Here is a 115,343-nt window from a genome sequence, read left to right as displayed (position 1 = left end):
TCTTTACCATGGCTGTCTACCGGGTTGCGCTGAATTTCCATCAGTGCGCTAATCACATTCATACCCGGGCGATAAGGTAATTCGAATTCTTCCGTATAGGAATTGGAGTTAGGATCATCCTGACGGGTCACAACAAACTTCACTGTTTTATTCGATTTCACTGCTTGCTCCGACATCTAAAATACACTCCCTTCTATTTATTTGCTCTTGGAATAATCCCGAATACGCGGCTTGATCAGTGAGACGTCCACCGCTTCATACGAAATTTGTGGTCCCTCCGGTGTCCATTCCGCAATAGTTGTTTTCAGGAACTCCTCATCGTTACGATCCGGGAAGTCCGGTTTGTAGTGAGCCCCACGACTTTCGTTGCGCAGCAGCGCCCCCTTGGTCATCGCTTCAGCCAGTTCCATCATATTCCACAGCTGGCGTGTAAACGCCGCACCCGCATTGTTCCAGCGCGAAGCATCATTGATGTTAATGTTGGCATAACGCTCCTTCAGCTCTTTGATCTTCTGGATCGTAGCTTCCAGCTTGTCGTTATAACGAACCACCGTCATATTGTTCGTCATCCATTCGCCCAGCTCTTTATGAAGCACATACGCATTTTCTTTCCCGTCCATATGCAAAATGCGCTCGTACTTCTCCGTTTGCTGTTTTACCGCTGCATCGAACACGGAGGAAGCTACATCCTGTGTGGATTTTTCTATGCCTTTAATGTATTCCACAGCCTTCGGTCCAGCCACCATCCCGCCGTAAATAGCTGACAACAACGAATTTGCACCCAAACGATTCGCTCCGTGATACTGAAATTCACATTCTCCGGCGGCAAACAGCCCCGGTATATTCGTCATCTGATTGTAATCGACCCACATGCCACCCATTGAATAATGCACAGCCGGGAAGATTTTCATCGGGATTTTACGCGGATCGTCACCGACAAATTTTTCATAAATTTCAATAATCCCGCCCAGCTTCACGTCCAGCTCTTTCGGGTCCTTGTGGGACAAATCGAGATATACCATATTCTCGCCATTAATGCCGAGCCCTTCATCGACGCATACGCTGAATATTTCACGTGTCGCAATATCGCGTGGAACCAGATTTCCATAAGCCGGATACTTTTCCTCGAGGAAATACCATGGCTTGCCGTCTTTGTACGTCCAAATACGGCCACCCTCTCCACGTGCCGACTCAGACATCAGACGCAGCTTGTCATCGCCCGGTATAGCCGTCGGATGAATCTGGATAAATTCACCATTCGCATAGCGTACACCCTGCTGATACACCGCACCGGCAGCCGTGCCGGTATTAATAACGGAATTTGTGGTTTTGCCGAAAATAATGCCAGGGCCACCCGATGCTAAAATAACGGCATCCGCCGCAAAAGTTTTCACTTCCATCGTGCGTAAATCCTGCGCGCAAATGCCTCGGCAGATACCTTCATCATCCAGTACCGCCTGTAAAAACTCCCAGTTTTCATATTTGGTCACCAAGCCCTCGGATTCCCAGCGTCGTACTTGCTCATCCAAAGCATACAGAAGCTGCTGGCCGGTCGTCGCTCCAGCAAAGGCTGTCCGATGATGCTGGGTACCGCCAAAGCGACGGAAATCCAGCAATCCTTCCGGCGTCCGGTTAAACATGACACCCATACGGTCCATGAGATGGATAATCCCCGGAGCCGCTTCGCACATTGCTTTTACCGGGGGCTGGTTGGCCAGAAAATCCCCGCCATAGACCGAATCATCAAAATGAATCCAGGGTGAGTCTCCCTCGCCCTTGGTATTCACTGCCCCGTTGATGCCGCCTTGAGCACAAACGGAGTGGGATCTTTTTACCGGAACCAAAGAAAATAAATGAACGTGAACTCCTGCCTCTGCCGCCTTGATCGTAGCCATCAGACCCGCCAGACCGCCGCCCACGACAATAATGTTGGATGCTGCCATTTCTGCTCACTCCTTTTTTTCAGGATTTTAGCCAAATCCTCTCTTACGATTGGAAATATAATCTGCAAACGATGTAATGCAAATGATATATCATGTGAATTCATTTTTTTACAGTAGCTGTTGAATAGCGCTGCATTGCACCAAAGCGGTGGCCGTTTCCTGGAATTCCGCGCTGCGGAATGCCAACAGGGAAGCGATGAAACCGATAGACACCACCACGAACAGGGTCATGCAAATATAGGAGGATACCTTTTGCGCACGTGGCCCCACTGTGATACCCCAACTGACCATAAATGCCCACAGTCCGTTAGCAAAGTGAAAGGATGCCGATACAACGCTGATTAAATACAAAATAAAATAAACCGGGTTCGTTACAATGCCATGCATTACACCGCCCAGCTGTTCATGTGTTACATTACCCAGAGCCACCTGAAAGCGTGTGTCGAACACGTGCCAGATAATGAACACGAACGTAATAACGCCGGTAATACGCTGGAACAGAAAGCGCCAGTTGCGCGAATAGCCAAAATTTTTGACATTCGGATCAGCCTGGTAAGCGATATACAAGCCATAGATACCGTGGAACAGTAATGGCAAGTAGATGAATAATGTTTCAAGCACAATCACCAGCGGCAAACCATTCAGGAAGGCCACGCTGCGGTTGAACCCTTCCTTTCCGCCCTCCACTGCAGTGAAGTTCGTCACCAAATGCTCAACAAAAAAAAGAGCCAGTGGGATGACGCCAAGAAGCGAATGCAGCTTTCTGGAATAAAATCCTCTCATCTAGGTAATGCTCCCTTCTCCCGATAATAGCGTTTTCAATAGTAATATAACATATAAAATGACAGTTCCCGACAGGAAATGTCCAACAAGGTGTCCCTTAAAAGGAAAAACAAAAAGTGTGAACATCTTGTGTCGCTTTTATGTTACTCCTTTTCGGCTTATAATGGAATTGCAATATACGTATTAATTATTATGTCTTTTTTGCATATAGAGAGGAAGTGGAAGATATGTTTGAGGATTTGAACGCCTTTGCCGTCATTGTGGAGCAATCCAGCTTGAATAAAGCCTCCAAACTGCTTAATCTCTCCCAGCCTGCCCTATCCCGTAAAATCGCCAAGCTGGAGGAAGAACTGGGCGTGCAACTCTTTGATCGGAGGGGCAAACGGCTCGAAATTACGTCAACAGGACGGTTTGTATATACCTTCGCGCTGGAGCAGCGGCAACGACAGCTCCGCTTTTTGCAAAAGCTGTCCCAGCACAAAAACGAAGCCCAGAGCATGCTCACCCTGGGTGCAAGTCTCACGACACTCCAAACGACGCTGCCCACCCTCGTCGAAGCTTTCATGAGCAAGCATCCCCAAACCGAGCTGAAGCTACTCACAGGCAAAACCCATGAAATCGTCGCTTTTGTACGCGACAAAAAAGCAGACGCCGGGGTTGTCGGGTCTGCCATTCATGAGGCCGGGCTGCGTTGTATTCCGCTATTTGACGATCATTTAGAGCTGGTCGTTCCGATAGGACATGAATTAACGGCCAAAACAGGAACGGCCTCAATGAAAGACCTGCAAGGATTGCCGATGATTATTTTTTCCAAAGGAACCTGGTATCGCAGCTTGACAGATGACTTGTTCCAGCGCAGCGGCATCATGCCGGATATCCGTATGGAAATCGACTCCTTCGAGGCCATTGTTCGCTTGCTTCCAACCTGTAAGGCTTCGGCATTACTGCCCAAATCTTATTTACGCAGCGAATTGCTGCGGGATAATGGACTCACTGCGCTGTACTTGCCCGACTTGAAAGAGACACGCCGAACGACCTCTCTCATTTATTCGGAGACTGCAGATCTCAGCTCGACAGCGCGAAGCTGGATTAGTGAGACACGTGCCTCATTTGCAGGCTATCGTATGGTGTAGTAGAGCTAGCCTTCTTCATTGACGTTAACGACCTCATCCTCGAAGCGGGCGATATTGTCATTGGAACCGATGATGACCATAATATCGTCTGCTTTTAGCCGATCCATAGCCGTTGGTGCAATGAGAATACCGTTAGCCGTATGAAGCGCTACAATACTGCAGCCAAAGCGGGTACGAGCATTCAGCTCTGATAACGTTTTGCCATTGAGACACCCAGGTACATTGAGTTCCACAATGCTGTATTCTTTGGATAGCTCCAAATAGTCGAGCAAATTAGGCGTAACCAGCTGGTGGGCCACTCGTATCCCCATATCCCGTTCAGGATAAATGACGCGGTCCACACCGAGCTTTTCCAACGCCCGTCCGTGCAGAATGGATATAGCTTTCGCTACGACTTTTCTCACACCCAGCTCCTTCAGCAATATGGCGGTCAGAATGCTTACCTGAATGTCATCCCCAATAGCAACAATACCGCAATCGAAATTACGGATACCCAGTGACCGCAACGAATCCTCATCGGTAGCATCGGCTACGACAGTATGCGTCAGCATCTCACTCATACTGTCTACAACGTCCTCGTTCCGGTCGATGCCAAGTACCTCGCACCCCATGTCCACCAATTGCAAAGCCAGGCTTGAGCCGAACCGTCCCAAGCCAATAACTACAAACTGCTGTGTTTTCATATCTACTCGAAAACTCCCCTATCCTATAATCATTTTGCCTTCCGGATGCCGGTATAATTCCTTACCCTTTTTGGGGCCCAGTGCATAAGCCAGCGTGAGCGGGCCGAGTCTGCCTGCAAACATCGTCAGAGTAATCACCAGCTTGCCGATAACTGTCAAATCAGGTGTAAGCCCCATCGACAGTCCCACCGTTCCAAAGGCAGACACTGTTTCGAACAAAATCATCAGAAAATGATGATCTTCGGTTGCCGATAAAATCATCGTTACCCCGATCACAAACAACAGCCCCAACAGAGTAATGGTCAAAGCCTTGTAAATTCGTGCTTGTGCAAGCCGATACTTGAACAATACAATATCTTCCCGGCCTCGCAGCATGGAAAACACCGCTCCAATGAGCAGCGCGAACGTTGTCGTCTTAATCCCGCCTCCAGTTGAGCCAGGGGAAGCCCCTATGAACATCAATATAATGATGAAAAATTGCGTAGCCTGCCGCAAGCCTGCGATGTCCAGCGTATTAGCACCAGCGGTACGAGGGGTTACCGACTGGAATAAAGATCCCAGTAGCTTGCCTCCCCAATTCAACGAGCCTAATGTTTTCGGATTCGTAAACTCAAAAACAAAGATGACGAGGGTACCGACTATAATCAGTACCGCGGTCATGCTAAGTACTACCTTGGTATGCAAGGACAATCTCTTGCGTTTGCGACATTCTGCCAGATCCGACATCACCACAAAGCCGATGCCTCCAGAGATAATCAAAAACATAGCTGTAAAATTAACAACGGGATCATATACATAACCTGTCAGGCTGCGAAAGTGACCGAATAAATCAAAACCAGCGTTGTTAAACATGGAAATCGCATGCCAGATTCCAAAATAAATCGCCCTGCCTACAGGCATATCAAAAGACCAGCGAACCGCAAATATCGTAGCGCACACGCCCTCAATGACCAGCGAATACAATAAAACTTTGCGGATCAAGCCGACGATTCCCTCTATAGAGGTCTGATTCATCGCTTCCTGCAAAATGAGGCGCTCCCGCAGAGAGATGCGACGCTTGAACACCAGTGCGATCAGGGTCGCCATGGTCATAAAACCGAGACCGCCGACCTGAATGAGTGCAACGATCACCACCTGACCAAAGGTTGTAAAAAAGGTCCCCGTGTCCTTAACAACAAGCCCTGTGACACAGGTCGCAGAGGCCGCTGTAAATAAAGCGTCTACAAACGCAAGCGGCTTGCCCGTTGTATTGGAAATCGGTAGCATTAACAACAAACTGCCTATCAGTATGATAACGGCAAAGCCCGCAACAAATATCTGCGGTGGAGAAAGCCGAAACCATCTTGCATTGGGATTCATGAAATCATCACTTCTCCTAATCCTTAAAAACTATAAAAACAGTGATTTAATACGGTGTAAGCCCGCTACACGTTCCATTTGATCTTCTGATCGCTGTTGCCCCTAAATTTTTGATTTTCAAAACCTTTACAAGGTTAAAATTCAGAGGCAAAGGCGAACGCTACCGCTTCTACAGATTCAAATGGACCGATTCGCTATTCACCGCCTAAAAACAATGATTTAATCGTAAGGGTGACAAATTAACCATTAAAGAGGTTATACAATAAAAAAATCCGGGGATAACAGCAATCGGAAGAATAATCTGCACCCGTAGCGGTCTAACCAATCCATACACTTTTTACACACAAAAAAAGACACCGGAAAACCGAGTGCCTGACTGGGTTCCTGTTTACAGCCTACGAGGTTAGCTGACGGATTCGGGCAGTACAGTATGCCCTATTCACACGTCCGGTGCAAGACCGGCTGTAAAATTCACCCCAGTAACATGGTTCCCCCGTTTTCCTATAGAAATTCGGCTCAAATGTATTGCGTTACCTATTGACTTTATAGGCATTGCCTCAAGATTATAATCCTTCTGTATCCAGATCACAAAACCGATTTCGTCGAAAAAACGTTAATTTGGCTTTATTTTGCGAATAGGCAGCGTTTAATCGCAGTTTATCTTATTTTATTGAAACTTTAGGGTGCTTTCACTCCATTTTCATGAATATCACAAGTGTGTTGGCGGGAACCTGTGCAGTATGATATCTTTAATGGATGCTCACTTATTTACAGATTAAGGAGGAAACTCATGAATCCTATCGGGAAACCGGTCGTGCTCTCGGCCAATTTCAAAAGATTAGGCTTGTTGGGCGGGATTGGCCTGATTTGCTTTTTTATCTTTCAATTACTTATTCCCTCGCTTAGCAATCCAAGTTCGGAATCATTGGTGAACACAACGACGATCAGCAAACAAGAAGCGGTTCTACACGCAATAGAATTCGCCCGCTCCGAGCTGGGTTATACGGAATCACCACCAGAAAATCCTGTCGTTACCTATCAGGCCGAAACGGATTTGTACGGTTATTTATCCAGAGAAAAACTGCTTCAACAGTACGACCGTACATGGAAAAAAAGCTACCCTTATGAAACTTTTCGGGTCGATCTTCCAGATCCTTCTACGAAGAGCAAATTGCAAATTCATGTAGATTTATCAACCGGCAAAGTTGTTAGCTTTAAACGAATGACCTCCAGTACCAATTACACACAAGCCGATATTTCTACGGATGAGCAAGCTCGCAGCAGGCTGGTACGTGTGGCTGAGGGCGACATGACGCTTGAAGCAAAGGAGCAAGCGGCGTCCGCTTGGGTCAAACGCTTTGGCTTTAAGCCATCGGACTTGAAGCTCGTGACCAACGAAGGGGAGGGTGGATTAAAGTATACTGTGGTCGGTAAACAAATCGGCGCATCGGTACTTACACTGGCGTTTACTTTTGAAGACGGGGATGTTCGCTCGTTCACACAGAGCTTTTCTGCTCCATCGTCCTATACCGATTATGTCAAAAAGCAAACTTACTGGGCCAACTGGATGACCTATGCGGGTTATGCCTTGTTTAGCTTGGTATTGGGCGTACTCGCGATTGTCTACGCATCACTTACACGACGCCATACTTCCTTTGTACGCGGTATTGTTCTGTCCGTTGTGTATTTTGTTGCTACCATGGTAGGAACCTTGAACATGCTACCTTTACTGCAAGCAGAAGCAGGAGGCCGGGGAATGCTTATATTTCTCATGGTTTTCCAGGTTGGTATTTCCCTCGCAATGGCCGTAGCACTCTACTTCTCCCTGGTCGGCGGTGACGGGCTCATGCGTCAGGTTGGACTGAATGCATGGCCACGTGCCAAAGAGCCGGGCTACGGGCTGTATGTGCTTCGCAGTATGTATGTTGGCTACTTGTGGGCCTTTATTTTGCTCGGAGTACAATCCATTTTGTTCTTTGTGCTGGAACGCACATTCAATACGTTCTCCACAACAGATGCCACGCAATCTCCTTACAATATGGCTTATCCGTGGTTACTGCCGATTATGGCTTGGATGGCAGGCATTGGAGAGGAGGCCGTATACCGTCTGTTCGGTATTCCAATGGTGAAAAAAATAGTGAGGAACACTTTTGTCGCTTGCCTGATCACCACGCTCATATGGGCACTGGGGCATACACTGTATCCAATCTATCCGGTGATTTCCAGACCGATTGAGCTGACATTCCTCGGATTGCTGTTCAGTTTTGTGTTCCTGCGTTACGGCTTTATCGCCGCCATGTTCAGTCACGTCATTTTTGACAGCATTCTAATGGGCCTTAGTGTGATGAGTTTGGGAGATACGGTGAACCTGAGCGCAGGTTTGTTCTGGATCTTGCTTCCAGCGATTGTGGCCTACGTTATTTACTGGTTTAGTCCAAAAAAGCCAAATCGAATCATGTTTGAGCCTGTAAGAAAAACGTCTATCGACGTACTTTCACCGAAGCCAGACCGCGCTTAGCGGGAGTTTTTCTTGCAATTATAGAATTGTTCAGCTCTGCTGAAAATTTATAAATTCTATAATCTAAAAAAAAGAGGAGCCGTATACTACGACTCCTCCTCCCGAAGGGCAGTTATAATCTGACGCGCTAGCTTATCACCAATAGAGAGAGGCCGGAAGTCTTCGACGCTGGCCTCTCTTATTTTTTTGAGGGAACCAAAATGCTTAAGCAGCAACTTGCGCCGCTTCTCGCCAATGCCCGGAATGGAGTCCAGACGGGACGTCACCATTGATTTGCCACGTTGCTCCCGGTGGAATGTAATCGCAAAACGGTGAACCTCGTCCTGAATCCGTTGCAGCAGATAAAATTCCTCGCTATTACGTGCTAATTTCACAGCCTCATTGGATTCTCCCACCAGTAGCTGGGAAGTTCTATGCTTGGCATCCTTCACGAGACCACACACCGGAATGAATAAACCCAGCTCATTTTCCAGCACATCGGTCGCCGCCTTAATTTGCCCACGTCCACCATCGACAACAATCAGATCAGGGCGCTCCAGATTCTCCTTCAGCACACGCTCATACCGACGCCGAATAACCTCACGCATCGTTTCATAGTCATCTGGCCCCTGCACAGAACGGATTTTATATTTCCGATACTCCTTTTTGGCAGGCTTGCCGTCAATGAACACAATCATGGCTGATACAGGGTCAGAACCTTGTATGTTGGAATTATCAAATGCCTCCACCCGATGCAAGCGATCCAGTCCAATCGCACGTCCCAGATTGCTTGCAGCCTTGGTTGTCCGCTCCTCGTCCCGTTCGATCAGCTTAAACTTCTCATCCAAAGCGACACGTGCATTTTCCGTCGCCATCTCCGTCATTTGTTTCTTCAGCCCACGCTGTGGTACATACACCTTTACATCCAACCATTCAGCCAGAGCAAGAGCTGCCGTAGCCGGTTCCTCCAGTCCACCGGACAGTTGGGCTTCTATTTCTGAATGTGCTGCCTCCGCATAAGAAGCTCGTTCTTCAGCCACCAGCAATGTGTCGGAAGAATGCTCGACAGAATATTCTGCATTCTGTGCATCCTGTTCCGTCTGTCTTACCAGCTTGGGTGTATCCGGCAGCAAAATTTCCTGCGGTACTGCCGGGTTATCACTGTAATATTGCGTCACATAGGACATGAAATCGCTGTAAGCCTCGCCGTAAAAAGGAAAAGTCGACATATGCCGTTCGATCATTTTACCCTTGCGAACATATAGAATCTGCACACACATCCAGCCCTTGTCTACCGAAAACCCGAATACATCGCGATCCTTGGCATCAGAGGTTGTGATTTTCTGCTTTTCCATCATGGCGTCAATACTGATAATTTGATCCCGCAGCTCCTTGGCACGCTCAAAGTACAACTCCTCTGCGGCCTCCTGCATTTTACGCTGAAGATCTTTTTTTATTTCCTCATGTCCCCCGCTCAAAAAAGAACCGATCTCCTGACCAATCTGGTCATACGTTTCCTTATCGACCTCTTTCACACAAGGTCCCAAGCATTGATGCATGTGATAATACAGGCATACTTCCTTGGGCATCACACCGCACTTGCGTAAAGGATACATGCGATCGAGCAGCTTCTTCGTCTGATGTGCCGCGTAGGAGTTGGGATAAGGTCCAAAATACTTTGCTTTATCTTTCAGAACGCGCCGGGTCACCTCCAGCTTGGGGTGGGCCTCGTTCGTAATTTTCAAATACGGAAAGGTTTTATCATCCTTCAGCAGCACGTTATAGCGCGGCTGATACTTTTTAATCAGGTTGCACTCCAGAATGAGCGCCTCCATATTACTGGCTGTTACGATATATTCAAAATCACGGATGTCGGCAACCAATCGCTGCGTTTTGCCGTTATGGCTACCTGTAAAATAGGAACGGACCCGGTTTTTCAGCACTTTGGCCTTGCCGACATAAATGATGGTGCCTTCGCCGTTCTTCATCAGATAACAACCCGATGCATCCGGCAGCAACGCTAATTTATGCCGTATGTTCTCCAGCGCCTTCTCCTGATCGTGCAAGTCCTCCGCATAAGATTTCATTCGCCCGGTTCCTCCTTCCATTCTTAAATGACTTCCTAAGTACGTTATAATTATACAGGAATAATACACAAAAACGCCCCCGGTATATTCAACCGGAGGCATTGACCATTCATGCCGCTCCCCAGACCCCCGCAGGAGCATGGATCACGTGCAATGATTATTGGTGTTTGGTAAGCATGCTTTTCAGCGCTTCTTTTGAGTTCAGACCTACAACTTTATCAACAGGCTGTCCGTCTTTGAAGACGATCAGGGTAGGAATACTCATAACACCAAAACGGGAAGCAGACTCTGGATTTTCATCCACATTCACTTTCGCGATTTTGACGCTGTCGCCAACCTCTGTGGACAGATCCTCCAGAATAGGAGCGATCATTTTGCAAGGACCGCACCATGGCGCCCAAAAATCAACCAAAACGGTTCCTGTGCCTTCGACTTCTGCGTTGAAGGATTGATCGGACACGTTAACAATTGCCATTGTATGTTCCTCCTTTATAGAAAAGTCAAGATTATTATAACCTGTAATGTCTTTTTCGACACCTTTTAAGTATATCACAATAGTTTTTTAATTGTAAGATATCAAAATAGCAGACAGATGTCCCCTTACCCCCGCTGGTTTTTCCCCTTCACAGCAATGACATCTACAAAAGGACGAATCCGGTCCATTAAACGTTGTCCCTTGTATATTTCCTCTCCATCCTTGCTCGTAAAGCTGAGATGCTTCTCCAGCCCTTCCAACGTGTAATTGGAGGTATAAAAGGTGGGCTTGCGATTCATTCGGTAATTCAAAATAGAGCCCATCACATGATCCCGTACCCAGGGGCTTAAATTTTCCGCCCCAATATCGTCAAATACGAGCAGGTCACAATTTTTTAGCATTTCGGTCGTTTCCTTCAATTTCTGCCCATCCTGAAACATGGACTTTAGGTCCTCTACAAAATCAGGCATATACACGATCACACCGTTCAGCCCGAACAAGGCCAGCTCGTGCAGTAAGTATCCCATTAAGAAGGTTTTTCCCGTACCAAACGTACCTTCGAGATACAGTCCTTTTTTTAACAAACCCTGACTTTTGGTTTCTTCAATATAACGGAATACCTGATTAACAGCAGGCACTCGTTGCAAATCCTTGCGCGCAATTTCAACAGCATTATAGCCTTCCAACAGTGCGCGCTCATCCACATAAAAGCTTTTAATTCGCTGACGCACCCGTTGTTCATGCTGGGAAGCAACCAGCTTGGCGCACGGGGTCCGGATGTCCACGATTTCCGCTGTTCCATTCGGATATTCTACGCCCAGCTTGCAAAAGTGACCCTGAAAATCGTTAGGACACCGTTCCAGCCCCGGGCAATTGTCACAATTTCGACGATCCCGGGTATACTGAAAGAGCATGCTCATATTGAGTCGCAATTGCGCTTCGTCCACATCAGGATGCGCAGTACAAAATTCCCGCACCAGCGGATCATTGAGTACCTGATCGGCTACATTGCGCGTACGCTGGCGGAACGAAGGGTTCTGCATCTGCTGTAACAAATCGCCCAGTGATTCCAAGAACACTCCTCCTTTCTAAAATGTGCAGAGTTATGGGGGGAGATGACGCTACGCGTGCAGATTGTTCTTCCGATTGCTGTTGCCACCGGATTTTTTGTGATTAAGTTTCAATGGTAAAAATCCGGTGGCAAAGGCAAACGCTTCGCTTCTTCAGAACAATTCTGCCCGCTCCGCTACCGACCGCCATAAAGTCGACACATATTTGAATTGGCTTCGCTTAATAAGTTAAGGACTAAAAACTTAACACCTTAAAATCCTCTAAACCTTTTTCTGTTTACCCGATTGCATACGTTCGGCCAGACGCAGCAGTTCATCCAGTTCTTCCTCGGATACGGATTCCTCGGAAGGCTGATCCTGTACGATCGGAATGGATGGCTTGGCAGAGCCATTATTTTTGCCATATGAGCGGGTGCGGCCGCCGGAAGTAGAAGCAGCGGATTGTTTTCCCTTTACCTTGGCTTGATCCCGTATATATTGAACGGCTTTTTCATAAGTATTTACCTGCTTTAGCAGCATGTTGGATGCAACGGCCTCGACAAAATTACGGTTGATCCGCTGATCACTCCCCGACACGAGCAGAGACATCAAGTAATGGATGAGCACGTTGATGACTTCACCGGGCAACTTATAGCTGATATCAATTTTTTCGAATATATCCAGCAGGTTACCGGGAACCGTGCCGGGGAAAAAGGTTTGCAGCAAACGGCGATAAGGCTCGTTGCGCAACATCATATTATATTGATGAATGTCACACTTGGCTGTGAACTGTGGTGGCACCTCTACATAAAATTCCATTTCTACTGCCTGCTCTGCCGGCGGCTCTTCAGGTATAGAAGCTTCCCTCTGACGTAAAGCGACCACCTTGGCGGCCTGCACCTGCTGTTCCTCCTGACGCTTCCGATCCTGTCTGGATTGCTGACTAGCCCGAAGCTGAAGCTCGTCGAGCAGTAAATCGCCTGCTTCGGTAAAAATACCGTCCTCATCCAGCAAGCGGCTGATGTCCTGTACAGATAGATCAAATTTGCGGACAACGTAATTCACCATGCCTAACTGCTCATGTTCAAAACGCAGACGCTCTACGTGCTTGCGATTGACGGATTCACGCGGAAAACGAAGAATGATGTCTGCGTAGTTCAGCGCTTCTTCCGTCTCTGACGTTAATGCCCCAGTCTGACGACCCGTGGACACTTCGGACAGCGCCTGCTCCAGCTCATAATCTATAACATGGGTGTTCAGTTCAAACAGCTCATAAAACGGAACCGAAATATTCTCTTTATTATAGGAAGATTGCGACCACTCGCTAGATTCCCTGCTCCATAACGACTCTCTCAGAGAAAGCACCGCAAACTTACCGATTTTGTCTCTTAACAACAGGGTAAGATGCTGCGTTCTGAAAAATTCGGCAGGTGCAAGCGGCGGCTGCATCTCATATTCATACATATAGTCGTCCGTTTCCGGTGCATACAGCCTGGACGTCTGTAGCAGACCGACAGCCTCCAGCTTGGAGGTCTGTTCAATCAAATACTTGCGTCCCTTCTCACTCGGCTCCAGTCCCAGTGTCAGAAAAAGACGACGCTGCTGTTCCAGCGGCGAATAACCGATCTGTCCGACTGGCACATGCTGGAACAACAGTCGATATAGACTGACCGCAAATGCGCCTACCATCGGCTGATAGACGCTTCCCAGCATCAATTCATCCAATGCGCTCAAACCAAATTCCCGATAAACGCAGTAGCGGTGGTTCTCAGTATAGTGCAGCAGGTTTTTCATCCGCATCCCAACATTCTTCCTTTCCTGACATAACGGTCTCCAAGATGTTTTTCTATTCTATCATACTTGCCCTCTGCTGGGACCAACAAAATGAGGGCAATTGTTCTCCATTTTGGCAGCCGTATTCGTCTGTGTTCTCCTTTTTTCGCGAATACTAACTATTTTATGAACTTGTGACCTGCATCACGGCAAAAATAAAATTCTTCACACTTCTTTCATTGGTGAAAAGCTTTATTTTGAGCTACAATATAATGGTTAAGCATCACGGATTGGATACAAACAAGACAGATTGAAGTACACATCATTTCGGCTGTGCCGATTATCATTTACAGATTGCAAAGGAGTGTAGATCGTGAATCAACATCAACCTCAACAACCCCCAACAACACCTAACGAAGTAGCCTCCACACTGGAAGGCTGGTATGCGCTTCACGATTTCCGGTCCATTAACTGGACGGCATGGAAAACGGCAGACGATGAAGAGCGCGCCGGAGCGTTGGACGAGCTTCAAGAATTTATGAAGGATTGGAACGTGACCGAGGAAGCGGGTCTGGGTAGCTCTGCTGTCTATACGATCGTTGGACAAAAGGCTGATTTTGTTATGATGCATCTGCGTGAAACGCTGGAAGATCTCAATAAGCTGGAAAACGATTTTAATAAAACAACCTTCGCCAAATATACAACTAAAACCTACTCATATGTGAGCGTGGTGGAACTGAGCAACTATTTGAGCAAGGATGAAGATCCAATGCAAAATCCGCAAATCGTCGCTCGCTTGAAGCCTGTTTTGAACAAGGCACGTTATATTTGTTTCTATCCGATGAACAAAAAGCGTGATCTGGACGACAACTGGTATATGCTCTCGATGGACGAGCGCCGCACCCTGATGCGTAGTCATGGTTTGATCGGACGCAGTTATGCTGGCAAAGTGAAGCAAATCATTTCCGGTTCCGTCGGCTTTGACGATTGGGAATGGGGGGTAACGCTGTTCTCCGACGACGCCCTTCAATTCAAAAAGCTAATCTACGAAATGCGTTTTGACGAAGTTAGTGCCCGTTACGGTGAATTTGGCTCCTTCTATGTCGGCAGTGTGTTGAACGAAGAAACATTCGAAGACATGCTGAAGCTGTAAAGCATAAACATCGAAACCATTTTGCAACACACAATCAAGGATTTCGTGAATTCCCGCTTTTGGGACACGGAATCCTTTTTTATCAACCTCAAACCCACGAAAGAAGAGAATAGGCCCCCTCACGGGCGCCTCAAAATTTATATTTGTATTATTGACGAGATGGTAACCCAAGTGATTATAGCTGTGATTATTATAGCACAGGCTCCACCACTACAGATGTCGTCTCGCTTTTTGCCAGCTTTCTTTTCTCCAGAGCGATATGAATAAAAATAACAAGCAACAGACCACTTAACAAGATCAAAAAGCCGCCAAGCTCAGGAATAAAATACTTTAGGCTTCCACCTTTAAACCCCAGTTCTCTCAAAAACTTAAAATGCCAGGTCAATGGAAGAATGTTACTTACATATTGCAGCGATGTAGGCAGCATAGCTATAGGCAATTGAGCACCGCTCAGTAAAAACGAAGGCAATATAATCAGGTTGAGACGCGGAGAAGCTTTTCCCGGGTTCGCCGCATTCCATCCCAAAGCCATTGCAAGCAAGCTCAACGTAATCGTGTACAGTAGAAACGGAATACTGATCTGCCATACATTCGCTTCAAACCGGAGTCCGCCGATCTGCTTGAGCAAACCAATGGACAAATAAAAGGACACACATCCTACTAACGCATACGGTAGCACCCTAAGAATCAAACCGTATGAATGCTTCAACTCTTCTTTTAATCTACCTTGCTCCCGCAATCGTGGGACAATTGTCAATGCAGCAGCACCGATCAGTGAGATCATGACCGTATTCATAAACCCCATAACCGAGGTCATCAAAGTAACATTGGTCGGATTATACAGCAGACGCTGCTGGAGTAGCATATTGGAAGTAAGCCCTGTTACCTGGCTGTCACTCATCCCCATACCCTTTAGTCCACCACCAGCCAGTATTGCATTTTCCGTGGCAATGATCTCTGTGACCGCCGAGCGCAGATTCCCTGTCGCCTGAGCTACCGTGTTATCTACATAAAAGCCGATGTTGCTCTGAACTCCTTTAAACCTATTTTCCTCCAGACCTGCCGGAAGATAAATCACTGCAAAAAACTTTTCATTATATAAGAGCAAATTCGGATCGGTTTCATTCTCTTGCACATAGCGTACGTCAATATACTGGGATGCATCCAATTTATGAATAAGCTGTCGGCTATAATTGCTATGATCTAAATCGACTACAGCGACAGAGGCATCATTCAGCTGATTATTTTTAAAAACAAACCCTAAGGATACCGCTACAACAATCGGGACGAGCAGCATGACGAATACCATCCTGCCGCTGATCAATAGCTTCCATTCTTCTATAAACGCCTTCATTTGGTCACAACCTCTACTGTCATTCCTGGTAATAATTCGGATGTTCGAGGAACATCAACCCGTACTTGGAAGGAGCTTATATCCGACAAACCTTTATCACGGCTCATTCTCATGTTGGTATACTGCGGAGCAGAGGTGACGTATCTCACCTTGCCCTGGATATCTTTATTTAAGGCTACGACGTGCGAAGTCACTTTTCCCCCTGCTTTAAACTGCGAGATGGAATTCTCATCTACATAAATATCATAGTATAGCTGGCTGGTTTCAATAACGACGCCCGTTGCCCCCGTAGCAACGATTTCTCCCATCTTGGGTACAATGCGGGACACTTTACCGTCTGTAGATGCCTTCAGCACCATACGTCCGCGCTGCAATTCCAAGGTTTTGAGTTGTACGCCTAATGCCTGCTTTTGTTGAGCCAGAAGATCTACGTTATATTCACTATTCTTAACATCTTTCCGCGTTTGCGAGGTTTGATTTAGGGCTTCCTTGGCCTTTTCTGTTTTGATACGAGCCTGCTGACGTTCCTCAGCGGTTGCACCAGCCTTCATTTTGTCCAAAGCGGTTTGCTGCTGAGCGATGCCATTTCGAGCAATGTCAGATTGCTTGCTGGCGGCAGTAACCTGATTATTCGCAATCTCAACCTGGTCCTTAGCTGTAGCCAGCGCAATTTGGGCATTATCCAGTTGATTTTTGGCATTATCCAGCTCTGCTTTGGCTCCGGCCCCGGCATCGTACAACGCTTGAAGACGCTTGTAATTCACTTTCGCCAAGTCAAGGGCCTCTTGTCTGGATGCTACTGTTTTTTGTGCAATCTCCGCATTTGTTTTGGCTGTCTCCACTCCTGTCAGAGCTGCATCCAACGATTGCTGTGCTGCTTCAATCGCCAGCCTTTGTTTTTGAATGTCCTCTGCACGCGTCCCTTGATTCAATAAGGATTCTCCTGCTTGCGCAGCCTGAATATCCAATTGTCCCTGCTTCTCTGAATTTGAAATTTTCTCCGACTGATTTTGCAGTCCATCTTTGGCCTGCTTTATTTTCACATCAGCCTGCGCGATATCCGTTTTTAATTTCTCAATTTGAAGGTCGAGGTCGACAGGATCGAGGGTCATGAGCACATCCCCTTTTTTCACCTGCTGTTCCTCCTTCACCTCAATGGTCTTCACCCTTCCCCCTACGCCCTGAAAAGCAACATTTATGGTATCTGCGGTAAGCAGTGTGTTTTTTTGTTGGGCTGCCATACTCACAGCATCCTTGCCGCTCATTGCCATCAGCGTACCTCCAGTACCTAACGCGACAACAAGTAGAACGTACACAATGATCTTTTTATTCATTACAGTAAACTCTCCTTCATGATGATTTAGTCAACTAATAAGCCATCTGATAGTACGACGTCTAACTATTGATGCTGGGAAAAATGCTTATTCCCGTTTTATTCGTTCAAGACCTGAGGAAAGCTTCTGTAATAGCGTGGCAAAAAGAATATGATCTTCCTGCGTAAATTCGCTCATTAAATCAGCAAAAAGCAGAGTAAACCTCGGAATTTTTTCCGTCAGTAACTGTTTTCCTTCATCAGTCAAGGAGATCGCGGTCATACGTCGATCCGTCAGCGTACTTCGCCGGACTAGACCGTCCCGTTCCAGCTTATCAATTACACTCGTTATCGTTGATCGTGTAACCCCGGAATAGTCGGCCAACTCTGACGGAGTCAACGAACGGTCATACAAAAACAAAAAAATTAAAATTTTCAGGTTTCCGACAGATAACCCGTATTCGCACAATAGGGAGGATGCACCATTGTAAATCTCATGAGATGTCTGCATAAAAAGAATGAACGTGCTTAAGGATTGGGGGTCCAGATTGGGAAATTTGTCAGCCAACACTTTTATTTTATTGGGGTCATGCTTGATATTAAAATCAGAATTCAACGTGAAGGTCCCCCTCTGTAATTTGTAACCAAACTATACGTCTCCGTATAGTTATAAGTCAATATCTTTTTTTTTGAATACCTCTACTTTTTGATTACCTCTATATAAAAAAGGTCCCCAAGCTCCTGTATAGGAGTCATGGAAACCTTTCTGCCTTAGAAAAACCGTCCCTTTTTCAGCACTAGCGGAATCCCGCCGATGATGAACAGATAGCGGAGATCTACGATTTTTTTCAACTGTGCTGCGACCCAGCCTTTTATTTTGCGTTTGCCCACCACGGCAACAGCCTCGCCTTTTCCAAGCGAAGCAACGGTCCCTTTATTGGAAAATACGAATTTGTGCATCTCCTTTTTACGGAGAGTGGCTACCAGATTCTTGGCACAGATGACCCCTTGCTGCATCGCAATTTGGGCCGTGGGTGGATAGGGGCGACCTTCAGGATTAAACATCAGGGAGCTGTCCCCGATAATGAAAATGTCATCGTGGTTCGGCGCACGTAGAAAATCGTCGATTTTCACCCTACCACGCATCACTTCGAATCCGGCTTTCTCAATCAGTCCGTTTCCACGGATACCTCCCGTCCAAACCACTGTGCAGGCTTCGATTTTCTCATCCTCACCGACAATTACGCCATCCTCCAGGCATTCCTTAATGGGAATACCAATGCGGAAGTTAACCCCCTTGCGCTTAAGCACATCCATAGCATATTCCACCAGTTCCGGGTCAAATCCCGGCAACGCCGTAGGAGCCGCCTCGACGTTAATGATTTGAATCCGGTTAAAATCGATGTCATAAGCTTTAGCCAGCTGTGGCAGACGATCGGCCAGCTCCGCAACGAACTCGATGCCGCTGAAGCCAGCACCGCCTACTACAAAGTTTAGCCGGCCAGGTTTACCGTCATTTTTGTACAAGGCCAGCTGGTATTCAACATGCTCACGAATCAGGCGGACGGAGTTAATACTGCGGATCGTCAGCGCGAACTTATCCATTCCTGGAATACCGAATGTTTCCGGCTCCCCGCCCAACCCGATTACCAGATAATCGTAGGACAACGAACCGTCCTCCAGCACGATTTTTTTCTCTTTTGGTATGATTTCCTTTACCGTTCCTTTGACTAAATCCACCTTGAACTCATCTATTAGCTGCGAAATCGGAATGCGTGAATGCTCAATCGTATCCGTACCTGCCGCAGGCATGTGGAGATGTGTCGTAATATAGTGGTAATCATGACGATTGATCAGTGTGACGTTGGCCTCATTATGCTTGAGCTCTTTTTGCAATTGCTGAGCCGTTAAAATACCACCATACCCCGCACCAACAATCACAATTTTGGGAATATTGCTCATATTCCTACCCCTTCCGGTATACATAATCATTAAATATGCACAGCTTTACTCTTAAAACAGGTTTTATACACGCAGTAATTGTTCATCAAATTTTAATCGCTTTAGCCTTGCAAGTAGAACCCGGCAGTTTATAATAAGAAGCAGTGAATCATGCGTAATAGCTAATTAAACCTCTATGCGGCTGATTCAATATCCACAATTCATACCATAATCCCTTTCGGAGGTGTTTTTAGAGTGACAGCTCAATCTACAGGTGCGGAACTACGCGACCTGATCATTATTGGGGGCGGTCCAGCCGGTATTTTCGCCGCTTTCTACGGAGGAATGCGCCAGGCATCCGTCACCTTAATTGAAAGTATGCCCCAACTGGGCGGCCAGCTTGCAGCCCTTTATCCTGAAAAATATATTTACGACGTCGCTGGCTTTCCTAAAGTGACCGCACAGGAGTTGGTCAACAATCTGGTTCAGCAGATGAACCACTTCAATCCAGAGGTGCGACTAGAAGAGAAAGTCGTATCGTTAGAGAAAAAGGAAGAACGCCACTTTATCATAAAAACGGACAAGGGCGGCGAGTATCATGGTAAAGCGGTTATCATTACCGCTGGTGTAGGTGCTTTTGAACCACGCAGATTGGAACTGCCGGGTGCAGATCATTTTGAAAAAACGAACCTGCATTACTTTGTCAGCGACCTGAGCAAATTTGCAGGCCGAAAAGTGCTGATCAGCGGTGGCGGCGATTCTGCAGTCGACTGGGCACTTATGCTGGAACCGATTGCAAAACAAGTTACATTGATTCACCGCCGCGACAAATTCCGTGCGCATGAACACAGTGTAGAAAACCTCCTCGCTTCCAAGGTAAATGTCATAACACCAACAGAAATTACAGAACTGCATGGGGAAGATACCATTACAAAGGTCACTCTCGCACATGTAAAAACCAAAGAGACTCAGGAAATCGAAGTCGACGATGTCATCGTTAACTTTGGATTTGTGTCCACACTTGGCCCGATTGCTGAGTGGGGAATTGAAATCGAAAGCAACTCCATCGTGGTCGATTCCCGTCAGGAAACAAACATTCCCGGCATTTTCTCCGCAGGGGACATCACGACGTACCCAGGCAAGCTCAAGCTGATTGCTGTCGGCTTTGGTGAAGCACCTACGGCAGTCAACAACGCCAAGGTCTATGTAGATCCGGACGCCAAGCTGTCGCCAGGTCACAGCAGTAATATGAAATTATAGTTTATTTTAGACTATGACAAAAAAGGGTATTTTACTCCAAATTTAATCGTTGGAGTGAAATACCCTTTTTCACGGTGTGCCTATTCGTTGCAGTGATTGTCTGTAAAGTCATTCGAACCCTGAATGGCTTTACAGTCGCAGTACGAGAGCTTGTCCGGTCTAATGAAGGACTACGGCTGTATTCATCTCTAGATTTCTTTTGTGAATCTCAGCCAGCAACAGTGCAATGAAGTCACATTCAAGTTTAAGCTCGATTGCCATCTGATAGGAATCCAAAAGCATTTCATCCGTCAGCATAGCCATCCTCGACACAACCTTTCCTTTTATTTCAAAATCTATTCTATCAAAATACTAAAAACGGAACAAGCGTTCTGTTATCCACAATCAATTGTGGAAATCCTGTGTATAAATTGTTGGTAAGTGTCGTTAACCCATGTATATGACAGGGGATAATGTGGACAATATTTATACACAGAATTTTGACGCCTAAACACAAAAAAAATATTTTCATAGTTTATACAAATATATTATATTTAGCGTCTTGTTAATAAGATTAAAATGGAATTTATTTCAAGTCAATAGACATTTTACTGGGGCCTTGTGTTTACCTCCAAAATCCATACCCGTCCATTTGGGTCAAGTCCATAATCAAACCCCAACTGCCCGATCCCTGGAAATCTTCTCTCCAGTACCGGAATACAGCGCAGGGTGAGATCCGCAATTTCCCGCCGCTTCCGGGTAGCTAACCGCCGGGGATAGATCATCCGAAGCGCCTCTGTTCCCTTCAATAGAGTTCCACCTTTGCACAGATTTGTAATCACCAATCCGGGGCGGGCATGACGTGCGACTACTGCACGGAAAACCCACTTTTGTCCTTCCCTCACCACCTTGACCCGATAGTCGACGGGTCTACCTTGAATGCTTGCCAGTTGGATGCCTTGCTGAATGAGATACGGACGCTGGATTCGAAGTCTGCTGACTCCGGCTACAAGCGCTTTAAAATGATTGAAATGATATGTGTTCTCCATATACGTGCAGGTATATCCCCTACGCTCCTTTGCAACACGCATGACCCCGTTTCCTCCGCCTCCCTTCACAGGCTTTATGAATACAAAAGCATGCCGCCGCAGCATCATGCGTAGTTGTTCTTCACTATATAGACACGTTTCCGGTATATAAACGGCGGTATGTGGATGGTGAAGCAGCGCCTTCGTCTTTAACCACTTGCTTGCCAGTTGTCTCATCAACCCTCTCTCCTTTCGCCGTCAGCTATACTTATACATACTCAACAGGGATGCGCTATTCTTGGATGATTGTCTGGGACGCATAGGATTTCGGCAAGATCACTGCAGACGGTAGCATGCACCGGACATCACTGGTACAATGACAATAATCTGACTTATATTTGCCCGGAGCAGCGGATTTTATCTGCAAATTGTTTTTTCGACAAGGAGGTCAACTCATGAACAGCAAAATTGGCATCATGGACATTGGTTCCAACTCCATCCGTCTGGTGATCTATGAAATGACAGAGGCAGGAGCCTACCGGATTGTCCAGGAATGCAAAGAAGCTGCCCGACTTAGTGAAAAGGTTGGGGCCAACGGTCGTATGGAACGGGAAGCAATTCGAAGCATTGCTCCATTACTGCGCCAATTTATGACGGTATGTCGTATGCACGAGGTTGATCGTATGCGTGCAGCAGCGACAGCTGCTATTCGCAATGCAGCCAATTCGGACGAAATTGTTCAATGGATTGCGGAGGAAACAGGCTTAACGCTGGAAATATTGAGCGGGGAGCAGGAGGGCTATGCCGGATTTCTGGGCGTCGTCAATACAATGAATGTAAGCGACGGTATTATTATTGACATCGGGGGTGGTAGTACCGAAATTACGCTGTTCCGCGAGCGGAAGCGAATTCATACCGTTTCTTTTCCCTTTGGTGCGGTCAATATGAATTGGCGCTTTGGACGGGAGGTCAAGAATGGCGAATGGTCCCCTCAGCAGATCGAGGAAATGGTGAGCTTTGTCCGTTCTTCGCTGCAAAACCATGACTGGATATTTTCCAATCCGGGTCTGCCATTCATCGGTCTGGGCGGTACTCTGCGCACCTTGGCTAAAATCAATCAAAAGCGGCAGGATTACTCGCTGCCTGTCACGCACCATTACGAAATGTTGGCTGAAGATGTCGATTACTATTATGAAACTCTGCCTCATCTTCCCTATGAAAAACGAAAAAAAACAGCCGGCCTGTCCAAAGACAGAGCCGACATCATTGTACCTGGACTCATTATATTGAAAACGATATTCGAGGCTGCTCAAGGCAGCGCGTATTTGATCAGTGGAGCGGGCCTGCGGGACGGGCTGTTTCACGAGCTGATCAATACCGAGCAGCCCGTGGTGGCTAATCCGCTCGTCGCCTCCATACGCAATATACTGTCGTTCGCTGTCCCGGTTAGCGAAGCACACGTCCGACGCGTTAATGAGTATGCCGTGCTTCTTTATAACGCATTGACTGATACAGCATCCGCAGCAATGGACAAGCGCTTGCTGCTAACCGCAGCTACTCTTTACAAGACCGGAGCTGCCTTGAATTATTATCATTTCCGCCAGCATTCCGTGTTCTGGATCCTGCACGCTGGCATAGGTGGTTTATCCCACCGGGAAACAGTCCTGGCCGCGTTGATCGCTGATTACCATCCCAAAAATCGGACGCCTCGTCTGTTGCGTACACATGCCGACATCTTGGAGCCTTCGGACGAAGAACGCGTGCATCGGCTCGGTTCCCTGCTTCAGCTCGCAATCGGCATGGATCGAAGTGAGTCCGGCATCATTACCAGCATCCATCCCACTATAGGAGACGATGCACTGCATATTCGTCTGGAAAGTAAGAGTGAACCGATTCTGGAACAACGGGAGCTGGTAGCTGTCGCTAAAGATTTCCAAAAGGCCTGGAATCTTACGTTGTCGTGGTCCATTCTTCCTTCTTCCAGTTTTTAACCTTCATCGCTTCGAATTGGCTCCTGATGGGAGCCTCTTCGTCGTTTCTTGCTACAAACTGATAGCTGCCATTAGGTAAAAGCTGCCGTGCTTTCACATTATCGGTCAAGGATAGATGTAAAATTTCTGCCAGCATTTCTTTGATTCGGTCATCGTAAATTGGGCACATCAGCTCAATTCGGCGAGTCAGATTACGAGTCATCCAATCCGCGCTGGACAGGAATAGCTCCGAATTTCCTGCATTTTCAAAGGAGAACAGCCTGGAATGCTCCAGGAAACGATCGACAATACTGATAACCCGAATGTTCTCGCTAAAGCCCTCCACCCCGGGGCGCAAGCAGCAGACCCCTCTAATGATTAAATCAATCTTCACACCTGCTTGAGAAGCCGCATATAGTTCATCGATCATTTCCTGATTGGATAAAGAATTGATTTTGGCAATAATACGGGCTGGCTTGCCTGCAAGTGCTTGCTCTGCTTCCCTGCGGATCAGCTCGAACAGCTTATTTTTCATTCCCGTCGGGGCTACCGTGAAGGCTTGCAGGGTCTTGAGCGCGGAGAAGCCCGTAATTTCATTGAACAGCTCGGAGGCATCCTCGCCCAGCACCGGGTCTGACGTGAATAACCCGATATCCGTATATACGCGTGCCGTGCTTTCATTGTAGTTGCCAGTTCCCACATGCACGTATCGTTTGAGCACGTTGCGTTCGTGGCGTACAACAAGAATGATTTTGGCATGCGTCTTCAAACCGACCAGTCCGTACACCACATGACAGCCTGCTTTCTCAAGCGTACGCGCCCAGGCAATATTACGCTCCTCATCAAAACGGGCTTTCAGCTCCACCACCACCGTGACCTGCTTGCCGGATTCGGCCGCACGTGCCAGTGCCGGAATCAGCTTGGATTCCCCGTTAACCCGGTAAAGGGTCATTTTGATGGCCATCACATCGGGGTCCTCTGACGCTTCAATGATAAAGTCCGTCACTGCATCGAATGATTCATACGGATGATATACCAGCACGTCCCGTTTGCGAAGTACGTTGAAAATATCCTCTTGCGGGGGTAGCTCCTCTGGATACAGCGGTTTGATTACCGGAAATTTCAGATGCGAATACCCCTCCAAATGATCGGCAAAAGACGATAAAAACGTCAAATCGAGCGGCCCGTCCATCTCAAACACATGATCGAACAGCTTAAATTCACGTTGAAGCTCCGCCAGAGCAAAGGGATGAATCCCTTTTTCCACTTCCAGTCTTACCGGCGCACCGCGTCTTCTTCGACGCAGCTCTTTTTCAATCTCTTCGAGCAAATCTTCAATCTCTTCTTCATTAATGGACAAATCGGAATTACGCGTAACACGAAAGGCATCAACCGCCTCTGGAACATAGCCCGTGAAGAGCGTTTGTATATGATGCTTAATGAGTTCTTCAATTAAAATAAATGATTTCTTCTTACTGTTGGAACGCAGCGGCACTGTAACAACACGTGGAATATTGGAAGGCACCTGCACAATGGCAAAAAGCGGTTTATCCTCCTCTGTATCCCCAGGACGTTTCAAGACGACTGCTAAATATACATATTTATTATGAACCAATGGAAAAGGACGGCTTTGATCGACCGCCATCGGCGTTAGCACCGGAAATATAATTTCATGAAAATACGCATCCAGCGACTTGCGCTGTGTTGTATTTAAATCTTCATATTCAAGTAAAAAAAGCCCTTTTTTCGTCAAGAGGCGAGAAATATCGCGATAGGTCCGATATTGTTCAGATACCATCGAGACGGTACGCTTAATCAGGCGTTTGTACAAACCAGAGGGGGTATAGCCGGTAAAATCCTTTTGCATAAAACCAGCCTTGATCTTCTCTCTCGTCTCTGCCACCCGAACGGCCATGAACTCATCCAAATTGCTAGACACAATCGCCAAAAATTTGGCTCTCTCCAGCAACGGTGTATCTGCATCCTGAGCTTCCTGAAGCACACGACGGTTAAATTCAATCCAGCTTAAATCCCGATTAAAATAACGTTCTGACCCGGCTTTATCCTTTTTCTGACTCTCTATCAACATATGGCCTCCATCAATTCATGCAGTATAGTTATCCTTTTATTGTACTATTAGATGAAACGCACTAGCATCACAGCTATGTAAACGCAATGTAAAATGTGTGTAAACGCAGCTGGATGTTGAAAAGGTCAATCGGATACTTTACAAAAATAACATTAAGGGGTACAGTGTTTACGTCTGTTTCATAGAGTAGAATGACAAAGCGTACCTTTTTCAACCACACTCAATTGCTGATTTTTAAATGGCATCATATAGGGAGGATTTTTCGTTATGGAACCCAGGAAAACGCCACGCGTACTGCAAAAAAACATCGAATTTTTCACCGCAGCGCTGTCTCAGCACCTCGTTTCGGTCTGGCAAGAGGACCCTACGGGCGTATATTGCGAGATCGGCTGTGGATATATCGAGTTGTTCAGCAGCGAGATGATTCGAGTGCGCAATCAGGATGGGACCCCAAGCCATTATGACCGCAATATTACGATGTTTCAGCTGATCACGAAGGATCAACCGATATAATTATTATATGCTATGACCACGCTGTTCTTCCAGATTAGAATTGTTTTTATCTTACAGATAATGCATCTTCACAGGTCAATCATTTAACCAGCTGTGCTGCTGGCTTTTATATCTGCTGAAGCTTGAAATTTCACCTAAAAAGCGCCAAAGAGCGCTTTTTTTGTCGACTTTTTTTGAACATCGCTTCAAAAAGCAGTATGATAAGGGAGCATATTACCTGAATTTAAAGGGGAATCAACCGATGGAGCATACAACATCAGATGGACGCATCCTGGTCATGACCGCGGTTGAAGGCGAACGGGAAGCCGTGCTGCGCGGCTTGAAAGGCGATACTCGCTTTGCGGTCGAGCTGGCCGGTGTGGGCGCTCCGTCCGCAGCGGCTTCAACCGCACTGGCGCTGGCTGCTGGCGACTTTCGCCTGGTCATCAGCGCCGGAATTGGTGGCGGCTTCGTTGAGTCCGCCGCGCTGGAGAGCGTCGTCGTTGCGGACGCTATTATCGCCGCCGACCTGGGGGCCGAGACAGCTGAAGGCTTCAGCAGTGTGGACGAGTTGGGCTTCGGCTCCAGCCGAATCGCCGTGAACACTGCCGCCAGCCAGCGGATCGTGCAGGCACTGCGCGCCGCCGGACAGATAGCTGTCGCCGGGCCGATCCTGACCGTCACGACGGCCACAGGCACGTCGGCAACCGCGGAACAGCTGGCTAAGCGTGTTCCCGGAGCCGCTGCCGAAGCGATGGAGGGCTACGGCGTAGCTGTGGCAGCGAACAAGCTGGGGCTGCCTGTGATGGAAATCCGCACGATTTCCAATGCCGTCGGTCCACGTGACCGGGCAGCCTGGCGAATCAAAGAGGCTTTACAAGCATTGGAAGCCGCATTTTCTACATTAACGGAGGTTATATAGATGCAAATTGCTTTTTCACCTTGTCCCAATGACACCTTTGTCTTTCATGCTCTGGCGCATGGGTTGATTCCGGGCGCACCCGCGCTGGACATTACCTTTGCCGATATCGACATCACCAACAATCTGGCGATCACACCAGATGGACTGGATATTATGAAAATCTCGTATGCCGCACTCCCTTGGGTGCTGGACGAATATGCTTTGCTGCCTTGTGGTGGCGCACTGGGTCGGGGCTGTGGGCCGCTCGTGCTGACCAAAGAAGGCTCCACGTTGGAAGGCCCGAAAGCCTTGTCTGGCAAGCGCGTAGCTGTACCAAGTGAGCGTTCCACCGCCTACCTGTTATTCCGCCTGTGGGCAGCCAAGCATGTGCCGGGGGGTGTAGGCGAGATCGTCGTAATGCCGTTTGACCAAATCATGCCTGCTGTCCGTGACGGGCATATGGATGCCGGACTGGTTATTCATGAAGCACGCTTTACATATCCGTCTTACGGACTCAGCAAGCAAGTCGATCTGGGCAACTGGTGGGAAGAAGATACAGGACTCCCGATCCCGCTCGGAGCGATTATTGCCCGTCGTCATCTGAATTTGGATGCTATTACAGACTGGATACGCGCCTCTGTCGAGTACGCATGGAAGCATCCTGAAGCTTCCCGTGAATATGTATTGTCCCATGCACAGGAGCTTTCACCGGATGTCGTCCAGTCGCATATCGACCTGTATGTGAACGATTTTACCGCCAATCTGGGCGATAGCGGGTATGCCGCCATCGAAGCCTTGCTCGGACGTGCCGCACAGGAAGGGCTGGTGCCTTCGTTTGATTTGGCCAAGCTGCGCCTTGCCTCCACAATCCGCTAAAACCTATAAAACCTCCCGAACGAGCACATGCCTATTCATGCGCCCAGTTCGGGAGGTTTTATCATTTCTTCGTATGACGAATTCTCATTTTAGACTCGCATGAGTCCTGTCTTAGTTCTGTTCTTGCTCCACGACCTCGGTCTTAAATACATTATCCAGCTTGGTACCCAGTCTTTTCACCAACGGTACCTTGATATCCCGGCTCAGTTCCTTGAAAAAAGCGTCCATATCACAATTAATCTTATCCAACACAACCTTCACGGTGCCCTCTGCCAAGATCTGCTCATTCAGTTCTTCCGGTACCGTAACCGAGATATCATACTTCTTGCTTAGCGTTTTAATGTAGCGGGTAAAGATTTCGATAAGCTCCTCATTGTTGAAGTTCTCAACAGCAACTTGCCCTTTGTTCGTAAATTTCAAATTCACTCTCACGTTAGCATTTCCCCTTTTCCTTTTGACCATTTATTTTGGATAAACGTTGAACCGTACAGCGGCTCTTCAAAGAAAGGGCCTTACCGATCGTTTTAGACTCTTGTCCTTTGATATACTAAGTATAACACATTAAGTCCGTTTTCATTTCCCAACTTGTCGTTTTATGATAAAAAATGATACATTTTGAGCATTTTCAACATAAATTATTTCTTTTCATTCCAATTACTAGTAGATAATCATGCAAAATATACAAGAAACGCCTATCTTGCAATAGAAAGACGTTTCCTTATAGCAGCTTATGTAGCATAAATTCACAGCGGTTTTGTACATTCCCAACCGTGTGAACGATACTCACGCACAGCATCTCGTATATCCTCAATATCATCCGTATGCAGTAAAACGGAAGGTAAAATGACCCAATATTCATTTTCTGCCAGATCAATAAATACGTCCTCGACATCATAATACTGCATGTCTCCAAAAGCCGTATCTCTGATTTTCTGTCCAACCAAAGGCGTATACTGGGAATCAAATGTTTTCATCACCTTCGTGTATTCCTTCACGCCCGTTGCTGCGATCTGTTGTGAAATAATGACGCTCAATGCTGCTACCTCCCTGACCTAATAATGCTCATTATAACCTGCCCTCAGACCTTCTACAAAACCTATGAAAAAAATTCGCTCGCCTTCTCGCGGTGGGCTGGCTTAATATGCATATCCAACACTTTTAAGGCTGCTAACACAACACCCGTATCATCCGTGAATCCCAGCATCGGAATAACATCCGATATCGCATCTAATGGTGAAATAAAATACGCCAAGGCTCCGAAAGCTACTCCTTTGGCATAAAGTGGCGTTTCGGGATCTATCGCACAATAGTACATAGCCACTGCATCCTTCACAAAAGGAACCTTTCCGGCCGTGGACTTCACCTTTTTGAAAAATCCCTTTTTCACCTGTTCTTCCTGTTTCGGGTCATACTTGGCTTTCGTTACGTCAAAATCCTTCATAGGCTCCTCCTATTGCTGGCTGGTAAGCTTGAAAATGCCACCTTCCCGCTTCCCAAGCAGATAATTTTGGACCGTCATTTCCACCTTCGTATTCTTATCCCATACAGGGAGCTTATCCGATTTACCGTACTCTTTCATAGCTATGTTTATGACTTTTTCCGCCTTCTTCGTCAAAGTAGCAGAAGCCATATTATATTTACCATAACCTTGATAAGCACCGCCAAAACCAAGATTGGGTTGATTATTCACATTTAAAAGCACACCCTGCAACGTACCATTCTCTGCTACATCAAAGGTCACTATATAGTCATATTTTACTATGACCCCCTTTGATATTCTAGTATATTTTTCCTGATTCTGTACTCCTATGCATTTGGACAGGATTTCGCTTCATCAGCCTTTAAGCTTCGGTTCCCCCGTTTTCCGGGTGAAGCTGTATTTACCAGGGACACACTGCCTGCAATCAGCACCAGCCCGGCAACAAACGTCAAAGTAAGTGATTCCTTGAGCATCACCATACTAAAGATCGTGGACAGCACCGGGATCAAAAACGTATATGAGCCGACGGTTCCCGCATCTCCATTGTCAATCAGTTTAAAATAAATCATCCAGCCCATCGCAATCACGAATATCGAAATAAACAATAAAATCGCGATAAAGGAGTTTGTCCAGTGGATATCACTCCACTTCTCTGTCGCAAATCCAACCCCATTAAGCATGATGCCCCCCAGAATGAGCTGCATCGTCACGGCCCAAATGGAATCCAGCTGCTTGCTTTTTTTCTTCATATAAATCGTTCCCAGCGCCCAGCACAATCCTGAGGCCAGCCCCAACACAATGCCCAATACAGACAAATGACCTGCCATCCCGCCAGAGCTAATCACGATCACCCCGCCAAATCCAAGAACCAGCCCGATCACCTTCATAGGAAACATACGCTCACCCAACCATAGCCAGGAGAATAACCCCAACAAGATCGGCTGGAGGAATACTAAAGTGGAAAATAGCCCGGCAGGCAAATAACGCAATCCCACCGTCTGCAAACCATAGTAGCCAGCAATATTCAATATTGCCAGAACGACATACGTCCATCCATTTTGTCTAAAACGCAAGGTTTCCCGGTGACGCAAAGCGAATATCAGCAAAATCAAGCCGCCCAGCAAGGTGCGAATTCCCGAAAAGAACAGCGGCGGTGTATCTGGCAAGGCCAGCTTGGTCAACGGCCAGTTGATCCCCCATACCATCACTAATATCAATACAAGCCACAGTGTAGCTTTGGGTGTTAACTTTTTCATAGATGTCTTCTCTCCTCTGGCATTTTCGTCGTTCTTTGCTTACTACTATAGGCATAAGCCCGTTTGCAAAGCTTCACTTTACTAGCGTATACTGTGAGCACCAATAAATAAAATGAATGTTTTCGATAAGGGAGATAACTTTTCACTTATGACAATTACCCAGATCATGATCTTTGTCCGCGTAGCTGAAACGCTAAATTTCACCCAAACTGCTCACGAGCTGCATATGACGCAACCCGCAGTCAGCCATGCTATCGCCAGTATCGAAAACGAGCTGGATGTTCAGCTATTGCTGCGTGATCGCAAAAAAGGCGTACTCCTAACCAATATCGGGCACAAGGTACTACTGCAATTCCGCATGATGCTGCAAAGCATGGAAAAGGTACAGCAGCAGGTGGCTGCTGAAAAAGGGCTGGACGTTGGCACGATCACCATCGGCGCCTTTCCCTCGGCCTCAGCCTATTTTCTGCCTCCCATTATCCAGCATATTCGCCAGCACTATCCCAACCTTGTTTTTGATCTGCACGAAGGCTCCACGAATGAGGTCAAAGAATGGGTGCATACCCGAGAAATCGAAGCCGGGATCATCCTGCTGCCCGATCCACAAGTGGACGTAATCCATCTATGTCAGGACAATATGGTCATCCTCCTGCCGGACGGTCATCCTTTGGAAGTGCACGACAAAATAGCTATTCGAGACTTGAATCAGCAGGATATGATCTTTTGCAAGGGCGGACATGAGGTTGCCATTATGGAGGGTTTTGAACGTGAACAAAGCCAGTTGCAGGCACAATTCATTACTCACAATGTCAGCACCTTGGTCAGCATGGTCCGACAGGGACTAGGTATGGGTATTGTCTCTTCACTCGCCTTGTCCACGTTCCCTCATGATCTGACCGTCAAGGAAACCACGCCATTGATTACACGCGAGATTGGTATCGCTGTGCCATCTCTGTCTAATGCTTCTTTGGCCGTACAGTTATTTGTGCGCACTGCGCAGGAGCTATTTACGGATTGATACTTAAAATCTTACGAAAAAAATAATTTTTAGGAGGTCACTTTTTATGTGCAGAACAATCAAATCATTGAATACGAGGAAAAACTGCGTAAGGCCATGTTGGCTAGTGATGTGAAGATGCTGGATGAACTGATCCATGATAATCTAATATTTGTCAATCACTTTGGACAGATGCTGAACAAAGAAGCAGATTTAGAAGCGCATCGCTCAGGCGTTTTACATTTTACGGATATACAAGTCATGGATCAAAAAGTGATTCCGCTGGATGGAACCGCCGTAACTATAACGCGAGTTTCTCTACAAGGAACGGTGGGTAGCTAACCCATTGAAGATGAAATGTGTTATACCGTGTTTGGCAAGAATTTGATGGAGCGCTGAAGATTATTTCAGGTCATTGTAGTTCGGTAAAATAGTAACTTTTTCACGTCGCCTGTAAAAATAAACAAATGGAAGGCTCATCCATTTGTAGAAATAGGAATAGCGCTATGCTATACTATAAACAGAAGTTGTATCACGTGTCATATAACATATGATATGTGGGTAAAATGAGAATAGCCGCGATGGTTGCACATCGCGACTATCTAACAAAAGCCGGTGGGCGACCACGGCGAGGATTTCATACTAGGTACGAAAAACCACCGGATAGCTAGGCGCCTAACCTATTCCCGGTGGTTTTTCTTGTCTTTACGTGATTGTTTCCAGGCTTGAACCAAAGCCTTCAGACCAGTAGTAATACTGACCAACTTTAGCACAACGTCAAGAATCTTCACGATTAGATCAAATGACACGGCGTCACCCCCTCTCGGGCTAGCTTCGCCGCATCTTCCCCACCGGTTATTTTGTCCAAATCATTATAGCATAAATGGGAAAATTGGAATATAGAGTAGGAATAGCGAGAAGAAATACTAGTCGTGAAGTGTCACTTTGTTTTAATAAGGTCAAGTTCAATGTGACTTCGATCGTGCAACCATAGCAGTTCATCCAGTAAAAACGTTAATCCATCCTTTCTGCGTAAACGCTCGATCAACTCTGTAACGACTTCCATAATCTCACGTTGCACATTCTTTGCCAGTTGGAGGCCCCCACTTTCTCCATCCACATAAAGATGTGGATGATCCGCCGTTCTACCTTACGTACATGCCGCAGTCACAATATCCCTTTTTCAAGATAAAAGAAATAGCTACGTCCATACAAGACTCCCTCAAATAATTCATACATATGAGGATCATCATCAGGTCCATAGACCATGGCAACTCGCTTTAATTCAACTGGATTGTTCATATATAAAATTACTCCCTCCGCACTCAATTTCAAAAGTAGCTCCTATACCGACATTTTAGTGAGGTAAAACTCAAATTAAATAATGTGAACTTTTTGTTCGATAAGTGCTAAGTGATCGTGCTAAAATGTAATTTATGTATAAGGAATCGTACATCAAATACGTTTGTATATATTTCCTTACAAAGTTCATGTTACGTCAGCCTCTATGTATTAATGTGCTACTTATTCTATATGTGAATTCTCATAGTCGGGACGGGGAGTGATAAAATGCGCTTTCTGAAAGCTTTTTCCTCAAAACAAAATATAAATAGCTCAGTTCTGTTTTTTGCATTTTTAATTTCATACAGTGTTTATTTTGAGATGGAAATTAAGCCCTTAACCATTTTCATTTTTACATTCGTATTCTCCCTTTTTAATGCTTTTAGTACATTTGTTCAATCCATACGGAGTAATCATGATTTTAAATAAAGTGGGTATCCACACACTAAAAAGACCTCCATAGCGGTATAGTACTTGACTATACCGCTATGGAGGTCAGATCATCAATGAAAAAGTCTAATTAACAAGGCTCCTCGCTCGGCTTCCCTGCATCGTCACGTGTACGGAAACTTGAACCGCAGCCGCATGTAGCTACAGCATTTGGATTATGAATCGTAAAGCCGCCTGACATGCCGGACTCTTCGAAGTCAATTTCCAGTCCGTCCAGGTAGCGAATGCTTTCTTTTTCCACTACGACTTTCATATCCTGTACGTTCATATATATATCCTGATCTGTCTCATTGTCGTCAAAGCCCATGGCGTACGAAAATCCGGTACATCCACCTGGCGTAACACCCAGACGCAAAAACATATTCGGCGTTTCCTGCTGCTCCAGCATTTCTTTCAAGCGTTCAGCAGCGGAATCGGTGATGTTAATCATGGCTCCATCCTCCTCTTTTACTTCATATTCTCCTTCAGTATACTCCACTATTTGCAGGTGCTCAAGTCATGGAATGTCCTTCCCCTACGGGATAAAAGACCTGTTTTTATACTCATTTGTATTGATCACCTGTGTGGTGAGGTTTATAATAGGTGAAGAGTGTGTAAAAGAAACTGTCGGAAATTTGTCATTTCAATGGCGATGTTTTGAGACATTCATCATTGTAGCCTGGCATTGTAATATTTTTCACATATCATATATCCGCGCTGCCGGGTTCGTACCGACGGAACGGGACATCCTGTGTGCATCAAGCGCTTACACCGCCGATCAAAGCGGACAGCCTCGCACAGAGCAACTTGAAGGAGGAATGGGCATGTCCACATTAGTTACACCCTTTACAGACCGCAGAATGGCGGAGATTGTAGAAAAGGTACAGAACGGTATTCGTTTGAACCTTGAAGACGGTATATATTTGTATGAAACTGACGATATTCTCACACTGGGTCAGTTGGCTAACGAAGCTAATTTACGAAAAAACGGAAAAAAGGTTTATTTTATTGAAAACATGAGCCTGTACTTCACCAATGTATGCGAAGCGCGCTGCGCGTTCTGCAATTTCCGCAAGGATCAGGGGGAGGACGGCTCTTATACGTTGTCCGGGCAGGAAATGATTGATTATGTAGAGCAACACATCCATCCCGGCGTAAGAGAATTCCATATCGTCGGCGGTCATAATAATCATGTGCCTTTCCAATACTATGTAGACTCATTAAAGTCGCTGAATGAAAAGTATCCCCACGTTACACTGAAAGCTTATACTGCAGCGGAAATTGACTTTTTCACACGCATAAGCGGCTTGAGTATTAAAGAAGTGCTTCAGGAGCTGCAAAAGGCTGGACTTCAATCCTTGACTGGTGGTGGCGCGGAAATCTTGTCCGACGAATATCGGAAGAAGATGCGTGTTACGAAAGCCAATGTGGACCGATATCTCGAAGTACATCGCACGGCCCACAATCTCGGCATGAAAACTCATACGACCATGCTGTACGGTTCGGTCGAATCCTATCAGGATCGTATTGAGCATATGCTGCAAATTCGTGAATTGCAGGACGAAACGAATGGATTTATGGTATTTATTCCACTGTCCATGCAGCCGAAAAGCAAAAACGCCAACATCATGCGTCGCAACTCCGCTTACGAGGATCTCAAAACCATTGCGATCAGCCGCCTGATGCTGGACAATATCGATCATGTCAAAGCCTACTTCATTAATATTGGCCCGCAATTGACGCAGGTCGCGCTTACGTTCGGCGCCTCGGACGTCCATGGCACGATTGTGCGCGAGCAAATCAGCCATGCCGCTGGTGCATTGACTCCAGCCGGTTTGACCCGTAAAGAGCTGATTTGGCTGGTCAAAGGTGCAGGACGCATCCCGGTAGAGCGGGATACCTTTTATAACGAAATCGAAGTTTTCGAGTAGAAGTTTCCAAGTACATGTCATTTTGAATTCAAATTTTCCGCGAGCATTTTATCCCCATTACTCACACCATGCAGCGTCAAGCTGCCTCGGAATACTCAGGTCTGCCTGCCACAGGCGGACCTGACTCCGGGTTTTACAACAATGATAAACTTGTGTCTGATCGAAGCATCAAATTCGTATGTCGCCGGAATAAGACGTTAATTGACTTTCATATCACCAATCTTTATACGACGAGAAGACGAAAATGCTTTCTGATGAGGCTCCAGACCATTTGCCGGGGACACGGCAGCGAAAGGACGGCGGATTTTGATGAAAAATTTCGTTATTCTGGGGGGCGGCTACGGCGGCCTTACCATTGCCAAAGAATTGCTGGACAAACACATTCCCGACGATGTTCAACTTATTTTAGTGGACCGGATGCCCTTTCAGGGATTGAAAACAGAATACTACGCTCTCGCGGCGGGGACGGTATCTGATTTTGATTTGCGAGTGCATTTTCCCGATGAGCAGCGTCTGATCCGAAAATACGGGGAAGTCACCTCAATGGATTTGGAGAATAAAATCGTCCATTTTCAGGATGGCGAACCTTTGCTCTATGATCAGCTTGTGATTGCGCTGGGCTGTACGGACCGTTTTCACAATACACCAGGGGCTGAAGAGTATAGCTGCACGATCCAGTCATTTAACCATACCCGTCAAACGTATTTGCGCTTGAATGAAATCAAGCCTTATGGACATGTTCATATTGTAGGCGGCGGTCTGAGCGGTGTTGAAATTGCTGCGGAGTTACGTGAAAGCCGTTCGGATTTAAACATTACCATTATGGATCGGGGCGAGCGGGTGCTGTCGGCATTTCCGCAACGTTTGTCTGCCTATGTACATGCGTGGTTCAAGGAGCATCAAGTAAATGCACTCAACCATGTTGCGGTTTCCCGTATTGAACCGGGCGCTATCTACAACCATGACGAGCAGATTGTAACCGATGCAGTTGTATGGACCGCCGGGATTCAACCGGTGAAAATTGTGCAGGATTTAGCTGTTCCTAAAGACCCTCAGGGTCGCATCGTGCTCAACGAATATTATCAGATACCGGATCATCCAGAGGTGTACGTGGTTGGAGATTGTGCCAGTCTTCCCTACTCGCCAAGCGCCCAGGCGGCGGAGGTGCAGGGAGAGCAGATTGCACACATTGTACGCGACCTGTGGAAGGGCCAAACGCCTCACCCCCATCCTCTGAAGCTGCGCGGCACATTAGGCGCGCTTGGCAAGAAGGCGGGGTTCGGCTATGGCTTTATGGGCAGCACCTCGTTACGTGGACGAGTACCGCGCTTGCTTAAAAGCGGTGTGCTCTGGAAGTCCAAACGCCATTTTGGCTGACCTAATGTCTATATAATCACAAGAAGACCCGCTCCCAGAGCAGGTCTTCTTGCATTTCAATCCAAATCAAGCTGATCCCATGCCTCGGCTTCCTTGATCTTGTTTATAATTACTTCATACAGCAGCTCTGCTGAATCTGCAGAAACAATCTCGCCGTTGACCATCGCATAGGGTTCGGCATTACACTGACCACAATTGCTAAGGCAGCCGTATTCGATTACATCATAATCCGGATTTTGCTCCAGCTTGGACATAATTTCATCGGTGCCAAAATGCATATTGCTGGTGCAAAATTCGATGATAGGTCTTAACATTTTTTCACCTGCTTTGGCTGACGGGCATTTTAATTTGGCCCGCTTTGTAATATAATAAGTAAGGTATAGGAAAGGAGTTGAATTCTAATGAGCGAAACACAAAGCGTTCAAATGTATGACGAAGTAGCAGATGTACTGGATAAGCTCCGTCCGTTCCTGCAACGCGATGGCGGCGACGTTGAGCTGGTTGACGTTGAAGACGGCATCGTTAAGCTGAAGCTGGTAGGCGCTTGCGGTAGTTGCCCAAGTTCCACAATCACGCTGAAAGCAGGGATTGAGCGCGCTCTTCTCGAAGAAGTCGACGGCGTCCAAGAAGTGGTACAAGTATTCTAATGCTTGTTGCATAATGATCATGAGAGTCTTGACTTCGGTAACGAAGCTCAAGACTCTTTTTTGTGTGCTACAACTGCTCTAGACTCTAGCTCTTAGATGGTCGGCCGAATCGGGTCCAGCCCTCCCGACACATCCATAATATTGCCTGTTATAAAATCCGAGTGTTCCTCACACAAATAGGCGATCACTCGCGCAATGTCCTCTCCACTCCCCGGACGTCCACGTGGTGTCTCTTTATCCTGCATGCCGATGACGTCGGCGATAGACATTTCCTTATTCGCTCCTCGGATATCCCCGGGACAAATCATATTTACCGTAATGCCATACGGAGCTTCCTCCACAGCCAGTGACTTTGTGAAAGACACCAGCCCCACCTTGGCGGCTGCATAGGCAGCACGATGCGGCCAAGCCCTCGCTTCTCCAGCATGACCAAAGCCAAAATGAATAATACGTCCCCATTGCCGACTACGCATATGAGGCAATACCAGATGATCCAGTAGCATTGTGCCGACCAGATTCCCCTGTATCATGGCATGAATCTCGGCTACACTGTAATCCGCAAACAGACGACGTTCCCGGATGAACGGTCCGGCATTGTTCACCATAATATCTACACCACCCAGCCGATCCTCGACCTCGCCGATCAGCCTCGTGATATCCTCCTGAATGGAGATATCTCCTTGTAAAGAAAGGCAGCGTACTCCCTTAGACTCGATCACACGCTTTAGCTCACCGGCTTCAGCTTGGCTATGCACATAATTCAGCGCAATATCACAGCCTTCATCAGCCAGACGTAGAGCGGTCATCTTGCCTAATCCTTTAGCACTGCCTGTTATGAGTGCGACTTTGTCTCTCAACAGTTTTCCTCCTCTTCACAGAGAACGGTCACCCCCAAGTATAAAATATTTAGGCTCCGCCTACAACTTCCAGACAAAAAGAACCCCAGTCCTCTTGTTCAAGAGATCTGGGGTTTGCGTTGTTCAACGTGCTTACGCTCCCTACTTAAAATGCCGGGATAATCGCGCCTTGGTATTTATCTTCAATGAATTTTTTAACTTCCGCTGATTGCAAAGCCTTCATCAGCTTTTGAATCGCTTCGGAATCTTTATTATCAGGACGTGCAACCAAAACGTTCGCATATGGGGAATCCTTGTCTTCCAGTGCCAATGCATCCTTGGTTGGATTCAGCTTCGCTTCCAGAGCATAGTTCGTGTTGATCAGTGCAATGTCCACTTCAGGCAACTGACGTGGCAGCATTGCCGCTTCCAAAGTCTTGAATTCCAGGTTTTTCGGGTTTTCAGTAATATCTTTTACGGTAGCTTCGATGCTGCTCTCGTCTTTCAGCTTGATCAGACCTTGTTTGGCTAACAGCAGCAATGCACGACCTCCATTGGTTGCATCGTTCGGAATAGCTACGGTTGCGCCATCTAGAATTTCATCAAGTTTTTTATATTTTTGGGAGTAGATACCGAATGGCTCCAGATGAACCGCACCTACAGACACCAGATTCATTTTACGCTCTTTGTTCATTACATTCAGGTAAGGTACATGTTGGTAGAAGTTTGCATCCAGCTGCTTGTCGAACAATTGTACGTTGGGTTGTACGTAATCGTTAAACTGAACGACTTGAAGACGAATACCCTCTTTTTCCAACTGAGGTTTGATCGATTCCAAAATTTCCGCATGCGGCACAGGAGAAGCGCCTACTTTCAGCTCAATTTCGCGAGGTGCACCGCCCGTATTTCCAGTTGTTTTTGATGCATCAGATGTCGTGCTCTTCGTGCCGCAAGCAGCCAGCACCGCAATTAATGTCAAGCTTAATACGGCCAATACCCATTTCTTCATGTTATTACCCCTCCAATAGTTTGTAATGTTCAGGATTCAGATGCCTGATCAATAAGGATATCTATATGGTTTCCCTATTTTCGAGTATAATGCCGTACCAGACGATCCCCTGCCATTTGCAGCAGTTGTACCAGTACGATCATCAGCACGACGGCAACGATCATTACAGCCGTTTCATAACGGTAATAACCGTAGTTGATAGCCAGCGTACCCAGACCACCGCCCCCGATCATACCGGACATCGCCGTATAGGATACGAGTGTAACGACGGTAATAGTTAATGCGGCGAGCAATCCCGGCAGTGCCTCACGCAACAGCACCCGGCGGATGATTTGCCCAGTTGAGGCGCCCATAGCTTGCGCGGCCTCAATGACGCCCTTGTCCACTTCACGCAGCGATGTTTCGACAAGACGTGCGAAGAAAGGGGCAGCCCCGATGACCAATGGCGGAATGGTACCCAGCACCCCGGTCGAGGTGCCTACCAACGATCGTGTAAAAGGAATAAGTGCAACGATCAAAATGATAAATGGTACAGAACGCAGAATGTTAACGATGAATGATAGTACAATGTATACCACCTTCATCAGAGTCAACGAAGAGCGACTCGCCAGAAACAATAGTATACCAAGTGGCAAGCCAATAATAAGGGTGAACAGCGCGGATGCCCCAAGCATCTGAAGGGTCTCCACCGTAGAATTCCATAGTTCTTCCCAACTCACTTGCGAAAAATCGAGTTCGCTCATTGTCCGATCACCTCCACATCAAGTCCTTGCCCGGACACTTCACGCAGCGTATGCTCAATATCCTCCTGATTTCCTTCAAAACGAACGATGAGCTGTCCATAGGGTACGTTTTTGATGGTGGAGATGGTTCCCTGCAAAATCGCAAAATCGACGCCGGTCTTACGGGCCGTACGCGAAAGAATCGCATCGTACGTTTTGCTGCCCAAGAAAGAAATTCGTACTACCTGCGCCGATTCGCCGCCACCCGCGGCCGCAATTGCTGCCTGCAATTCCTCGGCATGCTCAGACTCCCGTTGGATAAAGTCCTTGGTTACCTGGTGCTGTGGCTTCAAGAACACTTCCGCCACCGGACCCTGCTCCACAATGTCGCCCTGATGAATCACGCCGACTCGATCACATATGCTTTGAATGACATGCATTTCATGCGTAATCAGCACGATGGTCAAATCAAAGCGCTGATTAATATCCAATAGCAATTTGAGAATCGAACCTGTGGTCTGTGGATCAAGCGCTGAGGTAGCCTCGTCGCACAGCAATACATGAGGATCACTGGCAAGCGCCCGCGCAATACCTACCCGCTGCTTTTGTCCCCCTGAGAGCTGTGAAGGATATTTTCCACTGTGTTCTTCCAGACCCACCAGCTCCAGTAATTCTCGAACTTTCTTGTCCACCTGCTGCTTGGGCGTGTTCACCAGACGCAACGGAAATGCAATATTGTCATATACCGTCGCCGATGATAACAAATTAAAATGCTGAAAAATCATTCCGATTTTTCGGCGCTGCTTCTGTAACTGGGCTTGACTCACAGTGGTGAGATTCACGCCGTCCACCCATACTTCACCTGAAGTGGGACGTTCCAATAAATTAATACAGCGAATCAGTGTGCTCTTCCCTGCTCCGGAGTGACCAATAACTCCAAATATTTCTCCACGCTTTATAGAAAGATTCAACCCGGACAGCGCACTAACGCGTCGGTTCCCTTTGCCATAATGCTTGGTTAGTTGCTTAAGCTCTATCAATGTGCTGCGACCCCCTTCATTCTTCTTACCCTTTTAATCAGCTTTCATCTCTAGGATGTATAATCTCTCAATTTGTGTACACAAATTGAGCTATTTATACAAAAAGAGCCCCTTTCACAGAATGAAAAGGGCCCCGCTATGCGAACCTTTTCTCATCTGTCAAAAACGCTATAACTCTAGCGGTTTTGTAGGAATTAGCACCATCATGTCCCCTCCCGGTGTGTTATACCGGGAAAGAACGGGTTGCCGGGCTTCATCGGGCCAGTCCCTCCACCTCTCTGGATAAGAAAAATATGTTAAACTCCAGCTTTAGCTGTCCGTTAAGTTTGTATTTAAAATCATAATTCAAGCATTTTTCTGAAACTAGATTTCAGTATAGATAGTTTACATGGCTTTGTCAAAGGATATTTTCTAACATAATTATGGACGCACTGCACGGTTCTCCCATTGTTTCGCTGTATAAGAAAAAGCGTTTGATAGCGACCGGCACACCATTTCCAAGCCCTGCTGCAAATCCTCCAGATGATGATCCAGATCTTCCAGTTGTATCTTGCCGTACAAAGCACGATGCCGTTGCCAGAGATCATCCTGCATTTCCGTATTCATATAGTGTATCTCCGTATTTCGACGCTTACGCAGGCGATTGACGGCATCGGCGTATGTGTCCTTAATATCAATCAAATTATCGGTCAATACAGGATGCATTTTGAGATACTTGAGCTGCCGCAGCACGGTAAAATACGAATAATGCGCCTTATACTGCCCTGTTTTTAAATCATACAGATCATTCAGCCAGTTACCCAGCTTATCTAGAATGGAGAATACCCGCACAAACCCATCCTTATAAAAGAAAACATACAATGCATAGTCGGATTTTTCATCCTCGCTCATATCTTCAGCGTATCCGGCCTTCACTTTCATACGGAAAAAGGCGGCAGCATGATAGCTCTGCTCCAGCTCATCCAGAGAGGACATCAAACCGCGTGTCAAAATATCTGCTTTACGAAAATCGTGGGTCGGATCACCACTGGCTTGAATTTGCCGCTCCAGCAGATTTAACATGTCTGACATGCTATTCATGGCATCCAGCAGGACGCCTTTGCTCTCACGTGGCGGCTCGCCCAGCAGCTTGCGTATCATGCTCACGCCTCCTTATAAATGTAAAATCCGGTTGTTAGATTGATTAGGGCGTCAAGCGAAATAACTCGTCCACCGTTGATCTACAAGCTTAACAATATCCTCACGCGGCAACACTTCATCCGGGTATCCCGGCTTCATACGCGCATCTACTACAATCGGCAGCTTATAGTTCAGATGATGCAAACGCACCTCGCTGTCGGCGTACATATCCGTAGCCGGGTTAAAACGAGTAAATACCGTCCAAAGGAAGGAGGCTTGTGAGCGAACCACTTCTTTGGCATCATCCACGATAAAGACCAGTGGCCATTCTTGCTCAACCTCCGCCAATCGTTCCAATACACGCGCCGCCAATTCCGGTTCTTGCTCAAAGGACGCACCTGATACAACGAGACAGCCTCCGCAGTACGGCTTAATTTCGCGAATACCCGGCAGGTCTCCTCCCTCATAGGTACGAGGCAATTCACGTATCGGCTCGCCTACGCCCATCAAGATCGCTTTACTGCCATGATTCAGCTTGCGGCCCGTATAATCAAGTGTATCGTGGGACGTATGATTGAAAATGAACAAATCCCTTGCTGGATTAAATCGCTCCAGAATCGTTTCCAGCAGCAGGTTAAAATCGGATAAGTCAATAACCCGATCTGTTAGCATCAGGAATTTGGTTAATGACAATTGGCCTTGGCCCAAAATGGTAAAGCCAGATACCAGCGCTTCACGGGAATAGCTTTCACGCACAACGGCCGCTGCCAGCGCATGTACGCCCGTTTCCGCATAAGCCCATAAGGATTTGACTGAGGGCATCACAAGCGGATAGGCAGGCGATAACAGACGCTGTAAAAATTCGCCGAGATAGTAATCCTCCTGACGTGGTTTACCTACAATGGTTGCCGGATAAATGGCATCCTTGCGGTGATACATATGCTTAACATGAAATACAGGGAAATCATGCTGTAATGAGTAGTAGCCAAAATGATCGCCAAACGGTCCTTCCGGACGGCGTTCATGAGGCGGTACATAGCCACTGATCGCAAATTCGGCCTCTGCCGGAATTCGGTGACCACCGAGCGGGTCTTCTGTCATCGGCAGCTTGCCTCCCATAATAAGCGAAGCGAGCAACAGCTCGGGCAGGTTCTCTGGTGCCGGAGCAATCGCAGATGCAATCAGAGCAGGCGGTCCACCGATGATTATCGTCGTAGGCAATGGCTCATTACGCAGTTCGGCTTCATGATAATGAAAGCCACCGCCTTTATGAATTTGCCAGTGAATTCCTGTCGTCTGATCGTCATAAATCTGAATACGGTACATACCGAGGTTATGATCCTTGGAATGCCCCGGCTTCTCAGTATATACGAGCGGAAGCGTAATGAACGGCCCCCCATCCTCATGCCAACTCGTCACTCTAGGCAATGGAGCCAGCGGAGCATCTGTCCGCCGAACCCCCAATACAGGAGCCTCGCTATGGGATACCGTTTTCAGTCCTACTTTTAGCATGTCCTTAATCAGGCCACGTTCATTCCATAAAGCTTTAGGGGTAGGTGGGAGCAATGTTTTGGTCGCTCCAACAATCGCATCCATCAATTGCTCCGGACGAGGACCAAAAGCCATATCTACACGTCTATTCGTACCAAACAGATTACTAGCTACCGGAAACGGGGTTCCTTTTACATTCGTGAACAGCAGTGCCGGTCCTTCTTCCTCGATGACTCTCCGATGAATCTCGGCCAGCTCCAAATAAGGATCAACAGGCGCTTCTATAATTTTAAGATGATTTTCTTTACGCAGCGCTTCAATAAATTGGCGCAAATTCTGGTAGATCAACTGGACGACTCCTCCTAAGCAAATCAAGCCCTCGAGAAACTCGTGGGCCTGGTTTGTTTCTTATATGCTATTATACGTGTTTAAACGCCCCTTGAGCAAAATATCCGTTTGACTGCTATCCAAGAAATGCTTAGGTACGTTGGGTTTGGGCCGGAACAAGGTTGCGATCCGGGGACAATTGCCATACCCGATAGCTCAAATAACACAAAATGGAGAACAATGTGGCAATCACCAGCATATGTCCCAACACAACAAACATGTAAATTTCAGGTCTGGTGAAATACAGCAAGCTAATCCCAATAACCACTTGAAGCATGATTAACACTACCGAAACAACGCCCAATACACGAATATCCCGATGCTTCGGATGGTAGCGGTACGAGTAGTGGCCTACGGCCAGAATAATGACGAATAATAGCCCGGACGAAATCTGATGCAGCAGCAGCGGAGATATAATACCGCCGAGATTTACAACCTTCTGGATTACCGAGTGACTGAGCAGTGCACCCGAATAGACAGCAATATACGTATAAATCGTCGATAGCCAGATAAAGTTACGATAGCCCCGGCTGACAGGTCCAGTGACCAAGCGCGGAGTATAACGTGAATCTGCATGCTCCTTCCAGGCCCCCAGCGTCATCATGGTCGCACTGGCAAAAGCAATAAGCGCAAAGCCGAAATGCAATCCCATGACTGCAGCCGATTGGGAAAACAAAACAGCCAACGCCCCCATTGCTCCCTGTATGATGACAAACATAAGCGTTAACAGCGAGAATAACTGTAAATCCTTCCGATGCTTCATAAACAACAAAAAGCCGACAAAGGAGGCGACAGAAAGCAACCCGGCCATAGCGCTAACAGAGCGATGAGTAAATTCAATAATGGATGCGATCGTATGTGCCGGAACCAGCTTACCATTGCAAAGCGGGAATTCCCGTCCACAGCCCAGTCCCGAATCGGTCCGCGTCACGACACCTCCACCGAAGGTCGCCAAAAACATGACTATACATGTTACGAGTGCCAGCCACTTTAATATTCTGATTTTGTTATTCAAAGAACTCACCCGTATCCTTCCAAATATAATATTTATTCACTCCATATGTTGTGAAATGATCACTTAAAGTAATTATAACTGATATATCGTTCCTTGACATACGCGTTTTGTTGACAAAATGTGAACGTGTCCGTAAGAAAACCGCCTCCTTTGGCAGGAAGCGGTTTTCTGATTGTCCTGATGATTACGGTTCCCTTTGGAGCCATCATGCATGTACAGCATCTATTATTTTGCCAAGTTAGCGTGAACTTCAACAGCCCGATCCAAAAATTGCTCGATTTCCTCACGGGATTTACGCAATCTGTTTACCAGACGTACCAGCTCGCGCCCTTCGCTGTAAGCGATAAAGCTGGGAATACCCAATACATTTTGCTCTTGGCTGACGCTTTCGGCCTGCTCAACATCAATTTCAATTAATGTAAGCTTGTCTGCATATTGTTGCTCTACATCAGGCATAAACGGATCAATAAAATGACAATCTCCACACCAGTCCGCCTTAAACACAGCCACCGTTACGCCGGGAGTTGATATTGCCTTATTAAAGTCTTCATGAGAGACGATTTTTTGCATACATTTTTCCTCCTTAGATTCGGTTGTAAAAAGAGCTTACTCCTCTATTGTAACGCCAAACAGCGCTTTTGATAAGATGAGTACGGTTTTGGACATACTAATACATGCTACCTGAATATCGCGAAAGGAGGTTATCAAGACATGTCTCTTACCGAATGGTTTCATGCAGCAACAAAGCAAATTCAAGGCGGGCTAAAGCTACTCGGTTCTGTTCCTCGTGTTGCGGAAGAAGCTTGGGAGGGCAAACGGACGGCCTGGATCGAATCCCGCAAGTTGCGTTATCCACTGCGTGAGCTGCCATGGGATTATCACGGTGCACAGGCTGCAATGGATGAAGCCGAAGCGCTAATGGTGACGAACGGACCGGCTACGCGTCCCTCTTCTCTGAATATGCCCTTATGCGAAACAGACTGTGAGCTGCTGGAGCAGATCAAAAACACTACCGCGTACGAGAATCGCAGCAACATCACACGAACTGCTGCTTACCTCGAATGCTATCGTGGCTATCCGGAATTGCATTGGGCACTACTGGCTCATCTGGTTTCTCGCAATGGCGGTTATAATATGACCGATCTCAAAGGCAGCCTGATCGGTAATCTGTTCAGCGAGCAGGAAAAGGAGTGGCTATATCGGCTACTGGAGCGCTGCAACGCCCTTATTTTTCAGGACGCTTATCCACAACTGCAACTTTACATGCACAGCCGTCATTTGGGCCGAAGCTGTTTTCATTTATTGCCCTATTTTCACGTATCGCCATTCATGAGACCCTTTTGGGAACGTTTCTGGGCTTGGCGTGATAGCTCTCTATTGACCGTCGCTCTCATTATTAACGAACAAAACTATATTGAGGGTCGTGTTGTGAAAGATCCATATTTTCAAAAGTTTGTAATACACAAGCCAGGCTTTTATTTGCATGATTGGCTTCAGCTCAACCAGGTTATATTCCCACTTGGGTTGAACGGCGGACTCGCGGGACTTGTGATGGAGCGTTTTAGCCATTTGGACGAGCGAATCGGCTTTGGGAAAAGCCTTTATGCCATGCTGTTCGGTCACCAGCAGGTGCTGGATCAAGTGTCAGCATTCGTTACCAGCGTGCCGCATACGGGTTCACGCAGCGACTATTGGCCCGGGCTGTTTACCCCGAACGAACAAAAAGCGTTGCGTTCTCCGGAAGAGAGCGCAACGCTTTTAGCACATGAATGGCTGCCGCCAGGACAACGTCTGTACAGCCCGGAATTGAACGCCGTCTGGTCCGATACGACTTATGATCCAATTCCCCGTTACGACTGGTTTCAGGACGGCTCTACGCTCGGGCATCTGAGCGAGCCAAAACGACCGCTGTTATTTGCTATACGGCATGAGCATCGCCACGGCATCCAAAAAACAGCAATGGCCCACGACACCCATGCCAACCTGCGGCCTTTCCACTAACAAAGCCGAAAGCTATCTATGCTTCTTAGCCTTTTTGTCCTGTAGACTCACGCTGAAGACGCATCAGTGGACGCAGTACCTTTTGCAATATACGTGGATAATTGCCGAGCTCGTCTCTCCGAAGCACACCCAGCACAACCAGCAGAATCAGGTAACATACCAGTACAACCGCTCCGGCGATACAGCATGCGATAAAGAAGGCCACACGTGCAGGCATAAGATGCACCAGCAAAATGCAGGCTTCATTTACACCGTATCCGATAGCTCCCGAGACTACGACTGCGGTCAAAAAGCCTGCCCAGCGACGGCCCATAATGGAAAAGGAAACGATCCCTTTGAGCACACGCAAATTCAACAGCGTAATCACGAGGAAGCATAATCCGGTCGCGGCAATGATGCCGTAAATTCCAAACCAGCCAGCCAGCAGCCAGCTCGCCACAAACTTAACCACGATACCGACCATAACATTCACCATCGAAATACGCGGCTTGCCCATACCGATCAAAATCGAGTTGGACGTCATCATGGTAATCTGGAATATCGTTCCGAGTGTCAAAACGGCGATAATTCCACTGCCTCCAAGCGAGCTGAACAGTAAGCCATTAATGGAATAGGCGGTTACAAATAAAGCCAGCACAATCGGCATTCCAGTCAAAATCGAGATACGCAAGGCCAGCGTCATCTGATTTTGCAAATGGCGCTCATCCTTGCGGGCAAAAGCCGCTGAAATGATCGGTATGAGCGATTGGCTGAGCGCAATAGCCAAAATTGGCGGAATGCCTGCTACACTTTGCGCCCGAGAACCTAAATAACCCAATTGGGTGGTGGCCTGATCCAATCCAATCTGGCCGGACAGCAATCTAACCACAATCGACGTATCAATAAAATTGACCGCCGGAACGGTCAGGGACGACAATACAATGGGGATGGACAGCGTAAAAATGTCTTTGTAAATGCGCAGCATCGGCAGCGCTGAGCTTTCCTCCTGGAATTGCTCTTGTCGATCCCGGCGATCCTGGCGACGCAATTTCACCGTATAGTACAGCATAACCGCCAGAGCGCCAATACTCCCCATGACACCCCCAAAGGATGCCCCGGCCGCAACCTCACGGTCTCCGTAACCCAGCTTCAAAATAATAAAAGCAAGTAAAATAGCGGTCGCCACCCGTGCAACCTGCTCCACAATTTGTGATATACCACCTGCGGTCATATTACCTCGCCCTTGGAAGTACCCGCGCATCATGGCAATGGCAGGAAACAGCAACAAGGCTGGTGCCAAAGCCTGAATAGCCAAAGCGGACTGTGGAACCCCTGCTATCTGCTCGGCAAAATAAGGCGCTCCAAAATACAGCACCACCGTGATAATAATGCCTGCCGCAGCCGCGAATAACAAAGCCGCATGATACACACGTCGCGCTTCCGAAGGCCGGTTCAGCGCATAGCGTTCTGACACCATTTTGCTTAATGTACTAGGAATGCCGGCTGTAGCCACTGTGAGCAGCATCAGATAAGCGTTGTTCGCAATGGTAAACGAGGCGTTCCCCACAGAACCGAGCAAATGCTCCAATGGAACACGCTGTACCAGACCAAGCACTCTGGCCACCAGGGCGGCAGCGGCTAAAATAAGCGTGCCTTTAAGGAATGTTTCTTTATTGGACAAAATACGTTCCCTTCTTTCTTGCTGTTCACATGCATGCAAAAGCCCCGCAAAAACAGTCATGGCCTGAGCCATCACCGGTGCGGAGCCGCATGTCGATTCTGTCTCTGCAAATCATAATAACGAGTTCTCCGTTATAACACCCAAATCAAGAATACTATAATCATAGCAAGCTGCAAAATCACTTTCATGACGGTGCTGGTAAACAGCCCCAATACGGAGCCAAAGCCCACTTTTATGGCTCGATCCAGCGGAGCTTTACCAATCAGCTCACCCAGCACAGCACCGATAAATGGCCCCAAAATCAAGCCGAATGCCGGAATAACGAAGGGACCAATAATAATCCCGACCGTGCTGAGGATCGCCGACAGACGCGAGCCGCCAAATCGCTTGACTCCCCATGCATTAACAGCATAGTCCGCAACAAAAAGTGCAACGACGATTAGTGTCTGTATAATCCAAAACAATGCATTATATGGAGCAAATGAGAAAAACCAACCATATACAAAAAACGCAAAATAGATGGCGAGCGCCCCCGGCAATACGGGATATACCGCCCCGGCCATGCCAACAATGAACAGCACGACAATAACAATCCAGCCTATAACGTCCATGGGCCTCCTCCTTCTTGTCCATTCATCCTGTATGCAGCCTCATGCTTTCTATTAAACAAGAATATAATCGCGAATCACTTCTGCGATGCCGTCGTCATTGTTGGAGGCTACGACCAGATCAGCTGCTTCTTTTACCGTGTCCTGAGCATTGCCCATCGCTACACCCAGTCCAGCCGCTTGAATGACAGCCAGGTCATTCAGGCTGTCGCCAACTGCAACCACCTGGTCCATTGTAACTCCCAGCAGATCGCAGACTTCAGCGATTCCACTCGCTTTTGATATACCAGCCGGGTTAATTTCCAGATTCGTCATCGAGGAGTTGGAAATTTCAAGCCCCCCCATATCCTGCAATTGGAGCAAAATTTGATGGCGAATTTCGTCATTTTCCGTATTATAACCAAATTTGAGCCATTCCTGTGTGTCCAATGTATCAGGCCAACGGTCCCTGTTATATAATTCCTCCGTTGAGTAAGCCCAAAACCAGGAGTCTGTTTCTACAGCAATCTGGTGCATCTTGCGAACAAGCTCCTGATCAAGCAAATAACGGCGCCACAGCTCATGAGGTGATTTCCATACCTCACTGCCGTTTACCGTTACCATTGGCGTTTCCAAGCCGAGCTGCTGACCATAGGGCAGAGCATGCATCGCCGCCCGTCCGGTGGACAAGCATACATGAATCCCCTCCTGAATCGCCTTGTTAATCCAGTTAATCGTATCCAGGGTAATCTCCTGATTGTCGTTCAGCAGAGTTCCATCCATATCGAGCGCAAGCAGTTTGTATTTATATTGGTTCTCTCCCATGGTTTCTTTTCCTCCTGTAATGTCCCATATGTCCAACGACATTTTACCATGAAAAAGAGAAGCCCACAAAAGAATTCAAGTCCTTACTTCGATGTCTGCAGCTTTTTTGGGGTACCATCCAGTCCGTATACCTCGTCATACGCATCAAATATTTTACGTGCTACCGGTCCGGCACTCGTCGCGCCAAAGCCCCCTTCAGGAATAATAACCGCTACGGCCAGCTTCGGATTTTGCCGCGGTGCAAAAGCAATGAACACCCCGTTATCTTTAACAGCACGTCCCACCACCTGCTCAGAAGTCCCTGTTTTACGTGCATAATCATACGGAAATCCGTCAAACGCTTTGACATCCGTAGCCATACCGCGAATGACCGTATTCCAGTACGTTTCGGGAAAAGCGATCTCATTCAGCACCTTTGGCTTCAATTCACGTACGAGATTCCCTTGATCATCCACAATCTTGCTGACCAAATGAGGCTGCATACGCTTGCCCTTTGTTGCCAGTATAGTCGTATATTGAGCCAGCTGCATCGTCGTGTATTTCCCTTGTTGGCCGAAGGATGCCTGCACCAAGCGCGTCAGCACACTTTCATGCTTGCTCATATATTCAAGTCTGCCTGCCCATTCGCCCGGCAAATCTACTTCAGTCGGCACGCCTAATCCAAATTCCTTCATATACTTGTCCCAAACGTCAATACCCTGATGCACCCCCGCATTACTTCCGTATTTGTCATACAGCGGCTTGCCGATCATATCCACCATAAATGTATTGGACGAGACCTTAATTGCCTTGCTAGGTGTCAGAGGACCATACACATGGCCGCTCGAATTACCGACCCGGCTCGATTGGTTTTTACCATAATACGCGCTCCCTGTATCCAAATAAGTTTGTCCAGGTGAAAATAAGTTCTCCTTCAACCCGATCAGCACAGTTAGAGGTTTAATGGTTGAACCGAGCAGCACGGAGGACTCCGGGTGCGGACCCGACTTTCCACTCGGTACAGATTTAATCGTTCCGTTCCCCATTTTATGCTGAATTTCGTCATATTCCGAAGGCGATGTACTTCCAGTTTTCCATACATTAGGGTCATAATCCGGCATACTGGCCATCGCTACGACATTTCCTGTCTCGACCTCCATCGCTACAGCAAAGCCCGTGGTGGCATCTTGGTGAAGCTTCCCGGATACCGCATGAGTATGAAGCCAGCGAAGCTGATCCATAATCGCCTGCTCGGTTTTTTGCTGAATTTCCTTGTTGATGGTGGAATAGAGATGATATCCTTTTTGCGGAGGAGTAATCGATTCAACGCCCTCCGGCATGCTGCGGGGATTGACTTCTACCGTTTTATAGCCGTTTTTTCCTCTCAGCTCGTCCTGATACTGCAGCTCCAGGCCATCATATCCGACCGTTTCACTTTCCAGGTAAACCTGTTCCGGTCTTAGAACCTCCGAATTGGCTTGGTGCAGCTCTTTATATTTGGTTCGATTCGCACGTGCTCCTTTGAACTTATACATATATCCAATCGTTTGCACCGCTACCCGATCCGGGTCATAATGGCGGACACTTTCTTCTACTACCTCCACGCCGGGGAATTCCTTTTTGTGCTCCAGAAAATATGCAATCTCCTCCCGACTTAGGTCGGATTTGACCAATCGTGGGGTGAAGCCCCTATATTGAGTATAGTCCGGGTCCAGCCGTTTCTTAATTTCCGCTGTATCAAGCTTTTCCCCTTCTTCATGTTCCCATTTATTTAGTTTGGCAGCAAGCTTATCAGCAAACGCATTCAGTTCAGGAAGCAGCTTTTCCCCAGGCTTGCGTTCTTTCTCTGCACGCTTGCTGTAATCCTTGGACAAGGTCACATACAGGGATTGTACCGGACTCGAATACGCCAGCTTAACCGTACCTGTCGAGTCATAAATCGTCCCACGACTCGGAGCTAACGGGACATTTTTGGTATTCACGGACTGCTGAAGTCCCTTTAACTCCTCGGATTGCACAAACTGCAGTACAGCTATTCTGGTAATAATAAGGGCAAACAGCACAAAAACACTGAAAAAAACAAGGTTCATTCGAAAGGTCGTCCGTTTTTTGTATGTCTCCTCGTTCTCTTCATTATTTTTCTTTTTGAATGAAAACTTTTTATCCAAACCACTTTTGTCCATACGGGCTGATCATTACTCCTTTCTAATCGATCTCACATTTTGGGCTCATATTCCTGATCCTACCATAATTCATGTAAATAAAGATGAATTTGGCGATGACAATTTTGTAAAGAACTCATACAAAAATAACAAAAAAAGCTTCCCTCAACACAATGGCTAAGAGAAGCTTTATAAAATAAAATTGTTGTGTGAATTGATTATGGCTGTTTGCCTGCATTCGGGTCGGTTGCCGCGGCATCCTTTTTCTTAGGTACTCCGTCCAATCCATACACTTCGTCGTAAGCATCAAAGATTTTACGTGCCACAGGTCCGGCGCTCCAAGCCCCGAAGCCTCCTTCAGGAATGACAACGGCTACGGCCAGCTTCGGATGCTGGCGTGGTGCAAAGGCGATAAATACCCCGTTATCTTTTAGTTCTCTACCTACACTCTGCTGTGATGTCCCCGTTTTGCGAGCAAAGTCATACGGAAAGCCGTTAAATGCGCTGACATCTGTTGCCATTCCGCGTATGACTTCATTCCAGTATGCATCCGGGAATTTCACTTCATTCAACACCTTAGGCTTAAACGTTTGGACTACATTACCGTTGGTATCTTTAATTTGACTGACCAAATGCGGCTCCATCCGTTTGCCTTTTGTAGCTAATACCGTTGCGTATTGTGCAAGCTGAAGTGTTGTATACTTTCCTTGCTGGCCAAAAGAAGCATATGCCAGTTTAGATAATGAGGATTCTTTCGAATTATGAGCATACTCTCTGCGTCCTGCCCATTCACTTGGTAAGTCAACCCCCGTCAGCACACCTAATCCAAATTCCTTCATGTAGCGGTCCCATACATTCACACCTTGATCTTCCTGAGCATTATTAATGTACTTGTTGTACAACCTTTTGCCCACCATATCGACCATAAATGCGTTGGAGGAATGACGAATGGCAGAAGCAGGGTCCAATCCGCCGTACACATGACCCGAAGAATTCCGTACTCGTGACGAATTGTTACGCCCAAAGTAGGCCGCTCCTGTATCCTGGTAATACGAAGAAGTACTAAATAAATTTTCCTCCAAACCTATTAACACCGAGAGTGGTTTAATCGTAGAACCGAGCAGGACAACTGACTCTGGATGCTGACCCGATTGTCCTGATCCGAAGGAGCGAATAGTACCATTTAAATATACATTCTGAATTTTTTTATAATTATCACTGGATATATTTCCAGTTTGCCAATAATTTGCATCATAATCCGGCATACTAGCCATAGCTACGACATTGCCAGTTTCCACTTCCATGGCAACAGCAAAGCCTGTTTTGGCATAAGGATGTGTACTGCCAGATACTGCGTGTGTATGAAGCCATCTCAATTGATCCATAATGGCGTTTTCCGTCTTGACCTGAATTTCTTTGTTAATCGTCGAGTAAATATTGTCCCCTTTTTGCGGAGGTGTAACAGAATCTACACCCTCCGGCATATTGCGCGGATCAATGGGAACCGTTTTATAGCCATTTTTCCCTCGTAATTGTTCCTGATATTGATATTCCAGTCCATCAAAGCCAACAGATTCGTTATCCATATAAATGAGGCCCGGATCATTTTCAGCTGACATAGATTTTTGAATATTCTTATATTTATCCAACGTTTCACGTGCACTTTTGTAGCTTTTAATATAACCGACCGTTTGAACAGCTACTGTATCAGGATCATAATGGCGTACGGTTTCCTCGACCACATCTATTCCGGGAAACTCGCTCTTATGCTGCATAAAATAGGCAACTTCTTCTTTACTGAGATTCGTTTTAATCAGACGGGGCGTAAAGCCGCTAAACCGTTGATAGTTCCGGTCCATCTCATCCATAATTTGTGCAGCCGTCATTTTCGGTTCGTCTTTATTCCCATATTCAGCAAAGCGATTCGCCAGCCTTTGCGTCATATTCTCCAGCTCAGGCAACAGCTTTTTATCTGGATTACGCTTTTCTTCCACGCTGTCACTATAATTCTTGGAGAGCGTGATATACAGCGATTGTACAGGTGTAGAATACGCCAGTCTGTTCTGCCCGGTGGAATCGTAAATCGTTCCGCGAATCGGCGTAAGTGGTACATTTTTGGTAACATTACTGGCCTCCTGCTGTTTAAGCTGAGGTCCATCTACAAATTGAAGTATAGCCAATCGTACAATAATGACTGTAAAAATAATAAACGAGCTGAAAAAGAACAGATTGATCCTAAAGCTGAATCTTTTGCGGTCGGACGACTCATTGTCTTTTCCCTGCTCGTTGTCCATCTTTCTCATGTGCCCTTCTCCACTCCTTTAAATCACTTTATCCTTGATATGTGTCTGGGCAAAACCAGGCGGATTAAACCAGTCCCCGCTTTGCGCCCATGTCGGATCTAACGGTACCCACTGATCCTGCCTGCTTAAATACACCTCATTCCAGGCATGTGAACCATAGCCCCCCTGTCCGTTGTATCCCAGTCCGGTCACTACCTTGACCTGTAGTCCCTGAGATCGGGCCATCATTGCATACAGACGGGCATAATCGATGCAAACTCCCTTACGTGAATCAAACGTGTCTCTGGGAGTCTGCTCATGCCAGTCGCCACGCTGCTCATAGGCTTCTACCTTGCCGTAATCATAGCTGATGCGGGTGCCTACCCACTCATACAGCGCTCTGGCTTTTTGCTCATCACCGCTAGCCCCCTGTGTAATCTTAGCTGCAGCCTGACTGATATCGTTCGGAATTTCCCGGTCGATCATTTCGTATTTACGCTGCATGATGCCGTTTAATTCCTTGGTAACGGCCTGCGTAAACACGGGCAGCTTATCCTTAATCAGAGTACCGGATAACGGTTCAATGACCGATTGCGCTCCCTGCTTATAAATGGGTGAGGCCTGCACATAGCTGCTAAACCCGCTGTCTGGGTACAAGCTTACACCTATGAACAGCAAAGCTATAACCATGATGGCGCGTGCTCCGCCGATAACCGCACCAATCCCGGCCCCGGCCACCCTGCTGAAAAAACCCGACTGATTTTCCTGTTCACGAACAGGAGAATCCGATTTTCCACCTGCTACCAGCACATAAATCGCACGTAGTACAAATTGAGCGATCGCATAGCTGAGCATAAATAATACGGCAAACCGCAGTAGCGGAAAGCCCTCTAGTCCTGCCACAAGCGTATAATAAAATTGCTCGATCCCGCTTAGCCCTCGCTGCGGCAAGTGCTCCATATAAGCTGCCAGCCATTGCTGCACCTTTGGTGAAAGCCACATGGCTAACCCGAGCGAGCACAAAATACCCGCCACGGTGAGTATGCCATCCACAATGAGACTAAACAGCGCACCTACAGATCTGGAAGCCCCACGCCTCCACCCCTGTATTAACGACAACAGTACGATGGCGATCAGAAATACCGTCACACCATTCCAATGAAGAATAGACTCCAGCCAGGATGGATTCATGTTGTTCCTCCTGTCTTACAGCGACTGCGGCGACTGTGTAACAGCCAAGCCTTTCGCACTTTCGATATATTTCTTGACCGTATCGCTCATACTCCACTCGCCCAGCGACATTCCCTTAAACCATACCTTGACCTTGTCACCCTCATACGGACCTTTTACCTCCAGATTCGAGCTGGTTACCGAAAATGTACCGTCCCCGTTGGAGGTGTATTTGGCATTCTTGCCCTCTTTTATCATCATATCCAAAGCCTCGCTCTGAACCTTGTTAATGGCATCATCCTTTGCCTGAGTAACTACCTTGCCGACCTGTTCAAAGGAAATCCCGCTGTAGATTAGCAAGCCTGCAATCACAACAATGACGATCAGCCATTTTACAAGCGTTCTTACTATCTTCAATATGACAAGCAATAGGACTAGCCCAATCAGTATATACAGCCAGTTATCCTGAACGATCTGCCAATTATGTTCCAAAAACTCTGTCCAGACGTTCTTATCCATTTTCGCTACACTCCCGTTTTTAACTACATGATTCAAATCGTAAAATTGTCTCTGTAATTATACATGATTCCATGATGTCCTGTCAGCTTAGCTCTTTTCCACTGCATGTTCATTCAAATCTTGTCCGTATAAAATGGTCTATGTTCGTCCACTCCCGCGTACAACTTAGGAAGGGCAAATACGCAGCAGCATGAAAGTTTACATTATTAGGGAAAGGGGGTCATCCACTTGAAAACAGCACTCTGGCTGTATCTCTTTTTGTTTATTGCCTTTTTTGACCTGCATGCACAATATCCTATTCTGACACCATTCGCTATTTCCCTGGGTGCAGCACCTACCTTTATCGGCTGGATGATGGGGATTTACTCCCTGACTCACCTGCCTGGTAATTTGATGGCCGGTCCCATGGTCGACAAGCACGGCAGCCGCCGATATATTATGTTCAGCCTGACAGCTGCAGGTATCATCCTTATCATTCAATCGTACATCCACACCCCGTGGGAATTACTTTTTCTGCGTGCGATTAGCGGTTTTGTGCTGGCCTTTTTGTCCCCAGCCTGTCTGGCTATGTTGGCACAGCTATCCGATCATCCAGTTACACAGGGCAAATATATGTCAGGACACGGCGTCGTCCACACGCTGGCTTCTGTCCTGTCTCCAGCGGCGGGAGCGTTCATCGTAGCCAGTTTTGGCTTTAGCGAGACATTTAGCTCGCTGGGCATTATTCTTGTAATCACGGGACTTATGGCGTATTTCTCTCTGCCTAAAGCAACCCCTGCTCCACAGGCCCAATTATCTGATGGACAAACGATACCTGCTCCATCGTCCGGGTCACAGCCACTTGTGCCATTCAATTGGCGTTATCTGTTCCTGCCTTTTGTTTTGGCGTGTGCACAAGGCATTTTATTTTATGAGATTCCATTGCGGAATAACGGTTCTGCGTCCATGCTGTCCACCGGACTGCTCTTTTCTATTATCAGCTTGGGAGCGCTCTGCACGCTCAGCCTGCTTTTTCTAAACAAATATTCACCGATGATTCGGCTGCTTTGCGGTATTATTCTGATGTCCTTAAGCTTCTACGCACTCGCCATCGTACCCGAAGCAACAATCGGCATTATACTTTTTATTTTGGGAACAGCCAAAGGTATCATCTTCCCTGCACTGGCCTCTCTCTTTATACGGCTTGGCGGTACACGCTTGGGGAAAACCTTTGCACTGCAATCTATTGCGACATCCATTGGTTCCTTTGCCGGGCCTGTCCTGGCAGGTCAGCTACCGGAGCATCTTTCTCCGTTTTTTGTCGCATTCTTAATTCTAATGCTCGGTTTGCTACTTATTCCTGTTAAGCGCTTATCTTCGACACCGCCATTATCTACCCCAGGACCTTATCAGTCCAGCTAATCTCTAAAATATGGCTACCTTTACAGCCCAAATTGCTGCTCCAGAGGGCAAATGCACAGTACCTGATATCCCTACACACATAGACTAATTTGACTAACCATTTAATATGGAAAGGTAGGTGCAGCCTGTGAGCCACTGTGAGCCTGTAAAACCGTGCCCGGTTCCTTACGTTAGACTTGGAACTTCTACAGGTACCATTCTTGTTCTTTATATTCTGCTCGTCATCATTCTCCGTACAACTTGGTTCTAACGTGTAAATTGTATTTTATGCCACTTAGTAGTACCCATGAGTCGTACCCATGCCTGCCACTTCTGGCAGGCTGTTTTATTGTGTTTTGCATGAGAACCTCGTTTGGAGCTACACTATACACATATTCATCATTTCCCGGGGAATTTCGAGCACAGGCATCAAGCAGGGGGTGGGCAGATGGCAATTACTGTCATTGTCGAAGGAAAAAATGACCGCAGTAAACTTCGCCGATTACTTGACCCGGAGGTCCACATTTTGTGCACCTTCGGCACATTAAACTCTACAAAACTGGAATCCCTCCGCAAGCGGGCAAAGCATGAGGAAATATACTTATTTATGGACAACGATAGCTCCGGGAAGAAAATACGGGGTGTGCTTGCAGACACTTTCCCGGATGCACATCATATGTATACCCGCAAAGGGTATGCTGGCGTGGAAGGTACTCCGGAAGAATACTTGATCGCTCAATTGGAGAAAGCAGGGCTGGAGGAATATATTTTATATCCGCCCGTTCTTTAATCTAAAAACAAAAAGCTGTCCGCAGGCTGCTTCATGCCTGCTAGACAGCTATAGGGTACATCTAACAAATGGTACTAACGATCATGTTAGAACTTATGGACCGTATCAACGATCATCAGCAGAAAGCTGAGTGTCAGATGATTGATGGAAAAGAAAAATACTTTTTTAGCCCAGGAATCCGTTTCTTCTTCCTTAATCGCAAAACCTTTAAAGGCATAAAATGCCCAAAGCACAGACAGTAACACGGACACAATCATGAAAATCATACCGGCATATCCATAAGCGTACATCAGAATGGGTACCGGAATGAGCAACACAATATAAGGAATCATTTGAATCTTTGTCCGATGAATGCCCTTTACGACCGGCAGTAATGGAAATCCTGCTGCACGATATTCCTCAACTCTGCGGATCGCAAGTGCCCAGAAGTGAGGCGGTTGCCATAAAAACAACAATGCGAATAAGAGCCAAGCGCCCATGTCAATACGACCGGAAGCAGCCACATAACCGATCACAGGAGGCATCGCCCCTGAAATACCGCCGATGGACGTACTCCATGTAGATGATCGTTTTAACCAAAGTGTATAAATACCGACGTAAACGAACATGCCAAGTATACCCAGTAGCCCTGCCTTGATACCTGAGAAGGAGAACAGAACAGCCAACCCGGCAATCCCCAAAATAATAGCGTATGACAACACCGTTGTAGGGGTCAAACGCCCTGTTGGCAGTGACCGATTACGTGTACGTTCCATCTTCATGTCCAACTCACGATCAAAAAAGTTGTTAAAGACACAAGAGGAGGCCATAATCAGCACCGTACCTAGAAGTGTAAGAATTAACTTTATATAGTCAACGTCCCACTGTGAAGCCAACCAGAAACCACCAAAGGCTGCAACCAGATTTGTACGAAGAATGCCTGGCTTGGTGACTGTAATAAAATCTTTCCATGTGCCCGCTTTACCGGGTGGTTTAGATTTTACAGAGTAAGTAGCCGCATCCGAAGAAGTCTTATAGCTAATATTATCCATTGTGAGTAACTCCCCCTTAGAGATGTATGAATTCGGGAGTAAGTTGAACTCCGATATAAATTTTATCATATACCACCCGTAAAAAGTTTGACAGAAAACGCACAAAACGTTCACATTTTAATGGCAAATCGCCACTGCTGATCGTTTACAGTAAATTTGGGTAGTAATAAGTACAGGATACAATTCAAAGGAGCGACAGATATGGATACAGCCACACACTTTGTTATGGGAATCGGGTTGGCCGGGCTGGCCTACACTGATCCTGCCGTCGCCGGAGATCCAAAGTTGGCGGCAGTCGTTCTGCTCGCTACGGTCGTAGGTTCACAAGCTCCGGATTTTGACACCTTGCTACGACTAAAGAACAATGCAGCCTACATTCGCAATCACCGTGGACTGTCGCATTCCATTCCCTTCTGGTTGATATGGATTTTGTCCATAACGGGACTGATTTGCCTTATTTTCAGGGATGTGCCTGCAGGTCATGTGGCCCTATGGGTAACGATTGCCGTCTGCCTGCATGTATTCACCGATTTATTTAATACGTATGGGACACAGGCATTTCGGCCGTTTACGAACAAGTGGATATCCTGGAATATCATCCACATTTTTGATCCCTTTATTTTTGGCACCCATGTTGCTGCAATTATGCTGTGGATCACCGGGTTGATTTCACCCGCTCCCTTGTTTATTGCGCTGTACGTCATGATCGGCGTGTATTACATTTGGCGGACCTGGAGTCATTTTCGTATCAAAAGCGCGGTACGTGATATGGACAACGAGGGCCAGCAAGGAGACACCTATTATATCATTCCCACGGTTTCATGGAAGCGGTGGCATGTGGTAAAAGCACATCAGGATGGAAGTTATGACATTGGCGGATTAAACGGCAAGCATCTGTTTTGGACGAAACATGCCGTCCCATCCACACATCCGGCTGCAGAAGCATCCAAATCCTATCGCGATGTGCAGGCATTTCGTTATTTTTCCTCCTTTGCCGTTGCCGAGGTAGAGGAGTTGGAATGGGGCTACATTGTGCGATGGGCGGATGTAAGATACCGCCACCGTAAACAATATCCATTCGTCGCCGTCGTCGCGATGGATAAACAGTTCGGGCTGATCAACAGTTATATCGGCTGGCTCAGCCATGAAAAGATGCAAAAACGTCTCTCTCTGCATACAAATTAAAAAATGTTTGGCAAATAGCAAGTATTGTAAACGACAAACAGCAAGTCTCCTGTGATCTCGGAGCTTGCTGTTTTTTGTTGTCGAAAAAATCACTTCTTCATGAAGACCTAGATGAAAGCGCCCTCTTGACGAAGCGGACTTGCGTGATTCACAATGGTCATAAGTCATGCGCGCAAAAAATCCGGAGCATGATCGCTCCGGATTTTTTTCATCACAGTTGCTCATAATACAGCTTCCAAGATGGAGTGTTTATGTGTATTACTGCAGACGGCTATTGCCCGACAAGGATTGCTCTGCTTGTTGGACCAGCTTTTTCGTGATGTATCCCCCAAGAGAACCTGTTTCGCGGGAAACGACATTACCAAAGTAACCGTCTTGAGGGATTGTGATGCCAAGTTCTTGGGCAGCCTCATATTTTAATTGTTCTAAAGCGGCGTTGGCCTGCGGTACTTGCAGGTTGTTTGAACGACGTCTGCTCATATTTGAATCTCCTTTCAGTTCTTTGTGAGTGAGGTTCATTGCAAGCTTGCAAGATTATTATGGCTCGCTTACACCTACTTATTCCTGAAATTCAACATTCAAAGCTGGAGGTTTTTACCATGAGCAAAGGTTTATCCCTATGGTTCGCCGTTTCATCCATTGTCCTACTGACAGCTGCCGCTATATCGATCAGTTATTCCGCATGGCTTGCCATTTTGCTCGGGCTTCTTTCTGTAGGCAACATCGGCTGGGGCTTCGTGGTCAAGGCACGCCAACGCCGCTCCTAGCCCATCCCTAGCACACAACTGATTGCGTTGACTGCCTGATGCCTTGACTATGTGTGCTTTTAGCGTAGTTGGGGCAGAAAGCCCATGCGCTCTTTGACCGCAGTCAGCGTGACTTCAGCGGCTTCTCGCGCACGTTCTGCGGATTGAGCCAAAATGCGTCCAATTTCACCGGATTCCCGGATATCGTGGTATCGCTGCTGCATTGGCTCAAGCGTAGCTACAATAGCCTCTGCCAGTTCTTTTTTGAACGTGCCGTACATCTGACCTTCAAAGCGATCCTGTACTTCTTGGAGTGACAAGCCGGAACATTGGCTGTAAATGCCCATCAGATTGCTAATTTCCGGTTTACCTGCCGGATCATATCTAACCTCACTACCAGAATCGGTAGTAGCACGGCTGATTTTTTTGCGTATGACTTTTGGTTCGTCCAACAGAGCAATATAGCTCCCCACATTCGGGTTGCTTTTGCTCATTTTTTTGGATGCATCATCCAGGGACATAATTCTCGCCCCTACTTCAGGAATGTAAGGTTCGGGAACCGTAAAATAATCTCCATAGCGGTGATTAAAGCGGCCAGCCAAATCACGTGTCAGCTCCAAGTGCTGTTTCTGGTCTTCACCTACCGGGACAAGATCTGCATTGTAGATCAAAATGTCCGCTGCCATCAGCGACGGATATACAAACAGCCCTGCTCCTACGGAATCCTTTCCAGCGGCTTTATCTTTGAACTGGGTCATACGTTCCAGCTCACCCATATTCGTCAGTGTTGTCATCAACCATCCCAATTCAGCATGCTGAGGAACATGGGATTGTAAGAAGACATTGGATTTCTCCGGATTAATACCTGCTGCGATAAATAATGCTGCTACCGCCTCTGACTGCTCGCGCAATTGAGCCGGTTCCTGCGGTACGGTAATCGCATGAAGGTCTACAACCATAAAGTAACATTGGTGATCCTCTTGCAATTTGACAAAATTTTTCATAGCACCGATATAATTGCCCAAAGTAAGTTGTCCACTGGGCTGAATACCTGAAAGTACAGTTTTCATGTCATCATTCCTCCTAAGGCTTAATTCATTTTGAACGCAAAAAGGCCCCGCATCCTCAAGGGACGCGAGACCGTGGTACCACCCTTATTCATTGCCGCCAGCCTAATACTTGTCGGGACTATGCCCATTGGCCGCCTGCAATCTTAAAGCTCCGTTAACGGGGAGCAATCGGCCGTCATACTGAGGATGATCAAATCCTGTTCTGTGCGGCACTCCAAGGTCCATTCAGCAATACAGGCTCACCGGTTCTCATCCACCACCGGCTTTCTGAAGAGCTTGTGCACAGCTTACTTGTCCTCATCATCGTGTTATCCATGTCATTACTTTCTAAATTACATTTAATGATAATTCCGTATAATGTTATTGTCAAATGACGATTGTGCTCTGCGATCAAAAATCTGTTATCATAATGACACAAAGCTTCAACCGATTATAGTGGACAAAGGAGCATGGAATATGAAACAAGTGACCAAAGAACACTGGAACGGTTACGACACGTATGTTTTACATAGCCCTGAACTGGAAGTTACGATGATCCCTCGCCTGGGAAATAATATTATTTCGGTGCGTGATCTGAAGCTGAACCGGGATATCGTGCGGCGTCCCGGCGAGGAAGAATTGGCCTTTTATTTACAAAAACCTTATCATTTTGGCTTACCGATTTTGATCCCACCAGGCCGAATCCGTAAAGGACAATTTGAGTTTGACGGTGTTTCATACCAGTTTGACCGTAACACGGCCAACGACAATCATATACACGGCCTGCACCGCAATCAATCCTGGCGCTGCAGTGATATTGAAGAGGATGAGGAAGGTTGCAGCGTAACTACCGAGCTTCTGACAGAAAGTGATCCGCACTGGATCGAGCAGTTCCCTACTCCTTTGCGTCTGGAGATGACTTACCGCTTGCAGGGGCCTGTATTAAGCCAAACGCTGCAAGTAACGAATCTGGGAGAAAAAGCAGCGCCCTTTGGCTTGGGTTATCACACCTGGTTTATGGTGGACGGAGAACCTGAGCGCTGGCGCCTGAAGCTGCCTGTGAACGGAGTATATGAGCAGGATGCTGAACAGCTCCCTACGGGTATGATTTCTTCTTTGGGTGAATTGGAACAGCTCTCTTCGGGGCTCTCTCTGAAAGGAACGAATCTGGATACTGTGCTGCGGGCATCGGAAGGTCCTGCTGAAGCTCTGCTGACTCGTGATGACGGTTATCAGATTCGCTATACAGCAGATGAGCAATACTTTAAGTATTGGGTGTTGTATACCAAAGGCGAATGCGATCAATATCTCTGCATTGAACCTTATACCTGGCTGTCTAATGCCCCCAATTTATCTGATCCTGTCGGAGAAGGCGGATTGATTCGTCTGGAGCCTCAGCAATCGATCAGCCTCAAAACTCAGATTCACATACACCAACCCTAATTTTTCTTTTTCTACTTTCCTTCCTTCGGCGCATATTTTCATAATACTGTCGCATACTAACCTCATCACAGCCGAAGGAGGTGACTACACATGAATGAAGCCAATCAAGGCAGAGGACGTCGCAGCAACACTTTGGTCGTTCCTCAAGCCAACAATGCATTGCAACAATTGAAATATGAAGCTGCGCAAGAACTGGGCATCACCATTCCGGCAGACGGTTACTATGGTGATATGCCATCCCGTGAAGCTGGTTCTCTGGGAGGCTATATCACTAAACGCTTAGTACAACTGGCCGAACAGCAATTATCAGGTCGTTCAGGTCAATAAGCGTCATTATTCCACTTGAGCATTCCGTTCTTTGAATTTAACAAAATGCGCATTAAGACGGGCATATAATAAAGGCGGTCTTCCATACGAAGACCGCCTTTCCTTTTACTCTTTGTATGGACGATTATTCCGAATTGGCCGCTCGATCTCGATATGTAGGCTTGTTATAACGGATCATGAGATTCGCCATGTTATAGTTCGATTCCAGCGTGGCATCCACCAGAATGGTCCCCTGCCTGACAGCAAAATCAAAAGCAATCTCACCGTGAGTCCAGCTACGCTTGTGATTTAACGTTTCCAGGGCCATACGGCGAAAATCATCACGATGCTTCGCAGATAATCCCGGCTCTACTGCTGCAAATGTGCCACCTTTCCCTGCAATGGGATTATGTCTGATCCCAAATTTTCCAATCACATTGTTGCGTATTTGTACAAATACGATGCCTGACGACAAGCCCCCCAGTTCATTATCCAGTTCTTTAAAAACAATATCCAGCTGCCTTATTAACGACAATTGACCTAAATCATCCATCAAAAAACCCTCCTATATACCTGTTTTATTTTTTGAATAGGTCTTACGGCTCAATTATATGTGAATATTTTTAACATTACAATCAAAATCAACATAAATGGGTATTTATAACTATTTTCTAGGTATATCCACTAATTTTAATTTCGCCATCAGGTAATATCCATAACACTTCGACATATTGTGACGTTATTCTTCATCTTCTGCAATAAATACAAAAAAGGCCTCCCTTGCGGAAGACCTGCTTGAAGTATATATCTGTTATTCTGTCATTTGCAAAAATTGCTCAATGTCCTGAATGGTGACTTGCGCAGCATTACGCCAAAAGTCAGCCTGTGTTAGATCGGTACCCAAATGCTTGGATGCCAATTCTTCCACCGTCATGCGACCTGTATCACGCAGTAAAGCATCATATTGATCAGCAAAACCATCCGGATTCTTTTTCGCAAAAGCGTAAATTCCTGAACTGAACATATACCCGAATGTATACGGGAAGTTGTAGAATGGCGTATTCGTAATATAGAAATGAAGCTTGGATGCCCAAAAATGAGGGTGCACCTCATCCAGAACACCGCTGAATGCTTCACGCTGCGCTTCCTCCATTAACTCGCTCAGCTGCTGCGCTCCTACGACCCCTTTTTTCCGCAATTCGTAAAAACGGGTTTCAAACAGGAAGCGGGCATGAATGTTCATGAAGAAGGCTACACCGCGCTGAATTTTGTCCTCCAGCAAAGCTACCTTCTCCTGACCTTCGGCTGCTTCCAGCAAAGCATCCGACACAATAAGTTCTGCCAGCGTCGACGCCGTTTCAGCCACGTTCATGGCATAATTTTGATTCAGTGGATGTAATTCGTTCATTACATGCTGATGATAACCGTGTCCCAATTCATGGGCCAGTGTCGAAACGTTGGATGGTGATCCGGCATAGGTCATAAAAATCCGGGTCTCTTTGCTCAGTCGCAAAGATGTACAAAAGCCACCAGGACGTTTTCCTGGACGATCCTCTGCTTCGATCCAGCTTTTCTCAAAAGCCATTTGGGCAAAATCAGCCATTCTTGGACTGAATTTACCGAATTGCTCAACAATTGTCGCGGCTGCATCGTCGTACGGGATTTTAGTGGTTGATGTTCCCAATGGAGCCTCAACATCATGCCAGGACAGTTTCTCTAACCCCAGCAATTTCGCCTTCCGCTCCAAATATTTGACCACAATTGGCTTCGTTTCATTAATAACCTGCCACATGGTATCGAGCGTTTGCGCTGACATACGACTGATTTCCAGCGGCTCCTTAAGCACGTCTGTCCAGCCCCGGTTCTCATATAGCTTAAGACGGAAGCCTGCCAGGTGATTCAGCGTATCCGCACAGTAGTCCTCAACCTGAGTCCATGCCTCTTCCCAACGTGCAAACACGTCCTGACGCACGCTGCGATCCGGTTCATCCAATTTATTAGCTGCCTGCCCTACAGACAGGTTTACGATCTCACCATTCTCTGGTACAGGGATTGTCATATTTTTGACAATCGTGTCATAAAAGTCACCCCAGCCATGGTAACCGTCTACACCCAAATCCAATGCAAGGCTCTCCAGCTCAGGAGCCATTTTTTCACGCGCTTCGTTCCGGTATTCAGTCAGGACAAAAGAAATCGGCTTGATGGCTTCACGCTCCATCCACTTCTGCCAAATGTCTTCACTGGTTTGTGCCAGCAGGTTCTGGAAGGATACCAAAGCACTTTTCCCCTGTGCGTACAGTGTATTCACGCGTGCACCCAGTTGGACGGCAAGCTTGTCGTGCTGATTTTGAGCAGTTAGACAAGAGACAAAGGAGCCTGCCTGTGATGCCCCATTAAACAACTCCTGTAAGCTATTCAGCACACTATCCAGACGCTCGGTATCCAATACCGTTTGCGGTACTTTCGCAGCTTTAAGCTGAGATTGCAACTGTTGAACTTTGCCCTCCATTTCCTCCAAAAATGCTTGAAATGAAGCCGAGGAGGAGCCTCCGCTGAATATAGATTCCAGATCCCATGTTTGCTTTAACGGTGTTTTCATAATAGTTCCACCTTTCTTTTTGGCGAATTCATGTGGTTTCATATACAATAAAGCTACATCGTGATGATAAAATCACTACAATTGGGAGGAATACAGGATGAGACCCTTACAAATTTCGCCGGAAACGGCTGTGAAATTATCCGAAAAGCTTGGCATTCCGCTGGAACACCTTATGCACACACCCCAGCACATTTTGATGCAAAAGCTGGCCGAACTGGCTAAAGAAGAAACCACTGACCCGAACGGCGGAGAGTCGGACAAATCATGATCCCTTTTCATAAAACCTGGCCTTACGACATTGTCATGGGAGACGTTTATGTACAGTCTTGTCCGTTTTGCGACCATGAGAATGTGTTGCTACCCCTGAAGCCGAAAGAGCTTAAGCTCATCCATGAAGGTATGAAAAAGCTGCTTGTGTTCCCGTGCTGCCATAACAAGATAACCTTGGTGGATTGTGACGGCGATTATTTGCTGTCAGATACCACACTCCGCCATCATTAATTCATGAGGCAGTTGCATGACAACTATAAGCAAGATAACTCGTCTTACAAACAAGGTGTGAACCATGAGCCTAAAGCGGCCATAGTACACACCTTTCTTTTTTCAAGAAGAGCTTGCGTCCTGCATTTCCTCTGGCAAACGGATATCCTTAGCCAGCATCTGCTCTCGCAGCACAGCCCATTGTTCACGGGAAGCCCGGATCATCGCTGCGTCCATAATTTTCTTATCATTAATGACACGCGAAAACCAGCGTACCGCTTCGTGGAAATTGCCTGTACGCCGATGCAATTCCCCAATCAGATAGAGCAGCTTGGCATTATTCGCTCCAACACCCTCCAGCTCATAGACCCGGATGTAAGAATCCAGACTAAATTGGAGAAAACGAAGCTCTTGTTCCTCATTTCCCTGGTATCGGTACATCCATGCGATATGTTGCAATAGACTGGCTATCACCCGTTCCTTTTCTCCGATCACCTGCGCACAGAGTAGACCCAGTTTATACGTTTCTAACGAATCTTCCCAGCTACGGTGACCGCCATATTCACGGGACTGCCACCGATTACCAATTTTGTCCTTAAATAGCTTGGTTTGCTGATCACTTAGCTGAACAGTAGAATGCTCTGTCGAGGTAAAGCCGCAATGAGGACAAACCCGTACAACGTAAAAATCGGGATTTTCATTTTTGTAATACGCACAAAAGTCTGAGTCTGTACGAATGGCCTTTTTCAGGCTTGGTCTGACACGGGACGTCTGAAATTCTTGTTCACAATGCGGACAAACGATTTTAATCTGATATAACGGTTCAAGTTCCAATGTGTTTACAACCCTCTCCAAAATTCGGCAATCCCCGTAAGCTTACGGGGTATTTACAAAATGATGCGCAGGACCAGACAAACGGTTAAGTATAATTGAACGAAGCGGCTCCTCAACGCCCGCATCCGTTAATGCACCCGCCATACAAGACAACCATGCCTCTGCTCGCTCCTCCGTTACGGGAAACTTCATATGTCTAGCACGTAACATCGGATGACCATATGCATCAGAAAACAGGGACGGTCCTCCAAAAAACTGGCTCAGGAACATGAACTGTTTTTCCTTTACAGGTTCCATGTCTTCAGGGAACAGGGGACTTAACAACGGATCTTTATAAACTCTCGGGTAGAAGGCCTCAATAATAGCACGAACACCTTCCGCACCCCCAAGGTTGTCATAAATGCTCAGGCTAGGATTCACTTTTCCCCCAACTTTCTGTGCTATGGTAATAAATATACACCCGTATTATAACAAAAAACAAAAAATGACGCTAAAATAAGCGTCATCTTATCTTTTTAACATATGAACAGGCTTGCTTGTGTTCCATATAACTAATAGCTTCGCCAATCCTCTTCACCGGGATGGACGCGAGAGACACGAATAACATACACAAAAGCACATACGAGCAAACCGGCAACGATACTCATCCTGATCACTCCATCCTTAAGATTATGGATCGTTGTTTTCCTATTTTAGCATACTCTTTACAAAAATACAGCCTTTCATGAAATCGCTTTCTTTATTTTTTTGTACTCTTTGTCCAGCCCGAACATAGGAATAATAGTACAACTCCAAAGGAGGGGCCTCTATGTCGCTGTACCGTCGTTACTCGCTTCCTTTGCTCATTCTTGTACTGATATCCCTATTCGTGCTTATGGCCGCGTATCCACAGTCTTCACTGAATGCCGGACTTCGGGGTCTTGCAATCTGGTGGGACGTGCTGTTCCCTTCTTTATTCCCTTTTTTCGTAATTTCCGAGCTACTTCTCGGTTTCGGAATTGTTCATTTCATTGGTGCGCTGCTGGACCCGCTAATGCAGCCTCTATTCCGTGTACCTGGCTGCGGAGGCTTTGTAGCTGCGGTCAGCTGTGCATCCGGCTACCCGATTGGGGCCAAATTAACAGCTAAGCTGTGGGAACAAAAATGGATCACCCGCATTGAAGGAGAGCGCTTGGTCGCATTTACAACTTCCTCTGATCCCATCTTTCTGATCGGGGCGGTTTCCGTTGGCTTCTTCCATCAGCCAGAAATTGCACTCGTGCTGAGTGCAGCCCATTACGGTGGCGTGCTGCTCATCGGCCTGCTCATGCGCTTCCACGGTACCCGTTCAGGGGATGCTGATATTTATAGCAGGCAACCTGAACCAGCATCCGGTAGTACCTCGGATATAAAGTCAAGCACGTCCCCTGCACAGCGGCCCGGGCAGCTACGTCAAGCCCTGTATGCCATGCATGCAGCTCGTTTGGAAGATGGGCGTCCGTTTGGCGAGCTACTCCGTCAGGCGATTACTTCCTCTCTACGCCTTATTATTGTCGTAGGGGGGCTGGTTGTATTCTTCTGCGTCATTCTGGAGGCTTTGACGAACTTAGGTTTAATGAGCGGGCTCCGGCTGCTTACGGCAGGCTTATTGACTGCATGCGGTCTTCCTCCTACGTTAACGGAGTCCATTGTGGGTGGTATTTTCGAGGTTACATTAGGGGCACAAGCCGCAGGTGAAGCCACAGGAGCGGCGTTACCGTTCAAGGTAGCCGCAGCAGCGTTTGTTCTCTCCTGGGGCGGGCTGTCTGTTCATGCGCAGGTCGCAAGTATTCTAAATATGACGAATCTACGGTATATGCCGTTCTTGCTGGCTCGGGCTGCGCACGGTGTTATCTCGGCACTGCTGGCTCTCCTGTTATGGCGTCCACTAATGGGCCAAGGAAGCTCGCCTGTGTTTTACCCGATATATGATATCACATGGTCTCCCGGCTTTTCGTCTGCCATGCTGTTGCAAAGCCTTCTGTTCCTTGCCTGCCTGCTGGCAGGGATGCTGACTCTGTCCTGCCTGAGCGTCGGAACAAGTCACTTATTCGCGCGGCTGAGAAGAACATACAGGCGATGAACGATTGTGTTCTTGCTCATAATTGATTATGATCGGTATATATACCCATGACAAAGGAGCTTTTCATCTTGAGATATTATGTTCTGGATCGCGGGGATCAGCACTCCATGGACTTGAGTCAGCAATTTCACCGTCTTGCCCAAGAAAAGAATTTCAAGCTGGATGCCGAATCGCCGGAAATCGTCGTGTCTATTGGAGGCGATGGTACGATGCTTCACGCGTTTCATACCTTCATCGACCGAATTCCGGATATTGCCTTTGTTGGTGTACATACCGGTCATCTGGGCTTTTACGCTGATTGGCGTGCGGACGAGCTGGAGGAGCTAATCAACCTTATGAGCCAAAGCGGATCTGAGGGACCGCTTAACCCGAGAATCGTCAAGTATCCGCTGATTGAATTGGAAATTCACAAAAAGTCTGGAAATGCCTCTTTTATCGCCTTGAATGAATTTACGTTAAAAGGGGTAGATGGCACTGTTGTTGCCCAGGTAGATATTAACGATATTACCTTTGAAATGTTCCGTGGTGACGGCATATGCGTTTCGACGCCTTCCGGAACAACCGCCTATAATAAAGCACTCGGCGGAGCAATGGTTCACCCTACTATTGAAGCATTGCAATTAACGGAGATCGCTTCCATTAATAACCGTGTATATCGTACGTTGGGATCTCCCTTGCTTCTGCCCAAACACCACCATTGTGATATTTTTTCGCGAAAGGATCAGCGTCTTTTATTGACTGTAGATCACTTGAACTTTCCTGTGGATGATCTGATCTCTGTTCGCTGTCAGGTCTCAAGTCAAAAAATCAGCTTCGCTCGTTATCGTCCTTTTCCCTTTTGGGATCGGGTACGCAATGCTTTTCTCAACTAGAACCTGTAAAAGAGCCGACTCGGCTCTTTTTTTATTACAAACAAAACGGTTCCTGAAACTCAGGAACCGTTTTGTTGTGGAGCTATGAATGTCTTATTCTTTTTACTGATTTCAGCTCTTTCAGTTCTCGCAGCTGGCCCCGCCTGACGCTGACCTTCGGAATCGCGAGGGACACGGGCTTGACGCCCCTCCCTGTTTTCCTTGGGTTGGCGCTCAAAGCGTGATCCACGGGATTCCTTCTTATCGAAATTCCCTTGCTGCTGACGTTGTTTCCGTGGCTCCCGGGCCTGCTGTCCTTCTCCCGGATTGCGTCCGTCCTTTGCTTCACGCGGTTCTCTCGGCTGACGCGATTCACGCTGCCGGTTTCCTTCACGACCTTCTCTGGGTGGGCGACTTTCCCGAGCTTCACGTGGTTGCTCCGTTCGCGGCTCCTCCGTTATCGTGGGATCCTGCTGCGATTGCGTCCATTCCCGTTCTCCAGTTGTATGCTGCAATATTTCTTGCTGCTCTTCAGTTTCTAACGTTCCCGCTTGTTCCTTTTGAGCATCTACCAGCTGTTGGATGTCTGGGGAAATGGATTCTTCATTGCTTTCGTTCTTGTTGACCACCTCACGGCTTTTTTGCAGCACAAAATAGGCACAGCCGAAATTGCAGTATTCATTAATGTAATCGTCCAGTACCACTATGGATGTATCCTTATTTGCTTTGGGATGCCCATCTCGATAAAAACCCTTCAGACGTAGCTGATTGTAACCCCAATCGCCAATAATATAATCATAGCGGTCCAACACTTCACTATATCGATCACGAAACGCTTCGGGATTCCACCCGTTCTTGTGATCCTGCAACACTTCATAGCTTTTACCACCGATTTGAAACAAGCTAATCTAACCGCCTTTCCCGGATCAAGCCTGCGAAAGGGCGCTTTTTTCCTTATGCTGAGCGGCGGACTTCACCTGCTCATGCGCTTGGTAGGAGCTGCGGACCATCGGACCGGATTCGACGTGGCTGAATCCCCGCTGTAATCCCTCTTCCTTTAACTTCGCAAAATCTTCCGGTGGATAATATTTTTGTACATATAAATGTTTTTCGGTTGGTTGTAAATATTGTCCAATTGTCATAATATCACAATCAACTTTTCGCAGATCATCCATGGTTTGCAGGATCTCGTCCCACTCTTCTCCGACACCCAACATGATGCTTGATTTGGTCGGAATGGACGGATTTAATTGCTTCGCACGTTGGAGCAGTTCCAGAGAGCGATGGTATTTGGCTTTGGCCCGTACTTTGTCGGACATGCGCTCCACTGTTTCAATATTATGATTCAAAATATCCGGCTTGGCATCCATGACGATCCGCAGCGATTCAATATCGCCCATAAAATCGGGAATCAATACTTCTACACTGCAAAAAGGCAGTCGGCGGCGAATGGCACGAACCGTTTCTGCAAATATAGTGGCGCCCCCATCTTTCAAATCGTCGCGAGCCACACTGGTTACGACGCAGTGCTTTAAGTTCATGTTTTCAGCTGCTTCCGCAACACGTTCAGGCTCCTGCAGGTCCAGTTCCGTAGGCATCCCCGTATTCACTGCGCAAAAACGGCACGCACGCGTACAAATATCACCCAAAATCATAAATGTCGCTGTCCTGTTGGCCCAGCATTCATATATATTAGGGCATCGTGCCTCCTCACATACGGTATGTAATGTCTTGGAACGCATCATGCTCTTGATTTCCTGATAGTTATCGCCTGTCGTAAGTTTAATACGAATCCAGTCGGGTTTTGCTTCCTTCACTTTTTTAGACAATGGTATAGACCTTCTTTCTGATGAGCTTAAGCTGTCACTGCCTTACATTATAGCATGAAAGCGATGGAAAAACCTCCATTCATTGTTCCCTTTTTGATATGACATCGATGCCGGAAAAGTAAATTCTTAATATGGATAAAAGCAGAGCATATGGCTCAATCTAAACCAAAGCGCTCTGCTCATGCGATGGATTGCGGGGCTAGAATTTACCGGGGCGATCCAAGCCCCTATAGGAGGTTGGTTCACATGTCTTACCCTGTACGGGGAGCCCGCTCTGTCCGTCTGTTATCGCTGCTGTTATGTGCTATTACACTAACAACATCCTGTCCACTTCCTGCTCATGCCTTTGACGAGTCCTTACAACCATCGTCATCCCGAAGTACCCTAAAAGCTATAGTGGGTACTTCACCATCTCAGGATGGGTTGTATACGTCGAGGCTTGCCTTATATCAATCCATCGAAGCCCTGACAGGGATTCCATGGTACAGGCTGGCTGCAATCGATCAATATGAACGAACACTTACAGTGGCCCATCCCAAAGATCGCAAGCATGCGGAACGGATTACGGGTATTTTTATTACAGGACCGATCTGGTCCGGCCTGATGAACCCAGATTCGGATGATCAAAATCCGCGCTCCATTGAAATATTTTCAGGACTGGGACAAGATGGTTCAGGCGATGGGATTGCTGACCGCGATAATGACAAGGACTTGCTGTATAGCATCGCTTCTTATCTCGGGAAATATGGGAACAACGAGGATGAATTTGGTATTGCCGCATGGGAGTATTACCATAACAGCCGCGCAGTGCAAAGAGTTCAGCAGTTTGCCAAGCTGTATCGGACCTATGGCAAGCTGAATCTGAATAGTCAAGCTTTTCCGCTTCCTTTAAGCAGCATCTACAGCTATCGCAGTACTTGGGGAAGTCGTCGCAGTTGGGGCGGTTACCGTATACATGAAGGGACTGATCTGTTTGCTGGCTATGGAGTTCCGGTTCGCAGTACCTGCTACGGGGTAGTCGAAATGAAAGGATGGAACCCATTTGGAGGATGGCGAATCGGTATTCGAGATCTCAACAACCGCTATCACTACTATGCACATCTTTCCGGCTTTGACAAAACTGTCCACAAAGGAGATATCGTTACGCCTGGTCAGACGGTAGGCTGGGTCGGAAGCTCGGGCTACGGAAAGCCAGGTACCCAAGGCAAGTTTCCACCGCATCTGCACTATGGTATATACCGGGACAATGGCTGGACCGATTGGTCCTTCGATCCGTATCCGTTATTAAGACAGTGGGAGCAGACCGAGCGCAAAGCACAAACAGGAAAAGCAAAAGGGGCCTCCTCGTAAGGTCCCTTTTTTTCCTGAGCACCTCAGATCTCTCCCCTCTGCTTTATGGCGTTGGAGACTGACGGATGGAATTTTCCTCTTCCTGTACCGCTGGAACACTCTCTATACCGGAATCTGGAGTGCCGCCGCTCTCTATCGTATGTGGAGGTAACGCTAGCTGCGAAGCGGCTGCACCATTTTTACCAATGGGCTTGCCCTGATTGTCATAGTAATACATCGGAACATTGCCCACCACCAGCAAATAAGATACCGGGATTTCTGTCTCCACAATCTGAGGCTGCATCTCAAACGGGATGACTACAGACACCTCCGTCGTAATCCGAATGTACACCTCCACCAAGATCATGTTAATCCCCGCATCCTGTTGACGCGTGTTTAAATCCACCTTGATTGCTCCATGCGGCTCCACCTTTAGAGGAACCTTCGGACCATATGTGGCCAGAAGCGGACTGCCTAATGCCTGACCGATTGGAACGCTCTCCTCAAAATGGCTCATGCTGTTCATTGTGGCCTTGACTGCTTTTAGCGTATCTGACGTAATTCTCATATGCTCCGCATAATTCAGAGAAAAACCGGACGTTCTCCCTTGTGCATCCGTTCTCCATTCAATCAGATGATCAGCCGTCTCGCCCTGCTCTACCTGTGCTGTAATCGCTGAATTGATAGCCTCTGTCGCCATTTGTTTAACTCTCACTTTTGCCAAATGCATCATAGGCGGCTTCAAATGCTGCTCCACATAAGCAGCGGCCTGTATGATCACTACCAGCAACGCCAGTGCCACAATAAAAAATACTCTGCGTCTGCCGCGTCGCCTTCTGTTGGGTCCGCTGTACCATTGCGGTCTTCTCATCATCCGATCCCCCCGCAGCGATGAACTTACCCTACAAGAATATGCGAGGAATACACGAAAAAGAAGCCGCCCGTCCGGCAGCTCCTGTTAATGGAAAATATATGATTGCTGTGAATGTTAATAAGAATCCAGCCTGTTATTTGAAAATATGATCAATCTTGTCGATATCTGCCTGACTCAGTTGGACATTCAACGTTTTCAAATTCTCCAGCACCTGCTCGGGCTTTTTCGCCCCTGGAATGAGTGCATCAATCGAGTCACGCGTCAAATACCATGCGAGCACAACATGAGCCACCTCAGCATGTAATGCATTGGCAATCTGCCGCACCTGCTCCACCTTTTCCAGATTGCGGACAAATGTTTCTCCCTGGAACAATGGATTGTTCGCTCTAATATCCGTGAAGGTTGTATCCTTCGTATATTTCCCACCCAGCAATCCGGCTGCCAGCGGGAAATAAGGCACGAATGAAATGCCATTAGCCTTGGTGTAAGGCAGCAGTTCCTTTTCCGCTTCACGTTGGAGTAAATTATATTCGGATTGAAGCACATCTACATAGCCGTCGCTATTGGCATCCTTCAACTGTTCAATGGAGAAATTAGATACGCCAATCGCTTTAATCTTACCCTCGTCCTTGAGCTTCTTCAGTTCTCCGACCGCTTCTGCCTTCGGCGTTGCTTCATCCGGGAAATGAATATAAAACAAATCAATATAATCCGTTTGCAATCTTTTCAGACTGGATTCGACTGAGTTACGCAAAAATGTCGGTGAGTTGTCAAAAACAACCTCTCCATTCACAAATTTGTGTGCTCCCTTGGTCGCTATCACAACTTCATCACGATTGCCACGTTCTTTCAATACCTCACCAATCAACCGTTCCGAGTGTTCAGGTCCGTAAATAAAAGCTGTATCCAGAAAATTGATGCCGTTATCCAAAGCTGTGCGAACGACCTCTTTGCCCGTTTCATCGTTCAGACCGGAAAAAAGATTATGTCCTCCCACTGCATTTGCACCCAAACCGATTGGTTTTACATATAAATCTGTTTTGCCAATACGCACTTGCTCTGCCAATTCACGTCATCTCCTTTTCGAAAGTTACTTCCATTTTAATATTAGATTCCAAAAAAAGCAAAGTGCGTATTCGGCTGCTGCTCCTATCCTTTAATCCTATTTTCTTTTTCGCTTCATATTACGAATGATCGTTTTGGTTGCCTGATCCACCCGGTATGATTCTGTGATCTTTTGCAGAGCTTTATTGAACGTAAAATCGTCCAATGTACTGTTTTCCAAGTAATGCATCGTAATATCCGGCAGCTTGATATAACAGATGGATATCGCCCATGCTACCGCCATTTGTACATAATAATCCTCACGATGCGTCTGATCCAGTAATTCAAGCACCTGGTTAATATACGGTTCCTCAGTATAAAAATTAAGAAGCATGACCACGCCAAACCGGATTTCATACTCTTTCTTGGAGAATAAATAGGGCTGTATAAACTCCCATACCCGTTCCTTATGATTTTTCGTAAACTTCAATCCGGCACAAAAGCTGTCGCATACTGACCAATTATCAATTCTAGGAACAAACTTGGCGACATAACTTAACGCTTCCTCTATATCCGTTTTCACATAGCCAATAACCATACCCTGCAGCATCACTTCCTCGAAGTATTCACTCTCAGCAGTTTCCAGATAGAGACGCCAATCCCCTTTGGCAATACCCTGAGCCAGTTTGCGCAGCACCGGAAGACGAACGCCCAGTACATTATCGATGGTCGGAAGCAGTGCAGCCGTGAATTTCTGAAAGTCCGTATCTACGTATGACAGTATTTGTTCTCTGATTGTTTTTTCCAATAATCTCCGCTCCTTGATCCTTAAACTAACGAAATGAAATGCTCCACAAGTAAATCGAGGCTATCGATCCATAGGGCGAATAAACTCTTCTATACTCCTCGAACTGATCCTTGGTAAGCGTATCCAGATTGTACAGCTTCATCATTCCCCGCCGGATAGCGATATCACCCCAACTGACAACGTCTGGACGCTCCATACAATTAATCAGCATCATTTCAGCCGTCCAAGGGCCTATCCCTTGCAGCGAGGACAGTTTTTGGATCACCTGCGTATCGGAGAGTTCATATAATTCCTGTAAATCCAGTAAGCCCTGCTCTACCGTTTGGGCTATGTTCAGGATACATATGGCCTTTTTCATGGTTATGCCACAGCTCTGAATATCCTGGGCGGCCTGGATGGCTATATTTTGTGAAGTCATCGCACCTAACTTCTCCTGCATTCTGGCCCATATGGTTTCAACTGCCTTGGCAGAAATAAGCTGTCCAACAATGGCATGAACGAGCGCGGCGAACAGATCGGGAATGACCACCCGTTTCACCTTGCCCATCTGCGACATGGCTGCACCAAGTATGGGATCTGCGTTTTTCAGATATTGGATTTCCTTTTGCCCATAGTCAAAGTTTTTGGTAATTACGGTTTGCATCGGTTCCCCCTCTTCAATCCCTTTGCAGTTTGCTGGTCCTCACCCATTTCATTACATGGGCTGCTTTCATATCAAGGTTCAAATCCTTCCTTGCTCACATAGAGCTGCTCTTCCGGAAAAACATGGAGGAAACGCTCATAAACCTTTTTGTAAGCAGCCGGGTGATACCAGTCTTCCAGCCCCAATGATTCGTAAAACGTACCTATATTTAAGCTTCGTGTCCGCCTTCCCCCACTGCCGTCTCCCATAAAATAATCATCAATACAGACACGGTTAACCAGAGGCAAAAGCTTGTCGGCAAAATGTTCACTGCTTGGAAGCATCGGAGCGATTGTGGCCTGCGCCGGTACTCCTGCTTCTTTTAACAATTGCAATGTTTTGAAACGGGCCTGAATGGGGGGCGCATCCGGTGTGAAATGTTTGCGGATATCCTCGCGATCTGTTTCTAGGGTCATGCTCACCCGTACGCGGCCTTCTAATCGGTGCAGCAAATCAATATCCCGCCGTACCAGTGGACTGCGCGTCTGCACAAACAGGAAATCCGGCGGATCTTCCACCATCACCTTCAGTAATGAACGGGTCACCTCTTCCTTGTACTCGACAGGTTGGTAAGGGTCTGTGCTGGATGACATAAAAATCGTGACTTTCCCCTTCGATTTGGCCCTGCGAAGCTCTTTGCTAAAAATATCTGCAGCCTGATTTTTGATATCTACCCAAGTCCCCCAAGCCTCCTTCCGGAACGTGGAGACTGGCAACTGGCGCACATAGCAATACGAGCAGCCAAAGGTACAGCCTGTATACGGGTTCAACGAGTGTGTATACCCTGACAGGAAGCCTGTCCCTTTATTCAGAAGCGTCTTGGGATTTTTGTAAAAATACTTATTTTTCATCATTAGCCTCGTTCAAGCTGCAAAAGCTTTACCTTCATGTCCAAACCGCCACGATATCCGGTCAAAGCCCCATTTTTGCCGATAACCCGGTGGCATGGAATGGTAATCAAAATCGGATTAGCACCGATAGCAGCTCCCACCGCACGAACAGAGGCAGGCTTTTGGATCGCATGGGCAATGTCTGAATAGGATTGTGTCTCCCCATACGGAATATTACACAGGGCGTTCCAAACCGCCATTTGGAACTCAGTCCCCTGAAAGTCAAAAGGAATGGTAAAGCTTGTACGCTCTCCTTGGAGATATTCAATCAGCTCCTTGGCGTAGGGCTGTAAGGACGCAACGTCCTCGACTAAAGAACTGCCGGGAAACCGATTCTCTGCCCATGAAATCAATTCAGCTACAGGTTGATTGGGCGAGCCTACATAACATAATCCTCCAGATGTAGCTGCAATATATAAATTCCAATCCTCATGGGTCAACAATGACCAATAGATTGTCTTATTCGTTTTTTGATTTGCCATACTGTATACCTCCATTTTGTGCTTGTTTGGATTGGAGCTGACGATATTGCAAAGGAGTGCAGCCCATGTTCTTTTTAAATAACGTAATAAAGTAAGGGGTATTGGACAAACCTACGCTCTTCCCTACCTCAGCCACGGACTTATCCGAGCCAATGAGCTGTTTCTTCGCTTGCTCCAATCGGGTTTTCTGAATGTATTCCATTGGGGTTTTATGCATAATCCGCTTGAAGGTACGGTGTAAATGATACGGGCTTCCATGACTCATCTCAGCAAGAATGCGCAATGTAAAATTTTCCATATAGTGAGAATTCACATATTCTGTAACCCATACTATCCATTCATGATCAGGCAAACGTTGTCCTGTTGGTTTGCACCTTTTGCATGGTCGAAACTGTTCCGCCAAAGCCTGCTCTGCTGTTTTAAATAAACGAATGTTTTCTCTTTTGGGAGGGCGGGATTTGCAGGAGGGACGACAAAATATTCCTGTTGTCTTCACGGCGTACCAAAATACGCCGTCATAAGACTTGTCATTTTCCACAATAGCTCTCCACTTGTCGTCAGTTATAGACAAATTGGATATTGCCATTAAAATCACCTCTCTCGTGCAATGTGGCCTCCACATATCTATGTCTAAATTATAAACCAAATGGTGAACATATGTACCCCTTTTGGAATGTAAAGGCAAGATAACGAAAAAAGATGACTCCAATGGAGCCACCTTTGACTTGATCTTACTTTTCTGTCTTCCTTAGGCTTGAAGCTTGCCCGGTTCAACGGTAATCGCCTTCTCATCAACAGGCTGTTGGTATTCCTTGGACCAATACTCGGCATTGAGAATCCCAACCTTCTCCGGGTCGAACACCGGGTCTAGTCCTTGCTTGCGCTGCCGTTCGTAATCCTTAAGCACGCGGAAGGCTGGTTTGGCCAGCAGAATCATAGCGATTAGATTCACCCAGAGCATAATACCGACGCCCATATCCCCCAAGGTCCACGCCAAGGCTGATTCCTTGACCACCGTTCCGTAGAACGTCGAGCCCAGGATAACCAGCTTTAGGATGAACATGGGCCATTTGGCCTTATGGTCGGAAACGAGATATGCCATATTTGTTTCAGCGATATAATAATAAGAGATAATTGTTGTGAACGCGAAAAAGAACAATGTAATCGCCAGCAGACTGGAGCCGAAGCCCGGAAATACCGACTCAATAGCAGCTTGCGTATATTGGGTCCCCTCTTCAACACCGGGAAGATTTTGCACAATAAAATGACCGCCGGGTCCCTTTACGTTGTACATACCTGTAAACAAAACCATAAAAGCCGTAGACGTACAGACCAAAAAGGTATCTACGTACACAGAAAATGCCTGAACCAGCCCCTGTTTTGCCGGATGGGAGACTTCCGCAGCGGCCGCGGGATGCGCACCAGAGCCTTGACCGGCTTCGTTAGAATAAATCCCCCGCTTTACGCCCCAAGCAATAGCCGTTCCTACCATACCGCCGAACACAGAATCCACACCAAAGGCACTGCGAAAAATCAGCGAAAATACTTCGGGCAACGCAGTAATATTCGTCATCATAATATAGAAAGAAACGAGAATGTAGCCGAGTGCCATAAACGGAATGACAACCTGAGCGACATGGGCAATCCTTTTTACACCGCCAAAAATAATAAGCGCCAGCAAAATGACCAATAGAACCCCTGAGACTTTCATATTCATGCCAAACGAACTATGGAATGCTACGGCAATTGAGTTCGATTGGGTTCCCGGCAAAAGCAAACACATAGCCACCAACGCAACAACCGCAAAAATGACGGCAAACCATTTTAAGCCTGTTCCTTTTTCGATATAAAAGGCTGGGCCGCCACGGTACAGACCATCGCGCTTTACCTTATATATTTGAGCCAGTGTGGATTCAACAAAGGCTGTAGCCGATCCGATAAAAGCCATGACCCACATCCAAAATATCGCCCCCGGTCCGCCCATGCCGATAGCCAAGGCAATACCTGCTATATTACCCGTCCCTACACGACCCGATAGCGCCATTGTAAAAGCCTGAAAGGAGGATACGCCTGCCTCAGAACTCTTTCCTTTGAATACCAAAAGGATCATTTCTTTAAGATGCCTGATTTGGAGGAAGCGAGTCATAATTGAAAATAACAATCCTACTCCCAAACAGACATACACTACTGGATTACTCCAGATGATGCCATTCACTGTCTCTATCCACTTCTCTAGCATTCCTTGCAATTCCCCCCGCTAAATCGATTGCTTTCTAGTCTTTGTTTACAGAAAATTTTCATAATTACAAAAAATTATAGTTCAGTTTTTATCACCGTACAAGTTAATTTAATTGACATATTGTCAATTACAGGTGGGCTTATCGGATACACCAAATGACGACAAAAAAGCTCTGATAATCCGGGAATGTGGATCATCAGAGCTTTGTCCTTAAGTCATTCAGGCAATGCCCTCTTTCTCATTCGGAGCGCTAAACAGTTTTAACAGCAGCTCCTGCTCCCTTACTTGACCTTGGGAGATAGGAAGGATTTCAGTATATTCGGAAGAATTCGTAATGATAACTGGCGTAATCGTAGGATACCCCTCTGCCCTGATTTGCTCAACATCAAACTCGAGCAGCAGATCCCCGGCCTTTACCTGATCGCCTTCTTTGACATAGGAAGTAAAATGTTTACCGTCCAGCTTGACCGTATCTACTCCGACGTGAATCAGAACTTCTGCACCATGATGCGAAACAATCGCAAGCGCATGTTTTTTCTTGAACGCCACCGTAATCGTTCCGTCGAACGGGGCTACAACTCTGCCCGTTATCGGTTGGATGGCAATGCCTTTGCCCATAGCTTCCGAAGCAAATGCAGGATCGGGAACCTCCGACAGAGCGAAGACCGTTCCTTCAATCGGGCTAAGTACCTCTTCATTAGAAACTGAGGTTGTAGGAGTGGATTCTTTAGCCGAATTGTCAGTGGTTTCCTCCTCTTCTACCGGATCTTCAAATCCTAAAATATAAGTCAAAATGGCTGAAACCAGAAATGATACCGTAATCCCTAAAATCAATCCCGGGAAGCCTTGTCCGCCAGGACCGTAAAAGATCGGCAAGGTCAGCAGTCCAGGCGCGCCGGAAGCGAATGCCTGCGTCCCCGCTTGACCGATAATGGCACCACCGATAGCACCACCGATAACACCGGCAATAAACGGGCGCTTCAGCGGCAGCGTAACCCCATAGACGGCCGGCTCTGTGATACCGAATAAAGCGGTAAGTGTAGCGGAACCCGCCAGAGTTTTCAGCTTTTTATTTTTAGTTTTCAGCATGACACCAAACGCTGCGCCGGTTTGAGCAAAGATGGAAGCCGAAGCAGAAGGCTTGATTCCGTCTCTGCCGTTAACAGCAATGTTATTAATGAACACAGGTACAAGGCCCCAGTGAACACCGAAAATAACGAGCAACTGCCAACAAGCACCGAGGATTGCTCCAGCCAGCAGCGGACTAAAGCTGAACGCGGCAACGAGTCCAGCAGCAATCCCGTTACCTACGTACACCCCGACTGGTCCGAAGACCATCAAAGTCAGAGGAAGCATAACTACAAGTAGGATCAATGGTGTAATAAAGTTTTTGACACTCTCATGTATGAACCGGTTGCACACTTTTTCCAGCTTACTCATGACGATGACAGCTAAAATGATCGGAATAACGGTAGATGAATAACTCATCATGACAATCGGAATACCGAAGAAGTTCGTAGGTGTACCTTCCGTTTTCAACGTGACGATGGACGGGTAAAGCAACCCTCCGGCAATGGTCAGGGCAACGAAGATGTTACCACCAAATTTCCGGGCTGTTGTAACCGCTAACAAGAGAGGGAGAAAATAAAACAAGCTGTCAGCTGCAGCAAACAAAATCATGTAGGTAGTCTCTTTCGGATGCAGCCAGCCCAGGTTGCTGGCGATCAGCAGCAAACCTTTCAAAATACCAGACCCTGCCATAACTCCGAGCAGCGGTGCAAAAATACTGGAAATTACATCTATAACGGCGCCAAATCCCTTGTTGCCTTTAGCCGATTTGTCTTCTTGTCCAGTTTCATTCAAAATGTTGGATACTTTGCCGATTGCATTATAAACTTCCGGTACTTTGTTGCCGACGACGACCTGGAACTGACCGCCGCTCTGCTTGACCGTGATGATACCATCGGTTTTTTCCAGCTTTCCTTTGTCTGCTTTTGCCTCATCTTTTAGCACAAAACGCAGGCGGGTGGCGCAGTGAACGAGCGATACTACATTTTTTTCGCCACCTACCAGGTGCACAATTTCTTTAGCCAGTTTTTCATAACTCATGATAGACACCTCCATGTTCTAAGGGGCTTTTTACATATTTAGGCACACAAAAAACCTAAGCCTTGAAAAATGGTGGGCACTTTAGTCCCGCGATTTTTCATGACTTAGGTTTTGCCTGCATAACCAGTAACAATCCCAGTTAAAACTTATTAAATTCCTGTTGTTCTCATAATATATCCAATCTACCATTTTTGTCAACATAAATATTTAACTGCATATTTTAACTCATTTATTAAAAAATTCAGTTTATCTATTTACCACCCGTTCAATATGCACAGTCAGATACAACTTTTCTTCATTCGTCAATTCATGGTTGTATTCTTTACTTACAAAAGCTCCGATTTTCTCGGTACAGGCGGCCGCATCCTTGTGTTTTTCCTTAATCATATCGTACAAATGGTCATAGTTATTTTCGTAGTGATTCCCCTTAAATACGCGCTGGGCGAAAAATTTCAGATGCGTAATAAAGCGGAAATAACTCAGTGAATCCTCATCAAAGTCGACCTTAAAATGATATTTTGCAATATTGATAATTTGCTGGATAAACTTCGTAATACTCATGGTCGTAATGACTTCCTCGTTCATTTCAGCATTCACGATGTGAATCGCAATAAAAGCCGCTTCATCTACAGGCAGTTCAATACCGAGCCTTTGTTTGATTTGTTCCAGCGTTTTCAGACCAATCGCAAATTCTTCTTTATATAGCTGCTTGATTTCCCATAATAACGCGTTTTTGATCTCCAATCCTTCCCGATATCTTTCAACAGCGAAATTGATATGGTCGGTCAAAGAAACATAAATATTTTCGTTCAGCTTTCTGTTCAGATTATGCTTAGCGTCATTAATGATTTCTTCCACAATCTCGATCAAATCAAGCGGAACTTCACGCAGCAGCATTTTGAAGTTTTCGGACGTCTGCTTGTTTTTCAGGGCAAATACCTTCTGAATTCTGGTTTCGTCCACTTTGTCTCCAGGCTTTTTCTTAAAAGCAATCCCACGGCCCATCACCACGAGCTCCGTACCGTCCGTCTGGTAGACACTAATTACATTGTTGTTGATGACCTTTGCTATGTTCATCTCGATCCCCCGTTCCATATGCCAGCAAGAGCCACACCTGTTCCATCCTTTAAATGCAAACAGAAAAAAACCGAAGCACACCAAATAAACAAAGCAATAAGATCTGCTTATTTGTGGCTTAGGTTTTGCCTGCTACGCAGTAACAATCCTAAAAATGATGGAATTGCGTCAAGTATAGCCCGAAGAGGGTCGATTGTCAACGCTTTCATTCAAGAAACAAAGACCGGAAATCCCCGGTAATCCGGGGGGGCCGATCCTATTTTCTTATAAAACGGTTACTCGCCCAGATTCTCTCCGTCAGACTGAATGACGTTTTTGTACCAGTGGAAGCTTTTCTTTTTAATCCGTTTCAGCGAGCCATTGCCTTCATTGTCACGATCGACGTAAATATAGCCGTAGCGTTTTTTCATTTCTCCTGAGGAAGCACTGACAATGTCAATAGGTCCCCAACTGGTGTAACCGATAATCTCGACCCCATCTTGAAGAGCCTCACCCATTTCGGCAATATGCCGCTTGAGATAGTCAATCCGGTAATTGTCGTTAACTTCTCCTTCAGGCGAAACCACATCATTGGCACCAAAACCGTTTTCCACTACGAATAGAGGCTTTTGGTAACGGTCATGCAATTGGTTGGCTGTGATGCGGAAGCCTTTGGGATCGATCGTCCAGCCCCATTCGGACTTATCCAAATATGGATTGGCCACGGAGCCAAATACATTGCCACTGGTCATGTTCTTGACGATTTCCGGGTCTGTGCTGGTCGTCCGGCTCGAATAATAGCTGAATCCAATATAGTCAACGGTATGATTTTTCAGAATGGCTGCGTCGCCTGATTCCATCTCAATGTTTAATCCATGATCCTTGAAGAAGCGCTTCGCATAACCAGGATATTCGCCGCGTGATTGTACATCAATGAAGAAGTAGGACTCGCGGTCTTTTTCCATCCCCTGATACACATCTTCAGGATTGCACGTATACGGATAAAAGCTGCCGGCAGCAAGCATACAGCCAATCTTCGCATCCGGAATGATCTCGTGACACGCTTTTACAGCCAGCGCGCTTGCAACAAGCTGATGATGTGCAGCCTGATACTGAATTTGTTTAACGTTTTCACCTTCTTGAAATACAAGCCCGGCGCCAAGGAAAGGCAAATGGAGCAGCATGTTAATCTCATTAAAGGTCATCCAGTATTTCACTTTATCTTTGTAGCGGGCAAATACTGTTTTGGCATAGGTTTCAAACAGGCCTACCAGTTTCCGGCTGCGCCAGCTTCCATATTTTTCGATCAGAGCTACCGGCACGTCAAAATGAGCGAGGGTAACGACTGGCTGAATGCCATGTTTATGCAATTCGTCGAACAAATCATCGTAAAATTTCAGTCCTGCTTCATTTGGAGTAGCGTCTTCTCCAGTTGGAAAAATACGAGCCCAGGCAATGGAAACACGCAGCGCCTTGAAACCCATTTCTGCAAATAGCGCAATATCCTCGCGATAGTGATGATAGAAATCAATGGCTTCGTGGGAAGGATAGAATTCGCTTTCAAGTGGAGTCAGCGCGGGAACATTCCCTTTCATTATGCTTCTTCTCTTCTCTCCGGTAGGCAGCAGGTCCACCAGACTCAACCCTTTACCGTCTTCCAAATAAGCGCCCTCGGCCTGATTGGCTGCAAGAGCACCGCCCCACAAAAAGTCTTTAGGAAAAACATAACTGGACATAAACGTTCTCCTTCCAAATGTGTGATAAAAGGGATCCTGAAAGGGTGATGAATAATAAAAAAACCCAAACTAGCCTGAGTACACTTGTAGGTGTAAACAAGCCAATTCAGGTTATGCCCTATCGGTAACATCCCATGAAAAGGTTATACGTATTTGTTTGAAACTCTAACAAAGATTTAGGAACCTGTCAAATTCATTTGATATGATAATTCGCTAATTCATCAATATTATCGGCCGTTTACATATATGAGTAAATAGATGCAATAGACAAGTATCTTCCAAGTAAAATTAGTTGTTTAATTTTATAATATCATTTATTTCATTCCCTAAAACTTGGTCAAAAATAATAATATATACGTTTTTTTTCTAAATAAAATATATATGTTTAGTTTTTTTATACAAAATAACTAAACTAAATAACACTTTTTTTATATTTTAGCCAATTGACAGCGGTTTATAGAGGTGATACGATGACTTTGAAAATAAAAATACACATATTTTATTTATATTTAGTTTAGTTTTGTTTAGCGTCATTTTAGTTTATTTACTTCTAGTACAAGGAGAGTTATTAATGAAAAAGCTGAAACTGGGTTATGCGCCTACACGACGATTCACCTTCAGTGCTGAGGATGCATTCCGCTACAAAGTCGCCATTCGCAAACAAATCGAGAGCTTCGGGATGAACATTGACATCGTGGATTTGGAAGGACTTAATGAAGAAGGTTTGCTGTATGACGATCATATTAACGCTGACTTGATTATCAAACGTTTCAAGGAAGAGGAAGTAGACGCTGTTTTCTTCCCCCATTGCAATTTTGGAACTGAGGATACGGTTGCCCGTGTGGGGAAGGCTCTTGGCAAGCCGGTTCTATTGTGGGGTCCACGTGATGAGGCTCCTTTGGCCGACGGCATGAGATTGCGGGATACCCAGTGTGGATTGTTCGCCAGCGGAAAAGTGCTTCGCCGCTTTAATGTCCCATTTACCTATATAACAAACAGTCGTGTGGCTGATCCGGTATTTGAACGAGGCTTTAACAACTTTATCTCGGCCGCCAATGTAGTACGACAGTTCAAAAGTTTACGAATTCTCCAGATTGGCCCTCGTCCTGCTTCCTTTTGGACCATGATCTGCAATGAAGGAGAACTGTTGGAACGATTCGGCATTGAAATTCATCCAATTACGCTGGTAGATATTCAGCTTCGTTCCAAGAAAATCGCATCCGGGAGCAGTGCTGAACTTTCAGAAGCGATTGATTATATCAAAGAAAAGCTGGACTACAGTGAAGTCACCGAAGAAGATATCAGACGAATCGCCGCACTTAAAGTAGCCATGAAATCCTACGCTATCGAAACGGGAAGTACAGCCATCGCCATCCAATGCTGGTCCTCCCTCCAGGAAGCCATGGGCATTATGCCTTGTCTGGCAAATGCTATTTTGACAGATGAACAAATTCCGGTCACCTGCGAAACCGATATTCACGGAGCAATTACATCGGTTATGGTACAAGCGGCTGCGATGAACGAACTCCCCACTTTTTTTGCTGATATTACGGTACGCCACCCTGAGAATGACAATGGAGAACTTCTTTTTCACTGCGGAAATTTTCCGGTATCCATGTCCATTGAGAACAAACCCAAGCTACGCAAGCACTTCCTGTTCGATGATCACGCGCCAGGCACACATGAAGGACAAATCAAAGGCGGCGGCATGACAATTGCTCGTTTTGATGGTGACCACGGGGAGTATTCCATTTTTCTCGGCAAAGCTAAAGGGATTGAGGGACCTTATACCCGCGGCTCGTATGTCTGGGTAGAAGTCAACGACTGGCCGTTATGGGAAGAAAAGCTTGTCAAAGGTCCTTACGTCCATCACTCTGTTGGCATTCACGCTAACGTCATCCCGGCTCTCTACGAAGCCTGCAATTACCTTCCAGGCGTCAAGGCAGACCCGGTCGATCCTACCGAACAGGAAATCCAACGCTGGTTGCGTGGCTCCGATCTCTCTGTCACCAAGCCGAGCATTCTGGTTTAACTATATTATTTCAGGAGGACACTTATGGAAATCCGAGATTTGAAAATCAAAGCCGCACAAATCCGTAAGGATCTGCTCACTATCATTCATCGTGCCAAAACAGGGCATACGGGAGGCTCGCTGAGCAACACGGACATACTCACCGCCCTGTACTACGAAATCATGAATATCGATATCGCTAATCCTAAATGGGAGGAGCGCGACCGCTTTATTGCCAGCAAGGGCCACTCCGTCGAATCTTTATGGTGCATTCTGGCAGACCGTGGTTTCTTCCCCAAAGAAGAGCTGGAAACCTATAGCCAATTCGGAACCCGTCTGATTGGGCATCCGAACAATAAAGTTCCTGGTATTGAGATGAATACAGGCGCATTGGGCCATGGCCTCCCCATCTCAGTCGGCATGGCGCTGGCTGCCAAGCGTGACGGGCGATCCTATCGTGTATTCTGTCTGATGGGTGACGGGGAGCAAGCTGAAGGCTCCAACTGGGAAGCTGCTATGGCAGGTGCCCATTACAAACTGGATAACCTTGTCGGTATCATTGACCGCAACGGCCTTCAAATCAGCGGTACAACCGAGGAGGTTATGGGACTTGAGCCGCTGGAGGAGAAGTGGACTGCCTTCGGCTGGAATGTCATCTCCATTGACGGTAACAGCATGGAAGAACTGGTTCATACATTCCGCAACGTCCCCGAAATTGAAGGCAAACCAACGTTGGTGCTGGCAAACACGCTCAAGGGAAAAGGTGTATCCTTTGCCGAGGGTGTTCCAGGGTGGCATCACCGTATTCCAAACGATGATGAACTTGAACGCGCACTGACTGAACTACAGCAAAAAATAGACGAATTATCCAGGGAAGGACAGGTGAGATAAACAATGAACAAAATCCCAAATCGTCAGGTCATCTGTGAAACACTGCTTAGCCTTGCCAAAGAAGACCGGGATATTATGGTGTTGGCTAGTGATTCCCGCGGCTCTGCTGCTATGGCCCCCTTTGCCGATGCATATCCGGAACAATTTGTGGAGGTAGGCATTGCCGAGCAAAATATCGTCGGTATGTCAGCTGGACTCGCACACAGCGGTAAAAAGCCGTTCGTCACCTCTCCTGCCTGCTTCCTCAGCATGCGTAGTATTGAGCAAATCAAGGTAGATGTAGCCTATTCCGGGACCAATGTAAAGCTGATCGGGATAAGCGGCGGTGTTAGCTACGGCGCACTGGGGATGTCCCATCACTCTGTCCAGGATATTGCTGTGGCCAGAGCGATTCCTGGTTTAATGGTCTTACTCCCCGCCGATCGTCATGAAACTAAGAAAATGACCGAAGCGCTGGTTCAGCATGACGGAGGTGCATATGTGCGGATCGGACGCAATGCTGTTGAGGATGTCTATCCATCCGATGATTACCCGTTCGAGATTGGAAAAGCTGTCACCTTACAAGAAGGGTCAGACATTACCCTGATTAGCGCTGGTGAGACCGTCCGTATCATTCTGGATGCGGCTGAGTTGCTCCAGCAGGCGGGTGTGAGAGCTCGCGTCCTCAATATGCATACAATCAAGCCTCTTGATGAGGAAGCGATCATCGCCGCAGCGCGCGAAACCGGAGGCATTATCACCGTGGAAGAGCACAGTGTATTCGGAGGCTTGGGTGCTGCCGTAGCAGAAGTCGTGGTTCAACATCAACCAGTTCCCATGAAAGTACTGGGCATACCGGATGAGCCAGCGATTGCGGGCAAAACGGCTGAAGTATTTGAACATTATGGGCTTACACCTGGGAATATCAGCAAGATTGTGCTCGAACTGATTAACAAGTAAGGAGCTGTAGCTGTAATGAATATCGAGACCTATATTTTGGCGATCGATCAAAGCACTTCCGGAACCAAAACACTGCTGGTCAATCGGCAGGGCGAAGTGATTACCCGTTATTCTTTGGAGCACAAACAATATTACCCCCGGCCGGGCTGGGTTGAACATGACCCGCTTGAGATATATCACAATGTACTTATTGCTGCGAAAGGCGTGCTGGAGAAAGCCGGGCTTTCTCCTTCCTCGCTGGCCGCAGTAACCATTACGAATCAGCGAGAAACGGCTCTGATCTGGGACCGTTCTACCGGCTTGCCTATCTATAATGCCATTGTATGGCAGTGCCAGCGGACGGCAGAGGTCTGCGTACGGTTGAAAGATGATGGCTATGAAGATATTATACGCTCCAAGACAGGTCTAATGCTCGATCCTTATTTCTCTGCTGCCAAGTTCAAATGGATTTTGGAACATGCGCCTCATGCGCCTCAACTGCTTGCTGAAGGTAAACTGCTTGCGGGAACCATTGACAGCTGGCTGCTATGGAAACTTACGGGCGGTCAAATCCATGCAACCGATTACAGCAATGCCAGCCGTACTTCTCTCTTTAACATCCATACCCTGGCTTGGGATATGAATTTGTGCAACATATTTGGTGTTCCCTCCTCCCTGCTCCCTGAGGTAAAAGCATCCGATGCCTTGTATGGCTATACACAGGAAGCGCAATTATGGGATGAACAAGTAGCTATATCAGGGATAATCGGAGATTCACAGGGTGCACTGTACGGACACCGTTGCTTTGAAACTGGCGACGCCAAAGCGACGTATGGAACTGGAACGTCGGTACTTATGAATATTGGCCCGCAACCTATGCAGGGCGGTGAAGGTCTTGTCACAACGATTGCCTGGGGTGCTTCAGGAAAGGTTACTTATGCATTGGAAGCAGTTATACGCACGACCGGAGACAGTATAAAATGGATAAGGGATAATCTGGGGTTATTCTCATCATTTGAGGAAATGCAATCTATGATCACCGGATTGCAGGACAATGAGGGCGTATATCTGGTCCCTGCTTTTGTCGGTTTAGGTGCTCCCTACTGGAATCCCTCTGCGCGTGCTGCAATTCTGGGCATGACCCGTGGAAACGGCAAAGCGCATATTGTGCGCGCAGCGCGGGAGAGTATCGGGTATCAGGTGAGAGATGCGGTAGAATTTATACGCGAACAATCCGGTGTGCCCCTAACTAGTCTACGTACGGATGGTGGAGCCTCATCTAACAGCTGGCTAATGCAGTTTCAGGCAGATATCCTGGGTACCCATGTTACCCGCTCTACCTGTGCCGAACTGTCTGCAATGGGCTCTGTGTATCTGGGCGGTCTCGGAGTCGGATACTGGTCGGATCCTAAAGGCATCGTCACTGGAAACACCTCTGATCAGAATCTGTATGAGTACTACACTCCTAGCATGGACGAGGTCAGCCGCCAGCGGCTTTATGCAGGTTGGCAGAATGCAGTGCAGATGGTAATACGTTCAGAACAACCGCATACATCATCTTCTCCCGCCAATTGTTGATTCAATCTTCCTCATTTACTTTTGAGTTTACTACAAGCTTCCGGTTATTTTACAGGTGTTACACTTGGAGTAATCGGAGGTTTTTAAATAACCTTAGTTACTTCCTTAGATGCGCAATAAACCAGCTTGCACATTGAATTGAAACCGCTAACATCAGATCGATTGACAACACTACTAATCATACTTAGTTCAGTGTACACTGCATTTATTCTGCTTTACAGAAAGGGGGGTACCTTGAATGAATGCACGCATGGTTTCAATTCTTCAGCACCTGCTGGCTGCCGACGCTCCTGTCAAAAGTGATTATCTCGCCAAATTGATCCAGGTTACTTCACGTACCATCCGCAGCGATATCCGTGAACTGGATGAATTTCTGTCCAAGCACGGGGCAGCAATTGAAGCTGTTCGTTCAAGGGGATATGAACTGAAAATTACGGATAATCGTAGCTTTCGTGCGCTGCTGCAGCAGCTGTTCCTGTCCAGCGAGCCCGATGATCCAGGTTCTCCCGGCTACCGACAATCGTATTTAATAAAGCGTCTCCTGCTCGCTGATCATTATGTGAAGCTGGAAGACCTCGCAGATGAGCTATATATAAGCAAGTCTACGGTGCAAAATGATTTCAAACTGGTTAAACAAACCCTGCAAAGCTACGGAATCACCGTTGACAAACGACCGAATTACGGAGTCAAACTGAAGGGTGATGAAGTTCGGATGCGGTTTTGCTTGTCAGAGCTTATTGTAAGCCGTTCAGAAGAACAAGATGGAATACTTCATGCAGCGCTGCGTATCGTCAGCCCCCGCGAAATGACACTAATCTGCGGAATCATTCTGGAACAGACTCAGAAATATGAAGTGACGCTCTCCGATATCGCCTTCAGCAATTTATCCATTCATATTGCGATCGCCTGCAAGCGTATCCGTGACGGAAACCGGGTAGCTATACTCTCGACGGAAATAGGAGATCTGGGGACACCGATGAATTTCGGGCTGCCGAGCAGATTGCCGAGCTGATCGAAAAGGAATTGCAGCTGTCTTTTCCCGAAGACGAGATCGCCTACATTGCCATGCATCTTGCCGGAAACAAGTGGTTTGTCGGGATTGAAGGACAGCAAATAGAGGACATGAGACCCGAGAAGCTGTTGGACCGGAACATCTATGAACTGGGCAAGGGAATGCTCGCCGAGATCGACAGGGATTTGAACCTGAACATCAGCCGTGATCTGGAACTGCTCATAGGCATCTGCCTTCATCTAAAGCCAGCGCTGAACCGGGTAAAGTACGGGATGAACATCCGAAATCCCATGCTGGATCATGTCAAGAGCAACTATCCTTTGGCTTTTCAAGCGGGTGTCATTGGTGCCAAGCTGATCGAGAGCAAACTGAATATTGCAATCCCGGAAGCGGAGATGGGCTATCTGGCCATTCACATCGGAGCAGCCATCGAAAGACAGCGTATGAACACCCGGCCAAAACGCTGTCTGGTCGTCTGCACTTCAGGAGTCGGAAGCGCCCGGCTGCTCAAGTACAAACTGCAAAGCACTTTTGGCAGCCTGCTTGAAGTGGCGGGTACAACGGAATATTACAAACTTCAGCAGGTTCCCCTGCATGACATTGATTTCGTCGTGAGCACCATTCCCATTCAGCTGCCATTATCCGTTCCAGTCGTGGTGGTGCAGACGCTTCTTGGCGGTAGCGATATGAGCAAAATTGAAGGTTTGCTGGCCGGCGAAGCCGAGTTTGCTTTTCACTACATCCGGGAAGATCTCGTATTTCTGAGACAAAATTTTACCACCAAGGAAGAGGTCATCTCTTTTCTGGGCCAAAAAATATATGCTGAAGGGCTGATCCGCTCTGCCGAAGGCTTTATTGGGCTGGTTCTGGAACGAGAACAAGCTGCACCCACGGCTTACGGAAATTTGGTAGCCATTCCTCACCCTATCATTCCGCAAAGCAATCAAACCGTATGGGCGGTCTGCACCCTTCAACAACCTATCGATTGGGGCGACAAACCAGTGCAATTCATCTGTCTCCTCAGCATTGAAAGAAACGGCAAAGAGCCACCTGCCAAAATGTATAAACATCTCATGGAACTGGTCGACAATTCGGATATAATCCAGCAGATGGTAAAATGCGAAACATACGCGGAATTTTCCAGGATTATCGTTAAATATAAGCTGTATTGATACCAAGCTCCGCAGTGCATCTGGCTGATATTCAAAGAACAGGTGCTGCTTCGGAGCTTTTTGAAATAGAAAAAGTATAAGCTTTACGCTGTATATTTCCCTTATATTTCTACGTGAATCGGATGCTGTCTTTACAGGAAGCTCCCCTCCCTATTCTTTGAGTAATAACGATGAATGAATTTCCGCTACTGGTGGAAAAAGCTTGGGTTTAGGTCTCGGCAGTAAACCTTTACACTGAATCTGTAAGTTAAAGAGAAAAAAGCATGAGGTGAAAGAGATGGATGAGTATCAGGAAATCATAATGGGAATTATAACCAATGCAGGCGTTGCCAAGAGTAAGGCGATGGAAGCGATCGCTCTTGCTCAAAAAGGTCACACACAGCTGGCGGCAGAGCGTCTTGAAGAAGGCAAAGCCGAGTTGGTTAAAGCGCATAAATCACAAACGAGGCTGATTCAACAGGAAGCTGGTGGAACCGTTCACGAAGTCACACTGCTAATGGTGCATGCTCAAGATCACCTTATGTCGGCCATCACAACCAAAGATCTGGCTGGACATATGATTGAGCTTTACGACAGATTGAATCGCTATGAAGAAATCACAAATCACACTTCAATCGGAGGGAACAACGGATGAAACAAATTACACTGGTATGTGCTGCAGGAATGTCTACAAGTATGTTGGTACAGAAAATGCAAAAGTCCGCACAAGCGCAAAACCTTGAGGTTGAAATCAGAGCTACTTCCGAAGGTTCTTTTAAAGAATATGCAGACAAAACGGATGTGCTGCTGATTGGACCACAGGTCGGCTACCTGGAAGATGATTTCAAAGCAAAATATGAACCTAAAGGCATTAAGGTAAGCGTTATCAACACGATGGACTACGGTATGATGAACGGCGAAAAGGTGCTGGGAGACGCGCTTAAGCTGTAAAGCTCAGAGTCAGGTGTTCACCCACCTGTCAGAAAAAGGAGATCCGGCGATATGACATTTTGGCAGCGGCAAAACGGGATTTCATCACTTTTAATTATTACAGCTCTGATACCGTCAAATCCTGCCTTCAGGATAAGCATATTGAGCAATGCCAATTGGCGATCACGGACGAAGTTGAGCTGTTCGGGTACTGTCCTTGGTCCGCCATTGATTTGTCAGCACCATCAGGGAGTAAGCAAACGTTTGGAAGCGTTCTCTAATTTATTATATAAGGGATGAAAGTCTAAAGCAGGAGTTGAATAAATATGGCCAACCAACAAAAACTCTCTCATAAGCTTCAAAAAGTGGCGGGCAAAATTCAGCAAAACCGTTACATGAGCGCAATTTCCAACGGGCTGATGTCCACCCTTCCCTTTCTGATTATCGGGGCATTTTCAACCCTCTTCTCTGCACTTGCTTGGGAGCCATACCAGAATCTCATCGCACCCGTGAAGGGCATAATCGGGTTGGCATCGACGATGACTACCGGCAGCAACCGCTCTTCTCTCTTTTCTGATCGTCACACCGGTTCAGACCTTTGATAAAGTCCGGGCCTTGCCGCTTCAATGGCTTGGCGCACAGGGATTGTTCGTCGCCATGTTCGTCGGCTTGATTGCTGCACGGTTGTATATTGGGATTGTCGACCGCAATTGGACGATCAAAATGCCTGACGGAGTCCCGCCTACCGTTGTCAAAACCTTCTCAGGATTGATCCCGGCCGTCTTGGTAGCACTTGTGTTCGTAATCATGGCCGGTCTGTTCATGCAGACTCCGTTCGGTACGGTTCACGATTTTATCTACACTTATCTTCAAGTACCACTGGAAGGATTGGGCGGATCACTCGGTGCTTTGATTATCGCGCTGATCATTATGCAGGCTCTGTGGATGTTCGGGATTCACGGGGCAATTGTTACACTCGCTATCGTTAAACCGATCTGGATGAGTCTGGATCTGGCTAACCTTGACGCTTTCCAGGCAGGCACTCCGCTTCCGAATATTATCGGGCTGGCTTTTTGGTACATCTATTGCAACTATGCACCGATGCTTGGCTTCGCCCTGCTATTGGTTTTCCTGGCCAAGAGCAAACAGCTTCGCACGATCGGGAAGCTTGGTCTTCCGGGTACCTTTTTCTCGATTCACGAGCCACTGGTCTTCGGAATTCCAATCGTATTGAACCCGTTGCTGGCTATTCCGTTTGTCGTTACTCCAATCGTTTGTGCGGTACTCGGCTATATTGCCACCAACATCGGCTTGTTGCCGACACCAATCGGGATTTATCCGGCTTTCGGCACCCCTATCTTTGCTCTGGGCTTCATCGAGGGCAGCTGGAGACTGGCGGCCGCACAACTGGTGCTAATCCCGATCAGTATGCTGGTCTACTATCCATTCTTTAGAGCGATGGACAAACAGGCTCTGAATAAGGAACGCGAAGCGCAGGAACAATTGGAACAAAAGCAAGCGAGTGAAACCACAGCAAGTCCTGTCATCTCATAATAGAAAAATGCAGAAACGGCGGACGGCAAACGGTCGCCGTTTCTGCCATTACAACCGTTAGGAGAGGAAATTTTTGATTAAACTGAGCATCGCTGAGAACAAACGTTATTTCATTAATGAGGGCACTCCCTTTTTTTATCTGGCCGATACGGTTTGGAGCGCGTTTACCAACATCACGCTGGAGGAATGGGCCTATTATCTGGATTACCGGAAAAGTCAGGGATTCAATGTCCTGCAAATCAATTTGCTGCGCCAATGGGATGCAAGCGGCAGTGATTTGAGCTACGAACCGTTCGCACGTGCCGAGGATGGCAGCTACGATTTCTATACGCTGAACGAAGAATACTTTACCAGAGCTGAGACGATGATAGAAATGGCTGTACACAGAGGCTTTGTTCCTGCACTGGTCCTATTGTGGTGTAATTATATCCCGGATACGTGGGCCGCCAAGCTTCGTGAGGAAAAAAAGATGCCGCTTGAGGCAGTGGAGCCTTATGTTCGTTATGTTGCCGATCGGTTCTCCAAATTCTACCCTATTTATATTATAAGCGGTGACACCGACTTCCCTTCCGAGCGTGCCAACCAATATTACCGGATCGCTCTTCATACCGTAAAGCAGCACAGCCCGCAGTGCCTGACCACGCTGCATATTCAAGGAAGATTAGCAGTATTGCCAGAAGAATTCATCGATAATCCCCATTTGGATTTTTACATGTATCAGTCGGGACATAATTCACAATTTCAACCTTCGGCTTATACACTCGCACTGGATTTCTATAATAAGTCTGTCACCCGGCCGGTACTCAACTCGGAGCCCTGTTATGAGCAGATGGGCTACAGTCGGAAAGTCTATGGCCGTTTCACCCGCGCCGATGTTCGTAAGGCAGCCTGGCAAAGTCTTCTGTCCGGAGCCTCTGCTGGCATAACCTATGGAGCCCACGGTATTTGGAGCTGGCATCGGAAAGGCAAAAAGTTCGGTGTAACCGGGGAGGGATTCGACAGTCCATATGATTGGCAGTCTGCTCTTAAATTTGAAGGAGCATGGGATTATGGATTGGCCAAATGGCTCTTTGGGATGTACGGCCTTACGGATATGCAGCCTTGGAACATTGTACTTAAAAATACGGAAGAAATCCGTGCGGCTGTCACCGCTGATTACACAAAGGTTGCCATTTATGTTCCAACCAACACTGTGTTGAAGCTAGACGTGGACCTTAGTGAATACGATTTTACGGTCATTGACCTGAAGAATCGCCGTTTTGGCACAGCTTCAATCTCTGTGCAAGAGCAAATCACAATCATCGATATGCAAGATTTCGAAGCTGATGTCTTGCTGATCGGCATTAGAAAATAACCGTGATCATTTCCCCCTTATAGGGAACAGACATTGAAACCAGCTAATACTTATCAAGCTTTGCATTCGATGAATTTTAAAATTGCTGATATACTCGTTATTAAACACAGTAAAGGGACCTCGAATTGTCCAAGCTGTTTCTTAAGCCTTGGGATATCATGTTCCCCAGGTGATAGCCCGCTGTAAATAAATTCCTCAAGGAATGCCCGTCAATGTTGATTTTTAAAAAGCGCAGCGTATAAGCATACTAAAAGTTTATCGCTATTATCGGCTGCAAGATAAATGAACAAATCATCAGAGACCAGCTCCATTTGAGTCGGTCTCTCTTTCTTACCATACGATATACGAGCCGCACTCAACTTAGGATATAACATCTTAGAAGAAAGTGATTCATTCTCTTTTTCATTTTCTGAAGTAAACACTCTCCAATCCGCGTTCTCACTATATAATCTTTCGAGAGCACCTAATGCAGAGGGACTAGCTAGCGTCTTGAGACAAGAAGGAGTTAATGGTCACTACATGTCTGTCTACTGTAAATGAAACAAACAGTATTGATAATATGATAATCAAAGGGGAAATAAGGTATGAACAAATTTGGTTTGTATACAAAATTCATCGCTCACGAAGGTCAACGTGACACTCTGGTTAAAATGCTGTTGGAAGCTGCAAGTGGTATGGAATCAGTGGAAGGTTGCAATCTATATGTGGTAAACATTCCCGATAATGACCCTAATAGCATTTGGGTAACCGAAATATGGAGTGATCCTTCAACTCATCAAGCATCGTTGTCTTTAGACGAAGCAAAAGTACTCATCCAGAGAGCAAGACCGCTCATTGCCGGTATAGAGCAAATTAAACTTCCCCCGCAGGGCGGAAAAGGAATTTAGTTTTGTTAAACAAACGGGCCGATAGCAATAAACCACCAAAAAAATGCCGCCATCATTCAATGCCGACGTCTACTTTGTATATCACTCCAGCTAACCCTGCCAAAGTCTCAGATAAAGTAGCACCCATGAGAACAGCGACGAAAGTACGTTTGAGGCGTAAATTGGCTCCGTAAAGTGCAGGGTTCGGTAATTCCGAAGTATTTTCATTAATTATGACACCACACAGCACCATAGCGGTAAACACTCCAATTTTAACCTGTCGTGATGTGTTACAGTAAATCACGCTATTTTCGATAGTAGTTGGTTCATTTGAATTTCTTTCCTCATCGCTTCACGTACATCTGTTTTAGCTAGTTCCATTATTCATGTCTTACTAGATTTATTTTTCGAATTCTCGACAACTGTGTCCATCTCAATCGGATGACCACATGTCTGAAACGAACTTAAAAATATAATTGTAGAAGTCTTTGCGAGACTGAGTCCACTTAGTGTTCCATGAAGAGGTTCATTAATCGCTACACCACTTTAACTTCAATTTTACGATCTCCTAAATTTCCTGTTCGCTGAGACTTAGCTTTCGAAAGCCTTAGAATAAAATTGATTCAACATCAACTATTCGCACACAAAATATCCTATTATCGGAAATTACCGCATCTTCAAGTAGTAGCCAATCTAAATCAACACCGAAAAAGTCTTCATTCTTTCACCTGCTATACATAAAGTAAAAACGGCCCCGAAATAGACAGCTTTTCATCGGGACTGTTTAGGTTAGATATTAAGTTGTCCTATAGGGTAATTTTCCTTTTAGATAATGTTAGTCTCACTTCTTGTTATAAAAAATAGGCTGTCCTTTTTCGCCATAAAGGATATTGACTGTCTCATTTAGATGATATAAACAGTCTCATTTGATCATATAATTAGTCTCAATTGATGATATAACCCACATCTTATGTGCATTTAGCTATGGCTCCGCTGCCTCATCGCCTCAAATAGCAGCACCGTAGAGGCCATCGCTGCATTTAGCGATTCTGCTTGCCCCTGCATCGGGATGAATACCGATTCATTGACCATGCGTGCGGTGGCATCGGAAATACCTTGGCCCTCGTTGCCAATCACGAGCCAGGTGGATACACGCAAATCCACGGCATAGCAAGACAGGCTCGCGTCCAGCGAGGTGCTGATCAAGCGGGCTCCCTTGCTTTGAGCCTGCGGTAAAAGCTCCTCCAGGCTGCCCTCTATCACCGGCAGATGAAACAACGATCCCATGGTGGAGCGGATCGTTTTGGGGTTGTACAGGTCAGCGCAGCCGTGACCCAGTATAACGCCAGCAGCTCCGGCGGCGTCCGCACTGCGGATGATGGTGCCTACATTGCCGGGGTCCTGCACCCCGTCCAGCACCATCACCAGCGCATCCGGCTGCTCCAGCAATGCCGCGAATGCGCTGCGCTCCTCCTTACGCACGATGGCGAAGACGGACTGTGGCGTCTTCGTGTCGGTGCATTTGGCAATGACCGCCGCCGACACAGGAATCCATTCCACCGGCTGGTCGGCTTGGTCCAGGCCATTCAGCTCAGCGGGAATGCCCTTGTCCAGATCGTAAGCGATGCTTTCAACAGCCGCGTTCGAGCGCAGCGCTTCCTGCACCAGATGAATACCCTCGACAATATATTTATGCTGCCGTGTGCGATGCTTTTTTTCCAGCAGCTGCGCCCACTCTTTTACACGTGCATTGTTCGGTGAGATAATTTCCATACGTTATCCGTCCATTTCTTCAAAAATAAATGAGGCTTCACTTATACATAAATACCAGCCTCTCCTATGCAGCAAAAGCCAGCTCCAGCTTGGTCAGATCATCTTTATGACCCACAATAATCAGCACATCCCCCGATTCCAGCCGATCTTCCGCATAAGGCGAGATGTTCATTTCCTGATTTCTACGAATCGCCATTACATTGCAGCCGAAGCGTGCTCGTATATCGAGCTCCTTGAGATTTTTTCCAATCATGGAATCAGCTGCTTTCATCTCTAAAATACTGTAGTCCTTGGACAGCTCGATATAATCCAAAATGTTGGGAGATGTTAAATGATGGGCTACCCGCAGCCCCATATCCCTTTCAGGGTAAACGACCTTATCTGCACCAATTTTGTGCAGTACCTTCCCGTGCAGTTCGTTTTGTGCTTTGACCACTAGAGTCGGTACACCCATATCCTTAAGGATCAATGTCGTCAGAATACTGGCTTGTATATCTTCGCCAATCGCGACTACGACCACGTCAAAATTACGAATACCCAGCGCTCGCAGCGCCTCCTCATCCGTCGAATCGGCAGATACGGCATGCGTCACAATATTTGACATCTCCTGTGTACGCTGCTCGTCCGAGTCAATAGCCAGCACATCAAAACTCATCTCACTCAGTGCGGTGGCAATACTGGAACCAAAACGTCCCATACCAATGACCGCATACTGTTTTTTTGCCATTCCTTCTTTACCTCCCGATCACCATTCTGTCCGTCATAGTATAGCATAACACGCTACAAACATAAATTTTTACATTCTTATGCCAAATGCTTCTTTATGTATACCCAACAGTAGCACCAGCCATAATACACCTGATAACTACTACAACATACGGGGAGGTACACATGCCCATTACACTGGATTTACGACAAGCGATTGTTCACAAAGTTCACGGCAAATCAGAAGCTGATCTTACAGATATGATTATGGGGTCAGTGGATGGACCAGAGGCCGCTTTGCCCGGATTGGGTGTCATTCTTGAGGTTGCCTGGAAGCATATGAGCCCAAGCCAACAGCAGGAATTCGTCCATTTGGCACATGAACAAATTGATAAAATCAAACCCGTTCCACTGACATAGCTCCTGCCTGTCAATTCAAGTTCCTGTTTATAATCAGCCGTGCTTATTATTCTGCTCGTATTTGAAAATGAGAATAGTCCACTCGCCGTAACCTCGAGTGGACTATTCGTTGTATAGATCAAGCTAAGCTCAGTTTGAAATGCCGATTAAGCCTTTATGGAGCCATCTCCAAAAACTTGGCTGTCGGATTCTTCTCTATAGCCGTACGCATGGCATACTCGTTTTCGAACAAGGCGACATAATTCCCTTTTTTATCTTTTACCAGCGTAGAGTTAATACGAAACTTGCTCGGATCAATCTGTTCATCCACGATCCAGCGTGCAAATTGGAACGGCATACGCTGGAGCTGTACGTCTACTCCGTATTCGCCCTTCATGCGGTATTCAAATACTTCAAATTGCAGTTGGCCTACAACACCCAATAGCGTATCGTCGAAGCTTACCGTGCGGAACACCTGGATCGTGCCTTCCTCGGTAAGCTGATCAATCCCCTTCTGATACTGCTTGTGCTTTAAGGCATTTTTCACGGTAACCTTGGCGAAGATTTCAGGCGAGAAGGTCGGCAATTCATCAAATACGACCTCGCTGCCTTGACTGAGTGAATCACCAATACGGAAAATACCCGGATCAAACAATCCAATAATATCGCCTGGGAAAGCCTCCTCGACAATATCACGATCCTGTGCCAGAAACTGCTGCGGCTGGGACAGCTTAATCTCTTTGCCCATACGTACATGCTTTACACTCATCCCACGTTGGAACTTACCGGACACGATGCGCAAAAATGCGATACGGTCACGGTGAGCCGGGTTCATGTTAGCTTGAATTTTAAATACATAGCCGGTAAATTTCTCGTTTGTTGGCTCGATTTCCCCCGCTGTGCTGCGACGAGGCTCCGGTTTGGGAGCAAGCTGGAGGAAGTTTTCCAGGAACGTTTGCACACCAAAATTATTGATCGCACTACCGAAGAATACAGGTGTTAATTCTCCGCGCTGTACTTTCTCCATGTCAAATGGATCACCCGCTACATCAAGCAGCTCCAGATCCTGACACAATTGGTCATGCAGATATTCACCCGCCATCTCGCGAATGATCGAATCATTGTAATCCTCCACTTTTTGTACTTTAATCGTGGAATGATCATCTCCCTGAAACAGTTCGACCTGATTCTTGACACGGTCATAGACACCGCACAGATCCCGTCCTGTACCAATCGGCCAGTTCATAGGAACCGAACGGATACCAAGCACCTGCTCCAGTTCTTCCATCAGATCAAAGGGGCTGCGTCCCTCACGGTCCAGCTTGTTAATAAATGTGAAAATCGGTATTCCACGCTTCGCACAAACTTGAAACAGCTTGATCGTTTGCGCTTCCACACCTTTCGCCACGTCAATCAGCATGACCGCACTATCTGCGGCTGTCAACGTGCGATACGTGTCTTCACTGAAATCCTGGTGACCCGGGGTATCCAGAATATTAATACGATGTCCCATATAATCAAATTGCATAACGGAGGATGTAACCGAAATCCCCCGCTGCTTTTCAATTTCCATCCAGTCACTCGTCGCATGCTTGCTTGCTTTACGCGCTTTAACTGTACCCGCAAGACGAATGGCGCCCCCGAACAGCAGCAGCTTTTCCGTTAATGTCGTTTTCCCTGCATCCGGGTGAGAAATAATTGCAAACGTGCGCCGTTTGTCAACTTCCTGTTGAAGTATATCTGTCGTTTTACTCATTTCACATATCCCTTCATGATCAAATCCATTGCATTCCTTGCTCAAGCTATTCATAAAAAGGCCATGATGCACGCCTATTTTCATAAGTTCATCGGTGCTAACAACTCATTGCCGTTAGCTCCAGTACTCGGCGTACTCCGTCACCATATTCATTATAAATACGATCTTATTTACATGTTTTAGCCTGCCTTTAACTTATAATCAGTTGCAAACTGAAAACCTGAGACTAAGCTATTATAGCATACTCCGAACGCAAAGCATCCCCTTACATCCTGAACAGGACATAGGGGGATGCTGGACAAATCGGGATTACTGAGCGCCGCCTACCCGCCAGATGACATTATCTTCATCCTGACCGCTAACCGGCCACCACTTGAAGCCATCCTGCTCCAATAGCTTGTGAGCACCTTCCGGTCCCCATGAGCCGGCAGCATAGGTTTCCAGCGTATCCGGGGTTTGCTGCCATGCCTTGGCGATTCGGTCGACGAATCCCCAAGCCGTGGCAACCTCATCCCAACGTGTGAAGTACGTCGAGTCACCCTCAATCGCATCCATCAGCAACCGTTCGTAAGCCTCCGGTGAGTTGATGCCCACCATGCAGCTTTGGCAAAAGTCCATAGCCAGCGGCTCAATATCTGATTCGGAGCCAGGCTTCTTGGCATTGATTTTAATGTAAATGCCCTCCATTGGATTGACCCGAATGACGAGCAAGTTCGGCTCAAGCGTATGCTTTTGACCGAGATACACATTTGTCGGCATACTCTTAAATTCCACAACGATCTCCGTTGTTTTGACCGGGAGACGTTTGCCCGTGCGAATGTAGAACGGTACGCCCGCCCAACGGAAATTATCTACAAACACGCGTGAAGCAAAATAAGTCTCTGTGTTCGACTGTGGATCAACCTTATCCTCTTGACGATATCCGGGCAGCTGTTGGCCGCGATAGCTTCCTTCAGTGTATTGACCACGTACCACATTGGTTTGCACATCCTCAGTCGATTCAAAAGGACGCAGCGAACGCAGCACTTTTACCTTTTCATCACGGATATCCTCAGGCAACAAACGACTAGGCGGTTCCATCGCTATCATCGTCAGCATTTGCAGCATATGGTTCTGTCCCATATCGCGCAAGGCACCAGAATGATCGTAATACCCTCCGCGTTCCTCCACGCCTACTGTTTCACTAAGTGTAATTTGCACATTGGCAATATGCTTATTATTCCACAATGGTTCAAAGAAGGCGTTTGCGAAGCGGATAACCTCAATATTTTGTACCATTTCCTTACCAAGATAGTGGTCAATCCGATAAATCTCTTCTTCGGCAAATACTTCACGTATTTCAACGTTCAACTCTTGGGCAGATTCGAGGTTGTAACCAAACGGCTTCTCAATAACCAGACGATTCCAGCCTTTTCCATCCATCATACCGCCTTCTTTCAGGCTTTTCGACACACTTCCGAATAGCTCAGGAGCCAAGGCCAAATAAAACAACCGATTCCCCGGAATGTTAAACTTGTTCTCGATAGACTCCGTCTGCCGTCTCAGCTCATGGAAGCCCTCAACATTGTTGATATCCAGCGATTTATATTCAAAATGCTCGGCAAACGCCTGCCATTCTTGATCATTTTCTGCCTTGTAGCGACTAAACTCTTGTATGGAAGCGTACAAGTCATTACGGAATTCTTCCTCTGTGCGAGGGCGTCTTGCTACACCAATAACGGCGAAATCTTCAGCGAGCTTCCCTTCACGGTACAAACTGTAAATCGCAGGAAATAGCTTGCGGCGAGCCAAATCGCCAGTAGCACCAAAAATAAACAAAACTGCACCTTGCGTCACAACAGATTCTTTAACAGGTATGTCAGCCATGAAGTACCTCATTCTTCCCATGTCAAGATTCCGCAATCCACAATCCTCGAAATCCGCATGTAGTATTGTGTATATTTAAACAAGCATACTTGATTTTCGAAATACATGGAACTAAAGATTTGATGACATTTTAACATATCCGGCATGGATAAGCTATCCGATCAATCATAAATTTACCTTATAAGTCAGTATTCTATCGTAATGAGCGGAAACCCAAGTGTAAGACGTGTATCCTGCTTTTCCCCATCTTCATGCACCGCCATCTGCATATGGACCTGATGTTCACCACTTTGAATGCTTAACGGCAGCTCCGGAGCTTCATAGGATACAGCCACAGTAGTTGCATCTGTGTATCTTTCTTTGGCCTGCATGGGCAGGTTGGTTGCTAAGCCCTCCTCAGTTAGCTTCATCAGCTGATTTACGGATTTCTCTGAATGCAGTGAATGCTGAACGGCTGTGTTCCACTGCGCTTGTACTCCCACAGACTTTAGTAGCCCAGCGCAGAGCTTATGAAGACGGATCAGCTGCTCACGTCCTGCATCGCTGCTATCCAGTTGAACGACCACATACCATTGCTCAGGCTGCCGTTCCATCATGTTTAAACGCATATCAAGGTTCTCACTGTCACGAACAGAACGATATACCGTGTGCCCATTTTCTACAAGCCTGTTTACGGCAGGCATATTCAATTGATCGGCTATCTGTGCCGCTATAACCTCTGGATTTTCACCGTTAGCAGTCCAATCCCCTTGCCATTTCACAACCAGCTTATCCAGCTTACCGGGGGCCTGATCTGAGACGATTAATAATGATCGCAATGCTTCTTCTGCCTCACGGGAATCATATCGGGTCGTCTGAAGCGCTCCATAACGCCAGCCAGCCAGTACCAACACCGCTCCCAAGACTACGATAGCAATCATTCCTTTTTTAATCATCTCTGCTTTTAGCATTGTCGTTCCTCCCGGTTCATAACCATCCGTTCCCAAATACGCTCTGGGTATGTCCTTTTTCGGCTGGCTTGAAATCTATTAATCTATCAATATCATTCCCATTACCGGAGGTTCTATACGCACCAAAATACATCAATACCTTTTTAAAATATTCATCTGCCTAATGGGTGTTCGACCATACATCGTAGGCCCCGTGAGAATAAACTATGATCACAACGCATCTTATCCCAAAAGAGGTGAAATCATGTATCCCATCTATCCTGTAAATGAAGCCAGCGTGGCACCTCATAGCGGACGGCTGGTGTGTGCGGTTATGAATGATGGAACACGACACGTCGGCATCTTAAGCGGGTGCAGCAAAGGCAAGTTAATGTTGAACGGATATCCTTCCTTCTCACCCGGCAGTCTTTATGCCGGAAGCTATAGTAATAAGCGGGAACAACAAGCCAAGAGGGCATCCTCTAAGAAGAAAAAAAGAAATTCAAAAACCAAAGCAAATTCCTCTGCCAAACTAAATTCCTTAATTAAACCGCCCGATCAACCGCTAACTCCAGCCTACCCTTATAACGTGGGGGGACTGCCTGGGAGTGGCTACGGTGGATATGGAAATGGTGGATCAGGCTATAGCGGCGGGTACGGCAGATACGGCGGATATGGCTACGGGGCAGGGCTTGCACTTGATTTGGCTTTAATCGCCTTTTTATTCCTACTTATCTAAGCATTAGTGCATAGAACAAATAAAAACCGGAGGACTCATCTTGCCCTCCGGTTCTTTGTCTTCGTTTATTCTACATTCTACTCTGCTAATCCGTTTTTGTAGGCATAGATTGCCGCCTGTGTGCGGTCCTCCACGCCTAATTTGGCAAGAAGGTTCGTGACATGGAATTTCACCGTTTTAATCCCGATGATCAGCTCATCTGCGATATCCTGATTGGATTTCCCTTGTGCCAACAAGCGGAGTACCTCCATTTCACGATCTGTCAGTTCCGCATGCGCGGGTGCCTCAGCCTGTGGCTGGCGGAATCGATTCATCATCTTGGAGGCCACCTGCGACTCCAACACAGACTGCCCGCGTGCAGCTGCACGGATTGCATCCGCTATCTCGGATGCACGAGACGTTTTGAGCAGATAGCTGAATGCCCCCGCTTCAATAACGGGATACATTTTTTCATCGTCCAGATAACTCGTCAGCACAATAACCTTCGTCTCTGGAAGCAAACGCGTCACCTGGCGTGTCGTTTCGATGCCATCCATGCCATCCATCACCAAATCCATTAAAATCACATTCGGCTTGTATTCCGAAGCCAACCGTATGCCTTCTTCCCCGCTCCCAGCCTCGCCAACCACTTCTATGCCTTCTTCCGTACCCAGCACCGCCGCAAGACCAATCCTCACCATTTCATGGTCGTCTACCAGCAGTACGCTAATCGGTAATTCCGTTTCCATGATCATCGTTCCTTCCGCTTTCATCATTAATGACTGGCACCGACACCTCAATCCGTGTCCCTTTTCCCGGAGCCGTTATATACTGAATAGCTCCTCCAATCTCGCTGACCCGTTCCTGCATCGTGGATAATCCATATGAAGTCTGCTTTTTCTCATCCAGTTCAAATCCAACACCGTTATCCCGAATCGTCAAACGGATGGAATCCGGCCGTTGCACGATACGAATCTCCATGCGGCTTGCTTTGGCATGACGCAACGTATTAGACATGGCTTCCTGGACAATACGAAACAGGTGATTCTCAATGCCTTTAACCAACTGTACTCCGCTCTCCATCTCAAAATCAATCTCCATCGGCACCTTAGCCTGCAGTTCCTGTATCAAATCACGCAAGCCTTGCTCCAGTCGTTTCCCTTCCAGATAGACAGGCCGCAGATGAAGCAGTAGCGCCCGCATTTCGGATTGCGCCACGGAAGACATTTCTTCAATCAGCGCGACTTGACGCTGCGCTTTATCAAAATCCTTATCCAGCGTTCTGCCTACAGCCGTCGCCGTCATGGAGATAGCGAACAGTTGCTGGGATACAGCGTCATGCAGCTCTCTGGCCAACCGTTGTCGTTCCTCAACAATCGCAGTCACCCGAGCCTGCTCTGCCAGTTGGGCATTATTCGTGGACAACCGCTGCAATGACGTAACCTGCTCCTGCCATTTGCGCCCGATTCGCTCCAGCTGCTCACCCAGCCTGCCTAGCTCATCGTGGCCCAATGGCGGCAACTCACGTGCGGGGGTTCCCTTTTCCCACATTAGCAACGTCTCTCTCAGCATTTCCAGCCTGCTTTTGAAGCGGTAGCTCTCATAGAATCCGTACATGGCCCCCGTCCCGATCAGCACCAGTATTACGGCTCCTGCAAATTTCAATATCATTCCCCAGGTCGGGAAGGACTTCACATATCCATATGTATACAGCATATAAAAGACAACTACGCCTACAACAACACACAGGAGGATACCTTCACCCATACTGCGGGTTACCATGTTGGACGTTTTTTTATGACTCATCCCGGATCCTCCTGATCAATAAAATCGGACGCGCACATCGCCCGCCAAATATGAAACGACAAACTTCACTTTATATTCACTCTGTGCATAATTGGGTGACTTCCAAACCAAACGATTGAGCATACCCGCCTCATGATCACGGTCAAACTGAATCTGCCCGAACAACACGAACATCTCCACCTCTACACCGTAATTATCCGGCAACGTGATGTCAATATCACCGAAGATTCCCTGCAAAAATATAACGGGCTCATGTTCTTCTGGAAGAGCCAACGTCAAATCAGCATCCACATCCCCAACCACATGCCAAATACTTGTGCTGCGCAAGCTCCACGGCACTTCGTCCCATTTATGATTGGATATAAAATTGTGTTTGAATATGGAGCTTTGGCCTTTATGCAGCCTTCTGGAACGTGAATAGAACACAGCCAACGAGGCCAACGTGATCACCACAAACAAGAACAAATGATCCAACACCAACAGCCCGGCACCGGTTGCAAGCATCGTATAGCCCTTTTTGATTTTGGAATTGCGAATCTTATATATTCCAGCCAACATTAGGATCAGTGCAATCACGGAGAGGAAGCCAATCCACTGACCGAATAATATAATAACTCCGACGCCGATCCCTGCCAGTGCCAAAGCTGATTTTCTTCTCTCCATGCTGCACCCCCTTTTTGTTTATACAGGAAGGAAAAGCCATAGTGGCGCGATATACCGCCATATGGCTTCTCGAACCGTACAGATTGAGCACCGTCATTGACTGGTGCCCATCTATACAGCATATCATAATGTCTTGTTTCCGAGTAGTCAGTCCTTCTTAATATCTACTGGTTTAGCACCTGTTTGAATTTTGGACTTCAACTGTTGAAGCTGCTCATCCACTTTGAACTGTTTTTCAGCCTCTGCCGGGTTGACATATGCTTCCCCCGGTGCTTGACGGTAAGGAACACGCAGTACGTCTGCTTCTGCCTCCATTTGCATAATTTTTTCTTCCATGCGGTGGAAGCCCAGCGATGCAGACCCGCTTTCAATCGTATGCAAGCTATTGATTTGCGACATTTGCTTTTTGGCTTTCGCCATTTGAGCGCGGGATACCAGCTCATTACGCTTATTGCGCATTTTGTAGAATTCATCCTTCATGTCATGGAGCTGCTGTACCAATTCTTTGGCTTGAAGCTCAGCTTGTGTGTGCAAGTCACGGTATTCATCCTGCTTTTGCACAAAATAAATCTTCTCGCCCAGCAGCTTGCGTGCTACTTCTTCCTGACCATTCCGCAATGCAGATTCGGCTTGCTTTTCACGCTCATTGGATACACGCACGGCTTCCTCCAAACGCTGTTTCATACGACGTTCATTTGCCATTTGTTTGGCAACTGTTACCTCAGCCTCGTGAATTTCTGCCTCCATATCGCGCAAATACTGATTTAGCATAATAATCGGATCTTCCACTTTATCCAACACTTCATTCACCGATGCTCTTGTCATATCCTTCATTCTTTTAAAGATTCCCATTATTTACGTTCTCCCTTCTCGAATTGCTCTACTTTTTTACGTAACTCTTCCAGTTCCTTTTTCATTGCTTTTCTCTCTATATCTTCCATCATGGAATCAAGATCATCGTTGCGGCCTGTGTTATATTTGGATGAATGGCGCGCATCATGACCAAACGCATTCGAGTTGCCGTATGCTCCGCCCTGATTGTAACCAGTTCCCTGTCCATACTGCGATCTTGTACTATTACCGCCATAATAGCGTGGGTCCTGTTGGGCATATGGACCGCTATCCGGGCCAAATCCTCCATCAAAAGGAGATCTTGGCTCCTTGGAGATCACCAGCGCAGCAATCACATAAATCATAAATGTGGTACCTGCTGTAATAAAGAAACTGATCACAACCAGAATACGTATCCAAGTTGAGTCCATTCCTGTTGCGTCAGAAAGACCGCCACATACTCCCGTTAATACTCTATCCCGGCTTGATCTGTAAATTCGGGTCATAATCAACTTACTCCTTCCCGCTGTTGTTCAGCTTACTTTTCAATCTCGCCCACTCTTGTTCGAGCAGCGATCCACCGCTTTGATCATCCCGTATATGGTCCTCGCCCCGACGTAAATCACGCAGACTCATCGTTTCTGCTTCCATATCGGCTACCCGGTCTTCCAAGCGGTTGAACATTCGGGGAACATTTCGTCCACCGTATGTACCTGCCCGTTCGTTCATCTGCTGCTGGAGTCTCAATGTTTGTACACGTGCGGCATAATACTGACGCTTACTGTGTACCGTTTGATATTCTGTCTTTAATGTATCCAACTGCTGCTCCAATTCACGTAGTGATTCACGGCTCTGCTCCCACAGTTCTCTATACTGCTCTTCTTTTTCTGCATACAGCATTTTTTCCTGAAGGGCCAGCTTTGCCACGTGTTCTTCATCTGCTTTCAAAGCCAGTAGCGCCTGTTCCTCCCGTTTGGTCTGCATGGACAATGCATGATCCAACTGCTGCTTCATCTGTCTTGTATGCACTGCGTACTGCTGATGGAGTTTTTCCGCTTCGGCGATTTCCTGACGGGTATTATATAAAAACTGGTCAATCAGTTGCACCGGATCTTGACTTTGTTCCAAATGCTCATTAAAGGTTGCTACCGTAATATCACGCATTCTTCGAAACACACTCATTGGCGTCTGCTCCTTTCACATTTCGTATTTTCAACATTTTAATACTCGTTGTTTTCCTACAATTTTCTTCATTCATCGAGCTCTAGATCAGTAGCGTCTTCTGCGGTCACTCAGCATGGAAACCCCAAATATGATTAACCCGATTGCTAGCAGTGGCCCAATAAGCCAGGACAGTTTACCAAGTAAAATCAGTACGCCGAGCACAAGTACGATCCAGCCGAAGAGCGCATTTCCTCTTTTCACACCGTAGTAGCCCAGCATGATCATGGCCATCGGAATCAAGTAACCAATCAGATGTCCTACGAAGTGACCGAAAAACGGAGTAAACTTACCGAGCAGCATAATCGAACCTAACACGATCAATACAATTGCCAAGCTATTCCCTTTGTTAACTCTCATCATCTCTCACCGCCTTTCACTGTGTCTTGCTTATGTCCTTATTGTACGCTGATCAAGTGTTCGGCAAAACGGACTCCAGACGGTTTTCGAACCTAGACCTAAGTCTGGGATATATACAGACCTGCGACTATCAGCTTCTACGTTGTTCTGCTGCACGAGCTGTTGAGCGTGGCTCTCCCGCTTGCTTAAAGCGGAGTGAAAGAACGAGACACACCAATAATGCTACCGCTGCAACCATATAAGGCATATTTATATGAACATCAAACAGTAGCCCTGCAATCAGCGGTCCAATCACATTCCCCAAACTTGTATAGGAAGAGTTCATTCCTGCCACAAACCCTTGCTCATCCCCGGCCTGTCGCGATAAAGAAGTGCTTACTGCCGGACGAAGGATATCCATAGCCAGAAAAATAATGAAGGTCGTCAACATAATCATCGCGTACTTTTCAGCAAACAGGGTTAGAAAAATGAACAATCCCGCAGCAGCCAAACAGCTGTGAATTACTTTTTTCTCGCCAAAACGATTAATGATCCAGCCAAATATAGTTGCTTGAACAACCGCACCCAAAATGGAGCCTGTCGTTATAATGATTGCAATATCCATCGGTGTAAAACCATATTTATGGTCAACAAACAGTCCAAATACCGTTTCAAAGTTTGCCAGCCCAAATGCAACGACAAATACAATGAGTAAACCCATGAAATAAGGAGAACGATATGACTTGGCAAATTGCTGAAAAAGGTTTTCACTTTGACGGGGAAGCTCTCTATTGTATTGCTGTTTTTCTTTGCTTAAGGATTCTGGCAACACTAGCCATGACAAGATAGCGGCTATCCCTGCGGCTCCTGCGGCTGCAAGAAAGGGAATACGTATTCCATATGTGGCAAGCAAACCGCCAATCCCTGGTCCAATAATAAAGCCTGTGTTGATCGCTGCATTGATCATCCCCATTCCCTTGCCTCTTTCCTCGAATGAGGTCACATCAGCGACATAGGCCATAATAGAAGGAGTAAGAAGCGCTGCTCCTACCCCGCCCATGATTCGTGCAACAAACAAAATTTGAACAGAACTAGCAAGTCCAAAGACAAGCTCAGATAACATAAAAACGATCATACCAGAAACAATCAATTTTTTACGTCCATAACGATCAGACCACTTTCCCGATAAGGGTGATAATAAAAGCTGTGTCAGCGCAAAAGCTGCAACCATCAGCCCCATCGATGAGCCATTCATCCCTAGCTCACTTATGAACTTAGGTAAAACAGGTACAACCAAGCCGATCCCCATAAATGCCAAAAAAATATTAAGCATCAACAAAAGCATAGCTCCCCGGTTCCGCGTCAGTATAGACATATTTCCCACCATTCCTTTTCCGTATCTCTTTTATTTATGCCTCTTAAACTTGCTTGCCGTAATTTCGAAAACAATAAAACTTAAATTGTTTTATTAGTTTTCATATAAAAAAATAGCCTCTTCAAATATGTAACATATCGTTGAGGCCATTTTCTATTTTTCGACCAGTCCAAATAACAAAATATCTACAATAGAATAAATAGCATCCTCTACTGTGACGCTGTTATCCAGAAAAAAACGCTGATCGAGCGTTAAATTTATAGAATCAATGATAAGTCTCATGATGAGAGCCTCATTTTTGTTTACAATTATCCCATCCCGGATGCCCTGCTGAATTAATGTTCTGATCTGGGGCCAATCATTCAAATCGGTATGCACTTTTTTCCAATGCTCAGGATAATATTTCTTCATTTGATCCAGTATTCGTAGATCATAAAACTCATAATATTGTGGTATAACCCTAATCGACTGCTTAATCTTCTCTAACAAAGTTAATTGATCGTTACCGACAATTTGCTCGGTTTTTCGAATCATATCATCATTCGTACGCTCTATGAGCGTTTCTAAAATGAGTGTTTTGGACGAAAAATGTTCATATAAGGTACGCTTACTAATAGCAAGTCTTTTCGCAAGATCATCCATGGTAAACTTCAAACCATTTTCATGCGCTTCCTCTACAAAAGCTTCCAAAATCCTTTCCTTCATACTCATCCCTCATTCCTTTACACTCAACAAAACCAAAAATGTTTTTCCAGTACCAACATCCTACTATACTAATAGGGACCCGTCAAATTTATTATCCACGTTACTCTTAATGTGGGAATCATAAATACGAATAATAAAAAGGATGATAAAAATGCTCCTAAGCACTTTTATCATCCTTTATGTATACCGGCGAGAGGACTCGAACCTCCACGGTTTCCCACTCGATTTTGAGTCGAGCGCGTCTGCCATTCCGCCACGCCGGCATATTCAAATTATGGAGGCGCCACCCAGATTTGAACTGGGGAATAAAGCTTTTGCAGAGCTTTGCCTTACCACTTGGCTATGGCGCCAGAGTATAACAAAGCGGACGACGGGAATCGAACCCGCGACCCTCGCCTTGGCAAGGCGATGCTCTACCGCTGAGCCACGTCCGCATAAAGATGGCTGGGGATATAGGATTTGAACCTATGCATGACGGAGTCAAAGTCCGTTGCCTTACCGCTTGGCTAATCCCCAATACTAAAGGGCGGCCGATGGGGCTTGAACCCACGAATGCCGGAGTCACAGTCCGGTGCGTTAACCACTTCGCCACGACCGCCACAGGTAATGAATATTTGGCAGGGGCAGCAGGAATTGAACCCACACCAACGGTTTTGGAGACCGTTGTTCTACCTTTAAACTATGCCCCTATAAAACTGGTGGAGGATGATGGATTCGAACCACCGAACCCGTAAGGGAGCAGATTTACAGTCTGATGCGTTTGGCCACTTCGCTAATCCTCCACAATGGTGCCGGCGAGAGGACTTGAACCCCCAACCTACTGATTACAAGTCAGTTGCTCTACCAGTTGAGCTACACCGGCACAAAAAATATTCATTTAAAAGTGGCTCGGGACGGAATCGAACCGCCGACACGAGGATTTTCAGTCCTCTGCTCTACCGACTGAGCTACCGAGCCTTATAATAAGGCTCTTCTTTAAACAATGTATTACTAATGGCGGAACTGACGGGATTCGAACCCGCGATCTCCTGCGTGACAGGCAGGCATGTTAGGCCTCTACACCACAGTTCCATAATAAAATTTAATTGGTTGCGGGGGCAGGATTTGAACCTGCGACCTTCGGGTTATGAGCCCGACGAGCTACCGAACTGCTCCACCCCGCGACAGTAATAAGTATTAATTTTTCAAATGGTGGAGGCTGAGGGGATCGAACCCCCGACCCTCTGCTTGTAAGGCAGATGCTCTCCCAGCTGAGCTAAGCCTCCACAATTGGAACACTTCTTATATAATACCATAATGAACTTTTTATTTCAAGCTCTTTATGGATTTTTTTTATGACCCGTAGGGGATTCGAACCCCTGTTACCTCCGTGAAAGGGAGGTGTCTTAACCCCTTGACCAACGGGCCATACAATAAAATAATTCTGGCGGAGAGAGAGGGATTCGAACCCTCGAGACGCTTTTGGCGCCTACACGATTTCCAATCGTGCTCCTTCGGCCAACTCGGACACCTCTCCATATGGCTCCCCGAACAGGACTCGAACCTGTGACAACTCGATTAACAGTCGAGTGCTCTACCAACTGAGCTATCAGGGAATATTAAGCATTGTTTCAAGGTTACACCCTGAAAACTGGATCCGAAACTTCATTGCGTCTTATCTTTAGGATAAGCCCTCGACCGATTAGTATTGGTCAGCTCCATGCATTACTGCACTTCCACC

General features: G+C 46.7%; 109 protein-coding genes, 15 tRNA genes, 4 pseudogenes, 2 riboswitches and 1 other annotated feature (1 of these 131 running past the window's edge). Of the genes and pseudogenes, 38 read left to right on the top strand and 90 right to left on the bottom strand.

The genetic code is table 11. The features are described from left to right. From sdhB to LCF57_RS17115, 3 genes are all read right to left on the bottom strand, one after another. On the bottom strand, positions 1-176 hold the start of the coding sequence (gene sdhB / locus LCF57_RS17125; RefSeq protein ID WP_226001767.1) for a succinate dehydrogenase iron-sulfur subunit. Its footprint begins 592 nt before the window's first position; 176 of the gene's 768 nt are visible here — the first part of the coding sequence; the start codon lies at positions 174-176; the stop codon falls past the left edge of the window. Positions 177-197: 21 nt separating this feature from the next. Continuing rightward, positions 198-1,943 (bottom strand): succinate dehydrogenase flavoprotein subunit, encoded by a 1,746-nt coding sequence (gene sdhA, locus LCF57_RS17120; RefSeq protein WP_226001766.1) that lies wholly within the window; start codon positions 1,941-1,943, stop codon positions 198-200. Between the two features lie 108 nt (positions 1,944-2,051). Continuing rightward, on the bottom strand, positions 2,052-2,726 hold the full coding sequence (locus tag LCF57_RS17115; RefSeq protein ID WP_226001765.1) for a succinate dehydrogenase cytochrome b558 subunit: 675 nt from the start codon (positions 2,724-2,726) through the stop codon (positions 2,052-2,054). A gap of 227 nt (positions 2,727-2,953) precedes the next feature. Here LCF57_RS17115 and LCF57_RS17110 point away from each other — a divergent pair, with 227 nt between their 5' ends. Then, positions 2,954-3,859 (top strand): LysR family transcriptional regulator, encoded by a 906-nt coding sequence (locus tag LCF57_RS17110; protein ID WP_226001764.1) that lies wholly within the window; start codon positions 2,954-2,956, stop codon positions 3,857-3,859. Positions 3,860-3,864: 5 nt separating this feature from the next. On the opposite strand, the gene LCF57_RS17105 is transcribed toward LCF57_RS17110, so the two are convergent. Both LCF57_RS17105 and LCF57_RS17100 read right to left on the bottom strand, forming a co-directional pair. Next, positions 3,865-4,542, bottom strand: a complete 678-nt coding sequence (locus tag LCF57_RS17105) for a potassium channel family protein (RefSeq protein ID WP_025717448.1) — start codon at positions 4,540-4,542, stop codon at positions 3,865-3,867. Between the two features lie 18 nt (positions 4,543-4,560). After that, the gene (locus tag LCF57_RS17100; protein ID WP_226001763.1) at positions 4,561-5,901 is read right to left on the bottom strand and encodes a TrkH family potassium uptake protein; all 1,341 of its coding nucleotides are present in this window, start codon (positions 5,899-5,901) and stop codon (positions 4,561-4,563) included. 377 nt (positions 5,902-6,278) lie between these two features. Next, positions 6,279-6,428, bottom strand: a riboswitch (cyclic di-AMP (ydaO/yuaA leader). A 263-nt stretch (positions 6,429-6,691) separates the two neighbouring features. Between LCF57_RS17100 and LCF57_RS17095 the strand changes: the two genes are divergently transcribed. Next, positions 6,692-8,419, top strand: a complete 1,728-nt coding sequence (locus LCF57_RS17095; protein ID WP_226001762.1) for a CPBP family intramembrane glutamic endopeptidase — start codon at positions 6,692-6,694, stop codon at positions 8,417-8,419. An 86-nt stretch (positions 8,420-8,505) separates the two neighbouring features. On the opposite strand, the gene uvrC is transcribed toward LCF57_RS17095, so the two are convergent. The 4 genes from uvrC to LCF57_RS17075 all read right to left on the bottom strand — a co-directional run bounded on the left by uvrC (position 8,506) and on the right by LCF57_RS17075 (position 13,809). Beyond that, the gene (gene uvrC, locus LCF57_RS17090) at positions 8,506-10,485 is read right to left on the bottom strand and encodes an excinuclease ABC subunit UvrC (protein ID WP_226001761.1); all 1,980 of its coding nucleotides are present in this window, start codon (positions 10,483-10,485) and stop codon (positions 8,506-8,508) included. Between the two features lie 157 nt (positions 10,486-10,642). Next, entirely contained in the window at positions 10,643-10,960 is a 318-nt protein-coding gene (gene trxA, locus LCF57_RS17085) for a thioredoxin (protein WP_010347861.1), read from the bottom strand. Between the two features lie 125 nt (positions 10,961-11,085). Further along, positions 11,086-12,033 carry a primosomal protein DnaI gene (dnaI, locus tag LCF57_RS17080; RefSeq protein ID WP_226001760.1) on the bottom strand — a complete coding sequence of 316 codons (948 nt, stop codon included), beginning with the start codon at positions 12,031-12,033 and terminating at the stop codon, positions 11,086-11,088. A gap of 258 nt (positions 12,034-12,291) precedes the next feature. Continuing rightward, a complete protein-coding gene (locus tag LCF57_RS17075; RefSeq protein ID WP_226001759.1) occupies positions 12,292-13,809 on the bottom strand; it encodes a DnaD domain protein in 1,518 nt (505 codons plus the stop codon). A 346-nt stretch (positions 13,810-14,155) separates the two neighbouring features. Here LCF57_RS17075 and hemQ point away from each other — a divergent pair, with 346 nt between their 5' ends. After that, positions 14,156-14,935: a hydrogen peroxide-dependent heme synthase gene (gene hemQ, locus LCF57_RS17070; RefSeq protein ID WP_226001758.1), complete on the top strand. Its 780-nt coding sequence runs from the start codon at positions 14,156-14,158 to the stop codon at positions 14,933-14,935. Between the two features lie 190 nt (positions 14,936-15,125). Here the strand turns inward: hemQ and LCF57_RS17065 are convergent, their stop codons facing one another. The 4 genes from LCF57_RS17065 to LCF57_RS17050 all read right to left on the bottom strand — a co-directional run bounded on the left by LCF57_RS17065 (position 15,126) and on the right by LCF57_RS17050 (position 19,563). Beyond that, positions 15,126-16,289, bottom strand: coding sequence for an ABC transporter permease (locus LCF57_RS17065; protein ID WP_226001757.1), 1,164 nt, complete (start codon positions 16,287-16,289; stop codon positions 15,126-15,128). Further along, the gene (locus LCF57_RS17060) at positions 16,286-17,623 is read right to left on the bottom strand and encodes an HlyD family secretion protein (protein WP_226001756.1); all 1,338 of its coding nucleotides are present in this window, start codon (positions 17,621-17,623) and stop codon (positions 16,286-16,288) included. The genes LCF57_RS17065 and LCF57_RS17060 overlap by 4 nt, the downstream gene beginning before the upstream one ends. Before the next feature lie 87 nt (positions 17,624-17,710). Next, positions 17,711-18,217 carry a MarR family winged helix-turn-helix transcriptional regulator gene (locus tag LCF57_RS17055; protein WP_226001755.1) on the bottom strand — a complete coding sequence of 169 codons (507 nt, stop codon included), beginning with the start codon at positions 18,215-18,217 and terminating at the stop codon, positions 17,711-17,713. Between the two features lie 155 nt (positions 18,218-18,372). Continuing rightward, positions 18,373-19,563, bottom strand: a complete 1,191-nt coding sequence (locus LCF57_RS17050) for an NAD(P)/FAD-dependent oxidoreductase (protein WP_226001754.1) — start codon at positions 19,561-19,563, stop codon at positions 18,373-18,375. 234 nt (positions 19,564-19,797) lie between these two features. Here LCF57_RS17050 and LCF57_RS17045 point away from each other — a divergent pair, with 234 nt between their 5' ends. Then, the gene (locus LCF57_RS17045; protein ID WP_226001753.1) at positions 19,798-20,802 is read left to right on the top strand and encodes an NAD(P)/FAD-dependent oxidoreductase; all 1,005 of its coding nucleotides are present in this window, start codon (positions 19,798-19,800) and stop codon (positions 20,800-20,802) included. Positions 20,803-20,961: 159 nt separating this feature from the next. Here the strand turns inward: LCF57_RS17045 and LCF57_RS17040 are convergent, their stop codons facing one another. Together LCF57_RS17040 and LCF57_RS17035 are read right to left on the bottom strand one after the other, a co-directional pair. Then, positions 20,962-21,105: a sporulation histidine kinase inhibitor Sda gene (locus LCF57_RS17040; RefSeq protein WP_007431918.1), complete on the bottom strand. Its 144-nt coding sequence runs from the start codon at positions 21,103-21,105 to the stop codon at positions 20,962-20,964. A 284-nt stretch (positions 21,106-21,389) separates the two neighbouring features. Then, complete coding sequence (locus LCF57_RS17035; protein WP_226001752.1) at positions 21,390-22,046, bottom strand: YheC/YheD family protein; 657 nt, start codon at positions 22,044-22,046, stop codon at positions 21,390-21,392. 218 nt (positions 22,047-22,264) lie between these two features. Between LCF57_RS17035 and LCF57_RS17030 the strand changes: the two genes are divergently transcribed. Continuing rightward, complete coding sequence (locus LCF57_RS17030; RefSeq protein ID WP_226001751.1) at positions 22,265-23,800, top strand: Ppx/GppA phosphatase family protein; 1,536 nt, start codon at positions 22,265-22,267, stop codon at positions 23,798-23,800. Here LCF57_RS17030 and ppk1 read toward each other — a convergent pair. Continuing rightward, positions 23,760-25,868, bottom strand: a complete 2,109-nt coding sequence (gene ppk1, locus LCF57_RS17025) for a polyphosphate kinase 1 (RefSeq protein WP_226001750.1) — start codon at positions 25,866-25,868, stop codon at positions 23,760-23,762. The two genes, LCF57_RS17030 and ppk1, sit on opposite strands and share 41 nt — an antisense overlap. Before the next feature lie 267 nt (positions 25,869-26,135). Here ppk1 and LCF57_RS17020 point away from each other — a divergent pair, with 267 nt between their 5' ends. From LCF57_RS17020 to LCF57_RS17010, 3 genes are all read left to right on the top strand, one after another. Further along, the gene (locus LCF57_RS17020) at positions 26,136-26,381 is read left to right on the top strand and encodes a hypothetical protein (protein ID WP_226001749.1); all 246 of its coding nucleotides are present in this window, start codon (positions 26,136-26,138) and stop codon (positions 26,379-26,381) included. A 241-nt stretch (positions 26,382-26,622) separates the two neighbouring features. Continuing rightward, positions 26,623-27,282: a futalosine hydrolase gene (locus LCF57_RS17015; RefSeq protein WP_226001881.1), complete on the top strand. Its 660-nt coding sequence runs from the start codon at positions 26,623-26,625 to the stop codon at positions 27,280-27,282. Then, the gene (locus LCF57_RS17010; protein WP_226001748.1) at positions 27,283-28,137 is read left to right on the top strand and encodes a 1,4-dihydroxy-6-naphthoate synthase; all 855 of its coding nucleotides are present in this window, start codon (positions 27,283-27,285) and stop codon (positions 28,135-28,137) included. Positions 28,138-28,248: 111 nt separating this feature from the next. Here LCF57_RS17010 and LCF57_RS17005 read toward each other — a convergent pair whose 3' ends face one another. From LCF57_RS17005 to LCF57_RS16985, 5 genes are all read right to left on the bottom strand, one after another. After that, entirely contained in the window at positions 28,249-28,569 is a 321-nt protein-coding gene (locus LCF57_RS17005) for a hypothetical protein (protein WP_025720069.1), read from the bottom strand. A 311-nt stretch (positions 28,570-28,880) separates the two neighbouring features. Further along, on the bottom strand, positions 28,881-29,171 hold the full coding sequence (locus tag LCF57_RS17000; protein ID WP_226001747.1) for a hypothetical protein: 291 nt from the start codon (positions 29,169-29,171) through the stop codon (positions 28,881-28,883). Between the two features lie 62 nt (positions 29,172-29,233). Continuing rightward, on the bottom strand, positions 29,234-29,578 hold the full coding sequence (locus tag LCF57_RS16995; protein WP_226001746.1) for a YkvA family protein: 345 nt from the start codon (positions 29,576-29,578) through the stop codon (positions 29,234-29,236). 9 nt (positions 29,579-29,587) lie between these two features. After that, complete coding sequence (locus LCF57_RS16990) at positions 29,588-29,878, bottom strand: hypothetical protein (protein ID WP_226001745.1); 291 nt, start codon at positions 29,876-29,878, stop codon at positions 29,588-29,590. A gap of 65 nt (positions 29,879-29,943) precedes the next feature. Further along, a complete protein-coding gene (locus LCF57_RS16985; protein WP_226001744.1) occupies positions 29,944-30,873 on the bottom strand; it encodes a DMT family transporter in 930 nt (309 codons plus the stop codon). 148 nt (positions 30,874-31,021) lie between these two features. Here LCF57_RS16985 and LCF57_RS16980 point away from each other — a divergent pair, with 148 nt between their 5' ends. Beyond that, positions 31,022-31,891: a LysR family transcriptional regulator gene (locus LCF57_RS16980; RefSeq protein ID WP_226001743.1), complete on the top strand. Its 870-nt coding sequence runs from the start codon at positions 31,022-31,024 to the stop codon at positions 31,889-31,891. Positions 31,892-31,939: 48 nt separating this feature from the next. Then, positions 31,940-32,212, top strand: coding sequence for a nuclear transport factor 2 family protein (locus tag LCF57_RS16975; RefSeq protein ID WP_226001742.1), 273 nt, complete (start codon positions 31,940-31,942; stop codon positions 32,210-32,212). 338 nt (positions 32,213-32,550) lie between these two features. On the opposite strand, the gene LCF57_RS27610 is transcribed toward LCF57_RS16975, so the two are convergent. The 3 genes and pseudogenes from LCF57_RS27610 to LCF57_RS16965 all read right to left on the bottom strand — a co-directional run bounded on the left by LCF57_RS27610 (position 32,551) and on the right by LCF57_RS16965 (position 34,091). Beyond that, positions 32,551-32,679 (bottom strand): hypothetical protein, encoded by a 129-nt coding sequence (locus LCF57_RS27610; protein WP_264083662.1) that lies wholly within the window; start codon positions 32,677-32,679, stop codon positions 32,551-32,553. A 131-nt stretch (positions 32,680-32,810) separates the two neighbouring features. Then, positions 32,811-33,172 (bottom strand): annotated as a pseudogene (locus tag LCF57_RS16970) (hypothetical protein). A 559-nt stretch (positions 33,173-33,731) separates the two neighbouring features. Next, on the bottom strand, positions 33,732-34,091 hold the full coding sequence (locus LCF57_RS16965; protein WP_007431955.1) for a HesB/IscA family protein: 360 nt from the start codon (positions 34,089-34,091) through the stop codon (positions 33,732-33,734). A 373-nt stretch (positions 34,092-34,464) separates the two neighbouring features. On the opposite strand from LCF57_RS16965, the gene mqnE reads away from it, so the two are divergent. Together mqnE and LCF57_RS16955 are read left to right on the top strand one after the other, a co-directional pair. Beyond that, positions 34,465-35,571: an aminofutalosine synthase MqnE gene (mqnE, locus tag LCF57_RS16960; protein ID WP_226001741.1), complete on the top strand. Its 1,107-nt coding sequence runs from the start codon at positions 34,465-34,467 to the stop codon at positions 35,569-35,571. A gap of 309 nt (positions 35,572-35,880) precedes the next feature. Beyond that, complete coding sequence (locus tag LCF57_RS16955) at positions 35,881-36,948, top strand: NAD(P)/FAD-dependent oxidoreductase (RefSeq protein ID WP_226001740.1); 1,068 nt, start codon at positions 35,881-35,883, stop codon at positions 36,946-36,948. 56 nt (positions 36,949-37,004) lie between these two features. Here LCF57_RS16955 and LCF57_RS16950 read toward each other — a convergent pair whose 3' ends face one another. Further along, a complete protein-coding gene (locus LCF57_RS16950) occupies positions 37,005-37,262 on the bottom strand; it encodes a YuzB family protein (RefSeq protein ID WP_010346654.1) in 258 nt (85 codons plus the stop codon). 87 nt (positions 37,263-37,349) lie between these two features. Between LCF57_RS16950 and LCF57_RS16945 the strand changes: the two genes are divergently transcribed. Then, positions 37,350-37,595, top strand: coding sequence for a NifU family protein (locus LCF57_RS16945; protein ID WP_013311836.1), 246 nt, complete (start codon positions 37,350-37,352; stop codon positions 37,593-37,595). 92 nt (positions 37,596-37,687) lie between these two features. On the opposite strand, the gene LCF57_RS16940 is transcribed toward LCF57_RS16945, so the two are convergent. From LCF57_RS16940 to LCF57_RS16905, 8 genes are all read right to left on the bottom strand, one after another. Continuing rightward, on the bottom strand, positions 37,688-38,452 hold the full coding sequence (locus LCF57_RS16940; RefSeq protein ID WP_226001739.1) for an SDR family oxidoreductase: 765 nt from the start codon (positions 38,450-38,452) through the stop codon (positions 37,688-37,690). Between the two features lie 145 nt (positions 38,453-38,597). After that, positions 38,598-39,440 (bottom strand): MetQ/NlpA family ABC transporter substrate-binding protein, encoded by an 843-nt coding sequence (locus tag LCF57_RS16935; RefSeq protein WP_226001738.1) that lies wholly within the window; start codon positions 39,438-39,440, stop codon positions 38,598-38,600. 74 nt (positions 39,441-39,514) lie between these two features. After that, positions 39,515-40,183, bottom strand: coding sequence for a methionine ABC transporter permease (locus tag LCF57_RS16930; RefSeq protein ID WP_226001737.1), 669 nt, complete (start codon positions 40,181-40,183; stop codon positions 39,515-39,517). Next, the gene (locus tag LCF57_RS16925; RefSeq protein WP_226001736.1) at positions 40,180-41,202 is read right to left on the bottom strand and encodes a methionine ABC transporter ATP-binding protein; all 1,023 of its coding nucleotides are present in this window, start codon (positions 41,200-41,202) and stop codon (positions 40,180-40,182) included. Before LCF57_RS16925 ends, LCF57_RS16930 begins: the two co-directional genes overlap by 4 nt. 149 nt (positions 41,203-41,351) lie before the next feature. Further along, positions 41,352-41,491: riboswitch (SAM riboswitch) on the bottom strand. A gap of 131 nt (positions 41,492-41,622) precedes the next feature. Next, a complete protein-coding gene (locus tag LCF57_RS16920; RefSeq protein ID WP_226001735.1) occupies positions 41,623-42,342 on the bottom strand; it encodes a Cthe_2314 family HEPN domain-containing protein in 720 nt (239 codons plus the stop codon). Positions 42,343-42,393: 51 nt separating this feature from the next. Next, on the bottom strand, positions 42,394-44,160 hold the full coding sequence (locus LCF57_RS16915) for a UbiD family decarboxylase (RefSeq protein ID WP_226001734.1): 1,767 nt from the start codon (positions 44,158-44,160) through the stop codon (positions 42,394-42,396). 130 nt (positions 44,161-44,290) lie between these two features. Then, positions 44,291-45,223 carry a COX15/CtaA family protein gene (locus tag LCF57_RS16910; protein ID WP_226001733.1) on the bottom strand — a complete coding sequence of 311 codons (933 nt, stop codon included), beginning with the start codon at positions 45,221-45,223 and terminating at the stop codon, positions 44,291-44,293. Between the two features lie 216 nt (positions 45,224-45,439). Beyond that, complete coding sequence (locus tag LCF57_RS16905; RefSeq protein ID WP_013372917.1) at positions 45,440-45,784, bottom strand: thioredoxin family protein; 345 nt, start codon at positions 45,782-45,784, stop codon at positions 45,440-45,442. Positions 45,785-45,925: 141 nt separating this feature from the next. Between LCF57_RS16905 and LCF57_RS16900 the strand changes: the two genes are divergently transcribed. Then, complete coding sequence (locus LCF57_RS16900) at positions 45,926-47,215, top strand: DUF2515 family protein (protein ID WP_226001732.1); 1,290 nt, start codon at positions 45,926-45,928, stop codon at positions 47,213-47,215. Positions 47,216-47,240: 25 nt separating this feature from the next. Here LCF57_RS16900 and LCF57_RS16895 read toward each other — a convergent pair whose 3' ends face one another. The 7 genes from LCF57_RS16895 to LCF57_RS16865 form a co-directional block, all read right to left on the bottom strand. Further along, positions 47,241-48,875: a polysaccharide biosynthesis protein gene (locus tag LCF57_RS16895; protein WP_226001880.1), complete on the bottom strand. Its 1,635-nt coding sequence runs from the start codon at positions 48,873-48,875 to the stop codon at positions 47,241-47,243. A 131-nt stretch (positions 48,876-49,006) separates the two neighbouring features. After that, positions 49,007-49,486 (bottom strand): DUF456 domain-containing protein, encoded by a 480-nt coding sequence (locus LCF57_RS16890; RefSeq protein WP_226001731.1) that lies wholly within the window; start codon positions 49,484-49,486, stop codon positions 49,007-49,009. A gap of 51 nt (positions 49,487-49,537) precedes the next feature. Beyond that, positions 49,538-50,287, bottom strand: a complete 750-nt coding sequence (locus LCF57_RS16885; RefSeq protein ID WP_226001730.1) for a Cof-type HAD-IIB family hydrolase — start codon at positions 50,285-50,287, stop codon at positions 49,538-49,540. An 83-nt stretch (positions 50,288-50,370) separates the two neighbouring features. Next, complete coding sequence (locus LCF57_RS16880) at positions 50,371-52,449, bottom strand: peptidoglycan D,D-transpeptidase FtsI family protein (protein ID WP_226001729.1); 2,079 nt, start codon at positions 52,447-52,449, stop codon at positions 50,371-50,373. A 197-nt stretch (positions 52,450-52,646) separates the two neighbouring features. Beyond that, positions 52,647-54,731: a peptidoglycan D,D-transpeptidase FtsI family protein gene (locus tag LCF57_RS16875; protein WP_226001728.1), complete on the bottom strand. Its 2,085-nt coding sequence runs from the start codon at positions 54,729-54,731 to the stop codon at positions 52,647-52,649. 18 nt (positions 54,732-54,749) lie between these two features. Continuing rightward, positions 54,750-55,901, bottom strand: coding sequence for a transglutaminase domain-containing protein (locus LCF57_RS16870; protein WP_226001727.1), 1,152 nt, complete (start codon positions 55,899-55,901; stop codon positions 54,750-54,752). 15 nt (positions 55,902-55,916) lie between these two features. Next, positions 55,917-56,399 (bottom strand): hypothetical protein, encoded by a 483-nt coding sequence (locus LCF57_RS16865; protein WP_226001726.1) that lies wholly within the window; start codon positions 56,397-56,399, stop codon positions 55,917-55,919. Positions 56,400-56,627: 228 nt separating this feature from the next. Between LCF57_RS16865 and LCF57_RS16860 the strand changes: the two genes are divergently transcribed. Both LCF57_RS16860 and LCF57_RS16855 read left to right on the top strand, forming a co-directional pair. After that, entirely contained in the window at positions 56,628-57,800 is a 1,173-nt protein-coding gene (locus LCF57_RS16860; RefSeq protein WP_226001725.1) for an MFS transporter, read from the top strand. Positions 57,801-58,227: 427 nt separating this feature from the next. After that, positions 58,228-58,569, top strand: coding sequence for a toprim domain-containing protein (locus LCF57_RS16855; protein ID WP_226001724.1), 342 nt, complete (start codon positions 58,228-58,230; stop codon positions 58,567-58,569). Between the two features lie 86 nt (positions 58,570-58,655). Here LCF57_RS16855 and cyoE read toward each other — a convergent pair whose 3' ends face one another. Beyond that, positions 58,656-59,600, bottom strand: coding sequence for a heme o synthase (cyoE, locus tag LCF57_RS16850; RefSeq protein ID WP_226001723.1), 945 nt, complete (start codon positions 59,598-59,600; stop codon positions 58,656-58,658). 201 nt (positions 59,601-59,801) lie between these two features. On the opposite strand from cyoE, the gene LCF57_RS16845 reads away from it, so the two are divergent. Next, positions 59,802-60,785 carry a metal-dependent hydrolase gene (locus LCF57_RS16845; protein WP_226001722.1) on the top strand — a complete coding sequence of 328 codons (984 nt, stop codon included), beginning with the start codon at positions 59,802-59,804 and terminating at the stop codon, positions 60,783-60,785. Between the two features lie 258 nt (positions 60,786-61,043). Here LCF57_RS16845 and LCF57_RS16840 read toward each other — a convergent pair whose 3' ends face one another. Further along, positions 61,044-61,265, bottom strand: coding sequence for an alpha/beta-type small acid-soluble spore protein (locus LCF57_RS16840; protein ID WP_226001721.1), 222 nt, complete (start codon positions 61,263-61,265; stop codon positions 61,044-61,046). Between the two features lie 59 nt (positions 61,266-61,324). Between LCF57_RS16840 and LCF57_RS16835 the strand changes: the two genes are divergently transcribed. After that, positions 61,325-61,552 carry a hypothetical protein gene (locus tag LCF57_RS16835; RefSeq protein ID WP_157739706.1) on the top strand — a complete coding sequence of 76 codons (228 nt, stop codon included), beginning with the start codon at positions 61,325-61,327 and terminating at the stop codon, positions 61,550-61,552. A 59-nt stretch (positions 61,553-61,611) separates the two neighbouring features. On the opposite strand, the gene trpS is transcribed toward LCF57_RS16835, so the two are convergent. Continuing rightward, the gene (gene trpS, locus LCF57_RS16830; RefSeq protein ID WP_226001720.1) at positions 61,612-62,601 is read right to left on the bottom strand and encodes a tryptophan--tRNA ligase; all 990 of its coding nucleotides are present in this window, start codon (positions 62,599-62,601) and stop codon (positions 61,612-61,614) included. A 55-nt stretch (positions 62,602-62,656) separates the two neighbouring features. Further along, positions 62,657-62,914: a binding site (T-box leader), on the bottom strand. A gap of 143 nt (positions 62,915-63,057) precedes the next feature. Here trpS and LCF57_RS16825 point away from each other — a divergent pair. Then, entirely contained in the window at positions 63,058-64,023 is a 966-nt protein-coding gene (locus LCF57_RS16825; RefSeq protein WP_226001719.1) for an aldose 1-epimerase, read from the top strand. A gap of 90 nt (positions 64,024-64,113) precedes the next feature. Beyond that, positions 64,114-64,350: an alpha/beta-type small acid-soluble spore protein gene (locus LCF57_RS16820; protein WP_226001718.1), complete on the top strand. Its 237-nt coding sequence runs from the start codon at positions 64,114-64,116 to the stop codon at positions 64,348-64,350. A 124-nt stretch (positions 64,351-64,474) separates the two neighbouring features. On the opposite strand, the gene LCF57_RS16815 is transcribed toward LCF57_RS16820, so the two are convergent. Together LCF57_RS16815 and LCF57_RS16810 are read right to left on the bottom strand one after the other, a co-directional pair. Continuing rightward, the gene (locus tag LCF57_RS16815; RefSeq protein ID WP_226001717.1) at positions 64,475-64,882 is read right to left on the bottom strand and encodes an O-methyltransferase; all 408 of its coding nucleotides are present in this window, start codon (positions 64,880-64,882) and stop codon (positions 64,475-64,477) included. A 258-nt stretch (positions 64,883-65,140) separates the two neighbouring features. Beyond that, on the bottom strand, positions 65,141-66,928 hold the full coding sequence (locus LCF57_RS16810; protein ID WP_226001716.1) for a M3 family oligoendopeptidase: 1,788 nt from the start codon (positions 66,926-66,928) through the stop codon (positions 65,141-65,143). Positions 66,929-67,025: 97 nt separating this feature from the next. Between LCF57_RS16810 and LCF57_RS16805 the strand changes: the two genes are divergently transcribed. Together LCF57_RS16805 and LCF57_RS16800 are read left to right on the top strand one after the other, a co-directional pair. Continuing rightward, the gene (locus LCF57_RS16805) at positions 67,026-67,196 is read left to right on the top strand and encodes a YycC family protein (RefSeq protein ID WP_007431992.1); all 171 of its coding nucleotides are present in this window, start codon (positions 67,026-67,028) and stop codon (positions 67,194-67,196) included. Then, positions 67,193-67,429 (top strand): hypothetical protein, encoded by a 237-nt coding sequence (locus tag LCF57_RS16800; RefSeq protein WP_226001715.1) that lies wholly within the window; start codon positions 67,193-67,195, stop codon positions 67,427-67,429. The genes LCF57_RS16805 and LCF57_RS16800 overlap by 4 nt, the downstream gene beginning before the upstream one ends. A 102-nt stretch (positions 67,430-67,531) precedes the next feature. On the opposite strand, the gene LCF57_RS16795 is transcribed toward LCF57_RS16800, so the two are convergent. Further along, the gene (locus LCF57_RS16795; protein WP_226001714.1) at positions 67,532-68,242 is read right to left on the bottom strand and encodes a DUF2225 domain-containing protein; all 711 of its coding nucleotides are present in this window, start codon (positions 68,240-68,242) and stop codon (positions 67,532-67,534) included. Positions 68,243-68,284: 42 nt separating this feature from the next. Next, positions 68,285-68,662 (bottom strand): globin, encoded by a 378-nt coding sequence (locus LCF57_RS16790; protein ID WP_226001713.1) that lies wholly within the window; start codon positions 68,660-68,662, stop codon positions 68,285-68,287. Between the two features lie 388 nt (positions 68,663-69,050). Between LCF57_RS16790 and ylbJ the strand changes: the two genes are divergently transcribed. Together ylbJ and LCF57_RS16780 are read left to right on the top strand one after the other, a co-directional pair. Further along, positions 69,051-70,343 carry a sporulation integral membrane protein YlbJ gene (ylbJ, locus tag LCF57_RS16785; RefSeq protein WP_226001712.1) on the top strand — a complete coding sequence of 431 codons (1,293 nt, stop codon included), beginning with the start codon at positions 69,051-69,053 and terminating at the stop codon, positions 70,341-70,343. A 68-nt stretch (positions 70,344-70,411) separates the two neighbouring features. Continuing rightward, positions 70,412-71,215, top strand: a complete 804-nt coding sequence (locus tag LCF57_RS16780; protein WP_226001711.1) for an NAD kinase — start codon at positions 70,412-70,414, stop codon at positions 71,213-71,215. A 59-nt stretch (positions 71,216-71,274) separates the two neighbouring features. On the opposite strand, the gene LCF57_RS16775 is transcribed toward LCF57_RS16780, so the two are convergent. After that, on the bottom strand, positions 71,275-72,096 hold the full coding sequence (locus LCF57_RS16775) for a YutD family protein (protein WP_226001710.1): 822 nt from the start codon (positions 72,094-72,096) through the stop codon (positions 71,275-71,277). A 24-nt stretch (positions 72,097-72,120) separates the two neighbouring features. Then, on the bottom strand, positions 72,121-73,023 hold the full coding sequence (gene lipA / locus LCF57_RS16770; protein WP_226001709.1) for a lipoyl synthase: 903 nt from the start codon (positions 73,021-73,023) through the stop codon (positions 72,121-72,123). Positions 73,024-73,269: 246 nt separating this feature from the next. On the opposite strand from lipA, the gene LCF57_RS16765 reads away from it, so the two are divergent. Continuing rightward, the gene (locus tag LCF57_RS16765) at positions 73,270-74,373 is read left to right on the top strand and encodes a M23 family metallopeptidase (protein WP_226001708.1); all 1,104 of its coding nucleotides are present in this window, start codon (positions 73,270-73,272) and stop codon (positions 74,371-74,373) included. 43 nt (positions 74,374-74,416) lie between these two features. Here the strand turns inward: LCF57_RS16765 and yunB are convergent, their stop codons facing one another. The 11 genes from yunB to LCF57_RS16710 all read right to left on the bottom strand — a co-directional run bounded on the left by yunB (position 74,417) and on the right by LCF57_RS16710 (position 86,272). Continuing rightward, positions 74,417-75,226 (bottom strand): sporulation protein YunB, encoded by an 810-nt coding sequence (gene yunB / locus LCF57_RS16760; protein ID WP_226001707.1) that lies wholly within the window; start codon positions 75,224-75,226, stop codon positions 74,417-74,419. 133 nt (positions 75,227-75,359) lie between these two features. Further along, positions 75,360-76,292, bottom strand: coding sequence for an aldo/keto reductase (locus tag LCF57_RS16755; protein ID WP_226001706.1), 933 nt, complete (start codon positions 76,290-76,292; stop codon positions 75,360-75,362). Between the two features lie 96 nt (positions 76,293-76,388). Continuing rightward, positions 76,389-77,078: a DNA alkylation repair protein gene (locus LCF57_RS16750; protein WP_226001705.1), complete on the bottom strand. Its 690-nt coding sequence runs from the start codon at positions 77,076-77,078 to the stop codon at positions 76,389-76,391. A gap of 25 nt (positions 77,079-77,103) precedes the next feature. Then, on the bottom strand, positions 77,104-77,721 hold the full coding sequence (locus LCF57_RS16745; RefSeq protein ID WP_226001704.1) for a DNA-3-methyladenine glycosylase family protein: 618 nt from the start codon (positions 77,719-77,721) through the stop codon (positions 77,104-77,106). 71 nt (positions 77,722-77,792) lie between these two features. Further along, on the bottom strand, positions 77,793-78,611 hold the full coding sequence (locus LCF57_RS16740; RefSeq protein ID WP_226001879.1) for an SPL family radical SAM protein: 819 nt from the start codon (positions 78,609-78,611) through the stop codon (positions 77,793-77,795). A 2-nt stretch (positions 78,612-78,613) separates the two neighbouring features. Continuing rightward, a complete protein-coding gene (locus LCF57_RS16735; RefSeq protein ID WP_226001703.1) occupies positions 78,614-79,132 on the bottom strand; it encodes a methylated-DNA--[protein]-cysteine S-methyltransferase in 519 nt (172 codons plus the stop codon). Further along, complete coding sequence (locus LCF57_RS16730) at positions 79,110-79,718, bottom strand: bifunctional transcriptional activator/DNA repair enzyme AdaA (protein ID WP_226001702.1); 609 nt, start codon at positions 79,716-79,718, stop codon at positions 79,110-79,112. The genes LCF57_RS16735 and LCF57_RS16730 overlap by 23 nt, the downstream gene beginning before the upstream one ends. 162 nt (positions 79,719-79,880) lie before the next feature. Beyond that, a complete protein-coding gene (locus LCF57_RS16725) occupies positions 79,881-81,371 on the bottom strand; it encodes an alanine/glycine:cation symporter family protein (protein ID WP_226001701.1) in 1,491 nt (496 codons plus the stop codon). Positions 81,372-81,590: 219 nt separating this feature from the next. Next, positions 81,591-83,480, bottom strand: a complete 1,890-nt coding sequence (locus LCF57_RS16720; protein ID WP_226001700.1) for a beta-glucoside-specific PTS transporter subunit IIABC — start codon at positions 83,478-83,480, stop codon at positions 81,591-81,593. Positions 83,481-83,726: 246 nt separating this feature from the next. Next, positions 83,727-84,557: a BglG family transcription antiterminator LicT gene (gene licT / locus LCF57_RS16715; RefSeq protein ID WP_226001699.1), complete on the bottom strand. Its 831-nt coding sequence runs from the start codon at positions 84,555-84,557 to the stop codon at positions 83,727-83,729. Between the two features lie 275 nt (positions 84,558-84,832). Further along, a complete protein-coding gene (locus tag LCF57_RS16710) occupies positions 84,833-86,272 on the bottom strand; it encodes a 6-phospho-beta-glucosidase (protein ID WP_226001698.1) in 1,440 nt (479 codons plus the stop codon). Positions 86,273-86,843: 571 nt separating this feature from the next. On the opposite strand from LCF57_RS16710, the gene LCF57_RS16705 reads away from it, so the two are divergent. The 10 genes and pseudogenes from LCF57_RS16705 to LCF57_RS16655 all read left to right on the top strand — a co-directional run bounded on the left by LCF57_RS16705 (position 86,844) and on the right by LCF57_RS16655 (position 97,671). Then, positions 86,844-88,304 (top strand): L-fucose/L-arabinose isomerase family protein, encoded by a 1,461-nt coding sequence (locus LCF57_RS16705; RefSeq protein ID WP_226001697.1) that lies wholly within the window; start codon positions 86,844-86,846, stop codon positions 88,302-88,304. 24 nt (positions 88,305-88,328) lie between these two features. Further along, on the top strand, positions 88,329-89,174 hold the full coding sequence (locus LCF57_RS16700; RefSeq protein ID WP_226001696.1) for a transketolase: 846 nt from the start codon (positions 88,329-88,331) through the stop codon (positions 89,172-89,174). Between the two features lie 3 nt (positions 89,175-89,177). Continuing rightward, on the top strand, positions 89,178-90,113 hold the full coding sequence (locus LCF57_RS16695) for a transketolase family protein (RefSeq protein WP_226001695.1): 936 nt from the start codon (positions 89,178-89,180) through the stop codon (positions 90,111-90,113). Positions 90,114-90,128: 15 nt separating this feature from the next. Then, positions 90,129-91,670: a glycerol kinase GlpK gene (gene glpK, locus LCF57_RS16690; protein WP_226001694.1), complete on the top strand. Its 1,542-nt coding sequence runs from the start codon at positions 90,129-90,131 to the stop codon at positions 91,668-91,670. A gap of 238 nt (positions 91,671-91,908) precedes the next feature. Then, a pseudogene (locus tag LCF57_RS27925) lies at positions 91,909-93,854 on the top strand (BglG family transcription antiterminator). A 277-nt stretch (positions 93,855-94,131) separates the two neighbouring features. Further along, entirely contained in the window at positions 94,132-94,488 is a 357-nt protein-coding gene (locus LCF57_RS16675; RefSeq protein ID WP_226001692.1) for a PTS lactose/cellobiose transporter subunit IIA, read from the top strand. Continuing rightward, complete coding sequence (locus LCF57_RS16670; RefSeq protein WP_094153746.1) at positions 94,485-94,784, top strand: PTS sugar transporter subunit IIB; 300 nt, start codon at positions 94,485-94,487, stop codon at positions 94,782-94,784. The genes LCF57_RS16675 and LCF57_RS16670 overlap by 4 nt, the downstream gene beginning before the upstream one ends. A gap of 131 nt (positions 94,785-94,915) precedes the next feature. Next, positions 94,916-95,027, top strand: a pseudogene (locus LCF57_RS28225) (family 1 glycosylhydrolase); the annotation flags it as partial. A gap of 62 nt (positions 95,028-95,089) precedes the next feature. Next, positions 95,090-96,317: pseudogene (locus LCF57_RS16660) on the top strand (PTS sugar transporter subunit IIC). Between the two features lie 73 nt (positions 96,318-96,390). Continuing rightward, positions 96,391-97,671 carry a DUF4038 domain-containing protein gene (locus LCF57_RS16655; protein WP_226001691.1) on the top strand — a complete coding sequence of 427 codons (1,281 nt, stop codon included), beginning with the start codon at positions 96,391-96,393 and terminating at the stop codon, positions 97,669-97,671. Positions 97,672-97,880: 209 nt separating this feature from the next. Here LCF57_RS16655 and LCF57_RS16650 read toward each other — a convergent pair whose 3' ends face one another. Next, positions 97,881-98,093: a hypothetical protein gene (locus LCF57_RS16650; RefSeq protein ID WP_226001690.1), complete on the bottom strand. Its 213-nt coding sequence runs from the start codon at positions 98,091-98,093 to the stop codon at positions 97,881-97,883. 162 nt (positions 98,094-98,255) lie between these two features. Here LCF57_RS16650 and LCF57_RS16645 point away from each other — a divergent pair, with 162 nt between their 5' ends. After that, positions 98,256-98,558, top strand: a complete 303-nt coding sequence (locus tag LCF57_RS16645) for a putative quinol monooxygenase (protein WP_226001689.1) — start codon at positions 98,256-98,258, stop codon at positions 98,556-98,558. A 957-nt stretch (positions 98,559-99,515) separates the two neighbouring features. On the opposite strand, the gene LCF57_RS16640 is transcribed toward LCF57_RS16645, so the two are convergent. After that, the gene (locus LCF57_RS16640; protein WP_226001688.1) at positions 99,516-100,310 is read right to left on the bottom strand and encodes a TrmH family RNA methyltransferase; all 795 of its coding nucleotides are present in this window, start codon (positions 100,308-100,310) and stop codon (positions 99,516-99,518) included. Between the two features lie 64 nt (positions 100,311-100,374). Continuing rightward, on the bottom strand, positions 100,375-101,037 hold the full coding sequence (locus tag LCF57_RS16635; RefSeq protein WP_226001687.1) for a potassium channel family protein: 663 nt from the start codon (positions 101,035-101,037) through the stop codon (positions 100,375-100,377). Positions 101,038-101,201: 164 nt separating this feature from the next. Here LCF57_RS16635 and LCF57_RS16630 point away from each other — a divergent pair, with 164 nt between their 5' ends. Continuing rightward, positions 101,202-101,435: a small acid-soluble spore protein SspI gene (locus LCF57_RS16630; RefSeq protein ID WP_025720316.1), complete on the top strand. Its 234-nt coding sequence runs from the start codon at positions 101,202-101,204 to the stop codon at positions 101,433-101,435. 154 nt (positions 101,436-101,589) lie between these two features. Here the strand turns inward: LCF57_RS16630 and LCF57_RS16625 are convergent, their stop codons facing one another. The 3 genes from LCF57_RS16625 to LCF57_RS16615 all read right to left on the bottom strand — a co-directional run bounded on the left by LCF57_RS16625 (position 101,590) and on the right by LCF57_RS16615 (position 105,986). After that, positions 101,590-103,170: a peptide chain release factor 3 gene (locus tag LCF57_RS16625; protein WP_226001877.1), complete on the bottom strand. Its 1,581-nt coding sequence runs from the start codon at positions 103,168-103,170 to the stop codon at positions 101,590-101,592. Between the two features lie 309 nt (positions 103,171-103,479). Beyond that, positions 103,480-105,036, bottom strand: a complete 1,557-nt coding sequence (zwf, locus tag LCF57_RS16620) for a glucose-6-phosphate dehydrogenase (RefSeq protein ID WP_226001686.1) — start codon at positions 105,034-105,036, stop codon at positions 103,480-103,482. Between the two features lie 185 nt (positions 105,037-105,221). Beyond that, complete coding sequence (locus LCF57_RS16615) at positions 105,222-105,986, bottom strand: YwmB family TATA-box binding protein (protein ID WP_226001685.1); 765 nt, start codon at positions 105,984-105,986, stop codon at positions 105,222-105,224. A 244-nt stretch (positions 105,987-106,230) separates the two neighbouring features. Between LCF57_RS16615 and LCF57_RS16610 the strand changes: the two genes are divergently transcribed. Continuing rightward, positions 106,231-106,704 (top strand): hypothetical protein, encoded by a 474-nt coding sequence (locus tag LCF57_RS16610; RefSeq protein ID WP_226001684.1) that lies wholly within the window; start codon positions 106,231-106,233, stop codon positions 106,702-106,704. A gap of 77 nt (positions 106,705-106,781) precedes the next feature. Here the strand turns inward: LCF57_RS16610 and LCF57_RS16605 are convergent, their stop codons facing one another. The 24 genes from LCF57_RS16605 to LCF57_RS16490 all read right to left on the bottom strand — a co-directional run bounded on the left by LCF57_RS16605 (position 106,782) and on the right by LCF57_RS16490 (position 115,218). After that, complete coding sequence (locus LCF57_RS16605; RefSeq protein ID WP_149034273.1) at positions 106,782-107,432, bottom strand: response regulator; 651 nt, start codon at positions 107,430-107,432, stop codon at positions 106,782-106,784. After that, positions 107,410-108,489: a sensor histidine kinase gene (locus LCF57_RS16600; protein ID WP_025718590.1), complete on the bottom strand. Its 1,080-nt coding sequence runs from the start codon at positions 108,487-108,489 to the stop codon at positions 107,410-107,412. The genes LCF57_RS16605 and LCF57_RS16600 overlap by 23 nt, the downstream gene beginning before the upstream one ends. A 15-nt stretch (positions 108,490-108,504) precedes the next feature. Further along, positions 108,505-109,152 (bottom strand): cell wall-active antibiotics response protein LiaF, encoded by a 648-nt coding sequence (gene liaF / locus LCF57_RS16595; protein ID WP_226001683.1) that lies wholly within the window; start codon positions 109,150-109,152, stop codon positions 108,505-108,507. 147 nt (positions 109,153-109,299) lie between these two features. Further along, positions 109,300-110,004, bottom strand: coding sequence for a PspA/IM30 family protein (locus LCF57_RS16590; RefSeq protein ID WP_226001682.1), 705 nt, complete (start codon positions 110,002-110,004; stop codon positions 109,300-109,302). Next, complete coding sequence (locus tag LCF57_RS16585) at positions 110,004-110,489, bottom strand: PspC domain-containing protein (RefSeq protein WP_226001681.1); 486 nt, start codon at positions 110,487-110,489, stop codon at positions 110,004-110,006. Before LCF57_RS16585 ends, LCF57_RS16590 begins: the two co-directional genes overlap by 1 nt. A 7-nt stretch (positions 110,490-110,496) precedes the next feature. Continuing rightward, positions 110,497-111,165, bottom strand: a complete 669-nt coding sequence (locus LCF57_RS16580; RefSeq protein ID WP_226001680.1) for a PspA/IM30 family protein — start codon at positions 111,163-111,165, stop codon at positions 110,497-110,499. An 87-nt stretch (positions 111,166-111,252) separates the two neighbouring features. Continuing rightward, positions 111,253-111,564 carry a LiaF transmembrane domain-containing protein gene (locus tag LCF57_RS16575; protein WP_226001679.1) on the bottom strand — a complete coding sequence of 104 codons (312 nt, stop codon included), beginning with the start codon at positions 111,562-111,564 and terminating at the stop codon, positions 111,253-111,255. Positions 111,565-111,694: 130 nt separating this feature from the next. Beyond that, positions 111,695-112,918, bottom strand: coding sequence for an MFS transporter (locus LCF57_RS16570; RefSeq protein WP_226001678.1), 1,224 nt, complete (start codon positions 112,916-112,918; stop codon positions 111,695-111,697). Positions 112,919-113,071: 153 nt separating this feature from the next. Further along, positions 113,072-113,623, bottom strand: a complete 552-nt coding sequence (locus LCF57_RS16565; RefSeq protein WP_226001677.1) for a TetR/AcrR family transcriptional regulator — start codon at positions 113,621-113,623, stop codon at positions 113,072-113,074. Positions 113,624-113,807: 184 nt separating this feature from the next. Further along, positions 113,808-113,886: transfer RNA gene (locus LCF57_RS16560), tRNA-Leu, on the bottom strand. A gap of 12 nt (positions 113,887-113,898) precedes the next feature. Then, positions 113,899-113,973, bottom strand: a tRNA-Cys gene (locus tag LCF57_RS16555). 12 nt (positions 113,974-113,985) lie between these two features. Further along, positions 113,986-114,057 (bottom strand) — tRNA-Gly (locus LCF57_RS16550). Between the two features lie 7 nt (positions 114,058-114,064). Next, positions 114,065-114,139 (bottom strand) — tRNA-Gln (locus LCF57_RS16545). A 9-nt stretch (positions 114,140-114,148) separates the two neighbouring features. Further along, positions 114,149-114,221: transfer RNA gene (locus tag LCF57_RS16540), tRNA-His, on the bottom strand. 17 nt (positions 114,222-114,238) lie between these two features. Continuing rightward, a tRNA-Trp gene (locus LCF57_RS16535) sits at positions 114,239-114,312 on the bottom strand. A 7-nt stretch (positions 114,313-114,319) separates the two neighbouring features. Further along, a tRNA-Tyr gene (locus LCF57_RS16530) sits at positions 114,320-114,405 on the bottom strand. Positions 114,406-114,409: 4 nt separating this feature from the next. Then, positions 114,410-114,485, bottom strand: a tRNA-Thr gene (locus tag LCF57_RS16525). Positions 114,486-114,507: 22 nt separating this feature from the next. Beyond that, a tRNA-Phe gene (locus LCF57_RS16520) sits at positions 114,508-114,580 on the bottom strand. Between the two features lie 37 nt (positions 114,581-114,617). Beyond that, positions 114,618-114,694: transfer RNA gene (locus LCF57_RS16515), tRNA-Asp, on the bottom strand. 15 nt (positions 114,695-114,709) lie between these two features. Continuing rightward, positions 114,710-114,786: transfer RNA gene (locus LCF57_RS16510), tRNA-Met, on the bottom strand. Positions 114,787-114,812: 26 nt separating this feature from the next. Next, positions 114,813-114,888, bottom strand: a tRNA-Val gene (locus LCF57_RS16505). A 70-nt stretch (positions 114,889-114,958) separates the two neighbouring features. After that, positions 114,959-115,030, bottom strand: a tRNA-Glu gene (locus LCF57_RS16500). Positions 115,031-115,047: 17 nt separating this feature from the next. After that, a tRNA-Ser gene (locus tag LCF57_RS16495) sits at positions 115,048-115,139 on the bottom strand. A 3-nt stretch (positions 115,140-115,142) separates the two neighbouring features. After that, a tRNA-Asn gene (locus LCF57_RS16490) sits at positions 115,143-115,218 on the bottom strand. Between the last annotated feature and the right edge of the window lie 125 nt (positions 115,219-115,343).

The organism is Paenibacillus sp. BJ-4, from assembly GCF_020404765.1.
Lineage (GTDB): Bacteria > Bacillota > Bacilli > Paenibacillales > Paenibacillaceae > Paenibacillus.
The sequence above is the reverse complement of the archived record's forward strand: the minus strand, read 5'-3'. Positions and strand labels throughout refer to the sequence as shown.

What these genes read in the sequence shown, in the direction of transcription:
- LCF57_RS16745 (WP_226001704.1), bottom strand. Translation starts at nt 77,721, where the DNA reads ATGCAAACCGTAATTACCAAAAACTTTGACTATGGGCAAAAGGAAATC.
- LCF57_RS16840 (WP_226001721.1), bottom strand. Translation starts at nt 61,265, where the DNA reads ATGAGCAGACGTCGTTCAAACAACCTGCAAGTACCGCAGGCCAACGCC.
- LCF57_RS16855 (WP_226001724.1), top strand. Translation starts at nt 58,228, where the DNA reads ATGGCAATTACTGTCATTGTCGAAGGAAAAAATGACCGCAGTAAACTT.
- LCF57_RS16935 (WP_226001738.1), bottom strand. Translation starts at nt 39,440, where the DNA reads ATGAAGAAATGGGTATTGGCCGTATTAAGCTTGACATTAATTGCGGTG.
- LCF57_RS16905 (WP_013372917.1), bottom strand. Translation starts at nt 45,784, where the DNA reads ATGCAAAAAATCGTCTCTCATGAAGACTTTAATAAGGCAATATCAACT.
- LCF57_RS16610 (WP_226001684.1), top strand. Translation starts at nt 106,231, where the DNA reads ATGTATCCCATCTATCCTGTAAATGAAGCCAGCGTGGCACCTCATAGC.
- LCF57_RS16735 (WP_226001703.1), bottom strand. Translation starts at nt 79,132, where the DNA reads ATGGCAAATCAAAAAACGAATAAGACAATCTATTGGTCATTGTTGACC.
- licT (WP_226001699.1), bottom strand. Translation starts at nt 84,557, where the DNA reads ATGAACATAGCAAAGGTCATCAACAACAATGTAATTAGTGTCTACCAG.
- LCF57_RS16945 (WP_013311836.1), top strand. Translation starts at nt 37,350, where the DNA reads ATGAGCGAAACACAAAGCGTTCAAATGTATGACGAAGTAGCAGATGTA.
- LCF57_RS16605 (WP_149034273.1), bottom strand. Translation starts at nt 107,432, where the DNA reads ATGGAAACGGAATTACCGATTAGCGTACTGCTGGTAGACGACCATGAA.
- LCF57_RS16965 (WP_007431955.1), bottom strand. Translation starts at nt 34,091, where the DNA reads ATGATTAACATCACCGATTCCGCTGCTGAACGCTTGAAAGAAATGCTG.
- LCF57_RS16710 (WP_226001698.1), bottom strand. Translation starts at nt 86,272, where the DNA reads ATGTCCAGTTATGTTTTTCCTAAAGACTTTTTGTGGGGCGGTGCTCTT.
- LCF57_RS16615 (WP_226001685.1), bottom strand. Translation starts at nt 105,986, where the DNA reads ATGCTAAAAGCAGAGATGATTAAAAAAGGAATGATTGCTATCGTAGTC.
- LCF57_RS16580 (WP_226001680.1), bottom strand. Translation starts at nt 111,165, where the DNA reads ATGAGTGTGTTTCGAAGAATGCGTGATATTACGGTAGCAACCTTTAAT.
- LCF57_RS16740 (WP_226001879.1), bottom strand. Translation starts at nt 78,611, where the DNA reads ATGAAAAATAAGTATTTTTACAAAAATCCCAAGACGCTTCTGAATAAA.
- LCF57_RS16805 (WP_007431992.1), top strand. Translation starts at nt 67,026, where the DNA reads ATGAGACCCTTACAAATTTCGCCGGAAACGGCTGTGAAATTATCCGAA.
- LCF57_RS16725 (WP_226001701.1), bottom strand. Translation starts at nt 81,371, where the DNA reads ATGCTAGAGAAGTGGATAGAGACAGTGAATGGCATCATCTGGAGTAAT.
- LCF57_RS16815 (WP_226001717.1), bottom strand. Translation starts at nt 64,882, where the DNA reads ATGGATGATTTAGGTCAATTGTCGTTAATAAGGCAGCTGGATATTGTT.
- LCF57_RS16980 (WP_226001743.1), top strand. Translation starts at nt 31,022, where the DNA reads ATGACAATTACCCAGATCATGATCTTTGTCCGCGTAGCTGAAACGCTA.
- LCF57_RS16630 (WP_025720316.1), top strand. Translation starts at nt 101,202, where the DNA reads ATGCCCATTACACTGGATTTACGACAAGCGATTGTTCACAAAGTTCAC.
- LCF57_RS16845 (WP_226001722.1), top strand. Translation starts at nt 59,802, where the DNA reads ATGGATACAGCCACACACTTTGTTATGGGAATCGGGTTGGCCGGGCTG.
- LCF57_RS16700 (WP_226001696.1), top strand. Translation starts at nt 88,329, where the DNA reads ATGGAAATCCGAGATTTGAAAATCAAAGCCGCACAAATCCGTAAGGAT.
- LCF57_RS17115 (WP_226001765.1), bottom strand. Translation starts at nt 2,726, where the DNA reads ATGAGAGGATTTTATTCCAGAAAGCTGCATTCGCTTCTTGGCGTCATC.
- LCF57_RS17035 (WP_226001752.1), bottom strand. Translation starts at nt 22,046, where the DNA reads ATGAGACAACTGGCAAGCAAGTGGTTAAAGACGAAGGCGCTGCTTCAC.
- LCF57_RS16835 (WP_157739706.1), top strand. Translation starts at nt 61,325, where the DNA reads ATGGCTCGCTTACACCTACTTATTCCTGAAATTCAACATTCAAAGCTG.
- LCF57_RS16885 (WP_226001730.1), bottom strand. Translation starts at nt 50,287, where the DNA reads ATGGGAGAGAACCAATATAAATACAAACTGCTTGCGCTCGATATGGAT.
- LCF57_RS17095 (WP_226001762.1), top strand. Translation starts at nt 6,692, where the DNA reads ATGAATCCTATCGGGAAACCGGTCGTGCTCTCGGCCAATTTCAAAAGA.
- LCF57_RS16670 (WP_094153746.1), top strand. Translation starts at nt 94,485, where the DNA reads ATGAAACAAATTACACTGGTATGTGCTGCAGGAATGTCTACAAGTATG.
- LCF57_RS17100 (WP_226001763.1), bottom strand. Translation starts at nt 5,901, where the DNA reads ATGAATCCCAATGCAAGATGGTTTCGGCTTTCTCCACCGCAGATATTT.
- yunB (WP_226001707.1), bottom strand. Translation starts at nt 75,226, where the DNA reads ATGATGAGAAGACCGCAATGGTACAGCGGACCCAACAGAAGGCGACGC.
- LCF57_RS16640 (WP_226001688.1), bottom strand. Translation starts at nt 100,310, where the DNA reads ATGGAAATTATCTCACCGAACAATGCACGTGTAAAAGAGTGGGCGCAG.
- LCF57_RS16635 (WP_226001687.1), bottom strand. Translation starts at nt 101,037, where the DNA reads ATGGCAAAAAAACAGTATGCGGTCATTGGTATGGGACGTTTTGGTTCC.
- LCF57_RS17010 (WP_226001748.1), top strand. Translation starts at nt 27,283, where the DNA reads ATGCAAATTGCTTTTTCACCTTGTCCCAATGACACCTTTGTCTTTCAT.
- mqnE (WP_226001741.1), top strand. Translation starts at nt 34,465, where the DNA reads ATGTCCACATTAGTTACACCCTTTACAGACCGCAGAATGGCGGAGATT.
- LCF57_RS16810 (WP_226001716.1), bottom strand. Translation starts at nt 66,928, where the DNA reads ATGAAAACACCGTTAAAGCAAACATGGGATCTGGAATCTATATTCAGC.
- trxA (WP_010347861.1), bottom strand. Translation starts at nt 10,960, where the DNA reads ATGGCAATTGTTAACGTGTCCGATCAATCCTTCAACGCAGAAGTCGAA.
- ylbJ (WP_226001712.1), top strand. Translation starts at nt 69,051, where the DNA reads ATGTCGCTGTACCGTCGTTACTCGCTTCCTTTGCTCATTCTTGTACTG.
- LCF57_RS17110 (WP_226001764.1), top strand. Translation starts at nt 2,954, where the DNA reads ATGTTTGAGGATTTGAACGCCTTTGCCGTCATTGTGGAGCAATCCAGC.
- LCF57_RS16645 (WP_226001689.1), top strand. Translation starts at nt 98,256, where the DNA reads ATGAACAAATTTGGTTTGTATACAAAATTCATCGCTCACGAAGGTCAA.
- LCF57_RS16765 (WP_226001708.1), top strand. Translation starts at nt 73,270, where the DNA reads ATGTCTTACCCTGTACGGGGAGCCCGCTCTGTCCGTCTGTTATCGCTG.
- LCF57_RS16705 (WP_226001697.1), top strand. Translation starts at nt 86,844, where the DNA reads ATGAAAAAGCTGAAACTGGGTTATGCGCCTACACGACGATTCACCTTC.
- LCF57_RS16730 (WP_226001702.1), bottom strand. Translation starts at nt 79,718, where the DNA reads ATGGCAATATCCAATTTGTCTATAACTGACGACAAGTGGAGAGCTATT.
- LCF57_RS16600 (WP_025718590.1), bottom strand. Translation starts at nt 108,489, where the DNA reads ATGAGTCATAAAAAAACGTCCAACATGGTAACCCGCAGTATGGGTGAA.
- cyoE (WP_226001723.1), bottom strand. Translation starts at nt 59,600, where the DNA reads ATGGATAATATTAGCTATAAGACTTCTTCGGATGCGGCTACTTACTCT.
- LCF57_RS17040 (WP_007431918.1), bottom strand. Translation starts at nt 21,105, where the DNA reads ATGGCTATGCTGACGGATGAAATGCTTTTGGATTCCTATCAGATGGCA.
- LCF57_RS16870 (WP_226001727.1), bottom strand. Translation starts at nt 55,901, where the DNA reads ATGAATCCATCCTGGCTGGAGTCTATTCTTCATTGGAATGGTGTGACG.
- liaF (WP_226001683.1), bottom strand. Translation starts at nt 109,152, where the DNA reads ATGGAGAGAAGAAAATCAGCTTTGGCACTGGCAGGGATCGGCGTCGGA.
- LCF57_RS16825 (WP_226001719.1), top strand. Translation starts at nt 63,058, where the DNA reads ATGAAACAAGTGACCAAAGAACACTGGAACGGTTACGACACGTATGTT.
- trpS (WP_226001720.1), bottom strand. Translation starts at nt 62,601, where the DNA reads ATGAAAACTGTACTTTCAGGTATTCAGCCCAGTGGACAACTTACTTTG.
- LCF57_RS17060 (WP_226001756.1), bottom strand. Translation starts at nt 17,623, where the DNA reads ATGAATAAAAAGATCATTGTGTACGTTCTACTTGTTGTCGCGTTAGGT.
- LCF57_RS16585 (WP_226001681.1), bottom strand. Translation starts at nt 110,489, where the DNA reads ATGACCCGAATTTACAGATCAAGCCGGGATAGAGTATTAACGGGAGTA.
- uvrC (WP_226001761.1), bottom strand. Translation starts at nt 10,485, where the DNA reads ATGAAATCTTATGCGGAGGACTTGCACGATCAGGAGAAGGCGCTGGAG.
- LCF57_RS16985 (WP_226001744.1), bottom strand. Translation starts at nt 30,873, where the DNA reads ATGAAAAAGTTAACACCCAAAGCTACACTGTGGCTTGTATTGATATTA.
- LCF57_RS16865 (WP_226001726.1), bottom strand. Translation starts at nt 56,399, where the DNA reads ATGGATAAGAACGTCTGGACAGAGTTTTTGGAACATAATTGGCAGATC.
- sdhA (WP_226001766.1), bottom strand. Translation starts at nt 1,943, where the DNA reads ATGGCAGCATCCAACATTATTGTCGTGGGCGGCGGTCTGGCGGGTCTG.
- LCF57_RS17065 (WP_226001757.1), bottom strand. Translation starts at nt 16,289, where the DNA reads ATGAAGGCGTTTATAGAAGAATGGAAGCTATTGATCAGCGGCAGGATG.
- ppk1 (WP_226001750.1), bottom strand. Translation starts at nt 25,868, where the DNA reads ATGTTGATAGAGAGTCAGAAAAAGGATAAAGCCGGGTCAGAACGTTAT.
- LCF57_RS16920 (WP_226001735.1), bottom strand. Translation starts at nt 42,342, where the DNA reads ATGATACGCAAGCTGCTGGGCGAGCCGCCACGTGAGAGCAAAGGCGTC.
- LCF57_RS17105 (WP_025717448.1), bottom strand. Translation starts at nt 4,542, where the DNA reads ATGAAAACACAGCAGTTTGTAGTTATTGGCTTGGGACGGTTCGGCTCA.
- LCF57_RS16880 (WP_226001729.1), bottom strand. Translation starts at nt 52,449, where the DNA reads ATGGACAAAAGTGGTTTGGATAAAAAGTTTTCATTCAAAAAGAAAAAT.
- LCF57_RS16720 (WP_226001700.1), bottom strand. Translation starts at nt 83,480, where the DNA reads ATGAGTTATGAAAAACTGGCTAAAGAAATTGTGCACCTGGTAGGTGGC.
- LCF57_RS16590 (WP_226001682.1), bottom strand. Translation starts at nt 110,004, where the DNA reads ATGGGAATCTTTAAAAGAATGAAGGATATGACAAGAGCATCGGTGAAT.
- LCF57_RS17020 (WP_226001749.1), top strand. Translation starts at nt 26,136, where the DNA reads ATGGAACCCAGGAAAACGCCACGCGTACTGCAAAAAAACATCGAATTT.
- LCF57_RS16995 (WP_226001746.1), bottom strand. Translation starts at nt 29,578, where the DNA reads ATGAAGGATTTTGACGTAACGAAAGCCAAGTATGACCCGAAACAGGAA.
- LCF57_RS16570 (WP_226001678.1), bottom strand. Translation starts at nt 112,918, where the DNA reads ATGTCTATACTGACGCGGAACCGGGGAGCTATGCTTTTGTTGATGCTT.
- LCF57_RS16930 (WP_226001737.1), bottom strand. Translation starts at nt 40,183, where the DNA reads ATGAGCGAACTCGATTTTTCGCAAGTGAGTTGGGAAGAACTATGGAAT.
- LCF57_RS16575 (WP_226001679.1), bottom strand. Translation starts at nt 111,564, where the DNA reads ATGAGAGTTAACAAAGGGAATAGCTTGGCAATTGTATTGATCGTGTTA.
- LCF57_RS16800 (WP_226001715.1), top strand. Translation starts at nt 67,193, where the DNA reads ATGATCCCTTTTCATAAAACCTGGCCTTACGACATTGTCATGGGAGAC.
- LCF57_RS16900 (WP_226001732.1), top strand. Translation starts at nt 45,926, where the DNA reads ATGTCTCTTACCGAATGGTTTCATGCAGCAACAAAGCAAATTCAAGGC.
- LCF57_RS16955 (WP_226001740.1), top strand. Translation starts at nt 35,881, where the DNA reads ATGAAAAATTTCGTTATTCTGGGGGGCGGCTACGGCGGCCTTACCATT.
- LCF57_RS16890 (WP_226001731.1), bottom strand. Translation starts at nt 49,486, where the DNA reads ATGGACGTTATAGGCTGGATTGTTATTGTCGTGCTGTTCATTGTTGGC.
- zwf (WP_226001686.1), bottom strand. Translation starts at nt 105,036, where the DNA reads ATGGCTGACATACCTGTTAAAGAATCTGTTGTGACGCAAGGTGCAGTT.
- LCF57_RS17015 (WP_226001881.1), top strand. Translation starts at nt 26,623, where the DNA reads ATGGAGCATACAACATCAGATGGACGCATCCTGGTCATGACCGCGGTT.
- LCF57_RS17075 (WP_226001759.1), bottom strand. Translation starts at nt 13,809, where the DNA reads ATGCGGATGAAAAACCTGCTGCACTATACTGAGAACCACCGCTACTGC.
- LCF57_RS16565 (WP_226001677.1), bottom strand. Translation starts at nt 113,623, where the DNA reads ATGAAGGAAAGGATTTTGGAAGCTTTTGTAGAGGAAGCGCATGAAAAT.
- LCF57_RS16695 (WP_226001695.1), top strand. Translation starts at nt 89,178, where the DNA reads ATGAACAAAATCCCAAATCGTCAGGTCATCTGTGAAACACTGCTTAGC.
- LCF57_RS16625 (WP_226001877.1), bottom strand. Translation starts at nt 103,170, where the DNA reads ATGAGTAAAACGACAGATATACTTCAACAGGAAGTTGACAAACGGCGC.
- LCF57_RS17030 (WP_226001751.1), top strand. Translation starts at nt 22,265, where the DNA reads ATGAACAGCAAAATTGGCATCATGGACATTGGTTCCAACTCCATCCGT.
- LCF57_RS16820 (WP_226001718.1), top strand. Translation starts at nt 64,114, where the DNA reads ATGAATGAAGCCAATCAAGGCAGAGGACGTCGCAGCAACACTTTGGTC.
- LCF57_RS16950 (WP_010346654.1), bottom strand. Translation starts at nt 37,262, where the DNA reads ATGTTAAGACCTATCATCGAATTTTGCACCAGCAATATGCATTTTGGC.
- LCF57_RS16875 (WP_226001728.1), bottom strand. Translation starts at nt 54,731, where the DNA reads ATGAGAAAGATGGACAACGAGCAGGGAAAAGACAATGAGTCGTCCGAC.
- LCF57_RS16675 (WP_226001692.1), top strand. Translation starts at nt 94,132, where the DNA reads ATGGATGAGTATCAGGAAATCATAATGGGAATTATAACCAATGCAGGC.
- glpK (WP_226001694.1), top strand. Translation starts at nt 90,129, where the DNA reads ATGAATATCGAGACCTATATTTTGGCGATCGATCAAAGCACTTCCGGA.
- LCF57_RS17050 (WP_226001754.1), bottom strand. Translation starts at nt 19,563, where the DNA reads ATGAGCAATATTCCCAAAATTGTGATTGTTGGTGCGGGGTATGGTGGT.